The 115,343-nt window shown below is 35.7% G+C and carries 95 protein-coding genes and 1 pseudogene (2 of these 96 running past the window's edge); 18 read left to right on the top strand and 78 right to left on the bottom strand.

Annotation, left to right across the window (positions count from 1 at the left end; translation table 11 throughout):
- The 24 genes and pseudogenes from BLT95_RS02025 to BLT95_RS01915 all read right to left on the bottom strand — a co-directional run.
- Positions 1–1,650, bottom strand: the 5' portion of a protein-coding gene (locus tag BLT95_RS02025; RefSeq protein ID WP_231896395.1) for a tryptophan-rich sensory protein. It extends 516 nt beyond the left edge of the window; only the first 1,650 of its 2,166 coding nucleotides appear in the window; its start codon is at positions 1,648–1,650; its stop codon lies beyond the left edge, outside the window.
- A 50-nt stretch (positions 1,651–1,700) separates the two neighbouring features.
- The gene (locus tag BLT95_RS02020; protein WP_089664403.1) at positions 1,701–2,999 is read right to left on the bottom strand and encodes a BatA domain-containing protein; all 1,299 of its coding nucleotides are present in this window, start codon (positions 2,997–2,999) and stop codon (positions 1,701–1,703) included.
- Position 3,000: 1 nt separating this feature from the next.
- Positions 3,001–3,897 (bottom strand): DUF58 domain-containing protein, encoded by an 897-nt coding sequence (locus BLT95_RS02015; RefSeq protein WP_089664402.1) that lies wholly within the window; start codon positions 3,895–3,897, stop codon positions 3,001–3,003.
- A 5-nt stretch (positions 3,898–3,902) separates the two neighbouring features.
- Positions 3,903–4,901 (bottom strand): MoxR family ATPase, encoded by a 999-nt coding sequence (locus BLT95_RS02010; protein ID WP_089664401.1) that lies wholly within the window; start codon positions 4,899–4,901, stop codon positions 3,903–3,905.
- A 10-nt stretch (positions 4,902–4,911) separates the two neighbouring features.
- Complete coding sequence (locus tag BLT95_RS02005) at positions 4,912–5,532, bottom strand: DUF4159 domain-containing protein (RefSeq protein WP_089664400.1); 621 nt, start codon at positions 5,530–5,532, stop codon at positions 4,912–4,914.
- Between the two features lie 214 nt (positions 5,533–5,746).
- Entirely contained in the window at positions 5,747–7,060 is a 1,314-nt protein-coding gene (locus tag BLT95_RS02000; RefSeq protein WP_089664399.1) for a TldD/PmbA family protein, read from the bottom strand.
- A gap of 29 nt (positions 7,061–7,089) precedes the next feature.
- Entirely contained in the window at positions 7,090–8,730 is a 1,641-nt protein-coding gene (locus tag BLT95_RS01995) for a TldD/PmbA family protein (RefSeq protein WP_089664398.1), read from the bottom strand.
- A 402-nt stretch (positions 8,731–9,132) separates the two neighbouring features.
- Positions 9,133–13,620 (bottom strand): ATP-binding cassette domain-containing protein, encoded by a 4,488-nt coding sequence (locus BLT95_RS01990; RefSeq protein WP_089664397.1) that lies wholly within the window; start codon positions 13,618–13,620, stop codon positions 9,133–9,135.
- 238 nt (positions 13,621–13,858) lie between these two features.
- Positions 13,859–14,365 carry a DUF4494 domain-containing protein gene (locus BLT95_RS01985; RefSeq protein ID WP_089664396.1) on the bottom strand — a complete coding sequence of 169 codons (507 nt, stop codon included), beginning with the start codon at positions 14,363–14,365 and terminating at the stop codon, positions 13,859–13,861.
- A gap of 141 nt (positions 14,366–14,506) precedes the next feature.
- On the bottom strand, positions 14,507–15,943 hold the full coding sequence (locus BLT95_RS01980) for a glycosyltransferase family 2 protein (protein ID WP_089666821.1): 1,437 nt from the start codon (positions 15,941–15,943) through the stop codon (positions 14,507–14,509).
- 242 nt (positions 15,944–16,185) lie between these two features.
- Positions 16,186–16,941, bottom strand: a complete 756-nt coding sequence (locus BLT95_RS01975; RefSeq protein WP_089664395.1) for a sulfite exporter TauE/SafE family protein — start codon at positions 16,939–16,941, stop codon at positions 16,186–16,188.
- A gap of 1 nt (position 16,942) precedes the next feature.
- The gene (gene glp / locus BLT95_RS01970; RefSeq protein WP_089664394.1) at positions 16,943–18,109 is read right to left on the bottom strand and encodes a gephyrin-like molybdotransferase Glp; all 1,167 of its coding nucleotides are present in this window, start codon (positions 18,107–18,109) and stop codon (positions 16,943–16,945) included.
- The gene (locus BLT95_RS14565) at positions 18,109–18,525 is read right to left on the bottom strand and encodes a hypothetical protein (RefSeq protein ID WP_347584300.1); all 417 of its coding nucleotides are present in this window, start codon (positions 18,523–18,525) and stop codon (positions 18,109–18,111) included. The genes glp and BLT95_RS14565 overlap by 1 nt, the downstream gene beginning before the upstream one ends.
- A 99-nt stretch (positions 18,526–18,624) precedes the next feature.
- Positions 18,625–18,998 (bottom strand): annotated as a pseudogene (locus BLT95_RS14560) (radical SAM protein); the annotation flags it as partial.
- Positions 18,999–19,092: 94 nt separating this feature from the next.
- Complete coding sequence (moaCB, locus tag BLT95_RS01960; RefSeq protein ID WP_089664393.1) at positions 19,093–19,989, bottom strand: bifunctional molybdenum cofactor biosynthesis protein MoaC/MoaB; 897 nt, start codon at positions 19,987–19,989, stop codon at positions 19,093–19,095.
- Positions 19,990–20,442, bottom strand: coding sequence for a molybdenum cofactor biosynthesis protein MoaE (locus tag BLT95_RS01955; RefSeq protein WP_089664392.1), 453 nt, complete (start codon positions 20,440–20,442; stop codon positions 19,990–19,992).
- Positions 20,443–20,561: 119 nt separating this feature from the next.
- Positions 20,562–21,587: a HesA/MoeB/ThiF family protein gene (locus tag BLT95_RS01950; protein WP_089664391.1), complete on the bottom strand. Its 1,026-nt coding sequence runs from the start codon at positions 21,585–21,587 to the stop codon at positions 20,562–20,564.
- Positions 21,587–21,823 carry a MoaD/ThiS family protein gene (locus BLT95_RS01945; protein WP_089664390.1) on the bottom strand — a complete coding sequence of 79 codons (237 nt, stop codon included), beginning with the start codon at positions 21,821–21,823 and terminating at the stop codon, positions 21,587–21,589. Before BLT95_RS01945 ends, BLT95_RS01950 begins: the two co-directional genes overlap by 1 nt.
- The gene (locus tag BLT95_RS01940) at positions 21,820–22,428 is read right to left on the bottom strand and encodes a nucleotidyltransferase family protein (protein WP_089664389.1); all 609 of its coding nucleotides are present in this window, start codon (positions 22,426–22,428) and stop codon (positions 21,820–21,822) included. The genes BLT95_RS01945 and BLT95_RS01940 overlap by 4 nt, the downstream gene beginning before the upstream one ends.
- On the bottom strand, positions 22,425–23,579 hold the full coding sequence (locus BLT95_RS01935) for an XdhC/CoxI family protein (protein ID WP_089664388.1): 1,155 nt from the start codon (positions 23,577–23,579) through the stop codon (positions 22,425–22,427). Before BLT95_RS01935 ends, BLT95_RS01940 begins: the two co-directional genes overlap by 4 nt.
- The gene (locus BLT95_RS01930; RefSeq protein ID WP_089664387.1) at positions 23,576–24,730 is read right to left on the bottom strand and encodes a cysteine desulfurase family protein; all 1,155 of its coding nucleotides are present in this window, start codon (positions 24,728–24,730) and stop codon (positions 23,576–23,578) included. Before BLT95_RS01930 ends, BLT95_RS01935 begins: the two co-directional genes overlap by 4 nt.
- Positions 24,731–24,799: 69 nt before the next feature.
- Positions 24,800–25,138, bottom strand: a complete 339-nt coding sequence (locus tag BLT95_RS01925) for a LysR family transcriptional regulator (protein WP_089664386.1) — start codon at positions 25,136–25,138, stop codon at positions 24,800–24,802.
- A gap of 17 nt (positions 25,139–25,155) precedes the next feature.
- Positions 25,156–27,432 (bottom strand): molybdopterin cofactor-binding domain-containing protein, encoded by a 2,277-nt coding sequence (locus tag BLT95_RS01920; protein WP_089664385.1) that lies wholly within the window; start codon positions 27,430–27,432, stop codon positions 25,156–25,158.
- A 25-nt stretch (positions 27,433–27,457) separates the two neighbouring features.
- Positions 27,458–27,922 (bottom strand): (2Fe-2S)-binding protein, encoded by a 465-nt coding sequence (locus tag BLT95_RS01915; RefSeq protein ID WP_089664384.1) that lies wholly within the window; start codon positions 27,920–27,922, stop codon positions 27,458–27,460.
- Positions 27,923–28,101: 179 nt separating this feature from the next.
- Between BLT95_RS01915 and BLT95_RS01910 the strand changes: the two genes are divergently transcribed.
- A complete protein-coding gene (locus BLT95_RS01910) occupies positions 28,102–28,656 on the top strand; it encodes a hypothetical protein (RefSeq protein WP_089664383.1) in 555 nt (184 codons plus the stop codon).
- A 1-nt stretch (position 28,657) separates the two neighbouring features.
- Positions 28,658–29,059, top strand: coding sequence for a hypothetical protein (locus BLT95_RS01905; protein WP_089664382.1), 402 nt, complete (start codon positions 28,658–28,660; stop codon positions 29,057–29,059).
- 17 nt (positions 29,060–29,076) lie between these two features.
- Here BLT95_RS01905 and BLT95_RS01900 read toward each other — a convergent pair whose 3' ends face one another.
- Positions 29,077–29,763, bottom strand: coding sequence for an arylesterase (locus BLT95_RS01900; protein WP_089664381.1), 687 nt, complete (start codon positions 29,761–29,763; stop codon positions 29,077–29,079).
- A gap of 71 nt (positions 29,764–29,834) precedes the next feature.
- On the opposite strand from BLT95_RS01900, the gene BLT95_RS01895 reads away from it, so the two are divergent.
- From BLT95_RS01895 to BLT95_RS01875, 5 genes are all read left to right on the top strand, one after another.
- Complete coding sequence (locus BLT95_RS01895; RefSeq protein WP_089664380.1) at positions 29,835–30,515, top strand: ABC transporter ATP-binding protein; 681 nt, start codon at positions 29,835–29,837, stop codon at positions 30,513–30,515.
- A gap of 2 nt (positions 30,516–30,517) precedes the next feature.
- Complete coding sequence (locus BLT95_RS01890) at positions 30,518–33,076, top strand: FtsX-like permease family protein (RefSeq protein WP_231896394.1); 2,559 nt, start codon at positions 30,518–30,520, stop codon at positions 33,074–33,076.
- Between the two features lie 117 nt (positions 33,077–33,193).
- Positions 33,194–34,225, top strand: a complete 1,032-nt coding sequence (locus tag BLT95_RS01885; protein ID WP_089664379.1) for an AraC family transcriptional regulator — start codon at positions 33,194–33,196, stop codon at positions 34,223–34,225.
- 423 nt (positions 34,226–34,648) lie between these two features.
- A complete protein-coding gene (locus BLT95_RS01880; RefSeq protein ID WP_089664378.1) occupies positions 34,649–36,802 on the top strand; it encodes a M3 family metallopeptidase in 2,154 nt (717 codons plus the stop codon).
- Positions 36,803–36,945: 143 nt separating this feature from the next.
- The gene (locus BLT95_RS01875; protein ID WP_089664377.1) at positions 36,946–37,518 is read left to right on the top strand and encodes a pseudouridine synthase; all 573 of its coding nucleotides are present in this window, start codon (positions 36,946–36,948) and stop codon (positions 37,516–37,518) included.
- On the opposite strand, the gene ggt is transcribed toward BLT95_RS01875, so the two are convergent.
- The 5 genes from ggt to BLT95_RS01850 form a co-directional block, all read right to left on the bottom strand.
- Positions 37,515–39,227: a gamma-glutamyltransferase gene (gene ggt / locus BLT95_RS01870; protein WP_089664376.1), complete on the bottom strand. Its 1,713-nt coding sequence runs from the start codon at positions 39,225–39,227 to the stop codon at positions 37,515–37,517. The two genes, BLT95_RS01875 and ggt, sit on opposite strands and share 4 nt — an antisense overlap.
- Before the next feature lie 69 nt (positions 39,228–39,296).
- The gene (locus tag BLT95_RS01865; protein WP_089664375.1) at positions 39,297–39,851 is read right to left on the bottom strand and encodes a biliverdin-producing heme oxygenase; all 555 of its coding nucleotides are present in this window, start codon (positions 39,849–39,851) and stop codon (positions 39,297–39,299) included.
- Positions 39,835–40,395 carry a response regulator gene (locus BLT95_RS01860; protein WP_089664374.1) on the bottom strand — a complete coding sequence of 187 codons (561 nt, stop codon included), beginning with the start codon at positions 40,393–40,395 and terminating at the stop codon, positions 39,835–39,837. Before BLT95_RS01860 ends, BLT95_RS01865 begins: the two co-directional genes overlap by 17 nt.
- A gap of 59 nt (positions 40,396–40,454) precedes the next feature.
- Positions 40,455–42,668, bottom strand: coding sequence for an ATP-binding protein (locus tag BLT95_RS01855; protein ID WP_089664373.1), 2,214 nt, complete (start codon positions 42,666–42,668; stop codon positions 40,455–40,457).
- 7 nt (positions 42,669–42,675) lie between these two features.
- On the bottom strand, positions 42,676–46,332 hold the full coding sequence (locus BLT95_RS01850) for a chemotaxis protein CheB (RefSeq protein WP_089664372.1): 3,657 nt from the start codon (positions 46,330–46,332) through the stop codon (positions 42,676–42,678).
- 615 nt (positions 46,333–46,947) lie between these two features.
- On the opposite strand from BLT95_RS01850, the gene proC reads away from it, so the two are divergent.
- From proC to BLT95_RS01815, 7 genes are all read left to right on the top strand, one after another.
- Complete coding sequence (proC, locus tag BLT95_RS01845; protein ID WP_089664371.1) at positions 46,948–47,754, top strand: pyrroline-5-carboxylate reductase; 807 nt, start codon at positions 46,948–46,950, stop codon at positions 47,752–47,754.
- 42 nt (positions 47,755–47,796) lie between these two features.
- Complete coding sequence (gene proB / locus BLT95_RS01840; protein WP_089664370.1) at positions 47,797–48,570, top strand: glutamate 5-kinase; 774 nt, start codon at positions 47,797–47,799, stop codon at positions 48,568–48,570.
- A gap of 35 nt (positions 48,571–48,605) precedes the next feature.
- Entirely contained in the window at positions 48,606–49,805 is a 1,200-nt protein-coding gene (locus BLT95_RS01835; RefSeq protein ID WP_089664369.1) for a glutamate-5-semialdehyde dehydrogenase, read from the top strand.
- Between the two features lie 99 nt (positions 49,806–49,904).
- The gene (locus BLT95_RS01830) at positions 49,905–51,779 is read left to right on the top strand and encodes a peptidase M61 (RefSeq protein WP_089664368.1); all 1,875 of its coding nucleotides are present in this window, start codon (positions 49,905–49,907) and stop codon (positions 51,777–51,779) included.
- A gap of 120 nt (positions 51,780–51,899) precedes the next feature.
- Positions 51,900–53,903, top strand: coding sequence for a cation:proton antiporter (locus BLT95_RS01825; RefSeq protein WP_089664367.1), 2,004 nt, complete (start codon positions 51,900–51,902; stop codon positions 53,901–53,903).
- Between the two features lie 47 nt (positions 53,904–53,950).
- Complete coding sequence (locus BLT95_RS01820; protein WP_089664366.1) at positions 53,951–55,621, top strand: AarF/UbiB family protein; 1,671 nt, start codon at positions 53,951–53,953, stop codon at positions 55,619–55,621.
- 29 nt (positions 55,622–55,650) lie between these two features.
- On the top strand, positions 55,651–57,138 hold the full coding sequence (locus BLT95_RS01815) for a carboxypeptidase (protein WP_089664365.1): 1,488 nt from the start codon (positions 55,651–55,653) through the stop codon (positions 57,136–57,138).
- Between the two features lie 4 nt (positions 57,139–57,142).
- On the opposite strand, the gene thrC is transcribed toward BLT95_RS01815, so the two are convergent.
- The 5 genes from thrC to BLT95_RS01790 form a co-directional block, all read right to left on the bottom strand.
- On the bottom strand, positions 57,143–58,438 hold the full coding sequence (gene thrC, locus BLT95_RS01810; protein ID WP_089664364.1) for a threonine synthase: 1,296 nt from the start codon (positions 58,436–58,438) through the stop codon (positions 57,143–57,145).
- Entirely contained in the window at positions 58,435–59,355 is a 921-nt protein-coding gene (locus BLT95_RS01805; RefSeq protein ID WP_089664363.1) for a homoserine kinase, read from the bottom strand. The genes thrC and BLT95_RS01805 overlap by 4 nt, the downstream gene beginning before the upstream one ends.
- A 2-nt stretch (positions 59,356–59,357) precedes the next feature.
- The gene (gene thrA, locus BLT95_RS01800; RefSeq protein ID WP_089664362.1) at positions 59,358–61,805 is read right to left on the bottom strand and encodes a bifunctional aspartate kinase/homoserine dehydrogenase I; all 2,448 of its coding nucleotides are present in this window, start codon (positions 61,803–61,805) and stop codon (positions 59,358–59,360) included.
- 334 nt (positions 61,806–62,139) lie between these two features.
- The gene (locus tag BLT95_RS01795) at positions 62,140–63,603 is read right to left on the bottom strand and encodes a magnesium chelatase (RefSeq protein WP_089664361.1); all 1,464 of its coding nucleotides are present in this window, start codon (positions 63,601–63,603) and stop codon (positions 62,140–62,142) included.
- Between the two features lie 10 nt (positions 63,604–63,613).
- A complete protein-coding gene (locus BLT95_RS01790; protein ID WP_089666819.1) occupies positions 63,614–64,744 on the bottom strand; it encodes a hypothetical protein in 1,131 nt (376 codons plus the stop codon).
- Positions 64,745–64,908: 164 nt separating this feature from the next.
- Between BLT95_RS01790 and BLT95_RS01785 the strand changes: the two genes are divergently transcribed.
- Positions 64,909–65,733 carry a phosphatase PAP2 family protein gene (locus BLT95_RS01785; RefSeq protein WP_231896393.1) on the top strand — a complete coding sequence of 275 codons (825 nt, stop codon included), beginning with the start codon at positions 64,909–64,911 and terminating at the stop codon, positions 65,731–65,733.
- A gap of 15 nt (positions 65,734–65,748) precedes the next feature.
- Entirely contained in the window at positions 65,749–66,861 is a 1,113-nt protein-coding gene (locus BLT95_RS01780; protein WP_089664360.1) for an endonuclease/exonuclease/phosphatase family protein, read from the top strand.
- Here the strand turns inward: BLT95_RS01780 and BLT95_RS01775 are convergent.
- Genes BLT95_RS01775 through BLT95_RS01765 form a run of 3 tightly spaced genes read right to left on the bottom strand, consistent with a single transcriptional unit; the run spans position 66,830 to position 72,040 of the window.
- Positions 66,830–67,234: a response regulator gene (locus BLT95_RS01775; protein ID WP_157718002.1), complete on the bottom strand. Its 405-nt coding sequence runs from the start codon at positions 67,232–67,234 to the stop codon at positions 66,830–66,832. The two genes, BLT95_RS01780 and BLT95_RS01775, sit on opposite strands and share 32 nt — an antisense overlap.
- A gap of 25 nt (positions 67,235–67,259) precedes the next feature.
- Complete coding sequence (locus BLT95_RS01770) at positions 67,260–70,622, bottom strand: PAS domain S-box protein (RefSeq protein WP_089664358.1); 3,363 nt, start codon at positions 70,620–70,622, stop codon at positions 67,260–67,262.
- A 53-nt stretch (positions 70,623–70,675) separates the two neighbouring features.
- Positions 70,676–72,040 (bottom strand): capsule assembly Wzi family protein, encoded by a 1,365-nt coding sequence (locus BLT95_RS01765; protein WP_089664357.1) that lies wholly within the window; start codon positions 72,038–72,040, stop codon positions 70,676–70,678.
- Between the two features lie 77 nt (positions 72,041–72,117).
- On the opposite strand from BLT95_RS01765, the gene BLT95_RS01760 reads away from it, so the two are divergent.
- Complete coding sequence (locus BLT95_RS01760) at positions 72,118–72,849, top strand: CpsB/CapC family capsule biosynthesis tyrosine phosphatase (protein ID WP_172822558.1); 732 nt, start codon at positions 72,118–72,120, stop codon at positions 72,847–72,849.
- Here the strand turns inward: BLT95_RS01760 and BLT95_RS01755 are convergent.
- The 8 genes from BLT95_RS01755 to BLT95_RS01720 all read right to left on the bottom strand — a co-directional run bounded on the left by BLT95_RS01755 (position 72,842) and on the right by BLT95_RS01720 (position 82,851).
- Positions 72,842–75,244 (bottom strand): polysaccharide biosynthesis tyrosine autokinase, encoded by a 2,403-nt coding sequence (locus tag BLT95_RS01755; RefSeq protein WP_089664355.1) that lies wholly within the window; start codon positions 75,242–75,244, stop codon positions 72,842–72,844. The genes BLT95_RS01760 and BLT95_RS01755 overlap by 8 nt on opposite strands.
- Positions 75,245–76,012 (bottom strand): polysaccharide biosynthesis/export family protein, encoded by a 768-nt coding sequence (locus tag BLT95_RS01750; protein ID WP_089664354.1) that lies wholly within the window; start codon positions 76,010–76,012, stop codon positions 75,245–75,247.
- Between the two features lie 15 nt (positions 76,013–76,027).
- Positions 76,028–77,992: a nucleoside-diphosphate sugar epimerase/dehydratase gene (locus BLT95_RS01745; RefSeq protein ID WP_089664353.1), complete on the bottom strand. Its 1,965-nt coding sequence runs from the start codon at positions 77,990–77,992 to the stop codon at positions 76,028–76,030.
- A 10-nt stretch (positions 77,993–78,002) separates the two neighbouring features.
- Positions 78,003–79,148 carry an aminotransferase class I/II-fold pyridoxal phosphate-dependent enzyme gene (locus BLT95_RS01740; protein WP_089664352.1) on the bottom strand — a complete coding sequence of 382 codons (1,146 nt, stop codon included), beginning with the start codon at positions 79,146–79,148 and terminating at the stop codon, positions 78,003–78,005.
- Positions 79,141–79,755, bottom strand: coding sequence for an acetyltransferase (locus BLT95_RS01735; protein WP_089664351.1), 615 nt, complete (start codon positions 79,753–79,755; stop codon positions 79,141–79,143). Before BLT95_RS01735 ends, BLT95_RS01740 begins: the two co-directional genes overlap by 8 nt.
- Entirely contained in the window at positions 79,755–80,360 is a 606-nt protein-coding gene (locus BLT95_RS01730; protein ID WP_089664350.1) for a sugar transferase, read from the bottom strand. The genes BLT95_RS01735 and BLT95_RS01730 overlap by 1 nt, the downstream gene beginning before the upstream one ends.
- A 36-nt stretch (positions 80,361–80,396) precedes the next feature.
- The gene (locus BLT95_RS01725; protein ID WP_231896392.1) at positions 80,397–81,560 is read right to left on the bottom strand and encodes a glycosyltransferase family 4 protein; all 1,164 of its coding nucleotides are present in this window, start codon (positions 81,558–81,560) and stop codon (positions 80,397–80,399) included.
- Between the two features lie 61 nt (positions 81,561–81,621).
- Positions 81,622–82,851 (bottom strand): hypothetical protein, encoded by a 1,230-nt coding sequence (locus tag BLT95_RS01720; protein ID WP_089664349.1) that lies wholly within the window; start codon positions 82,849–82,851, stop codon positions 81,622–81,624.
- A gap of 341 nt (positions 82,852–83,192) precedes the next feature.
- Here BLT95_RS01720 and BLT95_RS01715 point away from each other — a divergent pair, with 341 nt between their 5' ends.
- Positions 83,193–84,143 (top strand): glycosyltransferase, encoded by a 951-nt coding sequence (locus BLT95_RS01715; RefSeq protein WP_089664348.1) that lies wholly within the window; start codon positions 83,193–83,195, stop codon positions 84,141–84,143.
- A 3-nt stretch (positions 84,144–84,146) separates the two neighbouring features.
- Here the strand turns inward: BLT95_RS01715 and BLT95_RS01710 are convergent, their stop codons facing one another.
- From BLT95_RS01710 to rfbA, 32 genes are all read right to left on the bottom strand, one after another.
- The gene (locus tag BLT95_RS01710; protein ID WP_089664347.1) at positions 84,147–85,112 is read right to left on the bottom strand and encodes a polysaccharide deacetylase family protein; all 966 of its coding nucleotides are present in this window, start codon (positions 85,110–85,112) and stop codon (positions 84,147–84,149) included.
- Between the two features lie 209 nt (positions 85,113–85,321).
- Positions 85,322–86,533 carry a hypothetical protein gene (locus BLT95_RS01705; RefSeq protein WP_089664346.1) on the bottom strand — a complete coding sequence of 404 codons (1,212 nt, stop codon included), beginning with the start codon at positions 86,531–86,533 and terminating at the stop codon, positions 85,322–85,324.
- 2 nt (positions 86,534–86,535) lie between these two features.
- The gene (locus tag BLT95_RS01700) at positions 86,536–87,447 is read right to left on the bottom strand and encodes a GNAT family N-acetyltransferase (RefSeq protein ID WP_089664345.1); all 912 of its coding nucleotides are present in this window, start codon (positions 87,445–87,447) and stop codon (positions 86,536–86,538) included.
- Between the two features lie 25 nt (positions 87,448–87,472).
- Positions 87,473–88,585, bottom strand: coding sequence for a glycosyltransferase (locus BLT95_RS01695; RefSeq protein WP_089664344.1), 1,113 nt, complete (start codon positions 88,583–88,585; stop codon positions 87,473–87,475).
- 55 nt (positions 88,586–88,640) lie between these two features.
- On the bottom strand, positions 88,641–89,738 hold the full coding sequence (locus BLT95_RS01690; protein WP_089664343.1) for a glycosyltransferase family 4 protein: 1,098 nt from the start codon (positions 89,736–89,738) through the stop codon (positions 88,641–88,643).
- Between the two features lie 74 nt (positions 89,739–89,812).
- Entirely contained in the window at positions 89,813–91,039 is a 1,227-nt protein-coding gene (locus tag BLT95_RS01685; RefSeq protein WP_089664342.1) for a glycosyltransferase, read from the bottom strand.
- A complete protein-coding gene (locus tag BLT95_RS01680; RefSeq protein ID WP_089664341.1) occupies positions 91,032–92,093 on the bottom strand; it encodes a polysaccharide pyruvyl transferase family protein in 1,062 nt (353 codons plus the stop codon). Before BLT95_RS01680 ends, BLT95_RS01685 begins: the two co-directional genes overlap by 8 nt.
- A 138-nt stretch (positions 92,094–92,231) precedes the next feature.
- The gene (locus BLT95_RS01675) at positions 92,232–92,999 is read right to left on the bottom strand and encodes a glycosyltransferase family 29 protein (protein ID WP_089664340.1); all 768 of its coding nucleotides are present in this window, start codon (positions 92,997–92,999) and stop codon (positions 92,232–92,234) included.
- Positions 92,996–93,625: an HAD-IA family hydrolase gene (locus BLT95_RS01670; RefSeq protein ID WP_089664339.1), complete on the bottom strand. Its 630-nt coding sequence runs from the start codon at positions 93,623–93,625 to the stop codon at positions 92,996–92,998. Before BLT95_RS01670 ends, BLT95_RS01675 begins: the two co-directional genes overlap by 4 nt.
- Complete coding sequence (locus BLT95_RS01665) at positions 93,609–94,292, bottom strand: acylneuraminate cytidylyltransferase (RefSeq protein WP_089664338.1); 684 nt, start codon at positions 94,290–94,292, stop codon at positions 93,609–93,611. The genes BLT95_RS01670 and BLT95_RS01665 overlap by 17 nt, the downstream gene beginning before the upstream one ends.
- A gap of 2 nt (positions 94,293–94,294) precedes the next feature.
- A complete protein-coding gene (locus tag BLT95_RS01660) occupies positions 94,295–95,827 on the bottom strand; it encodes an aldolase catalytic domain-containing protein (protein ID WP_089664337.1) in 1,533 nt (510 codons plus the stop codon).
- A gap of 256 nt (positions 95,828–96,083) precedes the next feature.
- Positions 96,084–97,886, bottom strand: coding sequence for an ABC transporter ATP-binding protein (locus BLT95_RS01655; protein ID WP_172822557.1), 1,803 nt, complete (start codon positions 97,884–97,886; stop codon positions 96,084–96,086).
- Positions 97,883–99,355: a hypothetical protein gene (locus tag BLT95_RS01650; protein WP_089664336.1), complete on the bottom strand. Its 1,473-nt coding sequence runs from the start codon at positions 99,353–99,355 to the stop codon at positions 97,883–97,885. Before BLT95_RS01650 ends, BLT95_RS01655 begins: the two co-directional genes overlap by 4 nt.
- Before the next feature lies 1 nt (position 99,356).
- A complete protein-coding gene (pseI, locus tag BLT95_RS01645; RefSeq protein ID WP_089664335.1) occupies positions 99,357–100,394 on the bottom strand; it encodes a pseudaminic acid synthase in 1,038 nt (345 codons plus the stop codon).
- A gap of 10 nt (positions 100,395–100,404) precedes the next feature.
- The gene (locus tag BLT95_RS01640) at positions 100,405–101,118 is read right to left on the bottom strand and encodes a PIG-L family deacetylase (RefSeq protein WP_089664334.1); all 714 of its coding nucleotides are present in this window, start codon (positions 101,116–101,118) and stop codon (positions 100,405–100,407) included.
- Positions 101,096–101,770 carry a formyltransferase family protein gene (locus tag BLT95_RS01635; RefSeq protein ID WP_089664333.1) on the bottom strand — a complete coding sequence of 225 codons (675 nt, stop codon included), beginning with the start codon at positions 101,768–101,770 and terminating at the stop codon, positions 101,096–101,098. Before BLT95_RS01635 ends, BLT95_RS01640 begins: the two co-directional genes overlap by 23 nt.
- Positions 101,767–102,786: a GNAT family N-acetyltransferase gene (locus tag BLT95_RS01630; protein WP_089664332.1), complete on the bottom strand. Its 1,020-nt coding sequence runs from the start codon at positions 102,784–102,786 to the stop codon at positions 101,767–101,769. Before BLT95_RS01630 ends, BLT95_RS01635 begins: the two co-directional genes overlap by 4 nt.
- On the bottom strand, positions 102,783–103,538 hold the full coding sequence (locus BLT95_RS01625) for a hypothetical protein (RefSeq protein WP_089664331.1): 756 nt from the start codon (positions 103,536–103,538) through the stop codon (positions 102,783–102,785). Before BLT95_RS01625 ends, BLT95_RS01630 begins: the two co-directional genes overlap by 4 nt.
- Positions 103,516–104,313 (bottom strand): SDR family oxidoreductase, encoded by a 798-nt coding sequence (locus BLT95_RS01620; protein ID WP_197676990.1) that lies wholly within the window; start codon positions 104,311–104,313, stop codon positions 103,516–103,518. The genes BLT95_RS01625 and BLT95_RS01620 overlap by 23 nt, the downstream gene beginning before the upstream one ends.
- A gap of 31 nt (positions 104,314–104,344) precedes the next feature.
- Positions 104,345–105,061, bottom strand: a complete 717-nt coding sequence (locus BLT95_RS01615) for an acylneuraminate cytidylyltransferase family protein (protein ID WP_089664330.1) — start codon at positions 105,059–105,061, stop codon at positions 104,345–104,347.
- Complete coding sequence (locus BLT95_RS01610) at positions 105,046–105,804, bottom strand: SDR family oxidoreductase (protein WP_089664329.1); 759 nt, start codon at positions 105,802–105,804, stop codon at positions 105,046–105,048. Before BLT95_RS01610 ends, BLT95_RS01615 begins: the two co-directional genes overlap by 16 nt.
- The gene (locus tag BLT95_RS01605; RefSeq protein WP_089664328.1) at positions 105,804–106,697 is read right to left on the bottom strand and encodes a Gfo/Idh/MocA family oxidoreductase; all 894 of its coding nucleotides are present in this window, start codon (positions 106,695–106,697) and stop codon (positions 105,804–105,806) included. The genes BLT95_RS01610 and BLT95_RS01605 overlap by 1 nt, the downstream gene beginning before the upstream one ends.
- Positions 106,682–107,515 carry an aldo/keto reductase gene (locus BLT95_RS01600; RefSeq protein ID WP_089664327.1) on the bottom strand — a complete coding sequence of 278 codons (834 nt, stop codon included), beginning with the start codon at positions 107,513–107,515 and terminating at the stop codon, positions 106,682–106,684. Before BLT95_RS01600 ends, BLT95_RS01605 begins: the two co-directional genes overlap by 16 nt.
- Positions 107,502–108,704: a UDP-4-amino-4,6-dideoxy-N-acetyl-beta-L-altrosamine transaminase gene (pseC, locus tag BLT95_RS01595; protein ID WP_089664326.1), complete on the bottom strand. Its 1,203-nt coding sequence runs from the start codon at positions 108,702–108,704 to the stop codon at positions 107,502–107,504. The genes BLT95_RS01600 and pseC overlap by 14 nt, the downstream gene beginning before the upstream one ends.
- A gap of 3 nt (positions 108,705–108,707) precedes the next feature.
- Positions 108,708–109,718, bottom strand: a complete 1,011-nt coding sequence (gene pseB / locus BLT95_RS01590) for a UDP-N-acetylglucosamine 4,6-dehydratase (inverting) (protein ID WP_089664325.1) — start codon at positions 109,716–109,718, stop codon at positions 108,708–108,710.
- Between the two features lie 310 nt (positions 109,719–110,028).
- The gene (locus BLT95_RS01585; protein ID WP_089664324.1) at positions 110,029–111,240 is read right to left on the bottom strand and encodes a hypothetical protein; all 1,212 of its coding nucleotides are present in this window, start codon (positions 111,238–111,240) and stop codon (positions 110,029–110,031) included.
- Between the two features lie 25 nt (positions 111,241–111,265).
- On the bottom strand, positions 111,266–112,195 hold the full coding sequence (locus BLT95_RS01580; protein WP_089664323.1) for a glycosyltransferase: 930 nt from the start codon (positions 112,193–112,195) through the stop codon (positions 111,266–111,268).
- A gap of 378 nt (positions 112,196–112,573) precedes the next feature.
- Positions 112,574–113,563, bottom strand: a complete 990-nt coding sequence (locus BLT95_RS01570) for a DegT/DnrJ/EryC1/StrS family aminotransferase (protein WP_347584299.1) — start codon at positions 113,561–113,563, stop codon at positions 112,574–112,576.
- Positions 113,564–113,699: 136 nt separating this feature from the next.
- On the bottom strand, positions 113,700–114,239 hold the full coding sequence (locus tag BLT95_RS01565; RefSeq protein ID WP_089664321.1) for an acyltransferase: 540 nt from the start codon (positions 114,237–114,239) through the stop codon (positions 113,700–113,702).
- Positions 114,236–114,646, bottom strand: coding sequence for an FdtA/QdtA family cupin domain-containing protein (locus tag BLT95_RS01560; RefSeq protein ID WP_089664320.1), 411 nt, complete (start codon positions 114,644–114,646; stop codon positions 114,236–114,238). Before BLT95_RS01560 ends, BLT95_RS01565 begins: the two co-directional genes overlap by 4 nt.
- Entirely contained in the window at positions 114,636–115,037 is a 402-nt protein-coding gene (locus tag BLT95_RS01555; protein WP_089664319.1) for an FdtA/QdtA family cupin domain-containing protein, read from the bottom strand. The genes BLT95_RS01560 and BLT95_RS01555 overlap by 11 nt, the downstream gene beginning before the upstream one ends.
- A 1-nt stretch (position 115,038) precedes the next feature.
- Positions 115,039–115,343: the final stretch of a glucose-1-phosphate thymidylyltransferase RfbA gene (gene rfbA / locus BLT95_RS01550; protein ID WP_089664318.1), read on the bottom strand. The gene runs 556 nt beyond the window's last position; 305 of the gene's 861 nt are visible here — the last part of the coding sequence; its start codon lies beyond the right edge, outside the window; its stop codon occupies positions 115,039–115,041.

The raw sequence follows: 115,343 nt of genomic DNA, 5'->3' as shown, positions 1-115,343 counted from the left end.
AGGTGCGTACATACGCAGGTGCAATTCTGCATCCCACATGATGTTTAGAGCCTGTCGCAATTTACTTTTCAGGGCATTACTAAAGAGCGTGGATTCTTCAGGATCATAATGATTATGCAAGTATTCGCTTAATGGATTGTTAGAATCCTCTTCCTCATGCGTTTCTTCGGTTTCCACAAGATTATGCTCATTATCTCCATCATGATCATGCGTGTATTCAGCTAAAGGATCGTCGTGATCAGATTCATTTCCAGATGTTTCCTCCGCAATTTGCCCCTCCGTAACACCTTCGGTCTCATCACCCATAAACTGTCCGTATTTTATACGTAAACTTTTCTGATCAAAGCCCAGGTTGTTGCTTTCGCTATTGAATTCTTCTTTCGATAATTTCTGTCTATCTGCAATCAGTTTTTCAGTATCGATAATTAATTGCCGCTGACTTCTGAAATATTCCGGCATAAGATCTGCCCCCATGCTTCCCTCCACGGTGAAACTATTTGTTGTCGTATCCTGGATCACCGCAAAATAAGTTTCACTTCTGGCCTTATTTGGCCTGGGACGCTTAAGATCCAGAGCTTCGACATAAAAATAAAGTTCATCACCAGCTTCCATTTTTAAGGCATCTAAATTTATTGTTCTCGATAAACGCTGTTTTTTTCGCCCGGCTATTATAGCTTCCTTAAAATTTAATTTTTCCTCCCTGAATTTTACCGATTCTCCGCTGCCTTTGCTGACGGTAGCTATTATATAAGCATTCCCCAAACCAAAATCATCGGTCAGTAAGGCTTCAAGAAAAATATTCTTTTCTTCATCTATTTTAAAAGTCGCAAACTGCTTCAAATTATTGATAACAATCACTGGACTTTGATCTTCAAAAGCTTCAATGCTATATAGATCTGATGTGTAGGAGGTATTTTGCTCATCTCTAAATCTAAAATTGTAAAATCCAGAGGCTGTTATCGTAGAACTTCTGGTATATATTTCATTACTCCACTCCATAGGATATTGATTCTCCATGCTTTCCATCACCACACTGTCTGGTTTTCTATCAAATTTTAATTTCCAGGTCAGGCGTGTACCTTCCACTGCTTTCACATTCATTTGTGAAGTGGTAAAAGAAGCAATATTGGTATAAGACGGATAAGTAATGATGAGTTGCTGCTCTTCCAGCTTAGGGGGAACGGATTCTGTTACTATTGAATCCATAGGTTTAAAACTGATAATTTCTTCCTGTTCTGCAGGAGAATTCAGGTTTGGTGAGACTTCAAAAAGCTGAAACTGATAAATAATAAAACCTATTCCGATACAAACAGAACTGAATATTATTGCCTTGCCAAATTTTACGCCGGTCTTAATTTCTTCGCTATGTTTCTCTAATTCCTTACTGACTTTTATTTGCTGAAGCCTGGCAACTCCTGAAAGCTTTTCGTTTGGCATTAATAACAAGCCTGAACTGTTTTCTATGCTGCTCAGCTGATGATCTACAGAATTGCTGACCTTATTTAAACTTATGGTCCAGGGTTTTATAAAAACAGTCAGCAATCCGAATAACGCTAGAAAAACCACAATTGCCCATAACGGACTATACAGAATAAAAAATACCAGTACAGCAGGTCCAATAGCAAACAATCCAATTTTCAGCCAAAGCAATAGCTGCCATCGCTTTTTAAAATTGTTCAATATGTTGATGCCTGTATTTTTCACTGTTTTCTATAAGCCGCCAATGCCCGTTCCCCTATTAACAATATCGCCAGTATTATCCAGAACCAATAAGAAACAGAGGTTGTAACCGGTTGATTTTTTTCAATTTTCGCTAAGTTCTCTATCGGTAAAAAAGCTACCCTGTCCATTACGCGGGTATCGTTCTTTTGAACCTGTTGATCTATTCCTTTGTGCAGATCAAGAAAACCAATCAGTTTTTCTGCCAGATGCTTTTCTACGATATTTTCAGCGTTTATAGGGCTGGTTAGATAAAATGAATTTTTGTATGCTCCGGGTTCAATCAATGCATTCGCCAGACTGTCTGGCCGGTAAATAAGTAAGGATCCGGAGCTTTTTACTGGTGATTCGTCGCTCAACCAGATAAGAGGATTGCCTTCCTTAATCTTTAAACTGTCTCTGTTTCTGGTCTTCGAAAGTTTGATGTCAGCATCTAAATATTTTGAAATTGCCGAAAATGCACTTTCGATATAATGTGCTTCCTTAGTCAGACTATCCGAATAAAATAACTGGACATTGATCTCGATTTCCTCTTTCAAAGCTAAACGATGATTTTCATTGGCTCCTGTTACTTCTACACTATCTACTTCATTATTTATTTCGAACCTGGAGTCGTTTTCAGAAACAATTTCTTTTTCAAATTTTATATGCTTATCATCACTCAACATTGAAATTAACTGAACTCCATTTTCTTTTCTCCTGGCTTCCACAGGTACGGATTTCGAATTTTCCGAGTTTACAATGATCAAGTTGATTTTTTTATTAATCTCTGGTCGCTTGCCTTTAATTCCGGCAACCAATGCTCGGGTAAAGACAACAATACTATCTGCCGATAATTTTTCCATTTGATTAGACAGTTGCCAGTAATCAGGAGTTGTATTATTGGCTGAATCCAAATCTTCTCTTTCCAGGTCTGGAAATCCTTTTTGAAGTAATCTTAAGTCGTGATCCAAATCCAGAGAATCTACCAGATCTTTAAAATCTGCATCCAAAGCTATGGATGGTTCTATAAGATAGACAACCGCATTTTTACTCTTTTTCTTCTGTAAAGCTGGTTCAGCAAGAATACATGCTAAAATGCCAATTATTAGTATTCTGAGCACTAACAACCACCATTCATTGATGCTGATGGAGCTTGTTTTTTTAGGATCTGATTCCTTAAAAAACTGAATACTCCCCATTTTAATGGTCCTACTCTCTTTTTTACTCCATAAATGGATGGCGATGGGGACGGCAAGCCCTAATAATGCCCATAAATATGTAGGGTTGAGAAAAACCATATTAAACTAACCTATTCCTTTTCTTTAAAAATGTCTGCAACACCTGACCAATATTTTCATCCATCCTAAAAAGATGATAACTTATATCACTGGCCAGCAATTCATCTTTAACAGCACTGATCTTATTTCTGAGTGCTTCCAAGTATTCCTGCTTCGCTTTCGCAGCATCTATTTTAATTTTTTGTCCGGTTTCCAAATCTTCAAAAGTAAGACTGCCTTTATAATCAAAATCCATTTCGCTTTTTCCAATAATCTGAAATAGAACCACTTCGTTTCGGGAAGTTTTCAGCTTCTTGATCAAATTTGTTATTTCAGCTCCTCTTTCATACATATCAGAAATAAGAATAATTAGTTCCTTCTCACCTCTGGCGTGAATTTTTTCAATTATGGAAGGATCTTCTGGCCATTTTCCTTCGGTTTTAATATTGATTAGCTCCAGTAAAAGTCGATTAAAATGTTGCTTCTGAACTTTTGGAAAAACACTTCTCAAATTTTGATCGTTCAACGCAAATAACCCTATCGCATCTCCCTGGTTCTGGCATAAATGAGACAAAGAAGCTACTAGGACTTTCACATAATCCATTTTAGAAATTCCATCTTCCTCATGAAGCATGGATTTACTAGAATCTACTATAAATTTTACCGTGATATTGGTTTCAATTTCAGACTGTTTTATATAATATCTTCCGGAACGGGCGAGCATTTTCCAGTCTAATCGCCGTAAATCATCGCCGGGTTCGTATCCACGGTACTGGCTAAATTCCATTCCCGCTCCTACCCGTCTGCTGTGATTCTGCCCGTGTAAATATCCATCTACAATTACCCGGGCAATTAGTGACAATCCCGAAACACTATTTATCACTTCTGGCTTTAATAATTGCTGATATTCCGTTTTCACCTTACCTATGAGTTAGTAATCGATTTTAAAAGATGTCTGGTGACGTCATCTGAAGTAATTCCTTCTGCTTCGGCTTTAAAATTCACTATGGTACGGTGTCGTAAAACCGGTAAAGCTACATGCTTTAAATCTTCCAAAGTGACCGCAAGCCTGCCGTAAACTAAAGCCCGTGCTTTTGCCGTAAGGATCATGGCCTGTCCGGCTCGAGGACCTGCACCCCAGTTCACCCATTCTTTCACATAATCGTTACTGGTAGTTTCCGGCCTGGTGGAGCGTACCAGTTTACTAACAGTTTTTACCAGATCCTCGCTAATAGGCACTTCCCGAACAAGTTCCTGTAACCGCAGGATTTCATCCCCATTAAGGACAGGATTTACTTTTTCCGACTTAATTCCGGTAGTTTGCATTAAGATATCGGTTTCCTCATGTTCAGAAGGATAACCGATCTTTATATACGATAAGAACCGGTCCTGCTGTGCTTCCGGCAAGGGGAAAGTTCCCGATTGTTCAATTGGGTTTTGTGTGGCAAGCAGAAAGAAAGGCCTGTCCAGTTTATAGGTCTGCCCGGAATAAGTCACTTCAAATTCCTGCATGGCTTCCAATAGAGCCGCCTGAGTTTTAGGTGGGGTACGGTTAATTTCGTCTGCAAGGATAATATTAGCGAAAATGGGTCCTTTATTAAATTTGAAAAATTTCTTTCCCGTACTATGGTCTTCTTCCAGAATTTCAGTTCCAATAATGTCTGATGGCATCAAATCTGGCGTAAACTGAATCCTTCTGAATTTGAGATCTATTGCCTGTGAAAGGGTTCGGATCATCAGCGTTTTTGCCAGTCCCGGAACGCCTTCCAGCAAGATATGTCCACCTGCCAGAAAAGCTATTATTAGTTGTTCTACCGTTTCATCCTGACCGATAATTACTTTACCAATTTCCTGCTTTAAATCCTTAAGTTTCCCGGTAAGGCTTTCTACCTCCCGTTCCAAAATTTCCAGGTCTTTCTCCATATTTTTAAATTTATGAGGTTAAGGCATACATCACTATATTAACCCCAAACCGTGTATTATCTATTTTATACCAGCGCTTGTTCCGGAAATCGTAATCCCACTCGCAGCCATAATCTTTATTGCTATATAAAACGCCAATCCTTCCATTCATCTCTATGGCCTTTAAATAATCATGCACCAGGTCGTCTCCCCAGCCATTTAGCTCTTGTGAAGTAGTAGGCGGACCATCTTCAAATTCAAAAAATATAGAATATAATTCGTGATTATTGGGAATCTTTTTTAATGCTGAAAAGCCAAAAATCTCCTCCATCTGTCGCTCAAAAGATTTAGCAAATAACCCATCAATATCATGATTGCAGTCATCTGCAAAAACGAATCCGCCATTTTCCACATATTTTTTGAAGTTTTCTTTCTCTTTTTTGGTAAACTGCACCAGTTTATGACCTGAAATATAGCAAAAGGGACAACTGAATATTTCATCACTCGCCAGGGGAACAATATTTTCCTGTTTATCAATTCTCAGCGTAGTATATTCTACCAGGGAATTAAGCAAATTAGAAGGCATTCGCTGATCTACGTCCCAATCTCCCGACTCATATTGCAGCCTGGTAAAGAAAAACTCATTGCTCACAACATCTTAATTTAAAATGTTTACTCTATATAATTCCCCTACGGCTCAGCCTCGGGCCTGCCTGGGCCTGCAAAGGTAGGGTTTCCTCTTTACCTATCCCATGGGAGAGGTCAGAACTGCTTTTTTTTGCAGTTCTGGGTGAGGGGAAATATCATAAATAAAAACTGGTTGTTAAGACAGAATCAAAACAACCAGTTTAAAAATTTAATTAATTCTAAACAGCATCAGACAAGCTGGTAAATGTAAAGTCCCTGATCTTCATATACGGAATTAAATTTCCGTCAATACGAACCTGCTCTCCCAATTCTTCTAAATTGTTCAGCATAATTATCGGACTTTCATTAAATCTGAAATTTTTAACGGGATATTTAATCTCCCCGTTTTCAATATAAAAAGTTCCATCCCTGGTAAGACCTGTATAAAGTAAAGTTTGAGGATCTACACCACGTATGTACCAAAGCCTGGTCACTAAAATTCCTTTTTTAGTGCTTTTAATAAGTTCTTCTCTTGAAGCATCCCCACCTTCCATGATAAAATTACTTGGAAACGGCACAGGGTCTACTCCTTTTTCCTTTGCCCAAAAACGGCTATAAGCAAGGTTTTTGACCACTCCATCCTCAATCCATTTCATTTTCTTTAGAGGCAAACCATCACCATTCCAGGTAGAAGTTGGAACTTCCGGATGTAATGGATCTGACCATATATTTACGCGTTCATCAACGATCTTCTGTCCCATCTTGGTGCCACCATCTTTAGACATAAAACTACGTCCTTCATCTGCCGTACGAGCGTTAAATGATCCTGCCATATTTCCCAGTAAATCTACAGACGCAGCAGGCTCCAGAATAACCGTATATTTTCCCGGTTCTATAGCTTTTGCTTCGCGTGACATTACTGCCTTATCTATCGCCACTTTCGCCGCTTCATCAGGATTAAATTTTGAGATATCATTGTAATCCCTGGTCACCCAGCCAGATCCAGTACCATCGTTGGTACGCATCGTAACTGTAAAATCTACATTGGTAGACTGATTATAAGCGAACAATCCGTTTGAATTCATTTTTGCACTAAAGCCTGCTGAATCCTGTAAAAACCCTGCTGCAGTAACATCTTTTGCCGAAGCTGGTTCTATACTACTTGCCGCAACTTTGGCCCGATATGCCGGTTGAACATTCGCTGTACTTTCAATAAAACTTTTTGATTCCTGATAGTTCTGAGGTCCAAGCGGCTCCATAAATTCCGGATTCTCCGGTGATAATTTTGCCAGTTCTTCCGCTCGTTTAATCACTTTTTCCAATGATTCATCGTCAAACTCATCTATAGTAGCAGTTCCAGATTTTTTACCAAAACTGGAAGTTACCGCTAGAGTCTGGTTAGACCGGTGGCCTGCTGTGGTTACAGTATTTCTGGCGTAGCGAATATTACCGCTCTCGCTTCCACCCATATTGATTTCACAAGAATCTGCGGTAGAAAAGCTCAGGGCTTTTTCCATCAGTTTTCTTGCTTCTTCTTTTGTATATATTGCCATTTTTATAAGATCTTAATTTAGAAAATAGTTTAAACCGTTCTACCCGTATTAATCACATTTACGCCATTAAATCTGGCGGTAGAACTACCATGAGAAACTGCACTTACCTGAGATGGCTGGCCTTTTCCATCGAAGAAAGAACCAAACATGCGATAATCATCTTTATCACAAATTTTCACACACGAATTCCAGAACTCCTGAGTGTTCGACTGGTAAGCCACATCATCTAACATCCCCACGATCTTACCATCTTTTATTTCATAAAAAACGGTACCACCAAACTGGAAGTTATAACGTTGCTGATCTATAGAATAAGATCCTCTTCCGGCGATGTAGATTCCTTTCTCCACATCTTTGATCATGTCGTTTATATTATATTTTTCTTTACCTGGCTCCAGGGAAACGTTTGGCATACGCTGAAACTGAACATCGTTCCAACTTTGTGCATAACAGCAACCATGAGATTCATTTTGATCTATCATATGTACCTGATCACGAATTGCCTGGTAATTGGTTAATATTCCATTCCGAACCAGATCCCATTCTTTGGTTTTAACACCTTCATCATCATATCCAACAGCACCCAGCGAATTCGGCTGCACCTTATCGGCTACCAGATTCACGATATCACTACCATATTTAAAGTCACCAGACTTCCACTTATCTAAAGTAGCAAAACTGGTTCCCGCATAATTAGCTTCATAGCCCAGTACCCTATCCAGTTCTAATGGATGCCCCACAGACTCATGAATGGTTAAACCTAAATGATTAGGTTCTAGCACCAGGTCATATTTACCCGGTTCTACAGATTTAGCGGTAAGTCTTTCCTTAGCCTGTTTAGCAGCCAAAGTCGCATCTTCAACAATATCGTAGCTATTTCGATATAATTTAAGACCAGCAGGTCCTTCCAGTTTTTCAGATTCCAGACCATCCATATACTCATACCCCATTCCCATAGGCGCACTCATAGCATCCCGGGATTTGAATTTACCAGCAGCACGATCTATGGCTGTCACACCAAAAGTTGGCCAGATACGATGAATATCCTGGTCTATATAAGAACCTTCGGTAGATGCAAAATATTTTTGCTCATTCACCATAAATAAAGCTGAATTCACAAAATCTGCTCCATTGCTCATAGCTGCAGCGTTTGCATCCAGAAGAAGATCTACCTTTTCTGAAACCGGAACTTCTTTGAAATCTTTTTTGATTGGAGTTTTCCAGGAAACTTCCCCGTAAGATTCTACCGGAGCCAGTTTCACCGGATCCTTTTGAATCATAGAATTGGCTTTGGCAATGGCCACAGCCTGATCTGTCGCTTTTTTAATTCCATCCTCGGTTACTTCATTGGTAGAAGCAAACCCCCAGGTACCATTGGCAATAACTCGGATACCAATACCAAAAGATTCTGTATTTACCACATTCTGTACCTTATCTTCACGGGTGAAAACATATTGATTTAGATAACGGCCTATTCTGGCATCGGCATAAGATGCTCCTAAAGATTTAGCTGTATTAAGAGCTATATCTGCCATTTTCTTTTTTATTGCCACGTCCATTCCGGGTTCAAGGAGTGCTTCCGCAGGAATATCTTTACCCATGAACTGCATTGGAAACATAAAAGCTCCCGCTCCAAGACCCGCTAATTGAACAAATTTTCTTCTTTCCATAAAAACTTATCTGTTTCTTGATTGAATAAATTATTTTAAACTTTTTTGTTATTCGGCCTGATAACACAATCTGAAAATAATTTCCTTCTCCAGGTAAAAGGAGGTTGGCTATCCTTTTAATGAAATTTATGCTAAAAGCAGGTTAGGAGAAAATTCAGATTAGATCAAAACCGTCAGTATTCTTAACAATTTCCTAAAAATAGTAAAAATAATGTAAAAACAGGTTTTATAAAGAAAATGTGGCAATAGTCGATTTCAGCAGTAATTCAGAAAGCTTGGAGGTGAAATTTAAAGAAACTATGTAATTACAAGCTCAGTTAATATGTTAATCAATTTTCAAATAACCTTTATTTTGTAAAAGTTTTAAAACTACTATTAAAGCAATCGCCGATAATTCCTGAGCTATTTCAGAACCACCCCTACTCCTATTTTCTCCAGTAAATATGGATTATGATCTATAACCAGAATATCATTGTTTTTGCTCAATCTCTTCAGAATAGCATATAACAGGTCAATATCTGCATAATGCAATCCAGTGCTGGGTTCATCTAAAATATAAAGAGTATTCTTATTTTCTTCCTGAAGCCAGTTTAATAATAGTAAGCGCTGTTTTTCTCCAGATGAAAGTGACTGCACTCGTTGATCTAAGCGAAGATGAGCTAAACCAATATCCTCCAGTTGATCCAGCAAATGATGTTCTTTAACAGTAGTTTCAACAGCCTGCAACCATTCTTTAAACTCCGCTATATTCAAAGCCAGCACCTCAGCGATATTTTTAGATGTTACCGCATGCTTCAGAATGTCTTTCTTAAAGCGTAGCCCGTTGCATACCTCGCATTTTTCTACAGAATTAGCTGCAACATCTAAACTGGTTTCAATATATCCTTTGCCGTTGCAGTTGGGACACTGACTGGTTTTAGTTTTATAAGAAAAATCCCGAGGTTTGAGCTCCGTTTCACGAGCAAAAATTTTACCGATTTCTTTCATAAGATCCAGATAGGATACTAACAAAGTATTTGCATGAGACCTTAGTTTTTTAGCCTCAAAATAATGCGCGGATGAATATTTCTTCGGAAACTTAATGCCTCCACAATGCACAGGTTTCCCCGTATTAATACTGGGAATCAGGATGTCTTTCACTAAGGTGGTCTTTCCTATCCCCGATTTCCCACTTACTGCGGTGATTCCTCCAACCGGCACTTCCAGCCTTTCTTTTTTTAAGCTATGTCTGAATAGTTTTTTGATCTCAACAGGATTTCTTCCGCTTTTCAATTCCAGCTTTTTAGAAGCTGTTTTCAAATATGGATGACAATCGGCTTGTTTCAAAAAATCCTGAGGAGTCCCCTGGTAAGTAATATCACCCCCAAACTTACCTGCGCCAACCCCTAACTCAATTAATTTATCGGCTGCCAGCATGATTTCCTTATTGTGTTCAATTACAATTACCGTATTCCCTTTTTCAATAAGTTCCTTTAGAATAGTGATCAAATCAGGAATATTATCATTGGACAATCCTGCTGAAGGCTCATCTAGTAGATAGGTTATGCCTTTAAGCGGTGAGTTCAATTGTTTGATCAGCGCTACTCGTTGATTTTCTCCTCCGGAAAGTGTGACCGATTTTCGGTTTAATTGTAAATGGTCTATATGTAATTGTTTTGCTCTTTTAACGGTGTTAGCCAGAAGTGGCCGAATACGGGAAATAAGTTTTTGATCTATTTCTGCCTGATCTTCAGAAGCGATCCATTCTTCCAAAGCATTAAAATCCATGGATTTAATTGCATGAATAGATTTCTCACTAATTTTGAAATCTAATCTTTCCGGTTTTAATCCACTTCCCTCACAGTTACTGCATTCTGCAGATGTGAAAAGTGACTTTAACTTATCTATATTCTTATTTTTACGGGTCTTATAATATTCTTCTTTCAGGTAATGAAAAAGACCTTCCCAGGGCATGCTTAATTTTTGGCTTCCTTTCCTGGTTTTGGTTTTGAATTGCCAGTTCGTTTTCCATATCACCTCGCCAGTGCCATAAAATAGAATATCTTTCTGTTTTGCAGTCAATTCATCGAACGCTGTTTCCAGACTAAATCCGTGATTCTTACTCAGCTCTTTTACAACTGCCATATACTGACTGCCAGCATGGCCATAATATGCCAGGGCTTTATTATGTTTAAATAACCCCTCCGAAATACTTTTCGATTCATCAACTACGATTTTATTCAGATCTGGCAACAGTTCTTCTCCAATTCCATCGCAAATAGCACATTTTCCTAATTCATGATTATTGGAAAAATGACTGGCAGATAAATTTTCACCTTCAAATTGTGCTTTTCGGGAGAACGCGAAACGTAAAATCTTATCAATACCGGTTTGTTTGGCAATATCAGAACGCTGGGTAAAACTTTTTTCTTTACGTGTGATACAAATCGTGGGACTAAGCCCTTGTATATGATCTACTTCAAACTGAAAATTCACTCCTACCCTTGATTGTTGGTAACTCGAAAATTGTTTGGTCATTTCCTGTAATCCGTAGCCATGTAAGGTGTCTATCACTAAGGATGATTTTCCAGATCCTGAAATTCCTGTGATCACAGATAGTTGATTTTTTGGCAGTTCCAGATCGAGATCTTTGAGATGATGTGTTCGGGCTCCCTTTATTGAAATACTATCCCTACTATAACCTGAAACCTCTTTGAGATTGAGTGCCGGAGCTTTAAGCGCATTGTCTATAAATACATCAGCTTCAGATTGAAAAAGGGAATGATTCTCAAAGCAAATAATTCCTCCTGTTCCGTGTTTAAGTTCATGCAAAGCTTTCAACAGCTGCCTTACGTTTTGCGGATGCAAGCCAATACTTGGTTCCTCCAATAATAGCAGTGTATTTTTAGACTGTTTTGCAAAATGCCTGGTAAGTTTAATGCGCTGCGCCTCACCACCCGACAAGGTATTGGAAGGTTGTCCCAGTTTAATATAGCCAAGACCCAACTGTAACATCAAAGACAGTATTTTAGCAATTTTCTTCTCTCCGGAAAAGAAATCAAAAGCTTCGGAAATGCTCAGGTTATAGATATCGGCGATATTTTTATTATTCCAGTGCACCTGTAACACTTCCGGCTTAAAACGCTTCCCATTACATTCCGGACAAACCTGGTTAATCGTTCCCATCACATTCATGGATAATGTAATAACCCCCGCCCCTTCGCAGGTTTCACATCTCCCGGTTTTATTGTTGAATGAAAAAGCTCCTTTAGCTAAATTCAGTGATTTTGCTTCAGGAGATTTGGCAAGTAAATCACGAATCTTATCTGCTAAGCCCGTATACGTGGCGGGATTACTTCTGGGGGTTTTACCTATGGGTTGATCTGATACTGCTACAAGGTTTAGACTTTGTTTTTCACAATATTTAGAAAGCAACTCTAGCATACGCGGAGTTTTTCTGCTTATAACCGTCAATTTGTGTAGCTGAGGCTTAAAAGTATCTTGCGATTTTTGGTTTGATGAAATCTCAAAATCAGGAGTTTCTCTTTGCAACTCCGCCAACGTGGGGCTTAATAAATTTTGTGAATTTAAAAATTCCTGAATCGGTCCATTAAAAATAACTTCACCTCCATGAATTCCGGCAGCCGGACCTAATTCAACGATCCAGTCGGCAGACCTGATAAAGTTCAGATCATGTTCCACCACCATTACCGTATTCCCTCGGCTTATCAGTCGGTTGAAAATGTGTCTCAGGTAAGACTGGTAATCTGGACTTAATCCAATAGAAGGTTCATCAAAAACATAAAGAACACCCTGTAAATCACTGTTTACCTGTTTTATTAATTTGATACGCTGAGCATCTCCTGAAGATATTTCTGTACTTGGGGTACTCAGCTTATAATCTTCCATTCCCAGCCGAATGAGGTCGAATAACTGAATTGAAATCTTTTCAACCAGTGCCTGTTCCGCTGCCGTAAAGTCTTGATTTTGCAGTTTATCGTATAAATCTTTTAAATTAAGATCCATCCAATCCTGAAAGTTAAGCCCTTTCCATGTAAATTTTAGATGATCTGCCTTAATACGTGCCCCTTTACAACTGGGACAAATACGGGAACTGGCAAATTTCAGGATATTTGGATTCCGATCACGCCTCAAAATATCTTTCATGATAGGAAGCATACCTTTATAAAAACCTTCTTCCCTGGGCTTTGCTTTTAGACCTTTCCATCTTAAACGCGACTCTATACTATGTTTCCCGTAAAAGACTTTTAATCGATCGCTACCATTTAAAACAACCTCTTTTTGTTCCTCTGTGAGGTTCTTCCAGGGAATATCCACGTTAAACCCATGTTCCTTACATACCCTATTTAATTCTTCTACCGTAATCTGGGAGTAAACAATATAACCATTTGGCAAAGTTGTGGTGATGGCACCTTCCCTAAGCGTTTTATTTTCATCTCCAATTAATTTATTAAGATCAATATATTCCGCTTCACCAATCCCTCTACAATGCGTACATGCCCCTTTTGGATGGTTGAATGAAAATAATGATTTACTCATGGTTTCTTCACCAGCAAAACGCGCGAATAAAATTCTGAAAATAGCAGCAAGTTCAGACAGTGTCCCGAAGGTGGTATTTATAGACTGGAAACGTCTGGACTGCTCCACTTTAATTACCGGGGGTAATGCCTCAATTTCGTCAACTTCGGCAGTAGGTATTAATTGTGCATTTTGCTGGTTGTAGGCTGGGAGACTTTCCAAAAAATAACGATATCCTTCATTGGCAATCACATCCATGGCCAGAGAAGATTTCCCTGAACCAGATAAACCGGTCACAACGATCAACTGATTTTCCGGAAGCTTTAAACTTATATTTTTGAGATTGTTCTGGTGGGCATTGATAATGTGCATAAAAGCCTATCGTTTCATATAATTCAAAAAAATAAATATAGAGAGATTAAAATAGCTAAAATGAGTTTTTAAGGGAAGTACCTTATGAATAATTGCTGTTGATACTTATTACATGCAAAATATACCACAAATTAACTGAGTTAATGTCCAACTATATGATAAAGGATAAAAAAAGCATCCTCTATTTTTGAAGGATGCTTTATAAAAAGTATGGTTTAAAACCAGGTTTTCAGGAATCTTAAACTAATTCACTCTCTTCAATTAATTCTTCATCTGCAGAATTGGTCTCACTCCTGTTTTCCGTATATTCTTCATCACTAAAATAGGGGAAAACATCAAGTATAGAAGATTCTGTAATTGCTGGAATAGAAAATTCACCCATAGTATTCTGCATAGCCTGGTTGGTATTATCAAAGGCTTCTTTAACATCATTCGCCTGGACTAGCAAATACATATTTGTTTTTTTCTCTTTTCCGGTTTTATCATCGTAGGCGATTAGAGAAACTTTGGTTTTGAACCAGCGATCTGAATTTTCAAAAGGATGCACCTCGGCAAGGTTCGCTACTTTGATATTCGTTATCATGAACTCTTCACTCGTGTAAGCCTTCATTTCCTCGCTTATTCTAGCTTCAGCCTCGGTATAGGAAACCGCATCCAGCAGGTAGGTTTCCGTTGTTTGTTTCTGTTCTCCAGTTTCGTGTGTTTTTCTATACTTAACTTTACATTCGTACCAGGTAACGCTCATATTATTATATATTTTAGGAGGGCAAATATAATTTAGAACTTACGAGGAGTAGAGTAAATTTTAGATTAGATATTCACAAATATCACCGCTTCAAAAAAAAAAAGGAATCTATTAAGATCCCTTTCTGATAAATTAAAAAAATTACTTCTTTTCAACCAGTTCTCTGGTTAGCCAACCTCTTCTACTAGCCGTGGCGATGGCATATGGAGTGATCCAGAATAATCCAAAAGTATATAAGATACTATATGAATAGGCCCAAAAAGATTCAGATAATTTGTATCTCTTTGCATAAAACAATACTGGAAAGCTGGACCATACAAGAATGCTTAAAAGTGTGGAACTTATAAATAGCAACGGATGCGTAAAAATTAAAAAGAACATAAAAAATACAAAAGGATAGCTCATCACCAATTTTAAAATCTGATTTATAAAAAGTATCCTGGTACCTGTTTTTGATCCCTCCCTGAAATTTGTAAATACATATCTGGACATCGCAAGGTTCTCCCTTACATTACTTCTTCCCCATCTAATAAACATCTTGTAAAGCCCTGTATACTTTTCAGGAACATTGGTATATGCATAGGCATTCCTCTGGAAAAGCACGTGGTAGCCTTGCTTTAATATCATATTTGTCATCGCTCTGTCTTCCCCAATATCTGAAGGATTTCCCATAAATGTCTGGTTGATCCATTCTGGAAGGCAATTAAAAACGGCTTCGCTTCTATATGCAGCCAGCGCTCCAGGAGTACAAAAAACAGATTCAAGGCTACTTTCCGCAGAACGCACGAATTCAAAACTTAAAACGAAGCTCACATCCAGCATTTTTGGCAGTAAGGCTTTTTCCTCATTATTAAGTACGCGAATGTTTCCTGCAACTGCCCCACATTTTTCATTGACTACAAATGGACTCACAAGGTTGCGAAGAGTATCTTTAGCAACGACAGAATCACTGTCTACAGTAACAAAAATCTCTCCCTTACCCAAATTGAATCCGCGGTATAAAGCATGACGCTTTCCTTTATTAACAGGTTGTTGATATATTGAAAGTCGGTCTCCAAGCACCTCTTTGGCTTTTTGCATCCAATACCAGGTATCATCCTTACTTCCATCATCTATAGCTAATAATTCAAGTTTTTCTGCCGGATAATCTCCCTCTGCGAGACTCATGAGCGTTGCCCATACCTGCTTTCCTTCATTATATGCGGGTACTATCACGGTACAGGTTGGCAAATTTTCATCACTAACCCCCTCAATCGGTTTGTACCTGAAGTATAGATAAAGATTATATAAAAAGAAGCCTACTTTAAAAAAGAATAGGGCTGTTAAAGCGGAAAAGAACAGTAAACCCCAAATAGATTCTACCCGTCCCAGCTTATATTGTGTAAAATCATGTTGCAGTACATATGCCATGTACGCGGCCCCAATTAATAAAAGAAAGCTGGCTGCTCTTACTATGACCCCTTTTGTGTTTCTGGTTTTTGAAGATGTCAAATTCTCCTCTGCTAAGACTGTGTTTTTTGCCCCGCTATCTACGCTATTATTTCCTGAGCTCACCGAACCCATATTGTCAATTTGCATTTTAAGTTTATTGATTCCCGACAACGTTTTATTCTGAAGTTGTTCCAATGCGCCTTAGCAATTCTCGTGCCAGTTTATAGGCGTTTTGTTATCAGCAAGTTGCAAAATGACAGGGTATAGAAACGTGAAATTTTACCCCATACTTAAACACACATATCCCCAACTATGTCCCTCACTCCTTAGCGTTGATAATTCTTAAATTTATAAGCTCCATCCAATTTATGCCATTGATTAATAGAGAATCAAATATAAAGGCCGAAACCGTAGCGCATAATTAATCTGAGACCAACGTAGAAAACCAGAATTGCTGTAAAAATTCCCAGAATCTTCAGGTTAAATCTTCTGTTTGAAAAGTAAGAGCCCAAACTACCGCCAAGTACTACTGCAATAATTAATCTTAAAATAAAGTCATCATTTACAAAAAAAGTACCTGCAACGCTTAGACCTATTAATCCGGATACTGAATTTACCAGGATAAATACGGAAGCAAGAGAAGCGATGATTCTGGGATTTTTCCATTTCAGCAGGTTTAAAACAGGAGATAAAAATATACCTCCACCAATTCCTGAAATTCCTGATAGAAAACCAATCCCACCTCCTAATATGATCTTTTTAGATTTGGAAAACTTCTGAGATTCCACCCTAGTATTTACAAATTTCAGGATCATGGAAAATCCCGCCAGAATCAAAGCTCCTCCTAAGATCAAAAAGAAAACAGGTTGAGATAGTTTAACCGTTGCTCCAAGATAAGCTAAGGGAATACTGAATAGAAAGAAGGGCCAGAGCTTTTTTGGTTTTAGAATTCCATTTTTAAAATAAACAATCGTTCCTATACTTACCACACAAATATTTAAAATAAGGGCGGTAGAACGTATTTCATAGAAATCAGTTAGAAAAAGACTTAAAATTGCCAGATAACTGGAACCACCACCAAACCCAACCGAACTATAAAACAATGCAATAAAAAAGAATATAAACGGGAGATATTCTACAGGCATATTATGAAATTAGAAGGCAACTGACATTCTCACCCTTTTTAACCGATGTTTCTGCATTTAGAAATACTAAAGCATTTCCAAGAGCCATAGACTGGATCATGGAAGACCCCTGTCCGTTTAAAATAACTACGTGGTTATTTACCAGGTTTGCCTTTAAAAATACTGGACGGTCAGCTTTATTTTCAAAATCGTGAGAAATGGGAACATTAAATTGTTTTAAACCATCTTTTTGAGATCCACTTAATTTATAGAGAAAAGGTAATACATACACATAGAAACAGCTTAAAGAGGAAGCAGGATTTCCCGGTAAAGCAAAAATATATTTATCAGCTTTTTTTCCAAAATACAGCGGTTTTCCCGGTTTCTGAAAAACTTTATAAAACAGTTCTTCTACACCATTCTCTTCCAGTGCCTGTTTAACAAAATCGTAATCACCTACAGAAATTCCCCCGGAAAGTATCAATACATCTGAGCTTTTTAATGATTTTCTGATTCCAGATTTGATCGCCTGAAAATCATCTTTGATCTGTTCTTTACCGTTAATTGAAAATCCATATTGTTCGCAGGCTGAAGCAAGTGCGTAACTATTAGATTCGTAAATCTGCCCTGCCGCTTTTTCTTTACCCGGTTCAATCAATTCATTTCCCGTGGTAATCAGGTTGATTTTTGGCTTTTTAAAAACTTCCACTTTTTCAATTCCAAGGCTTCCAATCAGTCCAATTCCTGCGGGAGTGATTGTATAAGCTTTTTCAAAAACAAGCTGATCTTTTTTTAGCTCTCCACCTCTTCTTCTAATACACTGCCCCTCATTAGGTACTTGCTCCAGAATGAGTTTACTCACCTCTACCTTCGTTTTTTCCTGCATTATTACAGCAGTTGAATTTTCCGGAACACTGGCTCCCGTAAAAATACGTACCGCTTCACCTTCCTTTAATTTATAGTCACTTTTATCGCCTGCCGCAACTTCGCCTACTATATTGTATTCCTTTGAAATTCCGCATAAGGCATAACCGTCCATGGCTGAATTATCAAAAGCAGGCATATCAAATGGCGCTCTAATTTCTTCGGAAAGCGAAAAACCTGGACATTTACTGAGTTCCCGTGTTTCTGTTTTTAGATTGACGGGCTGATTACTGATGATTTTTAGAGCTTCTTCTATGCTTACCATTATCCTCCAATTGAGATCATAGACCTGTTCTGTTCGTAATGATCGGCATCCATTTTAACATCCATACCATCCCGGGAATATTTTTTGGTCTTGATCGCATTTATAATAATTTCATTCATCTGTTCACCATTTCGGAACGGTGTGAGCAGATCGGTTTCAGAATTTGCAAAAAGACAATTCTTCATTTTACCATCGGCGGTGACTCGAATACGATTGCATTCATCACAAAACGGATTGGTAATCGTGCTTACGATCGCGAAACTCCCAAGATGTCCTTTCACCTTAAAATTAGTAGAAGTACTGTGTTTTGGATTTTCCAGCTCTTCAAAATCCCCAAATTTATCAGAAATTGTATCGAGTATCTCCTGCTTCCCTATGCCTTTGCTCCAATCCCATTTATTACCTTTAAAGGGCATAAATTCAATAAATTTCACCGTAAGGTTCTTATGTCTGGTAAGTTCAACAAAATCATTGATCTCGTTATCATTCACTCCTTTGATCAATACAATATTAAGCTTCACTTCCATAGCCATCTCCAGTGCCATTTCTATATTCGTCATAATACGCTCAAAGTAATCGCGCTTGGTAATAAAAACCGATTTCGCTTTATCCAGTGTATCCAGACTCAAGTTGATCTTTTTCAAGCCTATCTTCTGAAAAAGCTCCAGGTATCTATCCAGCATGATTCCGTTTGTAGTGATCTTTAAAGTCACGCCTAATTTTGCCAGTTCTTCAACCAGATAGCCAAAATTTTTTCGCACCAGGGGTTCTCCCCCGTAAGCCGGATAGTATCAACTCCCAGATCCCGAAAAGTTCTGGCCAGTTCAATGATCTCTTCAATGCTCATAATATTAGACTTTTCCATCAGCTCTATCCCTTCTTCAGGCATGCAATAAAAACAACGCAGGTTGCAGCGATCTGTCAGTGAGATCCTGAGATAGGTATGGGCTCTTCCAAAATTGTCTATTATTTTCTTTTTCTTTTTAATCATGTCTCTTTCCTTCTATCACTTTGAAAACGTGCAATACATGCGGAAATATCGCATCCATACATTCAGTAGCTGCTTTGGTAGATCCTGGCAGTGTCAGCACTACTTTTTCATCTTTAAGTCCGGCTACAGATCTTGAGAGCATTGCATATGGCATACGTTGCTGTCCATAATTTCGCATTTGCTCCTCAACTCCTTTTAGTTTTAGATCCAGCATGAGCTCTATAGTTTCCGGTGTAACATCGCGTGGCCCAACTCCGGTTCCTCCCGTAAAAATTACGATATCGGCTTTTGCTGAATTTAATGCTGAACGTATTTCATCAGCTTCATCAGGAATAATGACTTTTTCAGATTTTATTCCAAATTCTTCAAGTTTTGAAATAATCGTTATCCCGGCTTTGTCTTCGCCATTACCTTTAGAAATCGTATCAGAGCAAACAATGATTTTTGCTGTAAGTCCTTCAGTATTTACTTTAAAGGAAGATTTCCCGCCCTTTTTTTTCAGAAGTTTAATAGTTCCTATCTCCACATTCTTATCAATAGGCTTTAGCATGTCATACATCGTCAAAGCCACTATGCTAGCTCCATGCATGGCTTCTACCTCCACGCCTGTCTTATAAATAGTTTTGACTTTCATCGAAATCTGGATCTCGAGACCGTTAATTTCATATTCGATCCCCGTATATTCAATAGGTAATGGATGACAATCGGGTAAGAGATCTGGAGTTTTCTTAACACCCAGTAATCCTGCGGCTTTCGCCATTTCAAAAACATTGCCTTTTGGAACCCTGTTTTCCTGAATCGCTTTGATCGTTTTTGCACTGGAAGTTTTTACCACGGCAATCGCAGTAGCTTCCCTAAGTGTCGTTATTTTATGGGTAATATCAACCATCTATTTATTTACTTTCCATTGGTGAGTTTCATCTTCGAAAATCTCTTTTCCGAAAATGGGTACTTTTGTCTTGATCTCTTCTACAAAATGATTACAAGCTTCTATGGCTATTTTCCTGTGGACAGAAGAAGTAAACACAAAAAGACATATTTCACCAGTTCTCACTGCTCCCAGGCTATGGTAAATATGAGCGCAGGTAATATCAAATTTCGCAAAAGCTGACTCTCTTATCTCATGAAAAACGCTTTCAGCCATTTCTTCGTAAGCTGAATAATCTATGCCACTTACCGTTTTTCCATCAATTTCATCAGCTCTTATCTGACCAAGAAATATGCTATGAGCACCTATATTAGTCTTTGATTGATGATTCGCTATGGAAGTGGCGATCTTTTCCGGTGGAATGCCCCCATGAACGAATACTTTTTTTGGTTTCTTCTTATCTTTCTTATCCATTTATCTTTCTTATATCATTCTATATTTTCTGTCGTCCTCAATTTATTTCAGGGATTTTCTTTGAATCGGCCTCCAAATAGATGCTGAAACAAGTTCAGTATGATTTAGCAAACACATAATTAGTCTTCAGCATAGTCCTTCTGTAAAATTGTTTCTACTCCTCCTTCTACGTTTATTAGATTTTTAAAGTCGAATGCTGTGCTTAATAGATCCACTACTTTTTTACTTCGTTTCCCCGACTGGCAAAAGACCAGAACTTCTTCCTGCTTTGGAATTTCCTCAAAGCGATCTTCAAGTTCACTCAGCGGAATCTGAATAACTTTTTCTGAAATAACCTTTGGTTGCTCAAAAATCTCCCTAATATCCAGGAAAATTTTTGTCTCATCATAAATTTTGCATTCAATCGTCATCGGAATGATTCCGTGATTTTTGATCTTTTCGATCTCCTCCGGTCGCTTTGAAATTGATAAGATTTGATCCTGAGCAGATAAAATATTTATCAGTTTCAATTTTCCCGAAAGAACATTTCCTGCTCCCAGGATTATCTTTAAAATTTCCGCGGCCTGCATGATACCAAAAATTCCTGGTGTAACACCAAGAACACCAGTCTCTTCACAGCTTATATTTTGTTTTGTTGTCTTTGGAAAAAGGCATCGATAAGAAGGTCCTTCCTGATAATTAAACACTGAAAGCTGCCCTTCATTCTTATAAATTGAAGCGTACACCCAGGGTTTTCCAGCTAAAACACAGGCATCATTGATCAAATATTTTGTTTCAAAATTGTCTGTGCCATCAAGGATAATATCATATAACTGAAATAGATTTTCAGCATTATCCACATTTAATGATTCCTGGAAAACATCAATTTCCAGTTTTGAATTGATCATTTGAAGCCGTTGTTTCGCCACAGCCGCTTTTGATTTTCCTATATCCTCCTCAGTAAACAATAACTGTCTATGAAGATTAGACAGGGAAATCCGGTCATGGTCTATCAGTCCAATTCTACCTATCCCAGCTCCCGCCAAATACTGTGCAGCAGGACAGCCAAGGCCACCAACACCAACAATCAGTACACTGGCTTTCTGGAGTTTTTCCTGTCCAGCAACTCCAACTTCATCTAATTTTATCTGTCTGTCGTATCTCATTATCCTCCGGCAAATGGCGGTAAAAACGCGACCTCATCGCCATCTTTTAGTTCAACTTCCTTATTTAAATTTTGATTTACCGCAAGCTGTACCGAATCTGGATCAATGATCTGATATTTCTGAACCTGTTGATTCTTTAGCTTTTTAAGTGAAAATCCCTGTTCCAGCTCCAGAATTTCTTCATTTCTGCCAGCTGATTCTGCGATCATCCCAAAATATTTCACCCTTACTTTCATTCGTTTTTCATCTTTTTTAATAATTCTACATCTTCCTGCGTATCCACATCAAAATTTCCCTTTTCAAATTTTACGGTCTTGAAATCAATTTTATGATCCATAATTAGTTTTTTCGCTCCCTGGTCTCCCTTCAATTCATTTAAATATGGAAAAACCTCCGCTGAAAAAATTGCAGGAACTCCAACATTACCGACATACTCTGAAAAAGTAGCCGGACTTTTGCTTTTCAACTGAACTTCAATTAGTTTCTCTAATGATTCTTTGCAAATGAAGGGCTGATCTGATACAAGAATCAGTAAATGTTGCAGATCTTGGTATAATTCCAGCGACCTGTTCAAAGCTTCTTTAATACTGCCAGACATTCCCTCTCTCCATTGCTTATTGATCACGATCTCAAAGTCCTTAGGGTCTATACTACTTATTATCTCTTCTGCTCTTGCTCCCAGAAGTAATATGTTGGTTTTAAAACCAATTGAACATGAAGTATCTATCGCATTTTGTAATAATGATTTCCCATTAAATTCAACCAATTGCTTCGCATAACCAAGTCTGCTGGAAGAACCTGCAGCAAGAATCACCACCCCTATTTTAGCATGTTGTATCAAATTTCTACCTGCTTAAATTGATTGTTCTTTTTTTCGTGTATCGGGCCCAACTTTTCTCTTAAGGGTCTTGCACTTGTTTTAGTAATTACAGTTTGTATTTCAGCTAATATGGAAAGTCCGATTTCCGCCGGGGTTTCGGCACCGATTTCGAGCCCAACCGGGGCATGGATCTTTGCTAAAGTTTTCTCGCCAGGATCATAAGCTTCGTTCTCTAAATCCTCGAGCATTCTTTTATACTTTTTTAAAGGACCAAGAATTCCTATATATGGTATCTGCTCTTCATTCAATAATATTTTCAGAACTGACAGGTCATAATTATAATTATGGCTCATCAGGACGAAACAACTTCGATCATCAATCTGAATATTTTCCAGTGTTTCTTCAGGTTTAGTAATAATTACCTGACATGAACCAGCAAAGCGATCTTTATTAGCATGTGTTGGTCTTCCATCGGTAACGATCACTTCCCAGCCAAGAAGATCAGCTTGTTTAGCTAATATCTGTGCATCATTTCCGGCTCCTACCAGAATTAATTTTACCGGAGGTTCATAATTCTGAATAAATAGCTGCTGCTTTTCACCGTCCTTTGAAAATTCAGCAAACCGATTTCTATTATTCTCGAGTGTGATTTCAGCCTGATTCAAAATAAGACCTAATGGATCTTCATCTGGTGGTTTTCCAGTGTATCTCAAATTTTTATCAACCAGTAAAATTGTTCCAGGCTGATCTTTTGATCTTTCTAAATTGAATTGTACCACAATTGCCAATGAATGTGCCTGCGTAATTACTTTTTTCAGCAGTTCGCAGGGGTTTAAATGATCCTTATAATCTAAAGGCTCAAATAAAACCTGGATAACTCCATTGCAACCTAATTGTGCACCTATAACCGCATCATCCTCATCACTGGTATCATAAGTGATCAATTTGTTTTTTTGCTGATGTAAAGCGTGTAAAGCTTTTTGAAGTGCATCTCCTTCCAGGCAACCACCACTAATAGCTCCGGTAATATTCCCAAATTCATCTACCAGCATTCTAGCGCCCGCATTTCGGTAAGATGAACCTTCAATATGCACAAGAGTGGCCAAAACACAGTCAGTTCCAGATACTTTTAGTGAATTATATCTTGCGATGATCATCTCCAATTCTCTCATACTGTTGCAGTTTTTAATTGATCAACTGTTTTTTGAATTTCAGAAACTGCGAATTCGATATCTTCTAAACTTGTATTTTTTCCAAGGCTTATTCTTAAAGATGATAAAGCCTGGTGTTTGTTTTTTCCCATTGCCGTTAATACATGCGATGGATTGATAGTATTTGAAGTACAGGCTGAACTGCGAGAAACAGCTAATTTGTTCAATCTTCGAAGCAGCTGATTTCCATCAATATTATTGAAGGTTATATTTGTAGTATTTGGCAACCTGTTTGATTTATTTGAATTAACTGCAGTTGTTTCAATTTCAGCTAAAAGCACTTCCATTCTTTTTCGCAATTCAGATACATTTTTGGAATCAGCTTCCATCTCAGAAAAAGCAATTTCTGCAGCTTTTCCAAAACCAACAATTCCCGGAACATTTAAAGTTCCCGGACGAATTCCTTTTTCCTGACGGCCACCAAATACAGTTTGACCTATCATCACATCATTCTTTTTATTGATATATAGTGCTCCAACTCCTTTAGGACCATACAATTTATGAGAAGAACATACCGCAATATCTAAATTCAATTTTTTGACATCAACCGGAATTTTTCCCACCGCCTGAGTGATATCGCTCATTAATTTCACTCCTTTTTGATGAACAATTCTTTCAATCTCTTTCATTGGATGGATAAGACCTGTTTCATTATTGGCAAGCATCAAACATACCAGTATAGTTTCCTGAGAAATAGCGTTTTCTAATTCCTTCAAATCGATATTTCCCTCGGAATCGACCTCTAAATAAGTCACCTCAAAACCTTGATTTTCCAGCGCCTGCATGCAATCCAGAATAGCTTTATGTTCCGTTTTACAGGTAATAATATGATTTCCTTTAGATCTGTTGCTTTCGCAAAACCCAAACAAAGCGAGGTTTGCGGCCTCCGTAGCTCCCGAAGTGAACGTAATCCCGGTAGGTTTACAGTTCAGTAGGTTTGAAATTTGTTCCCTTGCAAGCTCAGCACCTTCCCTGGCATCCCAGCCCGAAAAATGATCACTGCTTGCATTACCAAAATTTTCAGTAAAATATGGCAACATAGCTTCGACAACCCTTTTATCAACAGGTGTGGTGGCATTGTAATCAAGATATATCTTCTTATTATTTCTCATTAAGAGCGTTATGTATTCATAAATATATCGATCTGTAAATTCATACCGGTTAAATGCTCGGCTTAAAACCTATTTCAAAATCTTTAATAAATTCTCTTCCTCATCAATCAATTCTGCCAACTTCTTTTGAAGACTTTCATATTGGTCCATGATCATTATAGCATGAGGGGTAACTTCTGCACCACCTCCGTGCTGCCCGCCTTTTTTCAGAATCACCAAAGGTTCATCTGAATGATGGTTTAAACGCTGAACCATTTCCCAGGCCTTTTTATAAGACATATGCATTTGCTCAGCAGCTTTAGAAAGGGAACCTTCACTTTGAATTCTCTTTAAAAGCTCATTGGGACCCGGCCCATAAAACTTCTCATTATTATCTTCAATCCAGCATTTAAATTTGATCTTTTTCATACTCGAAAATGATACTGTCAGGTTTTCAAATCCTGGCTGCTTGTTTTCAGTTCATTTATAAATGGCTGCTTATAAAATCTTTTTCCGGTTGCCTTATAAAGTGCATTTGCCAAAGCCCCCTGAATAGGTGGAAAAGGTGGTTCCCCTAAACCTGTAGGGTCTATACCATTATCAACAAAATGAACATCCACCTTTTTTGGCGCTTCTTTGTGACGTATGAGCCTGTATTTATCAAAATTACTCTGTTGTGGTACTCCATCTTCAAAGGTCATTTCGCTGTAAAGGGCATGGCCAATTCCGTCTATGGTTCCACCCTCTACCATATTTTTAGCCGCATCGGGATTTACCACAATTCCGCAGTCTACCGCACAGGTCACTTTATCTATTAAAGGTTCGTTGTTTTTTACTGACATATCAAGAATCTGGGCCACATAGGAATTATGGCAATAGTAAGCAGAAACGCCGCGACTTAGGCCGGAATTGTTATTAGTCCATCCAGATTTATCACGAGCCATTTTTAATACACCTGCATAACGGGCGGCATCATAGTCATTTTCTTCTCCCACAGGATCATTTCCTGCACGTTCCAGCATATCCAGTCTGAATTGAATAGGATCTTCTCCCATTTCTTCTGCAAGTTCATCCAAAAATGATTGTTCAGCCCCGGCAATAAAATTGGAACGAGGTGCCCTAAATGCACCCACAGAAATATTAGAATTCAACGACCAGCTTTCAGCTAGATAATTATCTAAAGCTCCTGCCGGAAATCGATTAGCAAAAAGCGGACTTTCAGGAATTCCTCCCGCATTTACATGAAAAGCCGTCAGCTTATTACTAGCATCAAGGGCTGCACGATAGGTTACATGATAGGCCGGGCGGTACACACCATTGGTCATGTCATCCTCTCTTGAATACACAAGTTTTATTGGAGCTCCCATTTTTTCAGAAATCACTGCAGCTTCCACTAAAAAGTGACCATACAGCCTGCGACCAAATCCACCACCCATACGGGTCATTTGAATGTCTATATTCTCAAGATCAAATCCTAAGCGTTTATTGATGCTTTTTTCGGCATATTCCGGAGTTTGGATAGGACCCAATAATTGAGCTTTACCACCGCTAACATCTGCAAAAAAGTTCATTGGTTCCATACAATTATGCGCAAGAAACGGGCAGGTATACGAACGTTCAATTACACGAGCGGCATTTTTAAATGCTTTTTCAGGATCGCCATCCCTTCTTATTATTTCAGATTTTTTAGAACCCACTCCGGCCATTAATGAAGCATGGATCCCACTGCTTTCTAATCCGCTGGCATCATCCATTCCAGCAGATTTCTCCAGGATCTCAATTTCTTTGGTTAGTTCGGGATTTAGATCCCATTCTACCTTCAACTCTTTTTTAGCCTGCATCACCTGCCAGGTAGATTCACCTACCACAACAACCAGTTTAGAAAAAGCTCCCACATCACTCCATTCCTTTTCCATATCTTCGGGATAGGTGTCTATGGTAAAAACATCTTTTATCCCCGGCATCTCCTTCACCTTTTCGTCGTCCATGGATTTGAATTCCATACCGAAAGCGGGAGGTTGCACGATCATAGCGATAAGCATCCCGTCTTTATAAGTATCCAGACCATAAAGCGGCTGGCCGGTCACTATTTTCTTAGCATCCACATTTTTACGGGATGTTCCTATAATTTTAAAACTATCATTGTCTTTTAACTCAACTTCTTCAGGGATCTCCACATCTACTGCAGCTTTGGCGATCTCACCATAACCTATAGATTTATCGCTATTCGCATGCTTTATTATCCCATCTGCTACTGAAAGTTCAGAAACCGGAACTTCCCATTTTTTTGCAGCTGCAGTTAAGAGCATTTGTTTTGCTGTAGCCCCTGCAGTTCTTAAGGATTCCCATCCTTGGCGAATAGACTGGCTTCCTCCCGCAAGCTGACGAGTAAAAACTTCTGTATTGAGCGGAGCTTGTTCTACGACCACATTATTCCAGTCTACATCCAGTTCTTCAGCTACGATCATAGGCATGGAAGTCTTCACATTCTGACCTATCTCCGGATTGGGAGAATAAATAGTGACAATCCCATTATCTCCTATTTTTAAATATCCGTTTAGTTCAAACCATTCATCGGGCATTTGCATTGCCATTTCCTTGCTGCCTTCTTCCGCCGGCCCTTTACAGGCCATCCAGTTAAAACCTATGATCAATCCGCCACTTGCAACAGAAACACTTTTAATAAATGACCTTCTGCCTATTCCTGTTTTTACTTTACTCATTTTTCTCGATTTTAATTACTGAAGATTAGGCTATCTGTGAATCTGAAGCTGTTTTAATCGCAGCTTTTATTCTGGTATATGTTCCGCAGCGGCAAATGTTCCCATTCATGGCATTCTCAATTTCTGCATCGCTCGGGCGGGGATTGCGTTTTAGTAAAGCCGAAGCAGACATGATCTGGCCAGCCTGGCAATAACCGCATTGAGGCACATCATGCTCCAGCCAGGCTTTTTGAACAGGATGATCCCCATTTTCTGAAAGCCCTTCAATAGTAGTAATTTCATTATCTGCAGCTGAGGATATTGGAAGCTGACAGGATCTTACAGCAGAACCATTAAAATGTACGGTACAGGCACCGCATTGCGCAATTCCACAACCGTATTTGGTGCCCACCATATTTAAATGATCTCTTAAAACCCATAATAACGGAGTATTGGGATCAACATCGAGCTTATGCTTCTTCCCATTGATGCTAATATTAAATTCTGCCATGATCTTAAATTTTGCTATAAATTAATACTTTATTTCGTATTAGCCTATAGTCTATTTCTCCAATTCAGGTTTAATAATTTTTCTGATAAAATTTTCATGAATTATTGATTATGCTAAAACCATATAATTCCGCATTTTTGTAAGCAACTATTTCTGAAATCTCCCTACAAACCCAGACCTTGCAAAAACTACTTAAAAAATTACCTGTTTTCATATTTCTAATACTGCATTTTACTTTTTTAATAGCAGCTATTATTGAAAAACGAGACAATTATACCGCTCTCCTATTTCTAGTGCTAATCGCACTTCTTTTGGGATTATTTTACAGCCAGAAATTCAGGATCGAGCGATCACAACTCAATAAAATTGATCTTGTGCTTGTTATTTTCACTGCCATTGGCGCAATTATAACTTATTGGTTAAATATTCAATTAGACTTAGGGGTAGTCCTGTCTGCCGGAATTACCGGATTAATAAGCTCATTTTTGCCATTTATTAATAGAAGATCCAATCTTTTAAGAGAGCTGCCAGTAGCTATGTATTGCGGAGCTTTCGCAGGGATGACTGCTCCTTTTGTTGCTGATGGTTATGCTTTTATTATACTTGCAGGCATTTTTACCGGAATCATCCTCGTACTATCCAAAGAAACATTGCATGGATTTGGAGGTAAATTAGGTTCTATTGCATTTGGTGGAGTTTCTATAGTGACTTTAATCTTCTTATTACTTCCTTAACATGGATATGATTTTTATTTTATTAGCCGGAGTATTTGGAGCACTTGCTACGTTTTACCTGAACAATACTTTGCAGCTTGGAGGAATTATGGCCTCTGCTGGAATTTCAGTGATAGCAGGAGGTTTCTTTTATCTATTTCCAGAACTACTGAATCCTTTTCTAAGTGTTAATGTACCTCTGGTGATTATGGGTTCTTCTTTTATAGGGATGGCAACCTCCAGAGTAATAAAACAATACTGGATCATTGCGCTTTCAGGTGTTTTTTTCTCCGGAATTTTTCTTCTAAGCAGCTTGTTTTTTGAAGGATACGGTGGTAGTTTAGGAACTATTGCTGCCATTTCTTTAGGTGCAGCATATGCTATGAGACCTTTTAAAAAAATAGTTCTTTCCTTAAACAGATAAAATAGATCAAAGTTGATTTATTGCTGAACCACCTCTTTTAAAACATCCCAAACATTCTCTGCCAGTATCTGCTGTGCTTCTGCATTGGGATGTATCCCGTCCTGTTGATTTAATTGTGGAATACCTGCTACATCTTCGAGTAAAAAAGGAATTAAATAGACATCATTCTTTTCTGCTAAATCAGGAAAAATCTGCTTGAAATCTTTTGTATAATCCTGTCCCATATTTGGAGGAATTTGCATTCCGGCCAGGATGATCTTAATATCAGGATTCTGGGATTCCACATAATCTATAATATCCTGAAGATTTTTTCTGGTTTCAGCTATCGGAATTCCACGTAGACCATCATTTGCTCCAAGTTCAAGTACAAAAATTTCCACATTTTGTTTAAGCACCCAGTCTATCCTGTTTTTCCCACCTGAAGTAGTTTCTCCGCTCAAACCGGCATTCATCACTTGATAAGACAGTCCTAAAGAATCTATTTTTTGCTGAAGAATTTCAGGAAATCCTTCACCTTCTTCAAGACCGTATCCTGCTGTAAGACTATCTCCAAAGAAAAGTATCACCTTCTTCTGCTCCTCGTTATCTTGCTCGTTTTCTACTGCATTTTCAGAAGCCTGTTTTTCTTCTTTTTTTGAAGAGTCACCACAAGACAAAAGAGTGACGAACATGAACAATGATAAAAACAATGTGAAGCTTCTCATAGTTCTATAGATTTAATTGAAATCATTTCTTTATTTTGTTTCTCTCGATAAAGAAACCTAAAAGTAAGAAGATGGCAAAAATTTTAAGCATTCAAAACCTGAAGAAAAGTTACAACAGTGGTTCAAAAGAATTAACCGTTCTGGAAAACATCAGTTTTGAAATTGCCGAAAAAGAAACTTTTGCTATTGTTGGACCTTCCGGAAGTGGAAAAACCACGCTCTTAGGTCTTTGTGCTGGATTAGATCAGCCAAATTCAGGAACAATAGAACTCTGCGGTGCTATTGTTAATGATCTTAATGAAGATCAAAGGGCCATATTAAGAAATCAGAAAGTAGGATTTGTATTTCAGGATTTTCAATTGATTCCCACGCTTACTGCTTTAGAAAATGTGGCTGTTCCATTAGAATTACGAGGGGATCGAAATGCAACCAAAGCCGGAATGGAACTTCTGGAAAAAGTTGGACTGGGAGATCGTTTTGATCATTATCCATCACAACTATCTGGAGGAGAACAACAACGCGTGGCACTTGCAAGAGCATTCAGTACTAAACCTGATATACTATTTGCAGATGAACCTACCGGTAATCTCGATGAGGAAACCGGAAAAAAAGTAGTTGAACTGCTTTTGGAATTGAACAGGGAATCTGGCACCACCCTCGTCATTGTTACCCACGACATGGAACTGGCCAGGAAAACACAGCGAATCCTAAGGTTAAAAGGAGGAAAAGTTATGGAAACCCTAAATGTGTAACCATGAAGGATTCCAAAATTAAATATTCAAAAAAAGCAGGTCTCGGGTGGTTATTAAAAATGGCCATTAGGGATGGAAAGGCCAGTAAGAGAAAACTGTTGCTTTTTATGGCCTCTATAGTACTGGGAATTGCGGCGGTAGTTTCTATACAGTCTTTCAGTAATAATCTAAAAGACAATATCGCTTTGCAGTCCAAGGCCTTGATGGGTGCCGATTATACGATTGATAGCGACAAAAAACCTAATGACAGGGTCACTTTTATGATGGATTCCCTGGGCGGGCCTAATTCCGAAGAGATTAGTTTCGCTTCAATGGCGGCATTTCCAGGGAAAGAAGGTACCAAGCTGGTTCGCGTGAGAGGGATCAAAGGTGAATTTCCTTTGTATGGTGAGCTGGAAACAGAACCTGTTTCAGCAGCAAAAGAATTTCAAAATAAAGGCTCAGCCCTCGTAGACGCAACGCTCATGCTTCAATTGGGAATAAAAACGGGTGATAAAATAAAGATCGGTAATGTTGAGCTCCCAATTGGCGGAACTTTAAAATCGGTTCCTGGTAGTGCTGCGATCTTCAGTTCAATTGCTCCACCAGTTATAATTCCTCATAGTTTTATCGAGGAAACCGGGCTGGTACAGACAGGAAGTAGAATTGGATATAAATATTACTTTCTTGCCGATCCAAAGCTGGATCTGGAAAAATTTGATGCTGAAATCGATCCAATTCTTGACGCGAATGATGCCGACCTGGACACGCATACCTCCACCAGCCAGAGAATGGGCAGGCGTTATGAGAATTTCGGAAAATTTTTAAACCTTGTTGCTTTTATTGCTTTATTACTTGGGTGTATTGGAATTGCAAGCGCCATTCATATTTATATTAAGGAGAAGTTGCGATCTGTTGCAGTTCTTAAATGTCTTGGAGCTTCTAAAAAACAAACTTTCCTTATTTATCTAATACAAATTGCACTTATTGGATTTATTGGCGGTATTCTAGGAACAGGCCTGGGTTTATTACTCCAGCAGCTCTTTCCATTGATTTTGCAGGATATATTACCGGTAAATGTGGACATTTCATTTAGTCCCCGAACTATTTTTATGGGGGTTTTACTGGGTGTTCTCATGTCTATACTTTTTGCACTTTACCCATTAATGGGAACTTTATATGTATCTCCATTGCAAGCGCTTCGTGTTGTAGATTCTGAAAGGTCAAAATCGAAAAGAGCAGGATTTTTTGTTCTTTGCGGGATCTTTCTCTTTATCTTCTTATTTGCTTTTTGGCTACTGGAAGACTGGAAATACTCTCTATTTTTTGTGCTGGGAATAATCATCACTTTTTCTCTTCTGGCAGGAGTGGCCAATTTATTTATGAAAACCATAAAAAAGTATTTCCCTACAGAATGGGGTTTTGTACCCAGACAAAGTCTTCTCAATTTATTTAGACCGCAAAATCAAACGCTTATCCTTGTACTCGCCATAGGCATTGGAACATTTTTGATCAGCACCCTGTATTTCAGCAAAGATCTTTTACTGGCCCAGGCTTCGCTTGAAGAACAGGCAAAAAGTCCTAATATGATCTTATTAGACGTACAGTCTGAACAACAGGAAGAGGTAGCCAATACCATCACGTCTAATAACCTTGATGTACTTGAGAATATTCCAATAGTCACTATGCGGGTGGAGAATTTGAAGGGAAGGTCTGTAAATGATATCAGGGAAGATTCTACATCCCAGGTGAACGGCTGGATACTGCACCATGAATTTAGAACGACCTATAGAGATTCATTAATTTCTTCTGAAGTGTTAGAATCTGGTGAATGGATAGGAGAAAAGTCTTCAAATGGTACTATTCCAATATCTGTAAGCAACAATTTTGCTGAAGACGCCAAAGTTAAAATTGGCGATAAAATAGATTTTAACGTACAGGGTGTATTGCTCAATACGGTAGTAGGAAGTATTCGTAGCGTAGACTGGAGTAGAATGCAGCTTAATTTTTCTATTGTATTTCCAACCGGAGTACTTGAAGACGCACCGCAGTTTCGTGTTCTCACCACTAAAGTCCCAGATGAAAACAGGTCGGCCGAATTACAGCAGAGCCTTGTAGAGCAATTCCCTAACCTAACCATCATCGATCTAAGACAGGTATTAAGTTTAATTGAGAAGATATTGGGGAAAATCTCATGGCTCATTAATTTCATGGCATTCTTTAGTATTTTAACGGGAATAATCGTTTTAATTGGAGCAGTAAGAACCAGTAAATATCAACGTATAAGAGAAAGCGTTCTGTTACGAACGCTAGGAGCAAGAAGCGATCAGATCTTAAAGATCCTGGCTCTTGAATATTTTTATCTGGGAATGATTGGTGCACTCTCAGGAATATTATTGTCCCTGGTTAGCAGTTTATTACTGGGCTATTTTGTTTTTGAAACCACTTTTATCCCTTCCTGGGTTCCATTTTCAGTCTTATTGCCAGGAATCATTGTTTTGGTAATGGGCATAGGTTTGGGAAATAGTCTTGGGGTAATTAAGAGTCCGCCACTGGTTGTTCTTCGGAAAGAACTGAGGTAAATGTCTTTTAAAAACCTGAATTTTCAAGGTTTATTAAAAGTTTAACTCCGCATTTAGTGCTTTTGTTTAGAGTAGACCGTAATTTTAGAATTAGCTGAATTTAAACAATGAGAACATATGGAGGATTATCATTTAGAATTAAATGATGTAGACGAATTTATACCTGAACTTGCCAATAAATTTGGGAGTGATTTTTCTGAACATCTCGGTGAATTTCAGTTACAAATACCAGAAAGCAAAGGAGATGGAATGATTAAAGGAATCAATTTCCCAAATGGAATAGGTTTATACACCTACCATTGTAAACTAAAAACAGATCTGAGCCTTTGTATCTCTCAACCTTTTATAAAACCAATCAGGTTTATTTATTGTGTAAGGGGGCAAGTGCAAAGCCATTTTAAAAATAGTGAAGATCAAACTAATATTGCAGATCACCAGTTTCTAATTGCAGCTCCAAGAGATAATGAAACTCATAGTCTTATTTTTAATAAGAGCAAGGACACGGTCATTTGTTACCTTGAGATAGACCGCCTGAAATTTCAACAATATTTTTCATTTGATCCTCACGATCTTGAACCGGTTTTCTATAAAATTTTTAGTGATATAAAAGCCTTAAACCGGATTTCGGAAACCGGAAGTTTCAGCCTTAAAACAGCTGACGCTATTAAAGAAATTAGAAATTGTGAATTAACAGGATTTCCCCGTATAAATTTTATTGGGGCCAAAGCACTAGAAGTCTTAAGTTATATGCTTGCCAGATTTAAGAAAGAAAAGCAGCGATTCGAGAGTGACAATATAAAGCAAAGCGACCGCAAGGCGATTGAAACTGCGGTAGAATATATTGATACTCATATTGCCCAAACCGGTACCGTAAGCGATCTCGCCATGATTGCAGGAATAAATACCAATAAACTTCAGGAAGGTTTTCAGATAATTTATGGCAAAACTGTGAATGAATATATTAGGGATGTTAGGCTAACAAAATCCCTTAATATGCTTTCTGCAGGTAATAAAAATGTAAGTGAGGTTGTTTACGAGCTAGGACTTTCAAGCCGAAGTTATTTCTCTAAGATCTTTAAAGCGAAATATGGAGTTTCCCCACGAAAAATATTATCTAAAAAACAGACTCCCCAGGAACTTAAGAAATAAACCCTGAATTTTAAGATAAAGAGCTACCCACTCCATTTAGGGTGAACCCCCCCCAGTTGTATTTCATTGATTTTAAATACTTTAGACTTTAATTTCAATTGGATATTTTTTGAAAATCCGGTATAACAAAGAATCCAAGAAGGTTATGGGTTATCATTTATCAATCATCATCCATTATCATTCTAATATGTAGTTTTAATCTTCTTTTTCAATATCAGACATTTTGAGTGTGGTAGCTCTTTGACTTAGCCGTTAAAATACCGGATTTTCATTTGTATCCATTTACAAGATTCTCCATAGAATTAAAGATCGAGGTACCGACCATCTTTAATTTTCCATTCAGGAGTCCTAATTTGATGCTATTCATTTCTCAAAAATTTTTAATTGTTTTATATTCAGGCCTATTTCAAAGCGAACTAAAACATGAATTCAAAATTTAAAAAAGGCCTGAGTGTATTTGCTCTGGTTTCCATTATTGGCTATACTAACGGCCAGGAAAAAGAAAAAGAATCAATGACTACTAATCCCCTATTAACAAATTGGACCGGGCCATACCAGGGTGTACCGGCATTTGATAAGATGAAGGTCGATCTTGTGAAGCCAGCAATTAGAAAAGGTATGGAATTGCACCTGGCCGATATTGACAAGATTACTGCAAATACCGAAGACCCTACTTTCGAAAATACCATTGTTCCTCTGGAGAAAGCCGGACAGGAATTAGACAGAGCTTTTACTTATTATGGCATTTACAGCAGTAATGTTTCCAGTCCAGAATTTAGAGAAGTTCAAAAAGAACTGGCTCCTGAGATCTCTGAATTCTCTTCAAAGATCAGCCAGAATGAAGAGCTTTTTAAAAGGATCAAAACTGTATATGAAAAATCCCAGAAAGATCCTTTAGATGCAGCCGAACAAAGAGTCATTGACCTTATTTATGAAGATTTTGCCATGCAGGGAGCAGACCTCAATAAAGAAGACAAAAAAAGGTATGCTGAAATAAACAAGGAGTTATCTGGTCTGTATACCAGTTTTTCAAATAACGTCCTTGCAGATGAAGAGAATTATGTAACCTATCTTGATAAAGATCAACTTGGTGGTTTACCCGACTCTTATATCAAGTCTGCCGCCCAGGCTGCAACTAATCGTGGTGAAGATGGCAAATATGCCGTTACCAATACCCGCTCTTCAATGGATCCATTTTTAACCTATTCCACAGAAAGGGAATTGCGCGAGAAAGTATGGAATAATTACTATTCCCGTGGCGATAACGGGGATGAGTATGACAATAACGAGATCATAAAAAAGATCCTGAAATTACGTGATGAACGAGTAGAATTACTGGGGCATGAAAATTATGCACAATGGCGCTTACAAAACAGAATGGCTAAAACTCCTGAAAATGCCATGGATCTTATGATGAAAGTATGGCCTGCTGCGCTGGCAAGAGTAAAAGAAGAAGTAAGCGATATGCAAAAGGTGGCAAATGCCGAAGGAGCAGATATCACTATAAAACCCTGGGATTATAGATTCTATGCCGAAAAAGTTAGAAAAGAAAAGTATGACCTGGATAGCGAAGAAGTAAAACAATATCTTGAATTAGGAAACCTTACCCAGGCTTTGTTCTTTACCGCTGGAGAATTATTCAATTTTGAATTCACCCTCGTCGAAGAAGGTAGTGTTCCGGTTTTTCATGAAGATGTGAAAGTTTGGGAAGTTAGTGATAAAGACTCTGGAGAGCTTGTTGGCTTATGGTACTTAGATCCTTATGCGAGACAAGGTAAACGTTCGGGCGCCTGGGCTACAACCTACAGAAGTTACAATGAGCTCATGGGTGCAAAGCCGGTTCTATCCTCCAATAATTCAAATTTTATCAAACCAGCACCGGGAGAACCTGTTCTGGTATCATGGGACGATGCAAATACTTTTTTCCATGAATTCGGGCATGCGCTGCATTTTCTATCTGCCGATATTGAATATCCAACTCTTAACAGCGGTGTAAGGGATTATACTGAATTTCAGTCGCAGTTACTGGAAAGATGGTTATCTACAGATAAAGTGATCAACCAGTTTTTGAGGCATCATGAAACTAATGAAGTGATCCCTGCAGACCTGGTAAAGAAGATCAAAAAAGCCGCTACTTTCAACCAGGGATTTGCCACTACAGAGTTTCTGGCTTCAGCAATCATGGATATGAAATATCATACTACAGATCCTGATAAGATTGAACCAGATACGTTTGAAAGAGAAACTTTAAAAGAGCTGAATATGCCAGAAGAAATCGTGATGCGTCACCGTACCCCTCATTTTGGTCATGTATTCTCAGGAGAAGGATATGCTACCGGATATTACGGTTATTTATGGGCAGATGTATTAACATCAGATGCTTCAGAGGCCTTTGCGGAGGCACCAGGTGGTTTTTATGATGAGGAGGTGGCAGCAAAACTGGTTAAATATCTTTTTGCCCCAAGAAATGCCATGGATCCTGCGGAAGCTTATAAGAAATTTAGAGGTAGAGATGCCGAAATTGATGCTTTGATGCGCGACCGTGGATTCCCGGTTCCTGAAAAGGAAATGAAATAATTATTTAATATTTCTCAATATAAAGAACCAGTTTTCTGACCTCAACTTCGGAATTTTAGGTATTTAGAAACGAATCTTTGGAAGCTGTAACAGTTTTAACTTCCAAAGATTCTTTTTTTGTAATAGCTTACTACTTTTGATCTATGCATAAACATTTCAAGATCTATAAGCCTTATGGCTATTTAAGCCAGTTCATTACAAATCAGAAACCAGGCGGGAAACATAAATTGCTTGGTGATCTATATAATTTTCCAGCAAATACTATGGCTATTGGCAGACTGGATAAAGATTCTGAAGGCTTATTACTACTTACCACCAATGGAAAATTAAGTACTAAGATCACTGCCGGAAATAGCGAAAAAGAATACCACGTACAACTTGATGGAGTCATAACCGATGATGCCATTGCCGAATTAAGGAAAGGTGTAGACATTAGTATTTTTGGAAATCCTTACAGAACACTGGAATGTGATGTGAAAAAATTAGAGAAAAGACCAACATTTCCTCAGCGGGCGAAAAAAATTAGAGATGAACGCCACGGACCTACCAGCTGGATAAGTATTACTCTCACTGAAGGAAAATTTAGACAGGTAAAAAAAATGACGGCAGCAGTGGGGTTTCCCACTTTACGACTGGTGAGAGTACGCATTGGAAACGAAAAAATTGAAACTATGGATGCTGGTGAGGTACGCTCACTCGAAAAAATAGCTCTCTAATATCCTACAGCCTTTCCATCATAACTTCTACTATCTGCAGCTCCTTCTAACATCCCTGTCTCAGGATCTATAGAAATTCCCATGGCCCTGCCCTGTGTATTCCTAATTTCAAATTCATGACCCATTTCATTATATAATCTTTGAGTATCTGGTGAAAAACCCCACTCTTCAAAATAAGTGACATCTGGTAACCATTGATGATGAAACCTGGGAGATTCAATTGCTTTAGCGATATCCATATCATAATCAACCATGTTAAGAATTACCTGCAGCACCGTATTTATAATGGTTCTTCCTCCAGGTGAACCAATTACAATCACCGGCTTTCCATCTTTGGCTACAATTACAGGACTCATACTGGAAAGCATACGCTTACCCGGCTCAATCTGGTTTGGTTTGGTCCCTATTCTTCCTTTGGTATCTGTATATCCAGGGATCGCATTAAAATCACCCATTTCATTATTCAGAAGAAAGCCAGCACCCTCCACCACTATTTTTGAACCATAAGACTGCTCCAGGGTATAGGTAAGAGAAACCGCATTTCCCATGGAGTCTACAACAGATAAATGTGTGGTTTCAGTACTTTCATAGGTAAGGTGGGCTTTGTTAAAATTGGCAGAATCACTGGGTGTCGCCTTTTGTTTTAAAATGGTACTTCTAAGCTTATTCGCATATTCTTTTGAGGTGATCTTATCTAATGGCATCTGCTCATTAAAATCAGGATCTCCAAGATACAATGCTCTATCTGCAAAGGCTCTTCGCATTGCTTCAGTGATATAATGAAGACTTTGGGCAGAATTATGTCCTTCATTTGTCAAGTCAAAACCTTCCAGAATATTCAGCATTTCTACAATCGCTGTCCCACCCGAGCTTGGTGGTGGCATGCCGATAATATCATAAGTACGATAAGTGCCTTTAATGGGCTCCATTTCCTCAGCTCTATACTCTTTGAGATCTTTCTTAGTAATGATTCCACCATTAGATCTCATAAAATCTGCAATCAAACTTGCTGTTTTCCCCATATAAAATCCATCTGCTCCCTTATCCCGGATTCGCTTTAACGTTTCAGATAGATCTTTTTGAATTAATATATCCCCGGCTGTAAAGGGAGTTCCGTCTTTTTTAAGAAAGATCCTGGCAGTGGACTCATATTCATCTTTATTTTCAAAGACCCAATTAGAAAAATCCTCAATTACAGGGCTAATCGCAAATCCGTTTTCGGCAAGATTAATCGCTGGCTGTAATAATTTTTTCCAGGGTAATTTTCCGAATTTCTGGTGAGCCATGAACAATCCGCTCACCGTTCCGGGAACACCAACAGATAAAAGGCCATCATGATTGGTGTTATCTTTTACATTTCCATTTTTATCCAGATACATCCTGCGGGTTGCAGCAAGGGGTGCTTTCTCTCTAAAATTAAAAGTAGTTGTTTCACCATCTCCTGCGTGATACACGAGAAATCCACCGCCACCAATATTTCCAGCTGCCGGCAGAGTAACAGATAATGCAAAAGCCGTTGCGATGCTGGCATCAATTGCAGTTCCTCCCTGAGACAGGATATCTTTACCAACCTGTGAAGCTAAATAATGACTGCTAACAACCATCCCTTTCTTAGCAGAAACAGGGATTCTTCCTCCCTGTGCACCAAGTTGAAAACTAAAAGAGAAGAAAATAAAAAGGCCCAGAAAAAATTTGGAGAAATCACTCATTCTTTTGGATTTAGAGAATCTAAACCTACTTAAAATTGAATTCTAAAACAACCGGGGAAAATAGAATTTTTAACAGCTTGAAAGCTTTAGGTTAAAAGCTGCTTTAAATAATAAAAACGTCTCTTTTGCCTTTTGTGTAGCTGTATTAATTTCGTCCTGAGTAAATTCTCTGGACCTGAGGAATTTTAAATACTCATTCCACCCAGTCATACCACTGCGTTCACCGTTAAAAAAAAGCTGGTCTGGAATTGAACTTAAGGAGTTACAATTTTTTACTTCTTTACCTATCAACATTCCACCCATTGCGGAGCCTTCAACTACGTAAGCGGCACCAATGGCTTCTGCTTCTGAGTTACAACTGAATTCCAGATCACAGTTCAGCTCTGTAACTTCAAGTTTATTAAGATCCTGCTGTAGTCTTCTGGCTTTATCTAAACCAAATTCTGGAATGAACTTTTTTATCTCTTTCCCTGAGGTTTTATAAGCGATATAATTTTGAAAAAGCAGAAGTTTATATTCCTCAATATCTATGGAGTGACCCAAAATTTTGCCGGCAATATTATCTGCTTCAATTTCCTGATGTAAAACTGCAGTTTCCTCGCGTAACTTATTTAATATCTCCATTATCCAAATTAAATTGGGTTATTGCCTGCTTTATATGTTGAATGTTGTCACGCTGTTCTGCATTATCTGAATTGATCTTATCCAGATAATTATAGATTTGGTTCACAGTGATCTTATTATTCCTAATACGGTCCCGTAACTCATCCCGGGAAACCATATTAATTACAACTTTCTTAAGCAGGGGATTCAATTTTTCACTTAAGATATTCATGTGTTTTTTCAGAATATATCCGGATGCACCGTTCAAAATAGTGTTAGCCGCTAATTCTTCATCATTAATTGTCCCGGTAATAAATATGAGCTCAATGCTGCTGTCGTATTCTTTTGCGGTCTCCATAATATCAAGGCCTGTGCATTTAGGTAAGTTATAATCAGATAGAACAACGTCTGGAGCAAAATTTACCAAAAGCTCTCTAAAATCCTGTAGATTATCTGTAACCTCGATATTAGGTTCAGAAACTATTTTATTGATCTGTCTTTTTATAAGGAAAACATCATCCTTGTTATCTTCTACAAGTACAATATTTAGTTTGTTTTTAATCATTGGCTACATGAATATCTACGAAAGTAGTTGAATCCTGTTTATAAAACAATCCTTAAAAGTTAAACGTAAAAGTAAAAGACAGAGCCTGATTTCTCTTTAGCCTCAGCCCAGATTTTACCATTATGTTTTTCAATGATCTTTTTCACTATAGCTAAGCCTATTCCTGTTCCCTGGTAATCATCTCCAGAATGTCTGGAAAATAAATTAAAGATCTCTTCTTTGTATTTTGGATCAAAACCAATACCGTTATCTTTTACAAAATAGATGGTTCTTCTATCATGTATTCTGGTTCCAATCTCTATCCTCGGTTTTTCGTTCTTTTCACTATATTTTAGCGCATTGGTAATAAGATTAGACCAAACCTGGCTTAACATTCGCCTGTCCCCGACCAGTTTGGGCATATTTTCTTCCACTATAATTTCAGTTTTTGGATAATTTGACTTTAGATTGAAAGAAACAAGTATTTCCCCGATCATAGTATTAGGAGAGTTCAAATTCCTATGAACATCCTGATTGGAAACTCCCGCGAAAGAAAGTATATTATCAATAAGTTCCCGCATTTTTTCAGCCGAACTTAAAATAGTATCAACAGCCATTTGTCCTTCTTTATGAAGATCGGTATAATGATCTTCTTTTAAAACGTGGGCGTATCCATCAATTCCTCTTAGAGGCGCTTTAAGATCATGAGATAGTCCCTGACTGAACAATTCCAGCTCATTATGCGCATCTACCAATTGTTTATTTAGATTATCTATCTCCTTTTTCTGATTTTCCAGAATCACATAACTAACGCTTTCCCCAAGTTTTCTGGCTCCACTAATTTCAAAGTCCTGCCAGGGATGAGAAATTCCTGTTAATTGCTCTGTCCATTTCTCAAATGACTTACGAGGCGTTAAACGCTCTTTTTCTTCATTATAAGTAGCTTTATTTTCTGGATTTCCTCCCCATTCTACTGTTTTGATCACTTCTGGTCTAAACCAAATCAAAAAATCGCTTTCGCTCTGGCCTAGTCTTAAACTTAAAATTCCAGATCCAGATTCCTTGAAATTCTCAGCCATTGGATAAAACTGCTGAAGCTGCTTTGTATGGAAAAGACTCTCCTTCTTTTTTGCCAGAAAATCCCTTACCAACTTTTTAATATCCTTTTTATCTGGTGTTTTGCCTACAAGCTTGATTTTTCCATTTAAGATAATAGCAGCTCCACCACATTCAAGCAGATCTGTAATTTTAGTTGCTGAAGATCTTAAACCCCGATTGATATTAGCCTCCAGATGAATTTGATTTATAAGTTCCAGGGTTAAAGCATCCAGCTTTTCAATATTAGAAATAAAGCTTTTTGAATTCTTTAACGATAATTCATTTGAAAATATCTGAATAAGAAATTCACAAGTTTGTCGCTGGTAATAATTGATAAATTTTGGCTGATAATGGTGACAGGTTAATAATCCCCATAGCTTTCCATTGCTTAATAAAGCTGCTGTTAATGAAGCTCCCACTTTCATATTTTGGAGGTACTCTATATGTATGGGAGAGACGCCACGCAATTTTGAATTCGTTAGGTCCAGGGGTTCATTGGTTTCAGGTGAAAGCCGCGGAATGATCTTCACCGGAGAATAGTTCACATCAGAAATAATTCGAACTCGATTCTTTAAAAATAATTGTCGGGCCTGTTTTGGAATATCACTTGCAGGATATTGCAACCCAAGCCAGCTTTCCATTTCTTCATTAAGTTCTTCAGCTATGACCTGTCCATTCCATTCCTCATCAAACTTATAGATCATCACCCTATCATAGCCAAAGATAGACTTGGTGATCTTTGCTGCATCCCTGCATAATTCTTCTGCATCTTGAGAAACACTGAGGGTATTCAATAAACTACTAAGTCCTTTTTGAAAATCAAAATTATCAGCTTTGGCACTGATGGGTTCGATATCCAGAATAAAGTTTGTACTATTCACATGGGGAATCACTACAAACTCCTTATCATTAATGCATGTTTCTTCAACTTTAAAAGCATGATCTTCAAAAACCGCTGAAAGAATTTTACGAGAGAGTTCGACACCTAATATTACATCAAGTTCTTTACCCAAAAGGTCTTCTGCAGGAACATTAAAAAATTCCTTACAATTTTCACCAATCTGAATGATTCTACCGGTGAATTTATCACAGGCGATCACTACGCCATAGGACTGGGTACTTCCAATAATATGGATTGGTTCTTTTTCACAACTGGAAAGATCCACTCTTTCGGGGTACCTATTATGTTCAGCCATTCTGGTCTTAAGCCTTTAATTTAAAGTAGAAGGTACTTCCTACGCCTTCCTGTGAATCTACCCAAATAGTTCCTTCATGAAGAAGTACAATTTTTTCTACATGGGCAAGGCCAACCCCTGTCCCCTCTGTATCTTCGTTTCCGGGAACTCTGTTAAAAATGGTGAAAATGTTTCGCTGGTCTTCTTTTGAAATTCCCAGACCATTATCTACAATAGAGAAAACCCAGAATTTATCTTCTTTGTATGCTGAGATTCTAATTTCTGGAGCTCGATCTTTAGGAACATATTTTATAGCATTGCTTATAAGATTCTGAAAAAGGAGTCTTAATTCCACTTCAAATCCTTTTACTTCCGGCAACGCTCCTGTATGAATTTTGGCATTAGAATCCCTGATGCTTTTTCCAAGATCATATTTTACTACCTCAACGATCTCCTTAGTATTGACTAAAGATTTTTTTCCGTTTTTTCCAATTCTTGAATGTTCCAGCAATGCCCTGATTTGAGCAGAAAGTCTGTCTGAAGCGTTCTTAATATATTTAATATAATTCTCCCCTTTCTCATCCAGTTTACTGGCGTACATCTTCCCAAGTACGTCACTACCAAATTTTATAGTAGCCAGAGGTTCCTGGAGGTCATGAGAACATATAGATACGAACTGTTCAAGGTCTCTATTGGCTCTTTCCAGGTCGTTCTTTTGCTCTTTTAACTGTTCCTGAGCTTTTTGTAAGGCAGAAATATCTACACAGGTATAACGAATAGTTTTAAGGTTGTTGTTTTCATCTTTCTCGGCGGTAGCATTTAAGATCACCGGTAATACTCTACCTTTTCTAGTGATCATATTCTGCTCTATATTTACCAGTTCACCAGATTTTTTAATACTTGATTGTAGTTTCACTGTATTAAGCTGGGAATCTTTATCAAATAGTTCCAAAATAGACTTTCCAAAAAGGTCTTCCTTAGAATCATATCCTAACTTTTGCACAGCTTTTTTGTTACACTGAACGATCTCAGATGATTTTGGATCCACGCTAATATGAAGTACCGGATCATCTTCGTAAAAAGACTTGAAACGCTTTTCACTAGCCATCAGTTTTTCTTTAGACTTCTGTATGGTTTCAACATCTATAAAGGAGATCACTACCCCGCTAATCTCATTTTCAGATTCCATATACGGGGAAATTCTTTGAAGGTAATTTCTTCCTTCCCTGGAGACGATAGGCTTTTCTAATACTTTCCCGGTATCTAATACTTTCTTACATCGATCTAAAAAACTTTGTTTCCTGGTTAACCCAAAGCTATTGGTGAAATTATCGATAGGTCTGCCAATATCACCATTAATAAGACTAAAATGCTTTTTAATGGGCGGTGTAAACTTTCTTATTTTTAAATCTGAATCAAGAAATATAACTCCAATATCTGTACTCTTGAGGAGGTTATGCATATCGTCGTTTAATGCTGCCAGATCATCTACTTTCTGGATATTCTCAGCATTTACAGTATTTATCTCTTCGTTTACACTTTGTAATTCTTCATTTGTGCTTTGAAGTTCTTCATTAGAAGCCAGAAGTTCCTCATTGGCCGCCTGTAGCTCCTCGTTACTGGTTTCTATCTCTTCTAACGAAGTTTGGAGATCTTCCTTGGTTTGTTTTAATTCGATCTCCAGGTTTTGAACGTATTCTTTAGTTTGACTGGAAGGACTCACTTTTGCCACCTCTTCTACATCTTTTAGATTCAGTTCTTTCTCAATAAAAGTGATCACATAATTAGTTTCTCCCTCTAGACTATAATTTTTGAAAGGTTTTATAATGATATCTGCACCAATCTTTTTATCTCGCTGGTTAATTACCGCATCCCTATAAATTACCTTATCCTCGTTCTTATAAGCTTTATTAAAGGTAGACTGAACCACATATTTGAGTTCAGAATCCAGCATATCCAATAAATTGATAGAAAATCCATTCAAGGGAAGATTCGCGTATTTTCTAAATTCTCCCACGGCCTGAAGAATATTATAATCTGAATCTACAAAGACAGAAGCTCCACCAAACTGCTCCAGAATGGTCTCATTTAATTCTCCCTGAAGTTTTTGACGAATAGGATTGGATGGATTCCTAACTTTTCGCTCTCTCTGTGCCTTATTTTCCAGTAATTCTGTAGTTGATCTTCCTGTATTGGTCGCGTGGGATATACCATTCTTTAAGCGGGTACTGGGTTTAATATTTCTGTAGATCTTACATTTGCGATCTATCTCCCTAAAATTTTCCTTATGTGTATGTACACTTTCACTGGTACCAAGCAACAGCACACCCTTTTCAACTAATGCATAGTGTAACATATTAAGTGTTTTCTTCTGGATGCTGTTTTGAAAATAGATCAAAAGGTTTCTACACACCACCATATCCATATTGCTAAATGGTGGATTTTTGATGATATTATGTCTTGAAAAGATAACCGACCTTCTAAGTCTATCACATACCTGATATCCATTAGATTTGCTTAGAAAATATTTTATTAAAAAATCTTTAGAAACATCTGCAACGATACTTTCAGGATAAATTCCTTTAGCGGCAATATCCAGATGGGGTTGAGAAATATCTGTAGCAAAAATTTTAATTTCAATGTCCTTGCCTTGTAGTTCCATTTCCTCATGAAGATACATAGCTAAAGAATAAGCTTCTTCTCCCGTACTACAAGCAACATCCCAGACCTTTAGAATCTCTCCATCTTGCTTTTCCTTAATCATTTTAGGGAAAACATCTTTTCTTAAAACTTCCCATACCATCTCATCGCGGAAAAACCTTGTCACGCCAATTAGAAATTCTCTATAGAGAATCTCCACTTCACTTTTATTGCTGGTTAGAAAATCATAGTATTCCTTTAAATTGTTACACTTACATACATTTACCCTTCTCGCTACTCTACGAGCTAGCGTAGCATATTTATATTCTCTAAAGTCGAGTCCAGATTTTTCATCTACATAATTAAGGATCCTGTTTAATTCAATTTCGTCATATTGAACATCTCCATCTTTAAAGTGAAATATCGGGGGACTTGAGATAAAATTACGCAACTCAGACCCCATTTCGCGTACAGGAAGTATATAATCTACAAGCCCGGTATTTATGGCACTTTTGGGCATCCCATCAAATTTTGCATCTTTGGGATCCTGCACCATGATCATTCCGTCATTTTCCTTAATAGCTCTGGCTCCTCTGGTGCCATCGCTCCCTGTTCCACTTAAAATTACACCCACCGCTCTTTCTTTTCGTTCTCTCGCCATTGATTCAAAGAACATATCTATTGGCAGGTTGAGGGTTTGATTCTTGGGCTTTTCTGTTAACCTTAGAATTTCATCTTCAAGAATAAGGTTATTAGCTGGTGGTATAAGATAAATATGCCCAGATTTCACCTGCATTTGATCTTTAATTTGTACGATTGGCAAATTTGTATGCTTTATAAGAAGCTCACCCATCATGCTCTTAAAATCTGGAGATAAGTGCTGAATAATTACATAGGCATTTTTATCGTTTGCAGGAATATTCTTAAAAAAGTCTTTTAAAGCTTCCAGCCCCCCGGCGCTCGCCCCTACTGCAACAATCCTGGGCTGCTCACTATTATTTTTATTTATAGTTTCTACTGTAGAACTTTCTTTAGTACTTTTCATTAATCTGAGTAGTAGGTTTTTACTTAACAATCGTACAGATTATCACTAATTTGTAATAATATTATTTTTTTCAAATTTATATTGCTCCAAAACAAACATTTATTACGGCAAATGCTTAGTATTTTCAAGGAATTTCAGCTACGAGCCCACCATTTCTGAAAAAAATGCATTCCCTAATTTATAGGGCAATATTTCATATAATTCTTCTTATTAAGAAAAACCTGACATAATTGCATAATTTTGTCATATCTGCAAATATTCTGATTCTTTAAGATTTTCAAATTATAAATAACATTTTTTTAAGAAGTAAGATTAATTACTGATAAGAAGGAAATAGGCTTTATTCCATATCTGTAATAAAAACATATCAAAGTAGAGAAATAGGTAAAAAAGTTGGAGATGATTTAAATATTCTACACTTCCAGGCCCATAAACTTTAGGATATTTCATAAGAATTTAAGGTTTTATTAATGCAAGCTTCCATAAAAACAGGGTAAATTATCGTTTCAAATGAAATGTTAATTTAAAATATTGGCATTATCGCACGGTCTTTGTCCAAATAGGACCGGAATTAATTGGCAAAAAGCCAGTATATATTGAACCAAAAAAGTAAAAATGAAGACATTAGTTATTGGAGCAGGAAATATGGGATTAACGTATGCCGAAGGAATGGCACAATCTGCAATGCTAAATAGAAGAAACCTTATGGTTTTTGATAAATCGGCAGATGTAATCGCTCGTTTACGGGATCTTGACCATTTTGACGTATACGAATCTTTAGAAGAATGCCTGCCCAAAGCAGATATGGTATTCGTAGCAGTAAAACCCTACCACTGCGATGCACTTTTTGAAGAAATGAAATCCATGGTTAATAAAGAGCAAATCTTTGTGTCTTTGATGGCCGGAGTCACTATTAGTAAAATCCAAGAGGGACTGGGAGTAAAAAAAGTGGTACGTTCAATGCCAAACCTACCCGCCCAGGTTGGAAAAGGTGTTACTTCTTATACAGCATCCAGCGAAGTTTCCAGAGTGGAGCTATTAATGGTGCGTAATTTACTGGATACGACCGGTGAATCCATACATGTTGAAAATGAGAATTTTATTGATGCTTCTACAGGTATATCTGGTAGTGGTCCTGCGTATGTATTTTATTTCATGAATTCTATGCTGGAAGCGGCACTTAAAATGGGATTCTCTAAGAATGATTCAAAAGTACTAGTTAGCCAGACATTTGAAGGTGCAGTTGAATTATTCAACCAGAACGATCTTTCTCCAGATACATGGATGGATCGCGTAGCTTCAAAAGGGGGAACCACAAGGGCTGCATTAGATTCTATGGACGATAATAATGTAAAAGAATTGATTAAAGATGCTGCTTACGCCGCGTTTGATCGTGCTGTAGAACTTGGAGAAGGAAAATAAGTATATTAATATTCAAAATTGAGATAACAAAAGACTCTGAAAATGGATAAAAAGAGAAGAATTGTTGTAAAAGTTGGTACAAACGTAATGACCAATAAAGATAACAGAATATTAGGTCCGGTTTTAAAAAGCCTTGTAAGACAAATCGCTACCTTATACGAAGAAGATATTATGGTAGTGCTTGTTTCATCAGGATCTGCCATTGCCGGGAAAGAAATTCTTGGCGAAATTAAAATTGAGGATGCCAGTAAACGAAGACAGGTATACTCATCTGTAGGGCAACCTCGAATGATGCGTCATTATTATAGTATATTCCATGATTATGGGATGCGCTGTGCGCAGGTGCTGGCTACCAAAAGAGATTTTAGCCCGGGAATACACAGAGAGAATATGATCAATTGTTATGAATCATTACTCTCAGAAGGTATCATTCCAATTGCAAATGAAGATGATGCAGTTTCTGTGACTATGTCTATGTTCTCAGATAATGATGAACTCGCAAGTTTAGTTGCTGAATTGATCGGTGCCGAAAGACTGATCATATTGAGTGATACTGATGGTCTTTATACCGGACATCCGGAACATGACGATTCTGAAAAACTGAATAAAGTTCAGATAGATGAGAATGTTGAAAAATACGTTCAGGAATCTGATAAAGGTGAAGGCGAAGGCCGAGGCGGTATGGAGTCTAAAATTAAGATCGCTAAAGGAACCGCTGCCAAAAATATCCCTACTTATATTGCTAATGGTAAACGCGAAGATGTAATACTGGATATTATGGCTGGTAAGCCTGTTGGGACTAAGTTTACCTCATAAATAAATTTGATTAACGAATCTAAAGAAACGAAGAAATGAAGTTGATAAAATCTGAAACCAAAAATAACGTGCTTAAATCCATGATGAAAATTCTGGATAGAAGACGAAAAGAAATAATTGAGGCCAACAAGAAAGATCTTGAGGCTTTCAATAAGGAAGATCAGGCGATGTATGACAGGCTTATCGTAAATGATAAAAAAGTTGACGGTATGATTCAGTCTGTTCAGGAAGTAATGGATCAGGATGATCCGGTTGGAAAGACTATTGAGCATAAGAAGCTTGATACTGGTCTTGATATTACTAATAAAACCGCTCCGTTTGGAAATATCATGATCATTTATGAATCCAGACCTGATGTTACCATAGAGGCTGCTGTCTTAGCTTTTAAAGCAAATAATAAGATCTATTTGAAAGGTGGTAAAGAAGCCATAAACAGTAACAAGATTCTTGAAGAATGCTGGCATGAAGCATTAAAAGAAAATGATCTGGATACTAACTGGATCGAACTTCTGCATATGGATAGAACCAAGACTCAGGAGTTCCTGAAAAATCCACCAGAACAATTAGACCTTATTGTTCCAAGAGGGGGAGAACGCTTGATCGCATTTGTAAAAGAACATTCTACCGGAGCAGTACTGGTAAGTGGTAGAGGGAATAACTTCCTATATGTATCTAAAAATGCCGATTTTGACGTAGCCAAGAAAGTGATGCTGAATGCGAAGATCGATAAGATCTCGGGTTGCAATGCATTGGATAAAGTTCTTGTAGACAAGAATATTCCTGACTTTGACAATAAAGTGAAGGAACTGTATAAAATGTTCAATGAAAATGAAGTGAACATTCTTGTAGATGATGATGTAGCCAAAGTTTTGCCTGAAGAGGAAAAAATTCCTTCAGAAGATACCTGGTATGAAGAATTTCTTGCAATGAGAATCGTATTGGGTGCTATTGATGGTACAGATGCTGCTATTGAAAAGATCAACAAATATTCAGGAGGTCATTCTTCTGCGATCATCACTAAAGACAAAGAAGAAGCTGCTAATTTTATGGAGCAGGTAGACAGCGCCGCTGTATATCATAATGCTTCTACCCGTTTTACCGATGGTGGACAGATGGGAGCAGGTGCAGAACTTGCTATTAGTACAGATAAACTTCACCACCGCGGACCTCTAGGTCTTAAGCAACTGGTAACAAACAAATATTATGTACTAGGTGAAGGACATATAAGAGAATAAGTTTGATTCTTTAAATACTAAAAAAGGCGCCAATTGGCGCCTTTTTTACTTGTAACAATTTTTATAAAATCAAGTCTAACCTTTTAAAGAACAAATTTCATGAAAAAAATAATTTTAGGAGTTGCTACAGCTGCCTTGCTTTTTGCCTGTAAAACTCAAAATGTAACCGAAACAAAAGCATTCCAGCCCACTCTGGCTAGCATTGATCTGGTAAACGTTGAAAATGATAAAGTCTGGGTTACTGTAGATCCTGATAGATTTACCGGAGATAGCACTACATTTTACATTCCGAAAACAGTTCCAGGAACCTACTCCACTGATAATTACGGGAAATTTTCGGAGAACTTCAAAGCTCTCAACTACAAGGGTGAAGAGATGGAATTCGTGAAAATGGATGAAAACAGCTGGACCATTCCAAATGCTGAAGATCTTGATAAGGTAATGTATCAGGTAAATGATTCTTTCGACTGGGAAGATGAAGGTGGAGTATATTCTATGGCCGGAACCAATATTTTAAAAGACAAAAATTTCCTTTTAAACCTGCACGGTTTCGTAGGTTATTTTGATAACTTGAAAGAGAAAGCCTTCCGTTTGGAAATACAGAGACCTGCAAACCTTATCGCTGGTACCGCACTTAGCGTAGATGAAACACTGACTGGTGAGAATTCTGAAACCAGAACAGATGTTTATAACCTGGGGCGATATTTTGAAGTGATAGATAACCCTATTATGTATTCCAGTCCGGATACGACCAGCTTCATGGTGGAGGATATGGAAGTTCTTATCAATGTATTTTCTCCAAATAAGAAATTTTCAGCTGAAAGTTTGAGACCGAATCTGGAAAAAATGATCCGTGCTCAAAAGAGATTCCTGGGAGATATAAACAGTACCGATAAGTATGCGATCCTTGTTTATCTATCTGCTACACCGGGTGAAGAAGATGCTGGTAATTTTGGCGCTTTGGAACATCACACATCAACCGTGGTGGTAATGCCTGAAACGATGGAAGCTGAAGCTATTGATGAGAGCATGAAAGATATCGTATCTCACGAATTCTTCCATATTATCACTCCACTTGGCATTCATTCAAAAGAAGTGCATTATTTCGATTATAACGACCCGAAAATGTCCCGACATTTATGGATGTACGAAGGTGTGACCGAATATTTTGCCAATCTGTTCCAGGTAAACCAGGGGCTTATCAGCAACCAGGAGTTTTATGACCGAATGGTAGATAAGATCAATATTTCTAAAAGATTTGACGATACCGTACCGTTCACAGTAATGAGCAAAAATATTTTAACTGATGAATATAAAGACAGTTATTATAATGTGTACCAGAAAGGAGCTTTAATTGGAATGGCCCTGGATATTCGTTTGAGAGAATTAAGCGGAGGTAAAATGGGCATTCTTGATCTTATGAAGAAACTGAATTCAAAATATGGTAAAGACAAGCCATTTGATGATGACCAGTTAATTTCAGATATCGTTGAACTTACTTATCCGGAAATTCAGGAGTTCTTTGATACTTATATTACAGGTACCACACCAATACCTTATGATGAATTTTTCGCGAAAGCCGGAATTGAAGAAAAAGAAATGATGAGCGAAGTTGGATTCTTTCTGAAAGGTCAGACTCCTTACATAACTGCTAACCAGGCTACGATGCAAATCGTATTCAGAAAGGATATCGAATTCAATACCTTCCTGAAAGATTTTGGCATTGAGGGTGGTGATACTGTTAAGTCAGTAAACGAAACAGAATATAACATCCAGAATGTGTATGATTTGATCTCCACTTCTAATTCGTGGAAAGAAGGAGAACAAATCACCATGACGATCATTAGAGATGGTGAAGAAATCAAATTAGAAGGTAAAATATCTACACCGATGGATAAGGAAACTAAAATGGTTGAAGTTCAGAACGCTGATGGAGACCAGATTGAATTAAGAAATGCCTGGTTAAAAGGCTAGAAACTTTCTATTTGAAAATCTTTAGAAGCGGCAGTAAATTACTGTCGCTTTTTTTTGTTTAAAGCCCTGTACAAACAGCTTATCTTATTATCTTTAATTTCCATTAAAACCAACCAATTCATGGAAATTCCTATTCTACAGGATATCGTTATAATTTTAGGTTTATCTATTGTAATAATTCTTGTATTCCAGAAATTAAAACTTCCGGCAATACTAGGTTTCCTGCTAGCAGGTATCATTGCAGGGCCTCATGCTTTTAATCTCATTAGCTCGCAACACGAGGTTGAATTACTTTCAGAAATAGGAATTATTTTTCTTCTATTCGTTATTGGAATAGAACTATCTCTAAAAGGTCTCGCCTCAATTAAAAAAATAATATTTCTTGGGGGAGGTTTGCAGGTGGGAGGAACTATAGTGATCACAGCAGCTATTTCCTACTTTATAGGACTACCGATGAACACTTCCATTTTCCTTGGTTTTCTATTTAGTCTAAGTAGTACTGCCATAGTTCTTAAATTACTACAGGAAAGAGGAGAAATATCCACGCCTCACGGTAAGATTGGACTTGGTATTTTAATCTTTCAGGATATCATTGTTGTTCCAATGATGCTTTTCACTCCCCTTCTCGCAGGGGAAACTCCAAATATCATATCCACGATCATGATTATGGCACTAAAAATATTACTGGTGCTGGTAATTGTTTATATCCTCGCGCGTTTTGTTGCTCCAAAGATCTTTGGATGGGTGGTAAAAACTAAAAATCAGGAATTATTTATACTCACCGTAGTAGTATTTTGTTTTGGGGTTGCATGGCTTACCTCTACCGTTGGATTATCATTAGCATTGGGAGCTTTTTTTGCCGGACTCATTATTTCTGAATCAGATTACAGCCATCAGGCCACTGCTAATGTTTTACCGTTTAGAGAGATCTTCATTAGTTTTTTCTTTATTTCAGTAGGAACCTTATTAAATCTGGAATTCTTTTTTAATAATCTGCTGAATATATTTTTACTGGTTATTGGGGTTATACTACTTAAAATGTTAATTGTGGGCTTTACGGTTCTAATCCTTAAATATCCTGTAAGAACAATATTCCTGGCTCTTTTCAGCCTTTTCCAGGTGGGTGAATTCTCCTTGCTACTTTCTGGTGTTGGGAAAGACAATGGCATTATTCCAGAGAATATCTATCAATATTTTCTGGCCATATCTATTATCACTATGGGGGTAACACCATTTCTTATCTCTTCAGCTCCAAGGATTACTTATGCAATACTTAAAGCTCCAATTCCCGCGGCAGTGAGAAAACGCCTTGAAAATATTAAAAAAAGTTCGCAGGCTGAAGAAGAATTTTCAGAAGAAAATCTCCATGATCATTTGGTCTTAATTGGTTATGGAGTAAATGGTACCAATATTTCTAAAGCAGCTAGAAAAGCTGAAATCCCATACGTGATCATCGATGCGAATCCAGAATCGTTTGAAAAAGCAAAAAAGAATAAAGAACCTATCATATTTGGGGATGCCACGAATACTACCATTTTAAAACATGCGCATGTTCAGGAAGCAAGGGTGATCGTAATCGCTATTTCAGACCCAGGTGCTACGAAGAAAATGCTGAGTAGCATAAGGCAATTCACGCAAACGGCTACCATTATAGTAAGGACTAAATATGTTAAAGAAATGGAGGATGTACTAAGGTTAGGAGCTGACGAAGTGATTCCTGAAGAATTTGAAACTTCCATTGAAATCTTTACCCGTGTTCTGAAAAAATACCTTGTTCCCTTCGATGAAATTCAGGAATTCATTAACCAGATCAGGTCTTCAGACTACGAGCTGCTTACCTCGATGAAAAAAAGTCCGCACTCCCCTGCCCTTCAACATCTCAATATTCCGAATAGGGAGATTGTGACCCTCAAAGTGCAACGGGATAATCACCAAATTGTAGGTAAAAGTATTCAGGAATCAGGTATTGGAAAGAATTATCGCGTTACGCTAATGGCCATTCAGCGTGATAGAAAATATCTTACAGAGATCTCTCCAGAAACTATTATTCAGCAGGGAGATCTTCTATATTTATTTGGACATCCAAATAATATAAATCATTTAAATAATTTGCTTTCATTTTAATGTCCCTTAATTTTATAAATTTAGGCACCTAACCATTTTCTACATTCATGAGCAATACGCCAGATAAGATTAGAAGGTATTATAAATTCATTCGTTTTATGATCAAGTACTGGAACAGTGATTTATTTCGCCAGACCAGTAACGTCGCCTTAAATAATGATTTATCAGAAGAAGACGAAGAACATAAATTTGATCAGACACCAGAGGAGTTGGTAGAAGACCTTAAGGCAATGGGGCCCACTTATATCAAGCTGGGGCAATTGCTTTCTACCAGACCAGATTTATTACCAGATGAATACTTGAATGCGCTCGCAAATTTGCAGGACAATGTTTCTCCTGTGCCCTTTGAAGAAGTTAAAGAAATTGTTGAAAAAGAGCTTGGCACTAAAATTTCAAAAGCATTCAATTCTTTTGAAGAAAAGCCACTGGCCAGCGCTTCGATTGGGCAGGTACATCGTGCCGAATTACATTCAGGAAGACCAGTAGCGGTGAAAATTCAAAGACCCGGGATTGCAAAGCAATTCATGGAAGATCTGGATACCCTAGATGAACTTACTGCTTTGGCTGTAAATCACCTGGAATCTGCTAAAACGTATGCTATTGATGAAGTCTTTGCTGAATTAAGACGTATCCTGATCAATGAACTGGATTATAAAAAGGAAGCTCAGAATCTTAAGACTTTAAAAAAGAACCTGCAGGCGTACGAACATTTGCTCATCCCTGCGCCGGTGGATGACTACAGTACATCCAGAGTGTTGACCATGGAATTTGTAAGCGGAAAGAAGATCACTTCCCTTTCCCCTCTGCGCCAAATGGAAAATGATTATTCTGAATTAGTGGAAGAGCTGGTAGAAGCTTACCTGCAACAGATCATCAATGACGGATTTGCTCATGCAGATCCCCATCCCGGGAACATAAAATTTACTGACGATAATAAGATCGCTCTAATAGATCTGGGAATGGTGGCGAGGTTCACACCCCAACTTCAGGAAAATCTCATTGAACTTCTTTTGGCTATTAGCCAGAGTAATGGAGAGAAAACCGCCCATTCACTCCTAAAAATGAGTGAATTAACTGAAGATTCTCAAAAGAAACAATTCTCAAAAACGGTGAGCGATGTGATCATGGAGAGTGAGAACAGTCTTGCTAAAGATCTTCAAACCGGCAGGATTTTGATCCAGCTCAATCGGCTTGCCCTTACCACACACATCAAACTTCCTGTAGAGATCAATATTCTTGGAAAAATTCTATTGAACCTCGATCAAATCGTAGCGATGCTGGATCCTGAATTTGACCTTCGGGCTGCAATTCAGAGAAACGTTCATGAGATCATGAGGAAAAAAATGCTTAATGAACTAAAGCCTGAGAATTTCTTTAGCACGCTCATTGAATCCAAGCATTTTGTTGAAAAAATGCCGGAACGAATGAACCGAATTTCAGAAAACCTGGCAAACAACGAATTCAAAATAAAAATTGACGCAATAGACGAAAAACGTGTCACCGATGGTTTCCAAAAGGTTGCTAACAGGATTACATTAGGTCTTATCATTGCATCTATGATCATCGGTGCTTCCATGCTAATGCAGGTACCTTCAGATTTTACAATTTTTGGCTATCCCGGCCTTGCGATGCTATTTTTTCTATTAGCAGCAGCTGGAGCGATCATCCTTAGCTATGTGATTATATTTAGAGATGAAAACTTAAACAATAAAAAATAAATTTAAACCCTTAGAATTCATATACTAAAATGAAAAAGCTTACCATATTAATCCTTTTAATTTCAATCTGCATTGTTGAAACTCAGGCTCAAAAAGTTAAAATTCCCACCGATACTTCTGTCACTACCCAGCATTCTGTAACTATCAATGGAAAATCCATTGCTTATACTGCAGAAACCGGTATGATGCCTCTTTGGAATGAAGACAGAGAACCTGTCGCCAGTCTTTTCTATACTTATTACACTAAAAATGGTGTAAAGAATAATGAAAACAGGCCTTTGGTGATTTCTTTTAACGGAGGTCCCGGTTCTGCCTCGGTTTGGATGCACATTGCTTATACAGGGCCCCGGGTTCTAAAGATTGATGAAGAGGGTTTCCCGGTTCAGCCTTACGGGATTAAAGAAAACCCGCACTCAATTCTTGATATTGCAGATATAGTATATGTAAACCCTGTAAATACAGGCTACTCCAGGCCAATTCCAGATACTGAAGGAAAGGTAGACAAAAAAAAATTCTTTGGGGTACAGGCAGATATTCAATATCTGGCAGAATGGCTCAACACCTTTGTAACCAGAAAAAATCGATGGTTATCTCCTAAATATCTTATTGGAGAAAGCTACGGTACCACCAGGGTTTCTGGTTTAGCACTGGAATTACAGAATAGCCAGTGGATGTATCTTAATGGAGTGATCCTCGTTTCTCCTACTGAAATTGGCCTGGATCGTGAGGGTCCTGTTGAAGTGGCGAACAGACTACCCTATTTTGCAGCAGCTGCCTGGTATCATAAGGTATTGCCGGCAGAATTACAAAGCAAAGATCTTGATGAATTATTACCTGAAGTTGAAGATTATGCCATCAATGAATTGTTACCTGTCCTGGTAAAAGGTGGTTTTACTGACGATGTCAAAAAACAGGAAGTAGCTGAAAAAATGGCCTATTATTCAGGAATTAAAAAAGAAGTGATCCTTCAGAATAACCTTGAAGTACCATTTAGGTATTTCTGGAAAGATCTTTTAAGGGAAAAAGAGGGTTATACGGTAGGACGCCTGGATTCAAGATATCGAGGTCTCGATTCTAAAGAAGCTGGTGATAACCCAGATTATAATGCTGAATTGACTTCATGGCTGCACTCCTTTACCCCTGCGATTAATTATTACTTGAGAGAAGAATTAAAGTTTAAAACAGACTTGAAGTATTTTATGTTCGGCCCCGTTCATCCATGGGACCGAAGTGGAAATAATACAGGTGAAAACCTGAGACAGGCGATGGCTCAAAATGCAAATTTAGATGTATTGATCCAGTCTGGTTATTATGATGGTGCGACCACTTATTTCAACGCAAAATACTCTATGTGGCAGCTTGACCCTAGTGGAAAAATGAAAGACCGCCTCAGTTTTAAAGGTTACCGAAGCGGCCATATGATGTATTTAAGAAATGAAGATCTCAAAAAGGCCAATGACGATCTTAGAGATTTTATTCTAAATAGTCTTCCTGGTGAAAATCCTGCGAAATATTAAGGTATTAGTTTAATAAAAATTCCTTCAAATCCTTGTAATGATTGATTTGAAGGGATTTTTTTTGTTTATTCATCAAGCCTTGTATGGCATCTGGAATTGCCAGTTTATCATTAATAGCTTCCTCTACCGTATCCAGGAATTTTACAGGATGGGCAGTTTCTAAAAAAGCTCCGTAATAACCGGGATTACTTTCCATGAATTTCTGAAGCCCTAAGTATCCAACCGCTCCATGAGGATCCATCACATAACCTGTTTTTTCATATACATCCTTCATCGCTTTCTTAGTCTGCAAATCATCAAAACTATAAGCAGAAAAATGTTCCTTTAAAGCTGAATGTTCATTCCTGAATATTTTAAGAACTCTTACAAAATTACTGGGATCACCTACATCCATAGCGTTGGAAATTGTCTGCACACTTGGTTTAGGTTTATATTTCGCTGTCTCGAGGTAATCTGTAACGGTATTATTGGCATTATTTGAAGCCACAAAACGGTCTATTGGTAATCCCATCTTCCTGGCAAGCAAACCGGCGCAAATATTACCAAAATTTCCACTAGGTACTGAAAACACCAGTTTTCGATCTTTCCATTTTAGTTGTTTATACGCAAAGAAGTAATAGAACATTTGTGGCAACCACCTCGCAACATTTATTGAGTTTGCTGAAGTAAGCTTTCTTTTATCTGTAATATCTGAATCTAGAAAAGCTTTTTTTACCATGGTCTGGCAATCATCAAAGGTTCCGTCAACTTCTAAAGCAGTGATATTATCTTCTAAAGTGGTAAGCTGCTTCTCCTGGATTTTACTCACTTTTCCTTTGGGATAAAGAATTACTACATCAATCCCTTCAACCCCTAGAAAACCATTTGCAACCGCACCGCCGGTATCGCCAGATGTAGCCACCAAAACGGTAATTTTACCAAGGTTGCCTTTTTTAATAAAATGTCCAAGACTACCGGCCATAAAGCGTGCTCCCACATCTTTAAAAGCAAGTGTTGGCCCGTGAAACAATTCCAGAGTACTAATATTTTCCTCGACCTCCACAACCGGAAATTCAAAATCTATCGTCTCTTCGATAATATTTATCAATGCTGAATCTGGAATTTCATCTCCTACGTAAGCCTTAATAACTTCAAAGGAAATCTCTGTTTTATCCAGATTTTCAATACTTTGAAAAAAAGAGGCAGGAAGTTTTTTGATCTCATCCGGGAAGTAAAGTCCCTTGTCCGGAGCTAATCCGCGAACCACAGCATTTTCAAAATTACTGGTATGCTCCCTGTTATTTAAGCTGAAATACTTCATAATATTTTTACTCCATGTTTATTGATCGCTGATAAATGCAGGTCAAAATCTATATTTTTATCTGAATAAAATGTTTCCATAGCATCTTTTACTTTATGGGCATTCTCATCTCCCTTGCACAAAGCATATACTGAAGGCCCCGAACCTGATATACCAAATCCTAAGGCACCTTTTTCAGTTACAAGTTCATCAAGATCCTGAAAATAAGGTATCAGGATAGATCGTACCGGTTCTACAATTTCATCCTGAAGGCTTCTTCCCAATAGTTCATAATCTTCGGTATAGAGCGCACTAACCAGTGCCCCTAAATTTCCCCATTGGTTAATGGCAGATTTTAAACTTACATTTTGTTTTATAATAGAGCGGGAATCTTTCGTTTTTATTTCTATCATCGGGTGAAGCACTACCACTCTTAATTCTTCAGGAACAGGCAAACTAAGTACCTCTAAAGGGCAGTAACTTCTTACCAGGCTGAAACCACCTAATATTGCCGGCGCCACATTATCTGCATGGGCATTACCACTTGCCAGCAATTCTCCCTGCATGGCAAAAGATATTAGCTGATGGGGGTTAAACGGTTCCCCAAGAATCTTATTTACCGCAAAAACAGCACCCGCTGAACTTGCGGCACTACTTCCTATGCCGCTACCCGGTTTGATTTTTTTAGAAATTTCAATATCAAATCCCTGATTCGAATCCAATTCTTTCAAAAGCGATTTCACGGCAACTCCGGCCACATTTTGATCGGCTTCCATAGGCAGACTCTGGCCAGTAACTTTAGTAATTCTAATCTCATTAAGATCATTCTTTTTAATGAACATTTCATCACCTACAGAATCCAGGCAACATCCGAGAACATCAAATCCGCAGGAAAGATTGGCTACTGTAGCCGGCGCAAAAACTTTTAATTGTTCCATAATTACTTCTTTCCTATTCTTATAATATCGGCAAAAATTCCAGAAGCGGTAACCTCTGCTCCTGCTCCTGCTCCTTTTACTATTAATGGCTGCTCGGGATATCGTTCAGTAAAGAATAAAACGATATTATCACTTCCGCTTAAGTTTGCAAATGGATGCTGGGCACCAACTTCCTGCAGGCCTACTTTTGCTTTCCCATCTTCCAATTGAGCTACGTATTTTAATTCGGCATTATTCGCATCTACCTGATCATACATTTTTTTGAAATTCTCTTCATCCTGTTTTAGCAATTCAAAAAATTTCGCATTGCTTTCCGAATTAAGACTTTCCTCAGAAAGAAAGTCTTCTCTCTCAATATCATCCAGTTCAAGTTGCAAACCACTCTCTCTGGCGAGGATAAGGATCTTTCTGGCTACATCCACTCCGCTCAGGTCTATTTTTGGATCGGGTTCAGTAAAGCCTTCTTTCATAGCAGTTTCAACCACTTTATAAAATGGTTCTGAGCCATTGTAGCTATTAAACACAAAGTTCAGGCTTCCAGAAAGAACCGCCTGTATCTTTGTTATTCTATCTCCAGATGCAACAAGGTTTTGTAAGGTATCAATGATTGGGAGACCAGCCCCCACATTAGTTTCATATAAAAATGAAGCGCCATATTCCCTGGTGAGATCCTGGAGATTTTGATAGTTCTCAAATGCATCTGCACAGGCAATTTTATTGCAGGTTACTACTGAAATTGAGTTTGCCAGATAATTTTTATACCAACCAGAAATATCTGGACTTGCTGTATTATCTACAAAAATGCTATTCCTAAGATTGAGTTCTTTTACGCTGTCAAAGAACTTTTGCTTATCAGCTCTTTTCCCATTAGATAGGGCTTCCTTCCAGTTTTGAAGATCTATCCCATTGTCATCAAATACCATCTGTTTAGAATTCGAAAGTCCTAAAACCCGTACTTTCAGCCTTAATTTATCCAGAAGATACTTTTCCTGTTTCTTTAGCTGATCCAGAAGTTTACTTCCAACATTTCCAACTCCCGTAATAAATAAGTTAAGTTCTTTTGAAGGAACTTCGAAAAATTGTTCATGTAGTGTATTCAGGGCTTTAACAACATCTTTTTTTGCGATTACGGCAGATATATTCCTTTCAGAAGAACCCTGTGCAATAGCTCTAATATTGATATTATTGTTTCCAAGCGCGCTAAACATCTTTCCACTTAAGCCATGATGACTCTTCATGCGGTCTCCTACCAGGGCAATAATAGAAACATTTTCTTCAATCTCTACCGGTTTGATTTTTTTATAGCCTATCTCCACTTCAAACGCTTCATCCAGGGCTTCTTTCGCTTTATAAGCTTCATCATCTTTTACCGCAATACAAATACTATGTTCTGAAGATGCCTGGGTAATAAGGACCACATTGATATTTTCCTGAAAAAGGATCTCAAAGAAACGTTTGGAAAAGCCAGGAATACCAACCATCCCACTTCCCTCAATATTTAAAAGCTTAATGGAATCTATATGGGTAATTCCTGTAACCCATCTAAAGTTTTTCTTACTTGACTTTGAAATTAAAGTTCCAGGATTATCAGGTTCAAAGGTATTTTTAATATGTATTTCAATATTCTTATCTAGCAATGGTTGCAAAGTAGGCGGATACAAAACTTTTGCTCCAAAATGAGAAAGCTCCATAGCCTCTTCATAAGAAATTTCTTTTAAAGGATAAGCTTGTGGAACCAGGCTTGGATTAGCCGTAAACATTCCGTTTACATCCGTATAGATTAATACTTTATCTACTTCCAAGGCTCCGGCTATAATCGCGGCAGTAAAATCTGAACCTCCACGCCCTAAAGTACTTGGCACTCCCAGATCGTTTTTGGCTACAAAACCCGGAACTATAAAAAGATCGGCGTTCTTTTCTTTAAAGAACTCTTTTAGATTTGAATTGGTTCTTTCATAATTCACCTGGACTTTCTCATTAAGGTTCTTACAAACAATAAGCTCGCTTGAATCCACCCACAAACTATCAATTTTAAGGCTTTTAAAATATTCAGAAATAATTTGAGAGCTTAAGGTTTCTCCAAAACCTGAGATCACATGTTTTGTTTTATCTGATAGTTCATTCAGCAGAAAAACTCCTTCATACAGGGTCTCAAGTCGATTAAATTGATTTTTTACTTTACTTAAGATTGCACTTTGAGCAGTGACCGGAATAAGTTCTTTTACTACTTCAAAATGTCTTTTTTCATTCTTTAAAAGAATTTCTTTATAAGACTCATCTTCTTTTGCAGCCATTTCAGCCATAAGTAGAAGGTCGTTGGTCACTCCACCGAATGCTGAAAAAACACACACAACAGTGTCTTTTTCAAGATGATTTTTTATGGTTTGGGCAACCAACTTTATACGTTCAGAACTAGCTAAAGATGAACCGCCAAATTTCAGGATATGCATAACTGAAATTGTTTTAGAAAAATTTATAAATATTAAGATATAGGTGTACGGACGAAAGTTATATAGCAAGGACCCCATAAGGGGTAATACCGGTCATGATCATATTAATCAAAGTACAGCGGAAAGAAGTTTTCCTGTTGATCATATTGATATTTTCTTGAAGTTTTTTCACGGTTTTTCCTCGAAATCTTGATTAAAGGTATTCAAATAATATTACGGGCAAAACTTTTTATTGAAATCGATGCGAGAATTATGAGATTGACAAAATGAGCCATCAAAAAACCCGATAATTTAAATTATCGGGTTGATTTTTAATAATTTATAAATTGAAATTTTATAATCCGCTGATATAGCTTCCATAAAGATCTTTAAACTGAAGACCTTTTGAAAATCTCTTCTTACTCAGTTTTTTAAATTCTACCAGCGCCCATAACAGGAATTCTTTCATGAAGTAGGAATCTTCATTTTTAAGTTCTGGTTGATGTTTTTCAATTAATTTTTTCAGGGGTCCTATGGAATCTAATTTTTCTTTGTATTCAGCATCTGAAAGATCATCAGGCAATTCAAAACCTGAACTTTCAAAAAACCATTCTACGAGATCGTCATAAGGGGTGGTTTCATCTGGTCTCTGAAGTTGTTCAATCTTCGGAAAATAGTCAGGAAAAAGTGTTTTGACCGAATCTCCTATAAGCTGCTGTGCAACAAAAGCCGCTCCCTCCTGCTCTCCTTCATAAACCAGCTCCACCTTACCGGTTATAGAGGGGATCACTCCTAAAAAATCTCCAAATCTTAATGAGGTTCTATTTTCATCATTTCTAATTGCCCTTCTTTCCGCGGTACTTAGCAAATTTTCAAAAGCAGTGATGCTCATCCTGGCACTCACTCCGCTTTTGTGATCTATAAATTCGCTATCGCGAGCTTCAAAACTAATTTGTTCCAGCAGGTCTTTAGCAATCTCCGGAACATGTACAAGTTCTCTTTGTCTTTCATCTAATTGTGCCTCTTGTGAAGTAATGACCTTTGCAGTTTCAATATCTTCTGGGTAATGAGTAAGAATTTGAGATCCAATCCTGTCTTTTAATGGGGTTACAATGCTACCTCTGTTTGTGTAATCTTCAGGATTTGCAGTGAAGACAAATTGCATATCTAAAGGTAACCTTAGTTTAAAACCTCTAATTTGAATATCTCCCTCCTGAAGGATATTAAAAAGTGCGACCTGTATCCTGGCCTGTAGGTCTGGCAATTCATTAATGACAAAAATACTTCTGTTCGCACGCGGAATCATTCCGAAGTGAATTACACGATCATCGGCATAGCTCAGTTTTAAGTTTGCAGCTTTTATAGGATCTACATCACCAATAAGATCGGCTACTGTTACATCTGGAGTAGCTAATTTCTCAAAAAAACGTTCATCTCTATGCACCCAGGAAACAGGAGTTTTATCTCCTTTCTCCCTAATAAGTTCTTTAGCATATCTACTTATGGGTTTTAATGGATCGTCATTAATTTCTGAACCTTCCACAACGGGCATCCACTCATCTAATAAATTTACCATGAGTCTTGCAAGTCTTGTTTTGGCCTGACCCCGTAAGCCCAGTAAATTAATATTGTGCCTGGAAAGAATAGCTCTTTCAAGTTCAGGAATTACCGTATAATCGTAACCATGAATTCCCGTAAAAGCATTCTCTTTATTTTTTATCTTTTCTTTAAGGTTATCCCGAAGTTCATCTTTGATACCTTTACTTTCGTAACCAGCCTTTTTCAACGCACCAAGATCTTTTATTTTTTCTTTATCCATATACTTTTTCTTAGCCTCTAATTCGTTTTTTTCTATTTATTTCATAATCTTCAAAGATCATTTCGCCTAATCCTTTTAATCCGGTATAAAACGCCTTCCCTTGATTGGCCGCTGTAAATTCCTGAACAAATCTTGTTAAGTAAGGATCCTGGGCAATCATAAAGGTAGTAATTGGTATTCGTACCTTTCTTGCCTGTCTTGCCATATTATAGCACTTATCTACGATATAAGGGTCCAGTCCCATACTGTTTTTGTAGTAATTCCCATCTCTTTCCCTCACACAACTTGGTTTCCCGTCTGTGATCATAAAAATTTGTTTATTCGTATTTCTTTTACGGCGCAAAAGATCCATAGCCAGCTCTAACCCGGCAACGGTATTGGTATGATAAGGCCCCACCTTTAAGTAAGGTAATTCTGCTATTGAAATAGGCCATGCATCATTTCCGAAAACTAGAATATCCAAGGTATCTTTAGGGTATCGTGTAGTAATAAGTTCAGACAACGCCATCGCTACTTTTTTTGCCGGTGTGATCCTGTCTTCTCCATAAAGAATCATACTATGGCTAATATCTATCATGAGCACCGTGCTCATTTGCGATTTATGATGAGTTTCTTCTACCACCAGATCATCTTCAGACATTGAAAACTCTCCAATTCCATGATTAATTTGCGCATTTTTAAGACTTTCCGTCATAGAAATTCGGCTTAGGGAGTCCCCGAACTGATAAGACCGGAAGTCCCCGGTATGTTCATCTCCACGACCGGTGCGGCTAGTTCTATGGCTACCGGAAGAACCTTTCTTTAACTTACCAAATATCTGCTCAAGGGCCTGTTGACGAATTGCCCGCTCAGTTTTTGCAGTAATGGCCATACTTCCCTTTCCATCCTGATCTATTTCTTCCTTTATATAGCCTTTTTTCTTCAGGTCTTCTACAAAGTCGTCCAGAGTATACTCCGCATTTGTTAACTGATATTCCTCATCAAGTTGTTTTAGCCAATCCAGTGCTTCGTCAAGATCGCCTGAAGTATGGGTAATGATCTCTTTAAAAATTTCAAATAGCTTATCAAAAGGAGAAGTCTCCGGTGCATCATACTTATCAAATATGAATCCTCTTATCTCCCTGTCTCCATTTTTCTTCATATGCTTAAAATTAATTCTTTTTATACAGAAAGTAAAAGCAAGCATTATAAACACTCACTAAACTTTTGTTAATACCAACTATTCAATTTAACTGAAATCCTGTTATTCTTTTCTTAATTACTTCTCATTTTTCACAGGATATAAGAGATTTGAAAAAAAGAAAAATGATGAACAAATATTTCTATATACTACTTATTGGCCTTATTTCATTTAATCTCACGGCGCAGGAAAAGAAGTCTCCTTACAAAACAGATTTCTGGAAAGATGGAGCATGGATCGCAGGGTCTGTTGGCCTAAATGTTCTTGGTGTTATTAGCATACAGAATAAAGCCAACTTATCTGAAACGGAATTAGCCAATCTGGATGGAGATGATATTTGGGGAATTAACCGCGGTGCTGTTGGGAATTACTCAGAAAAGGCAGATGAATTAAGCTATATTCCATTTTACGCTTCGTTTGCAACACCTATTTTAATGTTGCTAGGCGAAGATGAACGAAGCAATTTTGGACAGATCTCTGTAATGTTTGTTGAAACTATGGCCACTACCGGAGCTTTCTTTACTATAACAGCCGGTAATGTTCAAAAAAGCCGTCCTTTGGTTTATAATGAAACACTTCCAATAGAGGACAGGTTAGATTCTGATGCACAAAGATCATTTTTTGCCGGGCATACGGCCGCGACTGCTGCAGCAACGTTCTTCACAGCGAAAGTATTTCAGGATTTTAATCCGGAATCACCTGCAGTTCCTTTTGTTTGGGCAGGAGCAGTTGCAGTACCCGCATATGTGGGTTACTTAAGAACTAAAGCTGGAAAACATTTTCTCACAGATAATTTAATAGGCTTTGGAATTGGCGCCGCATGTGGTATCTTAGTACCTGAAATTCATAAGATCGGGAATGAAAAATTGGATGTTTATCCAACTATGAACACGAATGTTATGGGAACCGGCATAGACACTAAAGGCATAGGATTTAACTATAGCTTCTAAAAACGGTTTTCCAGTATGACTGCAGGAGAAATTATATTAGTATTCTTCACTATTTTAATGTGTATCCCTACTATCGCATCTTTAACAAGGTTTGATGAATGGTGGATAAGAGGTTTTGATTTTCCCAGAATTCAGATAAGTTTTCTCATTATTTGCGTTATTACCGCTTCCATTCTCATCTACGATTTCGAAGAGTTATGGCAAATTTTTGGCGTAGGAACTCTAATCTTAAGTCTACTTTATCAGTTTAAGAAGATATTCCCGTATACCTATATTTCGAAAAAACAGGTTCTTAAATTTAAAGGTTCAGATCCTAATGCTTCGATTTCTATTCTTGTTAGTAACGTTCTTACTTCAAACAAACGTAGCGATAAACTTATTTCTCTGGTAAACGAAAGGCAGCCGGATATCCTTTTAACCTTAGAGACAGATAAAAGATGGGAAGAGGAACTCTCAGTTTTAGAAAAAGATTATCAGCATACTATTAAAATACCTAAAGATAATCTATATGGTATGCACCTTTATTCTAAACTGGAGTTTAAAGACGCAAAAGTAAGGTACCTGGTTCAGGATGATATTCCTTCTATTCATGGTTATGTGATTCTTAGAACCGGAAAAAAGGTAAGGTTTCATTGTTTACACCCCATGCCCCCCAGCCCAACAGAAAGCGAAACTTCTACAAATCGTGATGCCGAATTACTAATGCTAGGAAGAGATGTAGATGCTGAAAAAGACTCTATTCTTGTATTTGGAGATCTAAACGATGTTGCGTGGTCCAGAACCACGAGGCTTTTTCAGAAATTAAGCGGTCTTATGGATCCCAGAATAGGAAGAGGCTTCTTCAATACGTTTCATTCTAATTATTTTTTACTTAGGTGGCCGTTAGATCACGTTTTTCACACTAAAGATTTCACTCTTATTGAGATTGCAAGAGAAAGAAATATTGGGTCAGATCATTTCCCAATGTATATCAAACTGAACTATGAGCCAACTGCAGAAGCGATTAATGAAGACACTGACGAAGCAGATGAAGAAGAAAAAGAATGGGCTGAAGAGAAAATAAAAACCGCCGATCCTATTAGACAAAAACTAGATCTCAACTATCTTCAAAATGAGCTGATAATTTAGCAATACCTTTAAGTTTGGAACAATGTCTTGCTGAAACTGGTTTTTCAATAAAGTCTACAACATGTGGATCTTCTGCTGCGTTCCTTTTATCTTTTCGATCTATTGAAGAAGTTACCATTACCACATAAAATCTTTCATTTTTTTTGATCGATTTAATCTTTTCAAGAAATTCCCAACCATTCATCCTCGGCATATTTATATCCAGCATGATTAGGTAATCTGTATCATCATCCGCATCAATTTCCAGGAAATCTACTGCCTTTTGAGCTTCTTTAAATACATATGGATCTTGATCAAATTCGCATTTAGTTACTATTTTTTTTTGAAGAAAGGTAACTATCTCGTCATCATCTATAATTATAGTTCGTAGCATGCGTAGGGTTTTTGAAGGGCTATTTTTATAATTCATCTTCGGTTTGAACCGCAATTTTTCTTATAATTACGTCCAACTCATTTGCTGAAGTTAAAATATTATCCAGTATTCCATTAACGTTATCAAGATCATTTCTATAATTTATCAGTAAATCTACAAGTCCCATCACCTTTGCCAGAGGGGCTCTTACAACATGAGATTGTGTCCATGCAATTTCCTGAAGCCTTTTATTATGATTTTCAATAGCAATTAAGTGTTGTTTTCTTTCGGTGATATCCTGCATAGATCCAATGATGCGCTTTGGTTTTCCGTCATCATCCAGCATAAGATAACTCCTGTCAAGAATATATTTATAAGATCCGTCTGCACATTTAAAACGATATTCGATGGTTAGATTTTTTATATGACCATCCTGCATTTGCTTTGAATGATATTGTACATATTCATGATCATCAGGATGTGTCCTATTTGCCCACCACTCTCCCGAGTATATACCATCTTCATTGGAAAATCCAAACATTTCAAACGCTACATCACTAACCTTAATTTTATTTTCATCAATATCATAATCAGTAATTAGGTCACTCGTGGCTTTCGCTACGATATCATAACGTCTCAAACTTTCAAGAAGCTCCCTTTCCTTATCTACAAATTCTGTAATGTCCTTGGAGTTCATAACAATTCCTCCTATTGCTGGATCATCACTAAGGTTTGTGATAATCGTCTCAATCCAACTCCAGTTATTTTCAGCATTTCGTATCCTATAGGATGGTAGCTGAATCCTTTTCAGCTTCCAGATCTTCTTTAAATGGTCTTCAACATTTTGGTAATCTTTTTGATGAATATAGTTTTTAAAATTAGTCCCATTTACTTGATCTGGATCCAAACCGAAAACAGCTTTAGAAGCCGGACTATTATAGACATAATTGAAATCTTTATCTAGAATAGAGATAAGATCTGATCCATCCTGAACCAATGCTTTAAATCGTTTTTCACTGTGCAGTAATTGTTCCTCTGCTTTAATTCTGGCAGTGACATCTTTTATAAGCGACACACGTGCTTCCACCCCGGCATAAATCATCGGGTTACTATTCACATTTACAAAGATCCTTTCGCCATTCTTCTTAATATGTTCCACCTTTACCTGGAAAAAACTGTGATAATTTTCAGAAACAATACTTTCAATTCTCTTTCCCTGTTCTGGAGCCCAAAGATCCCTAACTGACATTTTTGAGAATTCTTCGGCTGTAAACCCATATAGATCTATCGCTGCTTTATTGACCTTTAAAAAATTTAATTTATTCCTATCTAAAACCCACATTGGAAGTGGACTTGCATCGAAAAGACTTCGGTATTTTAGCTCAGAATCTTCCAGCTTCTTTTGAACTTTTTTACGCTCAGCAATATGTTCTGATAATTCGTAATGTACCTGTTTAAGCTGAGTAATATCTGTGCCATATATAAAAACAACATTCTCTTCTGCAAAATACCTTGAAAAACGCCACGATATCCAAAGAAAATCTCCATTTCTTTTTAGGCATCGTAATTCGAGATCTGAACCCTCAATAGACACCGTCTCTATAGCTTTATAAGTTTTATCAAGATCTTCAGGATGAATAAATTCAGCAAAAGGTTTAGATAATATATCACATTCTGAAAAACCAAATTTCTCTACAAAAGATGGATTGATTTTTTTAACAAAACCATCCATTCCTATAACAGCAATTAAATTAGGCGAAAATTGAAAAAAGTCATTTAATTGATCCTGGCTCCTTTTTCTTTCAATGGCTGAAGCGATTTGCAGAGTTATATCCCCCAGAACATCCAGTTCAATCTTTTTTGAATCCTTAATAGATCCCATACAAAGAACAGAAATCAGCTTATCCTGAAAAATGATTGGAATTCCTACCGCAGTTTTGATCTCTTTATTCTTTTCCAGAACCATATTTTGAAGCAAACCTGTACCATCTCCCTGCTGTAAAATTTTCACTTCTTCAGATTGCCAAACCATTCCCGGAAGTCCTTCGCCTAAAGAATATACGCTTTCGGGATTATCATTTTCTGAAAGATCTTTATTTAAAGGCCAGAAGGCGGTTCTTACCAATTTTTGATTATTTACACTTACCTTATACGCTTCAGCATAATCAAACTCCAGCTCGTCACAAAAAATCTTTAAGGTTTTGATCATTGCCTCGTTAAAAGTGGGTTTATCACCAAAAGCCTTGATAATTCTAAATACCAGTTCCTGTTTTTTATTATGGAGATAAGTTTGGGTTATATCCCTTGCTACTCCTACCAGCCCAACAATTTCCTCTTTTTCATTTTTTAATGGAACTTTGGTAAGTAAAACCATTTCCTGTCTACCCTCTATATTTGTAATGAGATCTGGGCGATTCACAACAGGTTCTCCCGTACGCATAACTCTCTCATTATCCTCAATAATTTCTAAACCTCTTTCAGTTTCAAGGTAATCAAGAGGGCTATAACCTTTACAGCTTTGATCATTAGACTGACCGAGCATTTGCGTATAAAACTTCCTATTGGCTAAAATAGACTTGTGCTCTTTGTCTTTTACAAAAATATAGTCAGGAATATTATCTATAATAGCCCTCAACATTTGGCGTTCCTCCGTGACTTTCTTCTCTGCTAACTTTTGATTGGTTATATCTTTCGCAATTCCATAAACCCCAATAATCTTTCCATTGTAGGTGATTGGAAAGTTATTTACATCCAATATCTTCTTTGTACCCTTTACACTAGTAAAATTGGTTTGATAATTCTGATTTTCTCCATTTGCGGCCTTCGTAAATCGCTCTAATACAGCATCATGTTCCTCTTCTGCGATTAAAGGCAGAAAATGCATTTTTAGCAGTTTTTCAATAGAAGTTTCAGCAAGTTTCGCTGAAGCAGTATTCGCATTAACAAAATTTCCTTCAAGATCGAATGAAAAAACTGCATCTGGATTATTATAAAATAGATTGGAATAAATTTGCTTATTAAACTCCAGTTCCTTCTCAATTTCATCAGGACAAGATGAACCGGTAAGTTTATTGTCTAATTTAATTTGTTCTATACAAATAGAAACTTGATCAAAATCACCACTTATATTAAGAACAGGTGATAATGAAAAGAGTAGTTTAAATTTTTTATTCTTGAAGTTTATAGAAAAGTTTTGAAATCTACCCGTCCAACATGATTTTAATTTTTGCTTAATTTCATGCTTCTCTTTTTCAGGAAAGTATTCAGAAAAACAATTTTCTGAAGCTATTTGTACATCAAAGCACATTTTGAAAAGCTCTTCAGCCGTGGAAGAATAAGCCACAATTCCTTTTTCATAACATAATGTTACGAAAGCCTCCTGTTTAATTTTGGGAGTTTCCTTACTCAAGTTTTAAAATAGATTTAGGCTCGTGGAAAATACAAAAAATATGTTAATAAAACCTAAAAAATTGTTTTTGAAAAATTTAACCCAATTCCGAAATTGGATTGTTCTTGAGAATTAATATCTGCTCCAAACTGTGCTTTCAGAATATAATCAGTATTTATAAGTTCTAATTCTAAAAGTGTCGAGAAAACCTCCTTTGTTTCAGCAAAAAATGAGTCTTTAACACCATAATTCTTACGGTAACTCAAAAGGAAACGGTATGGGAACTTATCAAAGACATCTCCTTTTAAACCAAAATGATGTACTGTTAGGATGTTGGTTCCTATTCTAAATCTACTCTCCTCATTTAAAAGAATAAAAGGTACACCTAACACCTGGTTCCTATAGGTCCACCCAGACCGATATAAGTTATTATTAAAATAATTATCTGCTCCATCCTCTTCAGAACTTTTTCGTCTTCTACTCTGATTTTTTGTGTAATAAAATTCGTACATAAACGCTTTTAACCACGAGTTTCCCCAGAAGGTATCACGGTTATCCTCAAAATATACAGCATATCGCCCATCTGGTAGGTTGCCTCCTTTTAAACCAGAAGCATCTTCGAAAATATGATTATATAGAAATTGGAAATCTATATCACGAATCTTTGTTTTGATTATAAGCTCATAACTACCAATTTGATTACCCAAGGCATTTACTTCCTGACCATTTCCTACATCATTCTCACTGGCCATTCCTGTAAAAATTCTTCGGTAATCGTCAAGTCCTCCGGGAAGTTGCCCGAATTCTTCAGAATTACCTGCCCATTGCACAAAGTGCTGAGCTCCAAGAGTAATTTCAAAGTTATTCTCACTTCTATAAACTATGTGTCCGCTTTTGTGATGAAGCCTTGTTTGGTCAATATGTCTATCATCATTCAAAATATATTCTTCCAGACTGAACATAAATCCAATGCCGTGATCTCCATTAACAAAATAGGGATCTCTCGTGAAAATACGAAGCCCAGGTGGCGGTGAAGCATTGAGAGACCACAGAATACTTTGATTTGAAGCACTGAGTTCCTGGAATAGATCCTCTCGTTGTTTTTTTCCTAAGACGATTCCAAGTTTTGGAGAAGAATAAGAAAAATAAGCTTCATCCAAATAAATTCCATCTTCATACCCATCCTTGAAAAATCCTCCCAAACCAAATTCTGCGCTTCGATCTCCCCCGAGATCAATCTCTGCTTCATAAGATAATAAGCCTGAAAAATGGGTTTTTTCGTCTAATCGCCCACGAGAATTAGTATGCATCCAAAAAGGTGATTCTTTTGAAGAAAACAATTGAGCCTGACCTTCAAAATCCAGATTATAAAACACCTGTCCATAGGATGGAGCCAGGAACAAAAGAAAAAATAAGAAGCTTAAGAAGTAAATTCTCATGTGTTTAATCTAGGAACTCTGCAAATATTAATAATAAGAATTAAAATTATGTAATTTTGAAGGGCAAAATAGATGAGATGTTATCAATATTTCGAAAGAATACATTTTTAGTTGATTTAATTGAAGGTATAACCGATTTTCACAACCATATATTGCCTGGAATAGATGACGGAGCAAAAACGGTTGAAGAGTCAATTGAATTAATTAGGGAATTTGAGAATTTAGGAATTAAAAACTTTGTTGCCACACCACATGTTATTGGTGAATATTATCCAAATACCCCAGAAACAATATCAAAGGCCTATGGAGAGCTCAAGCCTCACTTATCTGATTCTATAAAACTTGGGTATGCTGCCGAGTATATGATGGATCAGCATTTTACCGAAATTATTGAAAATGACCAGATATTACCCATAACGAAGAAAAAAGTTCTGGTTGAAATGTCTTATTTTCAGCCTCCAATTAATTTAAACGAAATATTATTTAAACTTCAGAATAATTCATTTTCTCCAATCCTGGCTCATCCTGAAAGATATTCCTACTGGCATTCTAAAGATTTACAGAAGTACGAAAATATTAGGTCCCGCGGTTGTGATTTCCAACTTAACATGTTATCTCTTTCAGGTCATTACGGAAAAGGAATCCAGAAAACAGCTTTTCAGTTAATTGAGAATGATATGATTGATCTATTGGCTAGTGACGTTCACCGGAAAGATCACATAGAGAAAATTCAAAATATTAAAATCTCAAAAAAGCATTTGAAAACTCTTCAACAAATTATACAAAACTCAAAAAACTTATTTAGCTAAATAGTCTTTTTTTAAGACGCTCCCATCTACTTTCCTTATCAGCACCATATCCATATCCATATCCATAGGAATAGCCATATTGAGCTCCATAAGAGAACTTAGAATAATCTACGTCATTTAATATTACAGCAAGGCCTTTCAGCTTACCCTGCTTCTTTAAATCTTTTGGAAACTCCAATAAATTTTTCTCTGTAAAATCGGCTCTTGTGACATAAAGAGTATAATCAGCCAGCTGACTAATAAGAAGTGTATCGGTGACAATCATGGACGGCGCGGTGTCGACAATTACATAGTCATATTGCGTCCGTGCCTGATCAATTAAGCTTTCCATTCTATCATTCATCAATAATTCAGCAGGGTTAGGTGGTATAGGTCCTGATAAAATTACATCAACAGCAATTTCATTCTCATTTGTTTTTGAAATAACCTCACTTGAAACAACATCATAATCATATAAGTAATCGGAAAGTCCTTTTTCCTGAGCACCATCAGTTGTAGTAGTATATCTATGCAATTTCGGATTTCTAATATCTGCTCCTATAAGTAAAACAGATTTATTGGTACTTGCTAATGTCCTGGATAGATTATACGATATAAAAGTTTTACCTTCACCTTTAACAGTAGAGGTGACAAAAATCACATTACCCACATTCTTATCTTTGTTTTGTATAAGATAAGCTAGATTCGTTCTTAAAATTCTGAAAGACTCTGCAAGCGGAGATCTATCATTCAAATGAATAACATCAGTTTGATCCTGGCCAATCCGTGGAATCTCACCAATAAAAGGAACTGCTTTTAATAAAGGAGCTAAATCTCCCTTGTGATGGACTTTAGTATCCAGCATGTTTTTTATGAAAATAATCAAGATGGGAATAAGTAGGCCTATAATAAGGCCACCAATTAAGATTAACCAAGGTTCAGGATCTACAGGATTATTTAGTGTAAAAGCTTCATCAATTACTCTGGCTACTGAAGCAGTTGCAGCAAAAGAAATAGCTGCTTCTTCCCTCCGTTGTAATAGAAATAAATATAATTGCTCTTTAATCTGTTGTTGTCTCTCAATACCACGCATCCCCTTTTCCAAACCAGGGAAGCTACTAAACTGACTCTGTGCAGCATTCCCTCTCTGATTAAGTTCTCTCAACTCTACATTAATTGAACGTCTAGTGCTTGCTATATTTTCAAAAAGATTAGCTCTTAAGCTATCCAGTTGCTGAGTTAGAGTTTGTACTATCGGATTACGTTCAGTCCCCCCTTCCAGATACATATTGCGTTCCATAATAAGGGTATTATAAGAATTAACAAATCCCGAAATACCTCCTTCGTTAATACCGACATCTGGTAAAAGTTCGTAGTTCCCTTGATCTCTGAGTAATTCTTCCACAGAACTTAAGAGCTGAAGCTGTGTTTCTAATTCAAATATTTTCTGCTCTACTTGAGAAAATTTAGATTGGAATTGAGAAGCTCCACTTCCAACATCCATAATTCTATTATCCCTTTTAAAATCTGCGATATTTACTTCTACAGAATCCAATTCTGTAGTTATCATTTCTAACCTTTCTTGAATAAATTTAGTGGTGTTTTCTGCAACTTCCTGTTTATTTTTAACTCCTTCTTCATTAAAACGTTCCATTAATTTATTAAGAAAATCCTCTGACTTCTTGGGAGTATTTTGAATTAAACTTAAAGCTAAAATATCCTTTGCCTGTCCTTTTTGAGCTATTTGAAGTTGAGATATATAATTAGCAGCAACTTCCCTAAGTGGTTGAACTTTAATTGTAACAGGACTCGTTTTTCTAAAAGTACCTACTAACTCACCAGACTTTGGTAGAATCGTGAATTGAATACCATGAAGCTTAATCACTTCACCGATACTATGAGTTTCAGAATATCCAGTACTCTCCTCTTCTAATTTAAACGAAGTATCGGAGGTGGGCGTAACAATAAGATTTGCAGAAATAGAATGAATTATACTATCTGAAGAAATAAATTCAATTAAAACCGGGCTTGACTTGTAAGATTCAACTGCTATTACACTCCCCTCTATAAAATAACTTACATTATGATTCAACTCATCCACTACACTTTCTACGAGTTGTTTGGATTTTAATTTTTCAATATCATTTTGAATGCCATCATCTCCCAAAGAAAATAATGCTCCGCCACCAGATGGAGTAGCATTCATGGCATTCTTTTCCTGATCGTCTACAATCATCATTGTAGCTACAGTATTAAATTTTGGGATGGTATATCTATTATACAAGTAAGCTAACAATCCACCAACTAAAACTCCGAATAATATCCATTTCCAATAGGCGAGATACTTATAGATTTCAGCTTTTAAATCGAAGGTTGATTCTTCTTTCTCCTCATTAAAATCGTTTAATTCTTCCATCTAGCGTGTAAAAATAAATATTAAACCTAATGATGAACTAATAAGACCTAAAATAGCTCCAGGACTTCCAAAAAAACCAGCTGATTTCATTCGTGCATACGTTGGTTCAACATAAACAATATCATTTTGCTTAAGATAAAAATATGGGCTATTAAAAAGATCTGTTTCTGTCATATCAATAAATCCTACAGATTTCACTCCGTTTACCTCTCTAATCACTCTTATATTTTGCCGTTTCCCTGTATAGCTAACGTCCCCGCTCATAGCTAGAAGTTCAGGCATCGTAACTCTGCCATCAGAAATCTGAAATCTGCCTGGAGACCTAACTTCACCAAGAACAGTTACACTAAAATTTGTAATTCTCACATCTACCACAGGGTCTCTTACATAATCTGCTATCTGTTTTTCCAATTTCTTCTGAATCTCTGTTCGAGTCAGATTTAATACTTCTACAGTACCTAAAACAGGAAAATTAATCGTCCCATCTGGACTTACGAGATAACCAGTTAAAGATGAGTTTTGACCACCGCCAGCACCTCCTTGTTGACCTTGCTGGTTCATTTGAAATGGAGCCACAATCTCCTCGTTTATTGAAGAAGAAGATACATTTATTCTAAGAACATCATTCTTCTCTATTTTCGGTTCATATTCTAATAAATTTGCTTGACCTTCTAATTTTTGAACATCATTAAAATATACAACCTGATCTTTTGTTGCGCAGCTGGTAAAGAAAAGGGTTAGAATAAATAACCCGAGTAATTTTTTCATAAACTTTAATCTATTCTATTTTTTCAACTCTGGAAGATTATCCAGTTTTTCGTATAAAGAATTGTTACTCTTAAACTCGGGAATAAGATCTTTTAATTTTGCAACAACTTTATCATTCCTAAGTTTATTTGCCGATTTTATAATCTTTAAAATTTTTGCATTAACCATTTCATAATTACGAACAACATCCTGGCCTATCATAATTTTTTTGTGATGAGTGGGTAAGGTTTTACATTCATCATTTAACAATTCCTCGTATAACTTTTCGCCTGGTCTTAAACCGGTAATTCTGACTTTTATATTCTTGTTAGGCTGATATCCGGCAAGTTTAATCATTTTAATGGCCAAATCCATAATTTTCACGGGTTCCCCCATATCGAATACAAATATCTCACCACCCTTACCCATTGCGCCAGCTTCAAGCACAAGTTGACAAGCTTCTGGAATTGTCATAAAATATCTTATGATATCTGGATGGGTAATTGTAACCGGTCCCCCTGCTTCTATTTGCTTCTTAAAAAGTGGTACCACTGAACCGTTAGATCCTAGAACATTACCAAATCTTGTAGTTATGAATTTAGTATTACTTAGTCCCACCTTTAACTGTTCATGGTAAAGAGATTGAACATACATCTCCGCCGCTCTTTTCGAAGCTCCCATTACATTACTCGGATTCACGGCTTTATCTGTTGAAACCATTACAAAATGCCCAGCATTGTATTTCACCGCTAAATCAGCAAGGTTTTTTGTACCCAAAATATTGACAAAAATTGCTTCATGAGGATTGCTTTCCATCAAAGGAACATGCTTGTATGCTGCAGCATGGTAAACAACATCAATATTATGATTTTGAAACATAAGTTCCAGTCTCTTTTGATTTCCAACATCACAAACAATAACCTTGAAGTTTAGGTCTGGGAATTTAGCTTCGATTTCAAGTTGTAGATTATGTAACGGTGTCTCTGCCTGATCAAGAATTATAAGCCTTTTCGGGTTATATTCAGAAACCTGCCTTACGATTTCACTTCCTATTGATCCGGCAGCACCGGTTACTAATATTGTTTTACCGGTTAATTGATCGATCTTATTCTGAACTTCCAATTGAATTGGTTCTCTCTCTAAAAGGTCTTCTATCTGTAAAGTTTTTACCTTATTCGCAATTGGTTGATCTTCATTCCAGTTCGAAACTAAAGGAGCATTGTAAACTGCTATATCGTGCTCCAAACATTCTTCCACTAGTTTAAATTTTTCTTCGGGGGTGAAAGTGTTTTCTGAAAATATTATCGCTTTTGCTTCTAAAGAACTGACTTCTTTATGAATTTTATCGGTGTGCCTAAGCACAGGCTTATCAAGTATTCTTAACCTTTTATGGGAATCTTGTGTAAGAAATCCAACAATTTTAAAACGTTTTGGGTGCTCTATCTCCAATGCTCCAGCAATAGAAATAGCATTTTCATCTACACCTAAAATCACTGCACTTATTAAAGCCTCGTTTTTTTGAACTATTTTAAAATATTCATAAACCTGTTTAACTCCGAGTCTGAAAAGAAAAAGTAATGAGAATGATATCCATAAGTTTATCAGTAATCCACCAATCAAAAAGATTTTTTCTCCTAAAATGAAATAAGTCGTATAATTTATAATTAATAAACTTATAAATGAACCAACTGTAGCCAATAGTAATTTTAACGCGTCAACATTCGAAGAGTATCTAATTATTCCTGCGTAGGTTTTAAAAATATAAAAGAAAAATATATTAATTGCTACTATTATTACTACTTTATTAAAAAAGCTTAATAAAGTATACTGGAAAGGAGATAAGTCAATTAAAATAAAGATCGTGAGTATCGTGGATATTATAACTAATCCTATATCTATTAATAAGACGGCCCAACGGGGAAGATATTTTAGATTTCTAATATCTAATTCGTTGTCGGGACCAGTAAGAATATTTTTAAGGGCTTTTTTTATCCTACCCATAATTTAATCTCTATTTTTTCAAACAATTTAGAATTGCATTTTTAATTCTATCTCTATCATTATCAGAAAGATTAGAACCACTAGGCAAACATAAACCATTTTTGAACATCTCTTCAGCAATACCTGTGCCGTAAAATGGAGACTCATTGAAAACTGGTTGCATATGCATTGGTTTCCAAAGGGGACGACTTTCAATATTTTCAGCCTCTAAACATATTCTCAAGTCTTCTCTGCTAATACCTCCCGTATTATCTTCATCCACTTCAATGACCGTCAACCAATGATTACTATAAAAATCACTATTTGGTTCCTCAAAAACTTTTATACCATCAACATTTCGGAATAAATTTACGTAAAATTGAAACATTTCCCGTCTGGCCTCCACTCTTTTATCTAAAACCTCCATTTGTCCCCTACCAATTCCTGCTGAAATATTACTCAATCGATAATTATAGCCTATTTCACTATGTTGATAATGTGGAGCATTATCTCTGGCCTGTGTAGCAAGAAAAACAGCTTTTTGTTTGTGCTCCTTATTATTAGTTAATAAAGCTCCTCCACCAGAGGTTGTAATGATCTTATTTCCATTAAAAGAAAGAATTGAATAATCTGCAAAAGTCCCACATTTTTTTCCCTTATAGGTACTTCCTAAAGCTTCTGCACTATCTTCAATAACCGGAATTTTATATTTTTTTGCAACCGCATTTACCTCATCCACTTTATAAGGCATTCCATATAAGTGTACGGCTATTATTGCCTTTGGTTTCTTCTCTTTTGAAATTCTATCTTTTATTGCAATTTCAAGTTGTTCCGGACAAATATTTAAAGTGTCAGCTTCACTGTCAATAAATATTGGTTTAGCCCCTAAATAGGTTATAGGATTTGCTGAAGCTGCAAAAGTCATACTTTGACATATAACCTCATCATTTCTAGTAACTCCAGATAAAATTAAAGCTAAGTGTAAAGCTGCCGTTCCGGAACTCAGGACAGCCACTTCAAGTTTTTCAGATGATAAATAATCTTTTATATCACTCTCGAAACCATTTACGTTTGGCCCTAAAGGAGCTATCCAGTTTTCTGCGAAAGCTTCATTAATGTAGTTTAACTCATTACCACCCATATGAGGTGAGGAAAGCCATATTTTATCCTTATTCATTTTCACTCTTATTATACTTTATGATTCTTCCCGGGTTTCCAACAACTACAGCATAATCTGGCACATCACTAACCACAATCGTTCCTGCTCCAATAGTAACCCATTTCCCTATTTTTATTCCCGGTATAATCGTAGCACCGGCACCTACATGACTTCCTTCTCCAATTTCCACATTCCCGGTAATAGTGGCAGCTGGAGAAATGTGAACAAAATCACTGATACTTACATCGTGCTCAACAACCGCTGCTGTATTCATTATACAATGTCTACCAATTTTAGAAGATGAATTTATAACGGCGTTAGCCATTACAACTGTCCCATCTCCAATTTCGACATAATTTGATAAAACTGCTGATTTATGAACCAATGCACTACAAAAAGCACTTTTTAGAAGCTTTGACACCTTCTTCCTTGTAAGATTATCCCCAATAGCAATTACCGCTTTCTGATTCAGCATTTCCGGAGTTATATCATGATTTACCCTAAATTCAAGGAGCTTTTTCAAGGATCTATCATCATCTAATAAAAAATCAATAGGTTTATTATTACTAGAAGTAATAATATCTATAATAACCTTAGCATGACCGCTTGCACCGTAAATTATCATTAATTGCTACCGTTAAAAGGTTCTGTTGTTGCCATATCCTTTGTATTAATACCTTCTAAAATTAATACTTTCCTGATAGTTCGAAATAAAATTTTCAAATCCAGACCAAAAGAAATATTTTCAACATACCAGGCATCATATTCAAACTTTTGAGTCCAACTAATAGCATTACGACCATTCACCTGGGCCCAACCAGTTATACCTGGTTTTACATTGTGCCGTTTCATCTGCCTATCATTATATAGTTTCAAATATTGAGGTAATAAAGGTCTAGGACCAACAATACTCATATCCCCTTTTAAAACATTAAATAATTGTGGAATTTCATCTATAGACGTTTTCCGAACAAATTCACCAATAGTTGTCAACCGTTTAGCATCAGATAAAAGCTCTCCTTCATCATCTGTGGCATCTGTCATTGTTTTAAATTTTACTATTTTAAAATTTCTACCAGATTTACCGGGCCTGTTCTGAAAAAAGAAAGGCTTACCATTATTTGCAATCGCAAGCAAAATAATTATCAAAATTAATAATGGACTTATAATAACTAAGCCCGTCAAAGAGATAATAAAATCTAAAAAAGGCTTAAAGAACTTTCTATACATTATAAATTCAATATAATTTTACTAGCGGCGGCGAATTTAATCATGTTTATTTAGAGCCTCTAATTCTTTGTATTCTTTTAACAGTATTTCCCAAAACTGTTTTCTTTCGTATTTCTTTTGTATTAATCCACGTGCGTTTTGAGATAATCGAGATAAGAAAACGTCATCTTCAAAGACTTTTCTCATAGATACTTCTAATGCCTCATGGTTTTTAACCGGTATAATAATACCGTTCTTACCATCTTCTACAATTTCGTTACATCCATTTATATCTGATACAATAGCGGGAATGCTCATAGCATTGGCCTGCATCACGACATTCGGAAAGCCTTCTCTATAACTAGGAAAAACCAAAATATTAGATAGTGCAAAATAAGGGCGCACATCTACCTTATAACCTGTTGTGAAAATTTTCTCATTAGAATTAATGTAATGCACTACTTTAGGATCTAAGGGATCTAAATCGTCTTCAAGTGGCCCCACAAGTAATAACGAAATATTCTTATTAGTTTTCTCTAAATTAATAAAAGAAGTTACAAGTTCATTTATACCTTTTTCAGATACTAATCTTCCTACATAAACATATATAAAATCAGAATCTGGAATTTTAAGTTGCTTCTTTAATGATATTTTATCCTCAGCAGAGTAACTATCTGGATCAAAATATAATGTATCAATCCCATTGGAACTTCCTTCTCCCAGCACTTTTAATTTATTCTCATCAGTATAACCAAAATCAAGAATGATTTCTTTTAGTTCGTAGGAGTTTGGATATACTTTAGAGGCACATGCATATGTGATTTTCTCAACCATATCTAGAATGACTCTTTTTACTCCACGGGTTTCCATAAGCGGCAATCCTGCGACAGTATGTAATCTTATAGGCACACCGGCCAATTTTCCCGCCAGCATTCCTATTGTTCCTGCCTTTGGTGTGTGTGTATGCACTATTAAGGGGTTGACTTTTTTAAAGTAATTATACAGTCTTAATAGGGCCTTTAAATCCTGAAATGGAGTGATTGCTCGGGTTAAACCTACCCAGAAAGTTTGAACCTGGTTCTCTTTACCATATATTTCCAATCTATCTTGCTCTGCCGAGACGGCAACGACCTCATAGTGTTTGTTCATAAAGGTTAATTGTCCCTCTAATAATTTTTCTAATGAGAGTGGAATTGTGGTAATTCTAATTAATTTTTGCACTAACTTAAATTTATAGCGAATTTATAGCTTTAAGAATAGTTATACTGTATAAATATATACATTAAATCTTAATAGACTTTGCAGAGGAAGTAATACTCAATCTCTCTAATCTAAGCTTAACTTCATTAGATTTTTCAAAGGCAAGAAAATAATAAATAACGAAGAACATAAAATACATTATCATGGTTTTCTGTCTTATCATAATTCCTAAATTAGACATAATGAATGTCATGGCAAATGACGTTAAAACAAAAATCATAAAGCATGATTTAACTTGAGAAGGCGCCTTTTTCCAAAATTTGATAAAATTAAGTCTAAAAATCTTTCCAAAAAGGCACAGATAAATAAAATTTTCAATAGATACTATTATCCCAAGAAAACCAGGTGCATCTAAAAATAATGGTCTAAACCAAAATGTGAAAATCTTTTCAGGAAAACTATATCCAGCCATATTAACGCCAGAAGTAGCTGAACTTAAGCTTTCAGAACGGTTAGAAGAGAATTTAAGGAAGTCTGAAATCAGGTCATTAGAATCCCCTAAATTTACTACAGCTAAAATTTTATCCTGAAGTAATACCAACCCAACGAGAATAGCTATTCCCCCAAAAATCTTAACTCTCTTAGGAATAAGATTTTTGCCAAAATAAAGACCATACCCCCCCCCCATACATAATAATAAAAACATATGTGGCCTGATTACAAACACAATTAGAGAAGAAATGATAAGACCCAACTTACGATCCCTTGGCCTACTAAATGAATAGGCAAACAACATTAATCCAAAAAAGATAAGTGCTCCTTTCCCTATAGAGGCAGACCAAAAGTGCATATTAGGAAAAAATAGTATTAGAGTAAGTAGATCAACTTTTTTAAATACTCTAACCCCCTCTTTAATATTTTCCTTAAAAAATAAAAAGCCTAATACAAAGCCCCAATATCCAACCCATGTAAATAATAGCATCATCATTTCGTAGGTACAGCCTAGATAATTAATAAAAGGATATGATATAAAATCTATGAAAGTTGTTCCGGTACCTAATAGTTCAAGCCAACTACCTTGGAAATCCTCAGCTCTACTAAAATAACCTTTACTATCGGAAGGATTAGAAAAGGCATATACATAATAAATACCACCAAATATGAGGTGATAATAGAAGAGTATATTCATTTTCTTTTTAGAAAAGAAAGAGTATTCCCTTTCTAGCTTATTTAATATTTTCTGATTTATTTCATATATAAAAGGCACCAGAAACAATACCTCCAAAATATTTAAATAAAATTCTATCTTCATAACTCCTTATTCGAAGTAGAGTGTAAGCAAAGCCTCTGCCAAAGAGAAAATTAGTTTATATTCAGTGAATGAAACCAGAAGCAAACCTGTAAAACCTAGAAAAATGTGTATTTTTTACCCAATAATTGTGCAGAATTTTTTCACCCATTTAAACTAAGTTAGTATTTACATTAAATACTAATACGAAAAAACAAGCTATATTTAAAAGCGTCTATTTTTTAAGTATTTGAAATCAGCTAAATTTTAAAAAGCCCTCTATTTAAAAAATGTTTGAAAGGCTCTTTGATGGAACACTTTTAATTTTTTTTTAGATACCTTGTACATTACAATCAATAACTTTAATGAATTTTTCTGAATTTAAAAGTAAGTTTCTTAAAACACCTGTAATTGAACATCCCAATAAAGTTGGTTCTAAACCTAAAGTATCTGTATGTGTGCCAACTCACAATCATCAACCGTATATTACAGAATGTTTGGAAAGTATTTTAAACCAAAAGACTGATTTTGATTTTGAAATTTTAATAGGTGATGATGACTCTACAGATGGAACAAAAGAAATTTGTTTGGCATTTGCTGAAAAATTTCCTGATAAAATCCGGTTTTTTAGGCATCGACGGCAAAATAACATAAGGATTGATAAAACTTTTACCGGAATTTTTAATGCTTTATATAGTTTATATTGTGCCAATGGAAAATATATAGCCTATTGTGATGGTGATGATTATTGGGGAGATGAAAATAAATTGCAACACCAAGTTAATTTTTTAGACCAAAATCCAGATTATGTATTAACATTTCATGAAGTAAAATACACGGGTAGAGATCATAAACGAACCATAAAACTGAAAGATTCCCAACGAGATTTAGGCTCGGAAGATTTAAAGAGAGTAATAGTACAACCATTATTATTAACAATTTGCTTCAAAAATGTTATAAAGGATTTTCCAAAAGAAATAACAGAGATAATTAATAGTGATAATTTTTTAACTAGCCTACTTGGTCATTACGGAAAGGGTAAATATTTATCATATATAAAACCTTCCTTTTATAGACTTCACGAAGATGGAATTTGGAGTATGCAAGCCAAAGAAATTCAACTAAAATTTAAAATGGAAACGTATAAAGTTATTTTTAAATTTTATAAGAGTAAGAGGAATAAGCAGTTAAGTTCTTTTTTTAAATTACGATCAAAAAATTACACTAAAATGTTAATATATTATAATTTAACCCATTTCCAAGTTTTAAAGGCCTTGAAAAATCTCTTATCATTAGCAAGAATGAATTGGAGATAAAAATTAAATTATACTATAATTTTTTACCGAATTCATGTTTTTTGAATTAAACCCGTATTTGCCGTTTAAAACGGAAAATTTTTCAAGTATAATTTTTAATTCCATAATATTTTCTAATGGATTCTTTCCGAAGTTATGAGGATGCCACCATAGATGATAGATTTCACCTTGTTTGGCAGCCCATTCCATTTCAGAAAATATCCTCCTTATTTTTAACTTATTTTGGATAACTCTGGAACTATGTGGTCTTAGAAGCCGACTCGCCTTCTGAATTTCCAAACCTCTATTAAATGTTTCAATTTTGGAAGTTTTATAAGACTTATCATTTGTTCCTAAATAGGCATCACCGGTTCTGAATATTTTTTGTAATAAACTATCTTTGTGAGTGTTTTTCCAATACCAATTATCAGGGTTCGAGCGTACACTAGACAAGCCAATTTCCTGACATAATTTAAGATATTCAGGATTAATTTGATTTCTGGGAAAAACCAATGAATTCAGTTTAATTTCAACTTTTTTTGCAAGTTTTTTAGATTGTAACAAATCAGCCCTGAAACTTTCTACTGTTTGTCCGGATTCCCGACAATAATAATGTGAATAAGTATGTGTTCCTATTTCCTGCCCTTGGGTTTCTTTGATTTTTCTGATAAGATCTGGTGCAAAGCATAACTTTTCAGTTTCTTTACTCTGGATAGACTTTCCATAGTTGTAAGCTGAAAGTTTCTTATTTCTATATTCGGGAATTACTTTAGGAATATTATAGTTCCATTCATCCCAATTGTCATTAAACAACATGCCTACCGTAGCCCAGGTACAGGAAACTTCATGTTGCTCAAAAAGCCGCAAAATTTCAGGTATAAGCTTTCGGGTATTTAAGAAATACTCTTGCTTTTGTTTCCAATCTACCTTATCAAATACTCCCCACAATAATTCGAAATCTAAGGAAACTACTAATGCACCATTCTTCATAAACACTTGTTACTACTACGTAATAATTCCAGAAATATTTCCCTTAAAATAATATTTTAAAAACTATCTTATTGTTCTTTACATAAAAATTTTAATTACAACAGATCTTTCCTTATCAATAAAAAAATTGATAAAATTAACTCTCAATTATGTTTCCGCAAAATTTTCCTTAATGGAAATAGCTATTTTGGAAGCTAAGATTGAGGAATTTAATTCAGTACTGTATCAACTTTACGTTTTTCTAAATTACTCTTTAAAGACCTTATTTTCATCACCCTATCATATTTCTGCTGAGCGAGGTAATAGTAAATCACAAAAAACAAAAAATACATAACCATTGATTTTTGACGCATTATTATACCAAGGTTGGACATAATAAAGGTCATGGCTAGAGAAGACAAAAAGAACACCGTAAGGCTCATTTTCACTAAGATATTAGATTTTTTCAGAAATGATATGAATGATTTCCTACAAATCTTTAAAAATAATAATAAGTATATCAAATTTTCAATGGAAACGATCAAACCAAGTGCTCCCGGGGCATCAAAAAAAAGAGGTCTAAACCAAAAAGTGAAAAGTTTAAGGGGTAAAGGATATGAAGCCATACTAACACCGGATCCTGAATGTGACAAATCTTTTGATCTATCTTCTGAAAAATTTTCAAAATCTGAAATTAAGTCTTCAGAGCCATCTAAGCCAGCAACACCTAATATTGCGTCCTGTGCAAGTAGTAATCCGCCGATCATTCCCACATAAATCAATATTTTTTTCCAAAAAGCTATTTTTTCTTTACCAGTCATGTAACCTAACACAGTTCCCACAGCAACAAACAAGAAAACATGTGGCCGAATGTAATAGATAATAAATGAGGATAAAATTAATAAACCTATTCTGGATTTTGGTTTATTGATAGCATACGCGAAAATCATCAAACCCATAAATATAGGAGCTCCTTTACCCAAAGAAGCAGTCCAAAAATGCATATTAGGAAAGAAAAGAACCAAGATTAGAAAATCAAAGTTTTTAAAAACAGTAATTTTAATGGGAATACTCTCTCTAAAAAACAAGTAAGCATATAAAAATCCTATATAACCAAACCAGGCAAACAATACCATCATCATTTCGTAATTGAAATTGAGATAGTTAATAAATGGATAGGATAAAAAATTAATAAAAGTTGTACTAGTACCAAAATAATCTATCCAAGAAAAACCTGGAGCTTGTGGCACTTCAAAATATCTTTTTGAATCTGAATTATTAAATAAAGCATACGTATAATAAACGCCCAGAAAAAATGTATGATACCAATACAAAGTATTCATTAACTTTTTTGAAAAAAAAGAATGACGGGTCTTTAAACCAGAAAATAAAACCTGATTAAGAAGAAAAAGTAATAGAATTAATACTAAAGCTCCAATCATTATTAAAATAATTCTAAATCCCCTATACTGTTATTCCAATTGTTAATACCTAATAAACTTTCCTCCTTTTTAGGATCTAATTTCAATTTTTTTAATGTCAGTACAGGTCCAAATCCACCCTTAATTCCAAATTGAAAAATTTTGGTACCTGATGTTATAATATTTACATCAAAATTTCGCGCCCATAATATAACCCTTTTATGAATTTTTTTATCACTTAAATCTCCAATTAATTCAGATATTCTTAATTCTTTAAAATGTTTATGCTCTTTAACATAAGCTGCTATAAAAAGATTTTTATTTTCATAAATAAGATACTTTTGCAATGGACATTCCCTATAACGCCAAAACAAAAAATTAGCATCTTTGGGGGTAAAAAGTTTTTGAGTATCTATCTGATTAGTTTTGTGCTTAATCAAAAAATCATCCGAGATATTACCATTTTCAATTTTATTACTTGGCTTATTCATATTCAGATTAAAATATGGACTTATATAAACCGGCACCTTACCTACGATTTTCCATCCCATTTTAATATAGCCAGGTCTACTCTGAGAATTTGGTGTATTAAAAACGAAGTTACTTTTCTCATCAACACCCAAATCTAAAGCCATTAAAGTAAGTTTTTTGAAAATTCCCCTTCCTTGAAAATTAGGATCGGTGGCTGTGTCAACTGCTCTGAAACATGAATAAGTTCCGCTTCCTAGTTGCCATTGCCATCTCATAAAAGCCCTTACACCTACAATTTTTCCATCCACTATGGCAATTAGTACTAGTGACTTACCGAATGGATTATTGATATGTTTGTAATTCCAAACTTCTCTAGTTTTTTTAGAAGAAACCTCTCCTAAGCTAGCTTTTAAAACCTTTAATATTCCATCTATATCCGATTCTGAAGCCTCTCTAATAACCATTATATATTTCTAATTTTTATTAAGTTTACTCATTACTAGCAAGATCAATGTAGAAATTTTCTAATTCAGAAACCATTCGCTCTAAACTGAAAGACTCTTCCACCCTAACCCTGGCAGCCTTTTTAAAATATTCTAATTTATCATGGTCATCCAATAATAATTGAATTGCAGGAACGAGACATCTCCATTCATTTATTGGTACAGTCAATCCGTCTTTCTCATTTCTAATAACTTCCTTAATACCCCCTGCATCTGTTGATACAATAGCGCATTCCATGCTCATTGCTTCTAGTAATGCAATGGGAAGACCTTCAAAAGAAGAACTCATCATGAATATATCCATAGCATCAAAATATGGTCTTACCTCGGTTTGCAGTCCAACAAAAAAAACTGTGTCTTGAAGGTTAAGTTTTTCCCATTCCTCCTTGATTTCATCTTCCAAAGGTCCAGCACCAACTATGATACCGTAAATATTCCCATTCTCTTTTCGCAATTCATCGATTACCTTTAACCATTCTACCAAGCGTTTCTGAAAACGAAAAACAGCCACATTCCCAATAACAACAGCATTTTCCGGGATGCCTAAATCTTTTTTGATTGAATCCGTATGGTTAGATATAAATGAATTAGTATTTACACCATTCAAAAGGGTTTTAACCGGAATATTTGGATTAATATTTCTCTTAATTGAATCTGTCACATCATTTGAAACTCCAAAAACCAGACTTTGTGAATTAAAAGTAAGTTTGTTGATCGATTTTGTGGCTATATGATAGCGCTCCTGCATATTATGTTCAGAATAGATCACCGGTATACCGGTTTTCTTATAAACCAGGCGACCAACAAATCCTGCCCAGGGAAGATGACAATGTATCAAATCTATTTTATGCTGCTCACAATAATCTATGATATTTTTATACTGAAATAATAATCGCATATTATCCTTCGCTTCCAAACAGGTGACACGACCTCCAGCTTTTTCAATAGAACTAACCATTTGATCCTTCCAAGGAAGAAAATAGATGTAATGAAACTCAAATCTATCTTTATTGTGAATTTTCAGGGTTTCTGGGAGTAACATTTCTGCACCACCTCTTCCTAAAGATTTAATTATATGCAGAATTTTTATTTTAGACATCTCCGGTAATTTTAGGTACCAATAAATTGGGACATTATAAAAAATTTGATAAATATTAATTTTTCACTTCATCATAAATGGATAAGAACCGTTTAGAAATAATTTTGTTTAGGAAACGATCATGGATCATTTTATTCGCATTTTGAATTTTGCTTGCAGATTGACTATCACTATTCAAAACCTCTCTTAAACTATTTATAAAAGTTTCTTCATCATTCTTTTCAACAAGCCAGCCAGTATCATGTTTTACAACTTCTTTAACACCTCCTACATTATAAGCTACAACAGGAGTTTTACAGTACATAGCCTCTAAAATTACACCTGGAAGCCCTTCGATCAAACTAGGAAGAACAAAAGCATCTGAATGTGAAAGTATTTCTAAAACATCATTACGGTAACCTAGAAAATGAATGTTTTTGTCAAGATTTAAACTCTTTACTTCCTTTCTTACTTTTTCTTCCAAATGTCCCTTCCCAATTAATAACAATTTAGCATTTGGATAATCATAAGTTATTTGTTTAAAAATATGAATCAGCCTTAAATGATTTTTCTCAGGAACATATCCACCTATATGCGTAATGACCTTATGATTTCCTTCTAGAAAATTCAAATCGTGCACATCTTCATCAATATACTGATGCTCAACTCCTATTTCCACAGTACTAATCTTTTCATCGGGAAAATTAAATGTTTGCTGAAAATCAATCTGGCATTCTTTACTAACAGAAATCACATAATCTAGCCGACTTACATAAGCTTTATTCAGATAGTACTTAAATTTGCTATCGATAAAGTCTCCCATTTTATTGGCATTCCTAAATATTATCTTAGCCTCAAAAGGATAAAACATTTTAGAACTCACCATAAACTTTAAAGTATCTCCTGCATTCGCCTGGATAATATCTGCATTAAAATCCTTAACCAGCTTGCTGAATTCTTTCCATCCATTTGGATCAAAAAATCTTTTATTCTGAGGTCGATCTAGTTTCACTACCTTACCTTGAAAGGGGAGTTCTGCATCTCCAGGAAAGACACTTACAACCATTACCTCATGTTCTTGTTCCAACAAATGGTTAGACAGCTGGCAGGCAAAAATTTCTGCTCCTCTTAATTGAGGTTTTTGTATAATTTGTAAGATTTTCAATTTTGACATTAATGATATATTAATTCATTTTTCGAATCTGGCAAAAGAAATTATTTGAAGTACCTGATATAATCGTGAAAACTTTAGCTTTGAATACCAAAATAATCTTCTATCATCCTAATTTGTTTGGATATACCCATTTCTTCTATGGAGTAGCTTCTTGCCTTTAAACCTGCTTCATTAATTGATGCTGCATCTCCCTGTATTTTTTTGATCATTTTGACTATTGACTTTTTTGAACCTGGAGGCACTAACCAGCCACCATTACTCTCCGTGATCACCGTTTCAACATCACCAACAGCTGACGCGATCACAGGTACGCCAGCAGCAAAAAATTCACGAAGTTTTAAAGGTGAGTAATGAAATCCTTCGTTGGATTGAGAAGGTAAAACTGCCAAGTCAAAACTACTTATATATGAATGAATTTTGTTGTGAGGCACATTTCCGGAGAATATCACTCGATCGCTTAAACCGTAACTTTCTACCTTTTCTTGCAAACGAATACGTTCAGGCCCATCACCAACTAACAATAGTTTTGCTTCTGGTATATTAGAAGAAACATCAGCAAATGCTTCAATTAATAAATCTAGGCTATGGAATTTACGAAAACTACCAACCCATCCTAATACGAAATTATTGGTTAGTCCCAGAGATTTACGTAGTTCATTTCCTTTCGCCTGATCAAACATTTTTTGTGATACTGTACATGGGGTAATAAGGATACGACTTTCAGTAATCCCTAAATCCATAACCGCACGCTTTACATCTTCACTTACAACTAAAATCAGGTCAGCCTTTTCACAAGGATGTGCATCTCCACGTCGTTTTGCGAACCACTCCCAACCAAGCCGGTGCACTCCCCACTTCTTGGACTCCCAAACATATGGAGCGTCCACAAAAAGGACTGATGGTACTCCTAATTTTTTTGCGAGCTTTAACCCTCTTGTTTGAAAAAGATCGTGGTGCTGCCATACAAATGGTGCATCCTTAAACCTTTCTAAATCAATGGATAAACTTTTTTGTTCTTCATTATACCAGCGTAAATCCTTAGCAAACATTTCTAAAAGCTTAGCTAGATACGTATGCCGAAACCGTTTTGGTTTCTTCCTTTTAGTTTTTTCAGCGTCAGCAGAAAAACATCTTGCCCTGATCTCGTCAGCCGAATATGAAGATTCACCCGCAATAACTTCTGCTTTTCCATAATGCTCATCAAAACCGTCTGCCCAGTTCGCTATAGTTACCCATACAGCATCTGCGCGTAATCGATTAAATCCTGGAGCTATAAGGGGGACTGACACGATTTTAGTCATTCTTATTTCTTTTTTCCAAAACTTCTAGTGCGTTAGAAACTTTGGCTTCGATATTCGACTTATCGCTACCAATGTAAAAAATAGCTTCTTGCTCTGACTCAAAGCAATCTATGTAATTCCCAATCTTTCTGTAATGATTATCAAGTAGCACCTGTGGTTTTCCTAATAAAGTGGAAACGATGTGGCCATGTAACCTATCTGTCAAAACAATTTTACCTCTACATAAAATTCGAGTACCTCTATTAAATCTTCTTTGAGCAAGCAAGTCAAAAGAAGCCGCATTTATGCTCCAGAAATGATCACGAATTAATCCAGAATTACGAAAAATACCTTGAACAAAGCGTCTTACCCGAACTGTAAACTTAGGACTGAATTTAGAATAAAACCTACCAGGTTCACCCGTAAGCCAATCCAATTTTTCTGTTTTAAAACTAAAACTTTCTGTTTCTTTACCTGCAGATTCATGGTCGGTTCTGGAAAGCCATACAACATCTACTACTGGCTTACCGCTTTGAGCTACTGGTCCCATAGCCAAAGCCATGTCTGGACAAAGTTCTACGTTCAGATTCAGTTTCTTTAGAGTATTTAGACTGGCATGGTCGCGCATAAGTATATGAAGATCCTTGTGTGCTCTTGCTATTTGTCCAAATTTTTCCAACTTAGAATCATCATCAAAATGAACACTTTGTGGTAATTGAATAATTTTCATGTCTGAGAATAATTTAATTATCCGTTCTCGAAACATTTGGTGTTCTGGCCATACTGACCCCAAATTGCCACCACCGTGAAGTAAAACAACTCCATCATTCCCTAAACGCTTTCTAAGAGCTTTCTCGGAGAAGCCGTATATATCGCATTGATATACAATATCAACTCCAATTTTCTTTAAGGCCGCTTTTTCACCTAACCAAATTGCATTATCACCAACATTATTATGATTTGGGAAATCAAGCAAGGCTACTTTTGTTCCCTTATTCAACAACCGACCGAGGCAGCCGTAAAGTAATTTTTGCTGATTCTTTATATTATTTATAAAAATATTTTTCTCACTCATATAACTACATATTTAATATTGGAAAGGTATTGGCTAGTTCTTATACCTTATACTTTCAAATTTGAAAATCTTTACTTCTATATATAAAATCTTAGAATTGCCAGGATACCAATTAACAAAGATTTCATTCGATTAAATTTAAATTTTACTTACTTTTTTGATTAGCTCTGGCGAATCAAACTTTAAAATATCGTAAAGTTTCTCATCGACGGTGATTCTTTTAACCGGAGAATCTTCTACTAACTTAAGAAAATGTTTATATTCCAAATCAGGATTATGAAAACCTTGTTTTTGTATATGCTTATTATTGTCCTTAATATCCCTTACATTATCCCTATATCCTTCGGCATATGGTGTTTTAAAAAAAGTGAAACCGGTAATGAATACTTCCTCGCATTGAGAAGTTAAGGCCGAGTAAAGTACATAGAATCCTCTGGTAGGATGATATTTATCAAATAATTTTGATAATTTTTTATTATCGGAGTATGGAAGCATGTATATAGAATTATGCCTATTCAAATACTTCTTAAAATAATTAAACATCCAATGAAAGCCTTTTTTATCAAACCTAGGTTGAATAAGATACTTAACTCCAAAATTGTTGAATAATTTCCAATCTAAGGGGCCTCCTCCTCCCGAATCCATATTTTCATGAAAATTATGGATTAAAATATCGGTTTTAGTACCCAGATATTTCTCTTTCTCTGGATTCCAGGTAACCAGAGCCTTATTCATACGAACCACAAAATCATAACTATCAATTTTTCCGCCATTCTCCTTGTCATAAGCCGAATCTGCCGGACCTATAACCGCAACACGTTTACTATGAAAAACTTTATTCGGATTAAAAACCCGAATTTTAAAAGGCATGATCAATAATCCCAAAAATGCTTTAACTATTTTCATAATACACTGAATGAAGAAATATAAGATCTGCCTTTGTCTTTTAGATCAATAGAATTGTAACCTATAAAATTAATTTGGTTTGTAGATGCTGCATCATAATCGTTAATAGAATCCCCTATTAACACACAATTTTCTTTTAAATATTGATAATCTAATAAGAGATTTTTAACTAGTTCCTTTTTGGGAGTAGGTGATCCGTGAATAGATATAAAATATTGCACGATCTCTAGTTCATTACACAAAAACCTAAGCTCAGCCTGGTCAGAGCCAGAAACAACATGCATTTTATAGTTGAGATGATTTTTCTTTATAAAATTTAGGCTATCAGCAATTAATAAAGACTCATCTACCAACAATTCTTTCATGATTTTAGAAAATTCAGAAGCAAGTTTTTTAATTTTCTGTTCCGACACTTTTTCGTTTCTAACCTCTTCGAAAAAATATCTGAATTTCACATACCTGGATAATCCCCCATTTTCAAGATGAAATTTCATCAATTCATCCACCTGTTCTTCTGGGAAATCCTTCAGTACTATTTCAAAACCTTTATTTCGGACTGGCATGGAATCCATAATAACCCCGTCAAAATCCCAAAAGATATTTCTAATATTATCTAAATTTTTCATAAACCACTTCTGCTATTTTGAAATCATCTTCCCAATCAACATCTAAAGAAGTTAATTTATTCATTTTAAATAAAAATGGATTTTTGCCAACTCTGTCAGAATTTTGAAGATAAATTTGCCTAGGAGTAATAAAAATCGCACTATTTATTTCATAAAGTTTTTTAAGGTCCTGGGTCCTGGGCCACCTTAAATTCCCTTCCCTATTTGTCAGGTCATTCAATTTCTCATCCCATAAAAAATTCTGGAATACATTAACAGACATTAATGAATCGAATCCATCATTTATTGCACTATTAAATTGTTGAATACTATTCCGGTAAATTTCAGAATCTACCATTGGAGAAGTAACATGTGTCCAAAGAATATTTTCATTGGCAGTAAGACCCGGAACATATTCAATTAAATTGGTCAAGCTTGTGCTACTTGAGGCTAGATGATTTGGTCTTTTATCTATTATCAAATTTGATATTTCTGAATCTAAGTTTTTAGCAACAGCTAGTGATTCTTCATCATTTGTAGATAGAATTATTTCGTCAACAGGGAGGTTTTTTAATTGTATAAGTTTCAACTCAAGCAATCCACCTTCAAAATTTGAAAATTTTCGAGTATTTTTATTCTTAACTCTTTCACTTCCCTTGCGGGTAGGTAAAAAAACAGATATTGACATAATTATATTATTGCAAAGACTGATTCAGCCGACAATCCACTATATAACGTAGGGGTAATGGAAACCGGGTCATGCTTCATTTTCTCCTTCAAACTTTCAAATATATATTCATTCTCATTAAATAGTTCCAGTTCTTGAGACTGTATCTCTCCATTGTAACCATCATAACCTGCGAAATAAAAATTTTGTACCCCTAATTTTATAGCTGTTTCAATCGCCAGGGATGTCACTGATTCGTGATACTTATCCGTAAAAGATATATTCTTTAATTGAAAAGCTACATCTTCCAGTTTCCTAGGAATATATGTCCCCATAGTTCGAGGAAAAGGAGGTAATATTACTAATTTATCTTCTATACTAATTTCACTATAACTTTCTTCCAGTCTATGCCCCTCATTCCCTGCCAAACAATGAATTTGCAACTTTTTAATATCTTTAAATTCATGAGCATTTTTAGAACTGGAATGTATTATACATAAATCATCCTCTTTAGCTATAAATTCTTTAATAGCCTTCGAATGTAGTTTCCCTGTGGGACCTCCCCCAATAATTAACGCAGATTTATAATTTTTATCCTCATTTAAATCCTTTAAGTCAACATTATCTTTAATCCCTTTGGATTGATTGGATAATGCCCTAATAATGCTATTCAAAGAATAATACCTCTTAGTCACCCATGACATCACTTCTTTCTGTGGCAAGGAGTTTGCACCAGATACCATATAAGGCAAATTAGTACCCCAACCATAATCATTTTGCATTTTAGAAAATGGGTCTACAACTTTACTTAATGCATTAAAGTCTAACTCTAAACCTTCTCTGGCATTCAGTGCTGTTAATAATAATTCTGTTTGTAAATTCCCAGCTCCTCGCCCCATTCCTGTAACGGTTGCATCAACGATTGACACTCCACATTCTATTGCTGTTAAAGTATTAATTAAAGCCATTTGAAGATTATTATGCCCATGAAAACCAATTCTTGTATCGGTTTGGCTTCTCACAATATCAAAAGTTTTTCTCACATCTTCAGGATAAACTCCTCCAAAAGAATCAACCATATAAAAATAATCAACAACTCCATTTACATCTTTTATCTGATTAAGAAAATCTTTTTCATTTTCCCAATTCGACATATACATTACGTTGAATCCCACTTCAAAACCTAAATTCTTAACGGCAGACGCTAAACCAAGGGCTCTTTTAAAATTTTTTGGATCAATTGCAATTCTAACCATGCTTATGTATCCTATGCAAGGTTTTAGCAAGTTTGAAACATGTTCAATCCGAACATCCTTCTCATTTAAAATGATAACTAGTTTTTTTGAAGAAATTTCTTTTGATTCTTCCAATACATACTGAGGACAGTAAAAATATTCACCTAGATAAGACTTCATAGGATTGGAACGGTAACCTATCTCTAAATAATCTACTGGTAAATTATTAAAAGCTTTAAAATAAGTTTTAACAAGTTCTTTATCAAAATCCCAATTAGTATAATATCCTCCGTCTCGGAGCGTGCAATCAAGTAACTTCATGTTGTCCTAGTTTATAGTGTGCATATTTATAAATTAAAAAACAATACTATCATAATTTTACGTTATAAAAAAAACAAGATTATTGTTTCTAAATTTAATACCCTACTTATTATTATCGTTTTAAATCCTTAAATGAAATAACTCATCTTTCGATTTATTTACGACATATTATTATGAAATATTCTTAAAGTACTTTGAATATCCAATTACTGAAAAATTAAAAGAAAATGATTTAATGTTGTTTGTCCTAAGTTGATTATGCTGACATACCTTGCAGTTTAATCATTTCTTTGAAAGTACTCGAGCTCTCAGATAACTCTTTAAAATTTCCTATATTTTCAATATTACCCCTTTTTAGCACTATAATTTTATCAGCATTCTTAACTGTTGCCAGTCTATGGGCTATTGTTATAATAGTATATTGTCCTTTTAATTTATCTATATTAGATTGAATTGCAGCTTCAGTTTCTCCATCTAGAGCAGAAGTAGCTTCATCCATAAATAAAAAATCGACATCTTTGTATAATTCTCGAGCTATAGACAGACGTTGTTTTTGCCCTCCACTTATATTAATACCGTTATTACCTAGAATCTCATTTTCTTTATTATCCAAAGAATTTACAAAATCAAATAAGGCAGCTTTTTGAATAGCCTCTTCAAATTTCTTCAAATTCTCCTCACTTTTTTTTGCCCAGAATGTGATATTGTTGAATACACTATCATTAAAAATAGGAGCTTCCTGTGCTATATATCCAATCCTTTTTCTGTACGAATTAAGATCTAAACTTTTCAAAGGCTTACCATCAACTAATACCTCACCTTTTTCAGGTAAGAGTAGACCAGATAAAATATTCATCATAGTAGATTTTCCAGAGCCACTCTCTCCAACTATAGCTATACTTTCATTTTTATTAATCTCCAAGTTTAACCCAGTTATGATAGGAGTATTCCCGAATTTAAAATGAATGTCCCGGATCGTAATTTTTTCTTTAAATCCTTTAAACTCAACATCTCCATTTCTATCCTTATTTTTTTTTAATTCATTAGTGAAATCGGTCATATTATCCATCGAACCGGAGACACCAAGAAATTTATTCCAGTGCTCCTGCAAAGCCAGTAAAAAAGTTAAGGCTCTATAAAGAAATAATAGGCTTAAAATTATTAAACCTATATCTGAATTAAAATAACTTACCTGTATTAGAATAGCAATTACCACTACCAATATCGTAAGCGGCTCCCTTAATGCCCTCAAGACTGAATCTACTAATCCCAGATTCTTTTGCACCTCTTCCAGTTCGGTGATATTCTCCTCCAATTTAGTACCATACCTAAAATTTAATCCTGAAGCTTTTAAATATTTGAAATTAGCTACGTGTTGGATCAACAAACTTTGAAAACTATGTGCACTCTTGGTATATTTTTTAGAAAGAATCTTTGTTCTTTCAAACAACCATTTAAATAAGAAATTAGTTAACATTCCTCCTATAGCTACAATAATGGCAAATCTAGCATTAGCAGCGAAAGCGAAACACACATAAACTAGAACTAAAACACCATATTCTATAGCTTTAAAATAACTTTTATATGCAATATTTACACGTCCTACTTCTGCACTAAATGTATTCTGAATTTTACCTACATCAGATTTAACAAATTCACTAAATTTAAAAGTGTTCAATAATTTAATATTGCTAAGTCTTATTTCCCGCATAAATAATTGCTGGTAAGTCACCCTGGTATATCCTTCTATAAATGCTACGATTCCCTTAAAACAGAAAAATGTAAGAATAATAAATAATGTATTTCTTATATTCAGACTAATCCCTATACTATTTAGAAACTGAGGTAAAAAACTCAAATTACCTAAACCATCATTTTCAATACTTTCCGTTCCGGCAGATGACATTTTTAATAGAGGTATAAACATTGCCAGCCCAAAACCATCTAAAACACCCCTAGCGAAACTTAAACTAAAAGCTATGAATATTCTATGTCTAAGGTAACCGTAGAAATAAAAAAAATATTGGAAGTTATCCTTGAGAACTTTCTTAATCTTCATTTATGATTTCTTTTAAAAGGTCTAGATCCAAAAATTCGAGAAGCATATTCAATTATTTTAGCCGTAATTAATTGTGACTTACTGTAGAAATACAGCTTCTTACCTTTAAAATAAGTTTCCCCCCTATTATCCCTATTATAATATTTAGCTTTCATACCTCCATTCATTAGATAATAGCCAAATTTCAGCGAACCCTGTTTTGGTTTTGGAGACAGAGGGTTTCTAATTAATGATTCTAAATCTTCAATTGTATCAGGCTCATATGCAATACCCATTCCAGAAAAGAAAGATCTTCCTAGCATAATCACAGGTTTCTCCCAATAGGTTGCTTCTGTAGTGATACTGGAGCCAAAGGTGATTATTTTTTCAGCAATATCCATTAGGGCATAAGAATCTACTTTACTTTCCGGTTCTACTAAATGCACATTTTTATATGTATTTTTTAAAGAATTAATCTTTTTTGCATACTCAAATTTCACACCTGCAAAATTGGGATGTATTCTTACTATTAAATTTTGCTCAGGAAATTTTTCATTAAAAAGCTTTGCAACATAAAATATGCCCTCGTTTTGATCTTTAAAATATGGATTAGAAAATTCATCTCCTATGGCAGCAAATTCATCGTCTGAACTTGTATATAGAACAGTAGTACTTCGGTCATAATTTACTTCTTCAGGCAAACTATTTTTATCCTGCTCTTCTGTAAAGCTCCTGGCATTAACCCTCGTTCCCGAACGTCTTTTCTCGAAATATTCAGAGGCAATATTGACCTTATCTTCAGTAGATAGGTTTTCATCCTCCCAGGCTTCCTCAAACAGTTTTTGCTTATATTTTATAGAATGTGGTAATTTATTTTTGAAATGCTCAATAGCTCCTCCTATCCTTGGCATTTCAACATTATATAATGGTTTATTTATAGCCAGACCAACATCCATTACTGCCCTATTATAAATATGCCTACCATTAAAGTTATAAATTACATCCATAGAGTTTTCAACGCAAAATCTCTTTAATGCAATATACATAGCGACACCGTTCAAAATAAGCTCTTGTGTAAAACTGTCTTCAACAAGTTCTAGATCTCTATCCCTGGTTTTGGAAATATATGTTGAAAGAGCTGATTCACCTACTCTAAAGTTTTCGTACTGCAATCCAAAATCTACTTTTGTAATCGTACTAACAAAATCATTGGCCTTTTTAAAATCGCTTTGATCAAGTAAGTCGTCAATCTTTAAATGTTGGAATTTCCCTTCAATCAAATTGAGACTATTGGCTTTTCCCTTTTTACATAGGTAACAAATTTCCGGCTTGCTATCAGGGTTGAAATAGCATGAATTAAATGTATTTGAACAGGTTAAATAGTAAATTTCGTCATTTGGATTTTCTTTAATTAACCTTTGTAACTCCTCCAACATCAAGCCCTTACCGTAAGAACCATAGCCTATAATCTGTGCAACTAATATTTTCATTCTAAGACAATTTGGAAAGTTCTAAAGGTGTCCCTTTTTCTAAATCTGTTTTCGCCAGTTTGCCTAAAACAGATTCAAAATATTTTGGATGCAAACCAAATCCAGGCCTTATTGATCTGATATTGTCCGATGTCAATTTTTCGCCTTTCTTAATATCTTTTACTACGTATAATGAACGACTAAAGTCCTTACCCTTTTTTTGTTTTTCAGTAAGATTATAATCAACAGAACCTATGGCACTTTCTGCACTTCTTACTGCATCTACCATCTCCTTAAATTCATTTTCATCCAATGAAAATGATGCATCTGGACCACCGATAGATTTATCCAGTATAAAATGTTTTTCTATAATTTTTGCGCCAAAACAAGTGGCCACTACAGGAACCGTATTACCTAAAGTATGATCAGATAGTCCTGATATAACCCCAAATCTTTCAGTAAAATCTTTTACCATAATCATATTAGCTTCATTTATAGGGGCAGGATATGATGAAGTACACTTCAGCACAGCAACATTCTCATTACCAGCATTTTTGCAAGTTTCTAAAGCTAATTCAATATCCTCTTGCTCAGCAATTCCAGTAGAAATAATGACCGGTTTTCCTTTGGAAGCTATGTATTCTATTAAAGGAATATCTGTAATTTCAAACGAAGCAACTTTATAAGCTGGAGTATTTAATTCCTCTAAAAAGTCTACAGCCGATTTGTCAAATGGTGAAGAAAAACAAATTAATCCTTCCTCTTTTGCAACATCAAATAATTTTTTATGCCATTCCCACGGTGTATATGCCTCTTCATATAAATTATAAAGATTCCTTCCTTCCCATATAGTGCCATCAATGATAAAATCTTTTTTATCACAATTAATAGTCATGGTATCCGGAGTATAAGTTTGTAATTTTATACAATTAGCTCCAGCCCTTTTAGCAGCCTTAATTGTTTCTATAGCTGTCTCAATATTTCCATTATGATTCGCTGAAAGTTCGGCAATAATAAAAACTTTAGAATCCTTATTTATTTCATAATCCTGAATTGTCATTTTTTTAACTTTAATTAATAGATCGAATTATTTGAAAAGCCTCTGCATAATCTGTTCCTATTGAAACTCCCCATCTTTGTGCTTGGATTTTCAATGCCTCTGGAGAACGTGGATGTGGATATTCCCGTCTTTCAAACTCATAACTTTCCATACCTTTAATTTTTGCGTCTACATTCTCCTCATTGACTTTAAAAAATAAATTTGGGATAAAATGCTTAGGATCTGAAGAAGCACGCCATTCGGTGCCAGACGGTGTTTCAAAAGTTATTATAGTTTGCACCTTCTCATGTTTCATTGGCCTGCAAGATGTTATAACCGACTCAAATGTACGTTGATGATCAATATTTACATCTCCTCCATGATGAGTGAAAATCACATCAGGTTGGAATTTTTGCTTTTCTTTCTCTACCACTTTGATAATATCAAGTAAAGCAACGGTGTCAAATCTATTATCTGGAAAATCATAAATACTATGACTATGATACCCAATTGATTTTTGGGCAGACCTTATATTTTCTCTGTGAATTCTTAATTCTTTTTTCCACATTTCAGTATTCCGACTTTTAGCTCGGCTTGTTATGCCTTCTCCTAGAATTACTACATGAGTATTAACATTATAATTTCCCTTTATTAGACAATTCATAGTGGCTCCGAGACCCAATAATTCATCATCTGGATGGGCAACTACAATTAATAAGTTTTTATTTCTTAGTGATTCTAACATCTGCTATTATCGATTTATCAGATTTATAACTTGCCCTTGAAAATTCAAATTTCAAAGTTTCAGTTTCTAAAAATGCTTTTGGATACTGTTCTGCATCAAGCATACGTATATAATTAAATATATCTTCTAAAGTTTTGAGATTTGAGAGATCAGACTGATCAGGTGTTCGTCGCTTAAAATTAACAATATCTCCTATTTGTGGAATCGGTTTTATGGCTTTAAATATGATCTCATCTATCATCTCGAAAATAACTTTTGAGCATCTCATGAAAATTTCTTCAGCAGTTCCATTAAGATTTAAATCTCGTTTTAAATAAATATCACCTTCATCAATTCCCTTAGTTACTTTTAATGCAGAAACCTTCGTTTCAGAATGTCCTCGAACAATCAGATTTTGCAATGGGCTACCTCCTCTTCCATAAGGGAGATCGGTCATATGAAATACTATGCATTCATAATTAGAAAAAATTTCCTCTTTTATAATGTAAGACCAGTGCGGAATAAAAATCTTGTCAGGATTAATTTCTCGAAGATGCCCAATATTGAATTCCTTCTTCGAATTGATTAAGAACCATGAATGTTCACTTTCTTCTTTTAAAATTTCAAAGAAGTTTATATGCCAAATCTTTTCAGTAACTAAAACAAAGGTCATTTTTTCAAGTATATAAATTCAATCATTTCTATTCCTTCATATTCCTTTCTACCCATATCTTTAAATCTCAATTTTTCAAAAATTTTTATTGAAGCAATATTTTCTGGCATAACATACCCAGAAATAACTTTCACAAAGGGTACATCGCTTTCAAGCCGTTCCAAACCTACTTTCAAGATGTATGTCCCTAAGCCTTTTCCTGAAAAAACCGGATCTATTAAATAAGTAATTAATGCTTCATTATTTTCATCAAGATCAAATCTAATTGAGCCCGCGGGAACCCCATTGATTTCCAATATGTAATACCTACATTTTGGATCTTCTATTTTATTTATAAACCATTTCACATGGTCACCAAACTGAATTTTTTCTTTACTAAATGAATATTGCCTAACGATTGGATTTTTTGCCCAATTAAAAATTAAATCAACATCTGAGAATGCTGCATTTCTCAGTTCTTTCTCCTTATTGAATTTGGAGTGAATTAGAACATCAATAAATTTATTTTCAAAAAAGCAATGCTCAGATAATCTAGCACTTAAGCCAAAACCAGATTTTTTCAAAGCAGTATATAATTTAGGACGTAAGTCAAAAGCATAAGTGAAAATCTTATGTAGGCTTAAGTCTTTAAAAGCAACTTCCTCGATTAGATTTAAAAATTCAATCCATAGGCTTTCAAAATTATTGGTTTCCAATGCCGTCTCCATAATAAAAGAAATTTCAGCGTTTTCATCTATCCAATTAATATGTACTAATCCTCCATAGCCAATTAATTTTTCACCTTTCAAAAAAGAAAATAGTATTTGATCTGGACGCTCTTTTTCATAAAGTTTATCTACTACCGATTTGTAATATTCATCCTGATCCTTTTCTGTGAGAGGTTTATTTTGTCTTAAATGATATATTTGTTCATTTCTCCATTTCATTATTTCAAAACGATCCTCTAAACGCAAGGGAATAATTTTAAATTCCCCACTCTCATAATTATTTTTATTTAAAACTTTATACTTTCTCACTGTACTTTTTGAACATTATTTATATTCCCTTGAAAAATCCAAGCATAGTTTTTTAAACAATATTTCACTAAATTTATTCCTGCAATATTTTCTTTCAGACCAACTGCAATTAAAGCCGATAGCGTCAAATAATCTGAAGGATAATCAATTGTTAATCTCAGTTTCTGAATTTCTAAATCAAAATTTAATTCAGGTGAATTTATTGAGTAATCAATTTTATTATTCCTAAAAAATAAAGTGACATGCTCTTTCTCTGGCATTGAAAGATTTTTCCCTGCTAAATCTGCTAATCGAGATGGATTAATAATTTCAAAATTCATTCCCAAGGGTAAACCCTGGGAATATGAATAATCAAATTCTTCCTTCAAGTGGTGATTTATTTCCTCTGCTAATATTTTTATATCAATAATTGGGTTATCTCCGGTTAATCTTACTATTGCATCAAAATCATACGAATTATTTATTTCTATAAATCGGCTTAAAACATCTTCTTCTTCGCCTCTAAAACAGGTAATATCTTCGGAATTACAAAAATCTTCAATAAGATCATTTTCATGATTTATAGATGTAGCTACAATAATCTGATAATTTGAATCATTATAACCTTTTAGAGATTCAATAATTCGGTATAAAATGCTTTTGTTGGAATCTAAAGGTATAGGCATTAAAACTTTACCTGGTAGCCGAGTACTTTTTAACCTAGCCTGAATTATAAAACCAATTTTTTTATTATTTAACCGTCCATCCACCATCTACGATAAAATTTTGACCGGTTATAAAATTTGATGCATCAGAAGATAGGAATGTAAATATTCCTGCTAAATCCTCAGGTTTTCCTATCTGGTTCAAACATGATTTTTTCTTTAAATTCTCAACAAATTTCTTATCCTCCTGAACCCCTTTGGAAGGAAAAGCTCCAGGTGTAACTGCATTCAATTTAATATTCCATTTACCTAAGTAAGATGAGAAATATTTTGTCAATTGTAAAACTCCCGCCTTTGCCGCTCCATAATTTGGAGGATTCAGGAATTGAGGAAAATCTTCATATACCTCAAAATCTGGAGCAATCACTCCATACATAGAGGATACATTTATAATTTTTCCGTCACCAGTAAATTTAAAGAAAGGTATTATTTCTCTTGTACATTTAAATACCGAATTTAATGTGCCGTCAATTCCATAGCTCCATTCATCATCATTCATAGTTTCAGGAGACTGACCGGATAAGTAAAATGCATTGTTAATCAATACATCTATTTTGCGTTCGCTATTAATTTTTTCAAAAGCATTTTGAATACTCTTCGTATCTGAAATATCGCAAAATTGAAAAAAGAGTTTTTTATTTAAGAAAGAATTCTTTACAAACACTTCTTCAAACTTATTTTTATTTCTTCCCAACACATATACTAGTGCTCCATGGTTGATTAAACTTTCAGAAATTGCTTTACCTAAGTACCCGTAACCACCAGTAACTAGAACCACCTTACCTTTAGGATTGATATTCAGTATGCTATTTAGTTTATCCATCTGCAAAAAAATTAAAATATCTACAAGAAGATTATTTGCCAATCTTACTATTCATAAAATATTTAGCCATCTCTAAATCTTCATATTCATCAATATCAATTGCTTTAATCCAATTAATTGGAAAAAAGGAATAACCAGATCCATAAAAACTCTGGGATTTTTTCAATTCCTTCACCCTTGATATCCAGATTGCGCCAGTAGGACAATATAAATCGGGTTGATCCTGTGACCTCTTCATTCTTTCAGATTCCGGAAACACTGGTTTAGCAAGTCCTTGCTTATCTATCTCGTGTGCCCACCATGGATTCATCCAACCATACTTGAAACAACTAATTTGAAAATCCAGATCTTTCTTAAAAAAATTTTCAATGGAGTCATCAATGTCAGAACTTGTACGAAGCGGGCAATTAGCCATCAATTGTACTACTATTTCATGCTTGGAATACCCCTCATCTTCCCATTGATCAAGTGCATGAATTGTCGCTAAACTAATTGGAGAGTGATCATCTGAATTTAAACTTCTCAAAAATGGAACCTTGGCTCCATACCTTTTCCCAATATTTGCAATTTCTTCATCATCAGTACTTACTAATACTTCATCTATGTATTTAGATTTTAAGGCTGCCTCAATGGTCCAGGCTAACATAGGTTTTCCGTGAATTTCTAAAATATTCTTTTTAGGAATTCTCTTCGATCCTCCTCTAGCTGGTATTATCGCAATAACTTTCTTATTTACCATATTGTCCATCCACCATCAACTTTTAAGTTCTGCCCAGTCATATTTTTTGAATTTTCTGAAATAAGATAATCTACAGGACCTATGACATCTTCATCTATTAACATTTTTTTTTGTGGTGTTAAGTTCAAATATCGTTTTTCGAATTCGGAATCTGTTCTACCTTTAATTCCACCAAAGCTCACACAATTTACTCTGATCTTTGGCGCTAGTCTTACAGCTAATTCTTTGGTAAGGTGAATTTGCGCTGCTTTACAAACTCCATAATGTATTGGTGACGAATTTTCAAAATCCTCGTATAGTGATGGTGTTGGACCTACAACGCCATACATAGAAGAAATGAAAATAATATTAGCTAATTCATTATCACTTTTGTTCTTAATCGCAAGTGTTAACCGATAAGGAAAAATTACATCAATGTAAAATTCACCTGCGAAGTTACGATTGGAAATAGATTTGTCATCGTCAATCTTTAAAAATTCTAGTGATCTAGCATTATGAATAATATCTGTAATTGAAATCTTATGAAAATCCAGAAAATTCAAGATTATATTCTCAGCATCAGAATCATTGAAATTTACTTCAATAATCTTTAACTTATCAAATTGTTCTTCTGTTAGCTCATTTTTTTTCTCTGTTAAAAATCGATTCTTATTAGTAGAAGTAGTTATAACGTTTAAACCATTAGCAAGGAAATGCTTCAACAATTGAAATCCTACCTTTCCACTCCCACCTGTAATTAAAATATTTTTCATTACCTACCGTTTTCTAAAATTTCAATCGCCTCCAAAGTGTCATTCCTATTTATATTAGGCTCGCTCCCTCGGATCACATTTATAAATTTCTCCAGAGATCTTTTAAAACAGCTGTATGAATCTAAAAAATCTTTTTGAACCACTCCATTCACCCCATAAAACTTAAATCTTAAAGGTAGAGATAGCTTTCCTGTAACTTTAAGGTAGGCTGAAATATTCTCCCATTGTACTAATGTGCTGTGAATACCTTTATTCTTTAATCTATGAATAGAAATAAGGTTACCTCGTTCTGGATTTAATTCAATTATTGGCTCGATTAAATGTATAGCATAAGTGTCCCATTTATTAGGTACTTGAGCTTCAATATGTATTAGATCTCCTAAGTCCCTTTTTTCTTCTAGTGACAATTTTAATTCTTCCGCAAAACGTAGTGATGAACAGGTGAAAATTTGATTCTCTGTCCTTTCACTATTAATAATATTCTCTGCCTCTTTTTTAGAAAGAGCTAGTGGTTTATCAATAAAAATTGGTAAACCTGCTTTTATAAATGGTCTAGCCATATCTTCATGATTCTCTGCGTCATCTCTCGCCAATAGTATTGCGTCCACATGGTTGATCATATCTTCCGGATGTTCAACAACATTTAAGATCTTAGAAGCATTTGCAATATCCGCAGAAATTGTCTTATCCTGAGTCCAGATATGAGTTACTTCACCCAGATGACCTAAACCGTCTTCTGGAAAGCTTTGTCTACTTAAATATTCGGGTATAATAGGAAACGGACATTCTTTCATTGCTAATTTATCATAGCCATTAAAAATTGCACTCCAAGAATAAGGATGTCCATTCCCCTCACTCATCCCTATAACACCTAATTTTAATTTGTTGGCCATCGTGAAGGAATTAATATATCTTCATTAATATGATTTTCCAGGTCTGGTAAAGCGCTGGTATTCTGAATGCTCTTAATATTATCTTTTAATTGATTCACATTCTCTACACCTATAATAGTTTTATCAACAAAATCTTTTTCTAAAACGAATCTCAATAAAGCGCCGTTAAGAGTTGAAATCTTCTGTAATTGTCCTAAGCTAGGTTTGATTTCATCAAAAAAATCACTTAGATCTTCCGGGGACATAAAGAATAATCCCTGAAGAAATGTTGATCTTGTATGAATCTCACATCCCAGTTGTTTTAATTTAATAATTTCATTTTCAAATCTTCTATCAAAATAATTGTATGGCACCTGTACTAAATCTGGAATTAGATTTTTTTCTAGTAAATAGCTTAATTCAGATGGTTCATTCAGCGAAAAACCAATTTTTTGAACTCTGTTACTAGATTTTATTTTTGACAATTCCGCCCACCTGGAAGGATTCTCAATCAAATTTAGCGGTCTATGGGCCAGATATCCATAGATACTATTTACACCTAAGCTTTTTAAACTTTCTTCAAATTGAATTAAAATTGATCTCCCATCTTTCGGTGGCATGAACTTGCTTATAATATTAAAACAGCTTAAATCATTCTCACCAAGTACTTCTTCAGAATTCCCGTAGGCTGAGGCTGAATCTAAAATCAAAATATTGTTATCCTTAGCAAGTTTTAGAATTTGGGCAACTTCAGCATTCGAGGTTTGGCCATTTTTGTTTGATATACCGTAAGCCATTCCAAATTGTACAGTTCCCAAACCAATTTTACTTTCCAACATAAAAAGATTCTATTTTTTCAATCACAAAATCTTGTTCGGTTTCAGTTAAAGTAGGAAACATGGGCAGGCTTATACACCCCTTATAATAGTTTTCCGCATTTGGCAAATCCCCTTCCTCCCAACCTAATCCTCTATAATAAGGCATTAAGTGACAAGGTATATAATGTATTTGAGCGAAAATTTTGTACTCCCTTAAATAATTATAAAGTTCTAATCTATTATTAACTTCAAGGATATATAAATGATACGCATGCCCCTCAACGATGCCAGATTGAGACCTCACAAATGATGCATCTTTAAAAGCTTCAAAATATTTTTTCGCAATTTCTCTTCTGTTCGTCAAACCTTTATCTGCACGCTTTAACTGGTTTGAACCTAAGGCTGCTTGAAAATCTGTAATTCGATAATTGAAACCTAAATCCTGCATTTCCATATACCAGCCAGGAAATTCAGGGGAATTATTTGGTGAATCATCCCCTCGAGCAAATGATAGAGAATTCTCAAAACTATCCTGATCCTTTGTTATTCCATGCGTTCTTAGTTGTAAAAGTTTATTGTATAACTTCTCATCATTGGTAGTAATCATACCTCCTTCTCCACTCGCAATATGCTTAACAGGATGGAAAGAAAAAATAGCTAAATCTGCATACTTTCCATTTCCACAGAATTCTTTTTCACCATTAGTTTCAAAAAATCCTCCAGGAGCATGGCATGAATCCTCTATTATCCATAGATCATACTCTTCAGCAACTTTTCTAAATGCCTCCAGATCTACTGCTCTTCCGGCAAAGTCAACAGGAATAATTCCCTTATAAGTCCCTTTAGGTTCAGCTTCCAAAAGTTTGCGAACATTATCAATATCGAGAAGATAAGTTTCCGGGTCTATATCTACAAATACGACTTCACCTCCACAATATCTTACACAATTAGCAGAGGCAGCAAAAGTAATTGGCGTAGTTATAACCTTATCTCCTTTTTTAACATTTAATGCGAGAGCACAAAGATGGAGTGCAGCCGTACCATTTGAAACCGCAACAGCGAATTTAGAATCCACATAATTCGCGAAAGCTTCTTCAAACTCAGCAATCCTAGGACCCTGTGTAAGGTAATCTGACTTTAAAGTGGACACCACCGCTTCAATATCTTCTTCTGTGATATTTTGTCGACCGTATGGAATTGGGTTATTCATAAATTATACTTCAAAGGTTGGATCAACGTGTTCCTTAATTAAATTTCTAAGATCTTCAACTGTTTCCCACTCTTCATTTTCTCCTGAATTATATTGAAACCCGGGAGCTACTTTTTTTGCATTAAATTTATCAACAAAATCTTCTAAGTGCCACTTGTGAGTAGCAGGTAAAATTGTATAGTATTTTCCTAAATCATAGGTGTAATAAGAATCTGAATCTGTGATCATTTCTTCGTGAATTTTCTCACCCGGTCTAATTCCTACTACAGGCTTCTCACAATTTGGACCAATTGCTTCGGCAATATCAGTAATTTTATACGAAGGAATTTTAGGCACAAAAATTTCACCGCCCCATGCATGTTCCAAAGCATGCATGACCATATCTACACCACCCTGAAGGGAAATATTAAACCGGGTCATTGTTGGGTCTGTAATAGGTAACACTCCTTCTTTTTTCTTTTTAAGAAAAAATGGAATAACAGAGCCGTTAGACCCCATAACATTGCCATAACGCACCACAGAAAATTTAATTGGATTCCAGCCGGTTATATTGTTAGCAGCAACAAATAATTTATCTGAAGCCAATTTTGTGGCTCCGTATAAATTAATAGGAGCAGCAGCTTTATCGGTAGAAAGTGCTACAACACGCTCAACACTTGTTTCAAGACTGCCATTAATAATATTCTCAGCTCCCATAATATTTGTTTTCACACACTCCATAGGATTATATTCCGCAATCGGTACATGTTTCATCGCTGCTGCATGAATAACGTAATCTATCCCCTTTAATGCTCTTTTTACTCTCGCTTCATCCCTTACATCTCCAATAAAAAATCGAATTTGAGGAAAGTCCTTTGCTGGATATTCCTGAGCCATTTCAAATTGTTTCTGTTCATCCCGGGAAAAAATTACCAGACGTTTAATATAAGGGAATTCTTTGAGGATATGTCCAGTTAAAGCTTTGCCGAGTGAACCGGTACCTCCTGTAATTAATATTGATTTATCTTTTAACATTCCTAAGTTATTATCTTTAATTTTTTTTAAACTAGTTTATATAAATCATTCTCCTTAAAGGCTAGTTTAAATTTTTTATTTATTCTTAAATTGGATTTTATTAAGAACCAATAATTGAATTTTTTGCACATAAAATTTACTATTCTAATAATCAAAGTCGAAGCTATTGAAAATGGAATTTTAATTTTTGCGAAGTTAATTATTCTATCAAGCTTAATTCCTAAAGTAATCTTAAACCTATGGTGAACTAAAATCCTGTTTTGGATTCAACATTTACAAATATTTTAATTATACATTGATTAACGGCCCTTTATTCTAGAGCAATCACTTCATAATTTTCCCTGAATTCATCATCTGGCTGAAAAGAATAATCATATCCAACCTGCTCCAAGACAGGATTCTGATAATCGTTCAAGATGTACAAATATCTTATAGGTCCAGCCAAAAACACTATAGACCCTTCGGGATATTCATTTTTATATTTCTCTGCATTATTTAACTGCTCCCCATAAACATCTTTATATCTGAAAATTCTCAGAAATAATAAAAGGCAAATTACCATCAATGAAATGTTTGAAATGTAGATGAACTTTTTATTGATATTCCTCTCATTTCTAACAAATAACATAAAAATATAGGGAAAGGTTATAATAAAATAATGAGGAAAAACCTGAATGAGAACAGGAACTAAGTTTACAATTATTCCTAAAATTAAAATACCAGAGATTTTATCCTTAAAAGGTTTTATCTTAAGAAATAGTAAAGGAAGAAGCAATAACAGAAAAACTTTAGATCCTACTAGCCAGGTGAAAAGTGATCGGGATCTGGAAACATTTTTCTGACCATATCCCCTTCCGCTGAGTTGATCTAATAATTCTAAAAAAGAAACATTATTTATAAAAACATAATATATCAAAAAAAGAATTACAGGGATAGAAGCCCCTATTAAGAATTTTATTAGATTTTTTTTATTAAAATTATGATAATAAAATATTAACAGGAAAAAAGGAATAAAATTAAAGACCCCATATTGTTTCACAAGAACGCTCAAAGATAGAAATGCTCCAGCTAAAAAAAAATGTTTATTTATTAAAAACCAAAAGGAACAGAAAACGCATAATATCAAATAAACCTCAAGATTTATATTAATTCCATCGGAACTCAATATAGCTAATATTAAGAATAAGCTTAAGAATAATGATTTCTGCTTGTTCAAATTTAATTTTCTAGCTAAAAGGTATAATAGACCCGCAGAAGAAAAGATAATCGCATATTGGAAAAATAAGAAGTAGTTATAATCGGGGTCTTCAAAGAATAAAAATATTAGAGAATTAAGATACATCATCAAAGGAGCATAAAGACTACTGATATCTTTATAGGGAACTAAGCCATTTGAAATATCTCTTGCGATGGCCAGGTAATATGGAGCATCAAAACTTATATAGGCATAGATAAGGCTTAAAGCAGCCAACAAAGAGAGTACACATCCCCATAATCCGTTAGAAATTTTCAATAATCTCATTTTTTATTCTTTGAATAACAATAAATCAATTATTTTTCTTCACAATATAACCAGGCCGAGCCTTAACCTCTTCATAGATACGCCAGATATACTCCGCAATAATACCAAGAGAAAATAATATCAAACCACTAAAGAATGAAACGATTATAATTGTGGATGTCCAACCAGGCAGAATTTCACCCCAAAAATTCAGATTACCAAAAATTTTAATGTAAACATAAAACACAATTATCAGGAAGGCAATAAGAGAGAAAAACAACCCCAAATTGGTAATAATTTTTATGGGCCATGTGGAAGAAGAAAAAAAGGTATCCTTAAATAATCTAATTTTCTTTTTTAGCGTCCATCTGCTTTTATTATTTATCCCCTTCACCCTTTCATATGGATAATATACAGGTGAGAAGCCGAGGCGTAGAACTTCAATAATACTAGATGTATTGATTGGATGAATTCTATGGTTAATCAAATCAATAAGTTCTCTATCAATAAAAAAAGAATCTGCCCCACCCTTAGGAAAAGTAACCTCAGACAGATAATTAATAATTTTATAATAAGAATGAGATAATAAATTATTTAAGTATCCATCATTTCTCTTTTCCCTATATGGTATAATAACTTTTTCCCCTTGCTCCCAAATCCTATACATATCAACTATAGATGAATAAGGTTGTTGCTCATCATCTGGTAGTATTGTTACGCATTTACCCTCACATACGCTTAAACCGGCAAAGATTGCATAATGTGAAGAATAATTTTTACTCAATTGGTATGCTCTAACATTATTATTAGAAGATTCAAGTTTCTTAGCTATTTTAAATGAATCATCAGTTGAACCGTCATCAATAACAATAAACTCAAAGGGAATTTCATATTTGCTTAACAATAAGCAAATTTTATCATAGACATTGTTAATTCGTTCTCCACTATAATAGGAAAGTAAGATTAAACTTAACATATATGTTTAGATTTAAATAGGTAAAATGATAAAATGAAGTTCCACAACATAGTCAAGGGAAGAACAATGTAAGCTAAAATAAAGTGTTCAAATGTCAAAATATTCTTCAACAAGCCTAACATTAAAACACCAATTAACATTCCACTGAGATAAATAAGGAAATACATCAAACCCTTTTTCAGTTCGAGTGGTGACTTGAAAACGAAGAGTGAGTTCATAAAATATGACAAGAGGATGGTTGAAAAATAAATTATTGAATAAGTTAGAATAAGTGGGGTTTGAAAAACTTCAATAAATAAATAAATTGCCCCGATTGAAATTAGAGTAGTGATAACACCTACTCCTGAAAAACCGGCAAAAATTGAAACTAGTTTTCGATTAAACTGAAAATTCATTAATTATATGTATTATCGAATTAACCTCGTCAGCTATCATATTGGGTCCAATAGGCAAACTAAGAACTTCATTATGAATTTTCTCAGTAATAGGAAAATTTAAATTGTTCCACTGGCAGTAAGCTTTTTGTTTATGCGGTGGAATTGGATAATGGATTAAAGACTGCACTCCGCATTTGGCCAAATATGTTTTAAATTCTTCTCTATATTTCGTTCTAATCACAAAAAGATGCCATACATGAGTATTGCATTTCTCTACCTTACCATTTACTTCCGGTAATATTATTTCAGGATTTTTAATGTTTTCTAAATAAAAAGCCGCAACCTCTCTCCTTCGCTGGGTTTCCTTATCTAAATATTTCAACTTCACATTAAGGAAAGCTGCTTGAATTTCGTCTAACCTACTGTTTAGACCCTGAAATTCATTGATATATTTTTGTTTACTCCCATAGTTTCCTAAGGCTCTAATCACCTGAGATAAATCATCATCGTTTGTGGTTACGGCCCCAGCATCTCCTAATGCGCCTAAATTTTTCCCAGGGTAGAAGCTAAATCCAGCTGCATCTCCCAAAGACCCTGTTCTTTTTATTTGCCCATCCTTATATTTAAATTCACCTCCAATTGCCTGAGCATTGTCTTCAATTATTTTTAAATTATATTCTTGAGCCAACCTTTCAAGTCCTCGATTCCAGCATACCTGCCCGTAAAGATGAACCACCATAATGGCTTTGGTCTTTTCTGTTATACTTTTTTCAATTTTAGTAATATCGAGATTATAAGTATTTATATCTGGCTCCACCAAAATCGGTTTTAAATGATTATCGGTAATAGCAAGAACAGAAGCTATATACGTGTTTGCAGGCACTATTACTTCATCTCCCTCATGCATTACTCCGAGTTCTAAATAAGCCTTAAAAATTAACCTTAACGCATCCAGGCCATTCCCTACTCCAATCGCATTGGATACCCCTATATAGTCCTTTAAGTGGGATTCAAATTTATCTACATTCTCCCCTGTAAATACCAGCCTGAATCTATAACAGATGAAGCTGCATCTTTAATTTCCGAAGAATATTGATCGTTTATAGCTTTTAAGTCAAGAAATTTTATCATACTAATACGGGTTCTCCATTTTGCAAGGTGAATTTATTTCCACTTTCATCAGTTAGTGAAAGATCGAGAATTACTCCTCCTCTTGTTATATATCCTTTATGTTTTGCAGGATTTCCATACCATAATGAAAAATCCGGCAAAGATTTCGTTATCACACTTCCGGCCCCTATAAATGCAAATTTTCCGATCGTATTACCTGCAATAATGGTAGAGTTTGCCCCAACTGAAGCTCCTTCATTAATAAAAGTTTGAGCAAATTTTTCAGGATATTGTTTTGATCGGGGTATTAGGTCATTGGTAAAAGTTACATTGGGACCTATAAAAACATTATCACTTATTCTTAATCCATCCCACAGTTGAACACCGGGCTTTATGGTTACATTATTACCTATGACAACATCATTCTCAATAAAGACATTAAAATTTACATTACAGTTCTTACCAATTACAGCTTGTTGCAACACTACGCAAAACTGCCATATATCGGTATTCTCACCAATATTATCCGAATATACCTCTGAGCTAGGATGGATCATTTAATCTTTTTAAATTCATTATAGTCCCTTATATAATCATTCTCTTCATACTTATGAGATGCTAGAACTAAACATACTGCACCTGAAGAAAAATTTTTCTCCGCTGCCCATATACCGGGAGGGATATGCAACCCAAAATTTGGGCGGTTTAAAGAAACGTTTTTCTTATTCCTGCCATCGTCTAGTTCAACATCAAAACTACCACCCACGGCTATCAAGAATTGATGGCACTCCAAGTGGGCATGCGCACCGCGATCTTCACCCCCAGGGATATCATACAAATAAAAAACTCTTGAAATACTAAAAGGTAAATTTTCAAAATTAGTGACAGGTGTTATATTGCCCGCCCTGTTACTAATTTGGGACAATTCTATTATAGAACAATTATATACCGTTTCATCTCTCATCCTTGCTTATTAAAAAATCTTCGTAATTCCTGATATAATCTGATTCATTATAGTCTGTAGAGCTTAAAACTAAAGCTACTGAATTAGTAGAGAAATTTTCCATACTACGCCACAATCCGTTTGGTATATATAGTCCGTAATAGGATCTATTTAGCGAGTATGTTCTTTTCTCTTTACCATCATCAACGATTACATCAAAACTTCCTGATAGAGCAACTATAAATTCATTTTGTTCTTTAAAAGCATGGCCTCCTCTTATCTGTCCACCCGGCACATCATATATCCAATATATTCTCTCAATTTTAAAAGGTATGTGATTCTCTTCTTCTATAAAAGATAGATTACCCCTAGGATCTTCGTGTTTTGGAAGGTCGATTATTTTAACGTTCATATTATGCTAATAAAGATTGAAGATAGACTCCATACTTACTTTTTCCATATTTTTGAACAGCCAATTCAACTTTATTTCTATCAATAAAATCATGTAAATATGCGACTTCTTCCAGACATCCAATCATCTCGCTTTGTCGATTCTGTAATACACGAATGAACTCTGTTGCATCATCTAAGGACTCTACTGTACCAGTATCGAACCAGCTCATCCCACGAGTCATTACACCTACCTCCAGCTGCCCTTCTTGGAGATACATTTGATTAATTGTAGAGATTTCTTTTTCTCCTCTTGCTGATGGTTTTA

The organism is Gramella sp. MAR_2010_147 (assembly GCF_900105135.1).
GTDB lineage: Bacteria > Bacteroidota > Bacteroidia > Flavobacteriales > Flavobacteriaceae > Christiangramia.
The sequence above is the reverse complement of the archived record's forward strand: the minus strand, read 5'-3'. Positions and strand labels throughout refer to the sequence as shown.

Excerpts from the sequence above, each read along its gene's own strand:
- BLT95_RS02020 (WP_089664403.1), bottom strand. The coding sequence starts at position 2,999 with ATGGTTTTTCTCAACCCTACATATTTATGGGCATTATTAGGGCTTGCC.
- BLT95_RS02010 (WP_089664401.1), bottom strand. The coding sequence starts at position 4,901 with ATGGAGAAAGACCTGGAAATTTTGGAACGGGAGGTAGAAAGCCTTACC.
- BLT95_RS02000 (WP_089664399.1), bottom strand. The coding sequence starts at position 7,060 with ATGGCAATATATACAAAAGAAGAAGCAAGAAAACTGATGGAAAAAGCC.
- BLT95_RS01995 (WP_089664398.1), bottom strand. The coding sequence starts at position 8,730 with ATGGAAAGAAGAAAATTTGTTCAATTAGCGGGTCTTGGAGCGGGAGCT.
- BLT95_RS01990 (WP_089664397.1), bottom strand. The coding sequence starts at position 13,620 with ATGCACATTATCAATGCCCACCAGAACAATCTCAAAAATATAAGTTTA.
- BLT95_RS01985 (WP_089664396.1), bottom strand. The coding sequence starts at position 14,365 with ATGAGCGTTACCTGGTACGAATGTAAAGTTAAGTATAGAAAAACACAC.
- BLT95_RS01980 (WP_089666821.1), bottom strand. The coding sequence starts at position 15,943 with ATGCAAATTGACAATATGGGTTCGGTGAGCTCAGGAAATAATAGCGTA.
- BLT95_RS01975 (WP_089664395.1), bottom strand. The coding sequence starts at position 16,941 with ATGCCTGTAGAATATCTCCCGTTTATATTCTTTTTTATTGCATTGTTT.
- glp (WP_089664394.1), bottom strand. The coding sequence starts at position 18,109 with ATGGTAAGCATAGAAGAAGCTCTAAAAATCATCAGTAATCAGCCCGTC.
- BLT95_RS14565 (WP_347584300.1), bottom strand. The coding sequence starts at position 18,525 with ATGCCCTTTAAAGGTAATAAATGGGATTGGAGCAAAGGCATAGGGAAG.
- moaCB (WP_089664393.1), bottom strand. The coding sequence starts at position 19,989 with ATGGTTGATATTACCCATAAAATAACGACACTTAGGGAAGCTACTGCG.
- BLT95_RS01955 (WP_089664392.1), bottom strand. The coding sequence starts at position 20,442 with ATGGATAAGAAAGATAAGAAGAAACCAAAAAAAGTATTCGTTCATGGG.
- BLT95_RS01950 (WP_089664391.1), bottom strand. The coding sequence starts at position 21,587 with ATGAGATACGACAGACAGATAAAATTAGATGAAGTTGGAGTTGCTGGA.
- BLT95_RS01945 (WP_089664390.1), bottom strand. The coding sequence starts at position 21,823 with ATGAAAGTAAGGGTGAAATATTTTGGGATGATCGCAGAATCAGCTGGC.
- BLT95_RS01935 (WP_089664388.1), bottom strand. The coding sequence starts at position 23,579 with ATGAGAGAATTGGAGATGATCATCGCAAGATATAATTCACTAAAAGTA.
- BLT95_RS01930 (WP_089664387.1), bottom strand. The coding sequence starts at position 24,730 with ATGAGAAATAATAAGAAGATATATCTTGATTACAATGCCACCACACCT.
- BLT95_RS01925 (WP_089664386.1), bottom strand. The coding sequence starts at position 25,138 with ATGAAAAAGATCAAATTTAAATGCTGGATTGAAGATAATAATGAGAAG.
- BLT95_RS01920 (WP_089664385.1), bottom strand. The coding sequence starts at position 27,432 with ATGAGTAAAGTAAAAACAGGAATAGGCAGAAGGTCATTTATTAAAAGT.
- BLT95_RS01915 (WP_089664384.1), bottom strand. The coding sequence starts at position 27,922 with ATGGCAGAATTTAATATTAGCATCAATGGGAAGAAGCATAAGCTCGAT.
- BLT95_RS01905 (WP_089664382.1), top strand. The coding sequence starts at position 28,658 with ATGGATATGATTTTTATTTTATTAGCCGGAGTATTTGGAGCACTTGCT.
- BLT95_RS01900 (WP_089664381.1), bottom strand. The coding sequence starts at position 29,763 with ATGAGAAGCTTCACATTGTTTTTATCATTGTTCATGTTCGTCACTCTT.
- BLT95_RS01895 (WP_089664380.1), top strand. The coding sequence starts at position 29,835 with ATGGCAAAAATTTTAAGCATTCAAAACCTGAAGAAAAGTTACAACAGT.
- BLT95_RS01890 (WP_231896394.1), top strand. The coding sequence starts at position 30,518 with ATGAAGGATTCCAAAATTAAATATTCAAAAAAAGCAGGTCTCGGGTGG.
- BLT95_RS01885 (WP_089664379.1), top strand. The coding sequence starts at position 33,194 with ATGGAGGATTATCATTTAGAATTAAATGATGTAGACGAATTTATACCT.
- BLT95_RS01880 (WP_089664378.1), top strand. The coding sequence starts at position 34,649 with ATGAATTCAAAATTTAAAAAAGGCCTGAGTGTATTTGCTCTGGTTTCC.
- BLT95_RS01875 (WP_089664377.1), top strand. The coding sequence starts at position 36,946 with ATGCATAAACATTTCAAGATCTATAAGCCTTATGGCTATTTAAGCCAG.
- ggt (WP_089664376.1), bottom strand. The coding sequence starts at position 39,227 with ATGAGTGATTTCTCCAAATTTTTTCTGGGCCTTTTTATTTTCTTCTCT.
- BLT95_RS01865 (WP_089664375.1), bottom strand. The coding sequence starts at position 39,851 with ATGGAGATATTAAATAAGTTACGCGAGGAAACTGCAGTTTTACATCAG.
- BLT95_RS01860 (WP_089664374.1), bottom strand. The coding sequence starts at position 40,395 with ATGATTAAAAACAAACTAAATATTGTACTTGTAGAAGATAACAAGGAT.
- BLT95_RS01855 (WP_089664373.1), bottom strand. The coding sequence starts at position 42,668 with ATGGCTGAACATAATAGGTACCCCGAAAGAGTGGATCTTTCCAGTTGT.
- BLT95_RS01850 (WP_089664372.1), bottom strand. The coding sequence starts at position 46,332 with ATGAAAAGTACTAAAGAAAGTTCTACAGTAGAAACTATAAATAAAAAT.
- proC (WP_089664371.1), top strand. The coding sequence starts at position 46,948 with ATGAAGACATTAGTTATTGGAGCAGGAAATATGGGATTAACGTATGCC.
- proB (WP_089664370.1), top strand. The coding sequence starts at position 47,797 with ATGGATAAAAAGAGAAGAATTGTTGTAAAAGTTGGTACAAACGTAATG.
- BLT95_RS01835 (WP_089664369.1), top strand. The coding sequence starts at position 48,606 with ATGAAGTTGATAAAATCTGAAACCAAAAATAACGTGCTTAAATCCATG.
- BLT95_RS01830 (WP_089664368.1), top strand. The coding sequence starts at position 49,905 with ATGAAAAAAATAATTTTAGGAGTTGCTACAGCTGCCTTGCTTTTTGCC.
- BLT95_RS01825 (WP_089664367.1), top strand. The coding sequence starts at position 51,900 with ATGGAAATTCCTATTCTACAGGATATCGTTATAATTTTAGGTTTATCT.
- BLT95_RS01820 (WP_089664366.1), top strand. The coding sequence starts at position 53,951 with ATGAGCAATACGCCAGATAAGATTAGAAGGTATTATAAATTCATTCGT.
- BLT95_RS01815 (WP_089664365.1), top strand. The coding sequence starts at position 55,651 with ATGAAAAAGCTTACCATATTAATCCTTTTAATTTCAATCTGCATTGTT.
- thrC (WP_089664364.1), bottom strand. The coding sequence starts at position 58,438 with ATGAAGTATTTCAGCTTAAATAACAGGGAGCATACCAGTAATTTTGAA.
- BLT95_RS01805 (WP_089664363.1), bottom strand. The coding sequence starts at position 59,355 with ATGGAACAATTAAAAGTTTTTGCGCCGGCTACAGTAGCCAATCTTTCC.
- thrA (WP_089664362.1), bottom strand. The coding sequence starts at position 61,805 with ATGCATATCCTGAAATTTGGCGGTTCATCTTTAGCTAGTTCTGAACGT.
- BLT95_RS01795 (WP_089664361.1), bottom strand. The coding sequence starts at position 63,603 with ATGGATAAAGAAAAAATAAAAGATCTTGGTGCGTTGAAAAAGGCTGGT.
- BLT95_RS01790 (WP_089666819.1), bottom strand. The coding sequence starts at position 64,744 with ATGAAGAAAAATGGAGACAGGGAGATAAGAGGATTCATATTTGATAAG.
- BLT95_RS01785 (WP_231896393.1), top strand. The coding sequence starts at position 64,909 with ATGATGAACAAATATTTCTATATACTACTTATTGGCCTTATTTCATTT.
- BLT95_RS01780 (WP_089664360.1), top strand. The coding sequence starts at position 65,749 with ATGACTGCAGGAGAAATTATATTAGTATTCTTCACTATTTTAATGTGT.
- BLT95_RS01775 (WP_157718002.1), bottom strand. The coding sequence starts at position 67,234 with ATGCTACGAACTATAATTATAGATGATGACGAGATAGTTACCTTTCTT.
- BLT95_RS01765 (WP_089664357.1), bottom strand. The coding sequence starts at position 72,040 with ATGAGAATTTACTTCTTAAGCTTCTTATTTTTTCTTTTGTTCCTGGCT.
- BLT95_RS01760 (WP_172822558.1), top strand. The coding sequence starts at position 72,118 with ATGTTATCAATATTTCGAAAGAATACATTTTTAGTTGATTTAATTGAA.
- BLT95_RS01755 (WP_089664355.1), bottom strand. The coding sequence starts at position 75,244 with ATGGAAGAATTAAACGATTTTAATGAGGAGAAAGAAGAATCAACCTTC.
- BLT95_RS01750 (WP_089664354.1), bottom strand. The coding sequence starts at position 76,012 with ATGAAAAAATTACTCGGGTTATTTATTCTAACCCTTTTCTTTACCAGC.
- BLT95_RS01745 (WP_089664353.1), bottom strand. The coding sequence starts at position 77,992 with ATGGGTAGGATAAAAAAAGCCCTTAAAAATATTCTTACTGGTCCCGAC.
- BLT95_RS01740 (WP_089664352.1), bottom strand. The coding sequence starts at position 79,148 with ATGAATAAGGATAAAATATGGCTTTCCTCACCTCATATGGGTGGTAAT.
- BLT95_RS01735 (WP_089664351.1), bottom strand. The coding sequence starts at position 79,755 with ATGATAATTTACGGTGCAAGCGGTCATGCTAAGGTTATTATAGATATT.
- BLT95_RS01730 (WP_089664350.1), bottom strand. The coding sequence starts at position 80,360 with ATGTATAGAAAGTTCTTTAAGCCTTTTTTAGATTTTATTATCTCTTTG.
- BLT95_RS01720 (WP_089664349.1), bottom strand. The coding sequence starts at position 82,851 with ATGAAGATAGAATTTTATTTAAATATTTTGGAGGTATTGTTTCTGGTG.
- BLT95_RS01715 (WP_089664348.1), top strand. The coding sequence starts at position 83,193 with ATGAATTTTTCTGAATTTAAAAGTAAGTTTCTTAAAACACCTGTAATT.
- BLT95_RS01710 (WP_089664347.1), bottom strand. The coding sequence starts at position 85,112 with ATGAAGAATGGTGCATTAGTAGTTTCCTTAGATTTCGAATTATTGTGG.
- BLT95_RS01705 (WP_089664346.1), bottom strand. The coding sequence starts at position 86,533 with ATGATTGGAGCTTTAGTATTAATTCTATTACTTTTTCTTCTTAATCAG.
- BLT95_RS01700 (WP_089664345.1), bottom strand. The coding sequence starts at position 87,447 with ATGGTTATTAGAGAGGCTTCAGAATCGGATATAGATGGAATATTAAAG.
- BLT95_RS01695 (WP_089664344.1), bottom strand. The coding sequence starts at position 88,585 with ATGTCTAAAATAAAAATTCTGCATATAATTAAATCTTTAGGAAGAGGT.
- BLT95_RS01690 (WP_089664343.1), bottom strand. The coding sequence starts at position 89,738 with ATGTCAAAATTGAAAATCTTACAAATTATACAAAAACCTCAATTAAGA.
- BLT95_RS01685 (WP_089664342.1), bottom strand. The coding sequence starts at position 91,039 with ATGACTAAAATCGTGTCAGTCCCCCTTATAGCTCCAGGATTTAATCGA.
- BLT95_RS01680 (WP_089664341.1), bottom strand. The coding sequence starts at position 92,093 with ATGAGTGAGAAAAATATTTTTATAAATAATATAAAGAATCAGCAAAAA.
- BLT95_RS01675 (WP_089664340.1), bottom strand. The coding sequence starts at position 92,999 with ATGAAAATAGTTAAAGCATTTTTGGGATTATTGATCATGCCTTTTAAA.
- BLT95_RS01670 (WP_089664339.1), bottom strand. The coding sequence starts at position 93,625 with ATGAAAAATTTAGATAATATTAGAAATATCTTTTGGGATTTTGACGGG.
- BLT95_RS01665 (WP_089664338.1), bottom strand. The coding sequence starts at position 94,292 with ATGTCAATATCTGTTTTTTTACCTACCCGCAAGGGAAGTGAAAGAGTT.
- BLT95_RS01660 (WP_089664337.1), bottom strand. The coding sequence starts at position 95,827 with ATGAAGTTACTTGATTGCACGCTCCGAGACGGAGGATATTATACTAAT.
- BLT95_RS01655 (WP_172822557.1), bottom strand. The coding sequence starts at position 97,886 with ATGAAGATTAAGAAAGTTCTCAAGGATAACTTCCAATATTTTTTTTAT.
- BLT95_RS01650 (WP_089664336.1), bottom strand. The coding sequence starts at position 99,355 with ATGAAAATATTAGTTGCACAGATTATAGGCTATGGTTCTTACGGTAAG.
- pseI (WP_089664335.1), bottom strand. The coding sequence starts at position 100,394 with ATGACAATTCAGGATTATGAAATAAATAAGGATTCTAAAGTTTTTATT.
- BLT95_RS01640 (WP_089664334.1), bottom strand. The coding sequence starts at position 101,118 with ATGTTAGAATCACTAAGAAATAAAAACTTATTAATTGTAGTTGCCCAT.
- BLT95_RS01635 (WP_089664333.1), bottom strand. The coding sequence starts at position 101,770 with ATGACCTTTGTTTTAGTTACTGAAAAGATTTGGCATATAAACTTCTTT.
- BLT95_RS01625 (WP_089664331.1), bottom strand. The coding sequence starts at position 103,538 with ATGGTGGATGGACGGTTAAATAATAAAAAAATTGGTTTTATAATTCAG.
- BLT95_RS01620 (WP_197676990.1), bottom strand. The coding sequence starts at position 104,313 with ATGGATAAACTAAATAGCATACTGAATATCAATCCTAAAGGTAAGGTG.
- BLT95_RS01615 (WP_089664330.1), bottom strand. The coding sequence starts at position 105,061 with ATGGACAATATGGTAAATAAGAAAGTTATTGCGATAATACCAGCTAGA.
- BLT95_RS01610 (WP_089664329.1), bottom strand. The coding sequence starts at position 105,804 with ATGAAAAATATTTTAATTACAGGTGGGAGTGGAAAGGTAGGATTTCAA.
- BLT95_RS01605 (WP_089664328.1), bottom strand. The coding sequence starts at position 106,697 with ATGGCCAACAAATTAAAATTAGGTGTTATAGGGATGAGTGAGGGGAAT.
- BLT95_RS01600 (WP_089664327.1), bottom strand. The coding sequence starts at position 107,515 with ATGTTGGAAAGTAAAATTGGTTTGGGAACTGTACAATTTGGAATGGCT.
- pseC (WP_089664326.1), bottom strand. The coding sequence starts at position 108,704 with ATGAATAACCCAATTCCATACGGTCGACAAAATATCACAGAAGAAGAT.
- pseB (WP_089664325.1), bottom strand. The coding sequence starts at position 109,718 with ATGTTAAAAGATAAATCAATATTAATTACAGGAGGTACCGGTTCACTC.
- BLT95_RS01585 (WP_089664324.1), bottom strand. The coding sequence starts at position 111,240 with ATGAGATTATTGAAAATTTCTAACGGATTATGGGGATGTGTACTCTCT.
- BLT95_RS01580 (WP_089664323.1), bottom strand. The coding sequence starts at position 112,195 with ATGTTAAGTTTAATCTTACTTTCCTATTATAGTGGAGAACGAATTAAC.
- BLT95_RS01565 (WP_089664321.1), bottom strand. The coding sequence starts at position 114,239 with ATGATCCATCCTAGCTCAGAGGTATATTCGGATAATATTGGTGAGAAT.
- BLT95_RS01560 (WP_089664320.1), bottom strand. The coding sequence starts at position 114,646 with ATGAGAGATGAAACGGTATATAATTGTTCTATAATAGAATTGTCCCAA.
- BLT95_RS01555 (WP_089664319.1), bottom strand. The coding sequence starts at position 115,037 with ATGAACGTTAAAATAATCGACCTTCCAAAACACGAAGATCCTAGGGGT.